81 protein-coding genes and 1 tRNA gene are annotated in these 115,343 nt (G+C 65.5%); 48 read left to right on the forward strand and 34 right to left on the reverse strand.

Annotated features, from left to right (window positions below; genetic code table 11):
- From R2834_14035 to R2834_14045, 3 genes are all read right to left on the reverse strand, one after another.
- Positions 1-316 (reverse strand): gluconate 2-dehydrogenase subunit 3 family protein (locus R2834_14035; GenBank protein MEZ4701452.1); only part of this gene is annotated, 316 nt, incomplete at its 3' end.
- A 4-nt stretch (positions 317-320) separates the two neighbouring features.
- Positions 321-2,030, reverse strand: a complete 1,710-nt coding sequence (locus R2834_14040; GenBank protein MEZ4701453.1) for a GMC family oxidoreductase — start codon at positions 2,028-2,030, stop codon at positions 321-323.
- 251 nt (positions 2,031-2,281) lie between these two features.
- On the reverse strand, positions 2,282-4,897 hold the full coding sequence (locus tag R2834_14045; protein MEZ4701454.1) for an ABC transporter permease: 2,616 nt from the start codon (positions 4,895-4,897) through the stop codon (positions 2,282-2,284).
- 148 nt (positions 4,898-5,045) lie between these two features.
- Between R2834_14045 and R2834_14050 the strand changes: the two genes are divergently transcribed.
- A complete protein-coding gene (locus tag R2834_14050; protein ID MEZ4701455.1) occupies positions 5,046-5,177 on the forward strand; it encodes a hypothetical protein in 132 nt (43 codons plus the stop codon).
- An 8-nt stretch (positions 5,178-5,185) separates the two neighbouring features.
- Here R2834_14050 and R2834_14055 read toward each other — a convergent pair whose 3' ends face one another.
- Positions 5,186-7,258, reverse strand: a complete 2,073-nt coding sequence (locus R2834_14055; GenBank protein ID MEZ4701456.1) for a response regulator — start codon at positions 7,256-7,258, stop codon at positions 5,186-5,188.
- Positions 7,259-7,443: 185 nt separating this feature from the next.
- Here R2834_14055 and R2834_14060 point away from each other — a divergent pair, with 185 nt between their 5' ends.
- The 3 genes from R2834_14060 to R2834_14070 are packed head-to-tail and all read left to right on the forward strand — an operon-like array spanning position 7,444 to position 11,400.
- Complete coding sequence (locus R2834_14060; protein ID MEZ4701457.1) at positions 7,444-10,005, forward strand: DUF5916 domain-containing protein; 2,562 nt, start codon at positions 7,444-7,446, stop codon at positions 10,003-10,005.
- Between the two features lie 13 nt (positions 10,006-10,018).
- Positions 10,019-10,855 (forward strand): hypothetical protein, encoded by an 837-nt coding sequence (locus R2834_14065; GenBank protein ID MEZ4701458.1) that lies wholly within the window; start codon positions 10,019-10,021, stop codon positions 10,853-10,855.
- Between the two features lie 20 nt (positions 10,856-10,875).
- Positions 10,876-11,400, forward strand: coding sequence for a DinB family protein (locus tag R2834_14070; GenBank protein ID MEZ4701459.1), 525 nt, complete (start codon positions 10,876-10,878; stop codon positions 11,398-11,400).
- Between the two features lie 9 nt (positions 11,401-11,409).
- On the opposite strand, the gene R2834_14075 is transcribed toward R2834_14070, so the two are convergent.
- From R2834_14075 to R2834_14090, 4 genes are all read right to left on the reverse strand, one after another.
- Positions 11,410-11,820 (reverse strand): hypothetical protein, encoded by a 411-nt coding sequence (locus R2834_14075; protein ID MEZ4701460.1) that lies wholly within the window; start codon positions 11,818-11,820, stop codon positions 11,410-11,412.
- Positions 11,821-11,951: 131 nt separating this feature from the next.
- Positions 11,952-13,742, reverse strand: a complete 1,791-nt coding sequence (locus R2834_14080; protein ID MEZ4701461.1) for a RagB/SusD family nutrient uptake outer membrane protein — start codon at positions 13,740-13,742, stop codon at positions 11,952-11,954.
- A gap of 61 nt (positions 13,743-13,803) precedes the next feature.
- Positions 13,804-16,824 carry a TonB-dependent receptor gene (locus R2834_14085; GenBank protein MEZ4701462.1) on the reverse strand — a complete coding sequence of 1,007 codons (3,021 nt, stop codon included), beginning with the start codon at positions 16,822-16,824 and terminating at the stop codon, positions 13,804-13,806.
- 476 nt (positions 16,825-17,300) lie between these two features.
- On the reverse strand, positions 17,301-20,633 hold the full coding sequence (locus R2834_14090) for a VCBS repeat-containing protein (GenBank protein MEZ4701463.1): 3,333 nt from the start codon (positions 20,631-20,633) through the stop codon (positions 17,301-17,303).
- 272 nt (positions 20,634-20,905) lie between these two features.
- Between R2834_14090 and R2834_14095 the strand changes: the two genes are divergently transcribed.
- Both R2834_14095 and R2834_14100 read left to right on the forward strand, forming a co-directional pair.
- Entirely contained in the window at positions 20,906-22,024 is a 1,119-nt protein-coding gene (locus tag R2834_14095) for a BamA/TamA family outer membrane protein (GenBank protein MEZ4701464.1), read from the forward strand.
- 4 nt (positions 22,025-22,028) lie between these two features.
- Positions 22,029-24,626 carry a hypothetical protein gene (locus tag R2834_14100; GenBank protein MEZ4701465.1) on the forward strand — a complete coding sequence of 866 codons (2,598 nt, stop codon included), beginning with the start codon at positions 22,029-22,031 and terminating at the stop codon, positions 24,624-24,626.
- A 35-nt stretch (positions 24,627-24,661) separates the two neighbouring features.
- Here R2834_14100 and R2834_14105 read toward each other — a convergent pair whose 3' ends face one another.
- The 8 genes from R2834_14105 to R2834_14140 form a co-directional block, all read right to left on the reverse strand.
- Positions 24,662-26,368 (reverse strand): ATP-binding protein, encoded by a 1,707-nt coding sequence (locus R2834_14105; GenBank protein ID MEZ4701466.1) that lies wholly within the window; start codon positions 26,366-26,368, stop codon positions 24,662-24,664.
- Positions 26,369-26,606: 238 nt separating this feature from the next.
- Positions 26,607-27,758, reverse strand: a complete 1,152-nt coding sequence (locus R2834_14110) for an AI-2E family transporter (protein ID MEZ4701467.1) — start codon at positions 27,756-27,758, stop codon at positions 26,607-26,609.
- A gap of 79 nt (positions 27,759-27,837) precedes the next feature.
- Positions 27,838-29,160 (reverse strand): TolC family protein, encoded by a 1,323-nt coding sequence (locus R2834_14115; GenBank protein MEZ4701468.1) that lies wholly within the window; start codon positions 29,158-29,160, stop codon positions 27,838-27,840.
- Positions 29,157-32,300 carry an efflux RND transporter permease subunit gene (locus R2834_14120; GenBank protein ID MEZ4701469.1) on the reverse strand — a complete coding sequence of 1,048 codons (3,144 nt, stop codon included), beginning with the start codon at positions 32,298-32,300 and terminating at the stop codon, positions 29,157-29,159. Before R2834_14120 ends, R2834_14115 begins: the two co-directional genes overlap by 4 nt.
- 60 nt (positions 32,301-32,360) lie before the next feature.
- Positions 32,361-33,434: an efflux RND transporter periplasmic adaptor subunit gene (locus R2834_14125; GenBank protein ID MEZ4701470.1), complete on the reverse strand. Its 1,074-nt coding sequence runs from the start codon at positions 33,432-33,434 to the stop codon at positions 32,361-32,363.
- A gap of 1,168 nt (positions 33,435-34,602) precedes the next feature.
- The gene (locus R2834_14130) at positions 34,603-35,286 is read right to left on the reverse strand and encodes a DUF2461 domain-containing protein (GenBank protein ID MEZ4701471.1); all 684 of its coding nucleotides are present in this window, start codon (positions 35,284-35,286) and stop codon (positions 34,603-34,605) included.
- Positions 35,287-35,335: 49 nt separating this feature from the next.
- Positions 35,336-36,535 carry a M20 family metallopeptidase gene (locus R2834_14135; protein MEZ4701472.1) on the reverse strand — a complete coding sequence of 400 codons (1,200 nt, stop codon included), beginning with the start codon at positions 36,533-36,535 and terminating at the stop codon, positions 35,336-35,338.
- Positions 36,536-36,657: 122 nt separating this feature from the next.
- Positions 36,658-37,590, reverse strand: coding sequence for a DUF58 domain-containing protein (locus R2834_14140; protein ID MEZ4701473.1), 933 nt, complete (start codon positions 37,588-37,590; stop codon positions 36,658-36,660).
- A gap of 244 nt (positions 37,591-37,834) precedes the next feature.
- Here R2834_14140 and pyrR point away from each other — a divergent pair, with 244 nt between their 5' ends.
- From pyrR to R2834_14165, 5 genes are all read left to right on the forward strand, one after another.
- Positions 37,835-38,428, forward strand: a complete 594-nt coding sequence (pyrR, locus tag R2834_14145; GenBank protein ID MEZ4701474.1) for a bifunctional pyr operon transcriptional regulator/uracil phosphoribosyltransferase PyrR — start codon at positions 37,835-37,837, stop codon at positions 38,426-38,428.
- 110 nt (positions 38,429-38,538) lie between these two features.
- Positions 38,539-39,507 (forward strand): aspartate carbamoyltransferase catalytic subunit, encoded by a 969-nt coding sequence (locus R2834_14150; protein ID MEZ4701475.1) that lies wholly within the window; start codon positions 38,539-38,541, stop codon positions 39,505-39,507.
- 87 nt (positions 39,508-39,594) lie between these two features.
- Complete coding sequence (locus tag R2834_14155; GenBank protein ID MEZ4701476.1) at positions 39,595-41,520, forward strand: ATP-binding protein; 1,926 nt, start codon at positions 39,595-39,597, stop codon at positions 41,518-41,520.
- Positions 41,521-41,559: 39 nt separating this feature from the next.
- Complete coding sequence (locus R2834_14160) at positions 41,560-41,964, forward strand: response regulator (protein MEZ4701477.1); 405 nt, start codon at positions 41,560-41,562, stop codon at positions 41,962-41,964.
- A gap of 131 nt (positions 41,965-42,095) precedes the next feature.
- A complete protein-coding gene (locus R2834_14165) occupies positions 42,096-42,566 on the forward strand; it encodes a winged helix DNA-binding protein (protein ID MEZ4701478.1) in 471 nt (156 codons plus the stop codon).
- Positions 42,567-42,662: 96 nt separating this feature from the next.
- Here R2834_14165 and R2834_14170 read toward each other — a convergent pair whose 3' ends face one another.
- Positions 42,663-43,940 (reverse strand): citrate synthase, encoded by a 1,278-nt coding sequence (locus R2834_14170; GenBank protein MEZ4701479.1) that lies wholly within the window; start codon positions 43,938-43,940, stop codon positions 42,663-42,665.
- 386 nt (positions 43,941-44,326) lie between these two features.
- Here R2834_14170 and R2834_14175 point away from each other — a divergent pair, with 386 nt between their 5' ends.
- Positions 44,327-45,748: a trypsin-like peptidase domain-containing protein gene (locus R2834_14175; GenBank protein ID MEZ4701480.1), complete on the forward strand. Its 1,422-nt coding sequence runs from the start codon at positions 44,327-44,329 to the stop codon at positions 45,746-45,748.
- A gap of 84 nt (positions 45,749-45,832) precedes the next feature.
- Here R2834_14175 and R2834_14180 read toward each other — a convergent pair whose 3' ends face one another.
- Entirely contained in the window at positions 45,833-47,164 is a 1,332-nt protein-coding gene (locus R2834_14180) for a malectin domain-containing carbohydrate-binding protein (GenBank protein ID MEZ4701481.1), read from the reverse strand.
- Between the two features lie 178 nt (positions 47,165-47,342).
- On the opposite strand from R2834_14180, the gene R2834_14185 reads away from it, so the two are divergent.
- From R2834_14185 to R2834_14210, 6 genes are all read left to right on the forward strand, one after another.
- Entirely contained in the window at positions 47,343-48,062 is a 720-nt protein-coding gene (locus R2834_14185) for an ABC transporter ATP-binding protein (GenBank protein ID MEZ4701482.1), read from the forward strand.
- Positions 48,059-50,626, forward strand: coding sequence for an FtsX-like permease family protein (locus R2834_14190; protein ID MEZ4701483.1), 2,568 nt, complete (start codon positions 48,059-48,061; stop codon positions 50,624-50,626). Before R2834_14185 ends, R2834_14190 begins: the two co-directional genes overlap by 4 nt.
- A 63-nt stretch (positions 50,627-50,689) precedes the next feature.
- The gene (locus R2834_14195; GenBank protein MEZ4701484.1) at positions 50,690-51,994 is read left to right on the forward strand and encodes a lipocalin-like domain-containing protein; all 1,305 of its coding nucleotides are present in this window, start codon (positions 50,690-50,692) and stop codon (positions 51,992-51,994) included.
- Entirely contained in the window at positions 51,994-52,461 is a 468-nt protein-coding gene (locus tag R2834_14200) for a type I restriction enzyme HsdR N-terminal domain-containing protein (GenBank protein MEZ4701485.1), read from the forward strand. The genes R2834_14195 and R2834_14200 overlap by 1 nt, the downstream gene beginning before the upstream one ends.
- A gap of 135 nt (positions 52,462-52,596) precedes the next feature.
- Positions 52,597-53,580 carry a 3'(2'),5'-bisphosphate nucleotidase gene (locus R2834_14205; GenBank protein MEZ4701486.1) on the forward strand — a complete coding sequence of 328 codons (984 nt, stop codon included), beginning with the start codon at positions 52,597-52,599 and terminating at the stop codon, positions 53,578-53,580.
- Positions 53,581-53,922: 342 nt separating this feature from the next.
- Positions 53,923-54,054: a hypothetical protein gene (locus R2834_14210; protein ID MEZ4701487.1), complete on the forward strand. Its 132-nt coding sequence runs from the start codon at positions 53,923-53,925 to the stop codon at positions 54,052-54,054.
- Here the strand turns inward: R2834_14210 and R2834_14215 are convergent.
- Positions 54,044-55,234 (reverse strand): pyridoxal phosphate-dependent aminotransferase, encoded by a 1,191-nt coding sequence (locus R2834_14215; GenBank protein ID MEZ4701488.1) that lies wholly within the window; start codon positions 55,232-55,234, stop codon positions 54,044-54,046. The genes R2834_14210 and R2834_14215 overlap by 11 nt on opposite strands.
- Positions 55,235-55,339: 105 nt before the next feature.
- Between R2834_14215 and R2834_14220 the strand changes: the two genes are divergently transcribed.
- Complete coding sequence (locus tag R2834_14220; GenBank protein MEZ4701489.1) at positions 55,340-55,828, forward strand: nucleoside deaminase; 489 nt, start codon at positions 55,340-55,342, stop codon at positions 55,826-55,828.
- A 134-nt stretch (positions 55,829-55,962) separates the two neighbouring features.
- Positions 55,963-56,421: a hypothetical protein gene (locus R2834_14225; GenBank protein MEZ4701490.1), complete on the forward strand. Its 459-nt coding sequence runs from the start codon at positions 55,963-55,965 to the stop codon at positions 56,419-56,421.
- Here R2834_14225 and R2834_14230 read toward each other — a convergent pair.
- Positions 56,406-57,206, reverse strand: coding sequence for an alpha/beta hydrolase-fold protein (locus R2834_14230; GenBank protein MEZ4701491.1), 801 nt, complete (start codon positions 57,204-57,206; stop codon positions 56,406-56,408). The genes R2834_14225 and R2834_14230 overlap by 16 nt on opposite strands.
- 113 nt (positions 57,207-57,319) lie before the next feature.
- Between R2834_14230 and R2834_14235 the strand changes: the two genes are divergently transcribed.
- Positions 57,320-57,871 (forward strand): DJ-1/PfpI family protein, encoded by a 552-nt coding sequence (locus R2834_14235; protein MEZ4701492.1) that lies wholly within the window; start codon positions 57,320-57,322, stop codon positions 57,869-57,871.
- Between the two features lie 130 nt (positions 57,872-58,001).
- Here R2834_14235 and R2834_14240 read toward each other — a convergent pair whose 3' ends face one another.
- The 4 genes from R2834_14240 to R2834_14255 all read right to left on the reverse strand — a co-directional run bounded on the left by R2834_14240 (position 58,002) and on the right by R2834_14255 (position 66,944).
- The gene (locus R2834_14240) at positions 58,002-60,536 is read right to left on the reverse strand and encodes a right-handed parallel beta-helix repeat-containing protein (protein ID MEZ4701493.1); all 2,535 of its coding nucleotides are present in this window, start codon (positions 60,534-60,536) and stop codon (positions 58,002-58,004) included.
- Between the two features lie 372 nt (positions 60,537-60,908).
- Positions 60,909-64,325: a HEAT repeat domain-containing protein gene (locus tag R2834_14245; GenBank protein MEZ4701494.1), complete on the reverse strand. Its 3,417-nt coding sequence runs from the start codon at positions 64,323-64,325 to the stop codon at positions 60,909-60,911.
- An 82-nt stretch (positions 64,326-64,407) separates the two neighbouring features.
- Complete coding sequence (locus tag R2834_14250; protein MEZ4701495.1) at positions 64,408-65,247, reverse strand: lysophospholipid acyltransferase family protein; 840 nt, start codon at positions 65,245-65,247, stop codon at positions 64,408-64,410.
- A 518-nt stretch (positions 65,248-65,765) separates the two neighbouring features.
- The gene (locus R2834_14255) at positions 65,766-66,944 is read right to left on the reverse strand and encodes an SGNH/GDSL hydrolase family protein (GenBank protein ID MEZ4701496.1); all 1,179 of its coding nucleotides are present in this window, start codon (positions 66,942-66,944) and stop codon (positions 65,766-65,768) included.
- 359 nt (positions 66,945-67,303) lie between these two features.
- Here R2834_14255 and R2834_14260 point away from each other — a divergent pair, with 359 nt between their 5' ends.
- The 7 genes from R2834_14260 to R2834_14290 all read left to right on the forward strand — a co-directional run bounded on the left by R2834_14260 (position 67,304) and on the right by R2834_14290 (position 75,122).
- On the forward strand, positions 67,304-68,743 hold the full coding sequence (locus tag R2834_14260) for an FAD-binding oxidoreductase (GenBank protein ID MEZ4701497.1): 1,440 nt from the start codon (positions 67,304-67,306) through the stop codon (positions 68,741-68,743).
- Positions 68,744-68,829: 86 nt separating this feature from the next.
- Positions 68,830-69,918 carry a (Fe-S)-binding protein gene (locus tag R2834_14265; protein ID MEZ4701498.1) on the forward strand — a complete coding sequence of 363 codons (1,089 nt, stop codon included), beginning with the start codon at positions 68,830-68,832 and terminating at the stop codon, positions 69,916-69,918.
- Between the two features lie 108 nt (positions 69,919-70,026).
- Complete coding sequence (locus R2834_14270) at positions 70,027-70,914, forward strand: sugar phosphate isomerase/epimerase (GenBank protein ID MEZ4701499.1); 888 nt, start codon at positions 70,027-70,029, stop codon at positions 70,912-70,914.
- 32 nt (positions 70,915-70,946) lie between these two features.
- On the forward strand, positions 70,947-72,188 hold the full coding sequence (locus R2834_14275) for a Tm-1-like ATP-binding domain-containing protein (protein ID MEZ4701500.1): 1,242 nt from the start codon (positions 70,947-70,949) through the stop codon (positions 72,186-72,188).
- 83 nt (positions 72,189-72,271) lie between these two features.
- The gene (locus R2834_14280; GenBank protein MEZ4701501.1) at positions 72,272-73,201 is read left to right on the forward strand and encodes a creatininase family protein; all 930 of its coding nucleotides are present in this window, start codon (positions 72,272-72,274) and stop codon (positions 73,199-73,201) included.
- A gap of 94 nt (positions 73,202-73,295) precedes the next feature.
- Positions 73,296-73,982 (forward strand): GntR family transcriptional regulator, encoded by a 687-nt coding sequence (locus R2834_14285; protein MEZ4701502.1) that lies wholly within the window; start codon positions 73,296-73,298, stop codon positions 73,980-73,982.
- A gap of 417 nt (positions 73,983-74,399) precedes the next feature.
- Positions 74,400-75,122 carry a TylF/MycF/NovP-related O-methyltransferase gene (locus tag R2834_14290; protein MEZ4701503.1) on the forward strand — a complete coding sequence of 241 codons (723 nt, stop codon included), beginning with the start codon at positions 74,400-74,402 and terminating at the stop codon, positions 75,120-75,122.
- Between the two features lie 14 nt (positions 75,123-75,136).
- Here R2834_14290 and R2834_14295 read toward each other — a convergent pair whose 3' ends face one another.
- Positions 75,137-75,787, reverse strand: a complete 651-nt coding sequence (locus tag R2834_14295; protein ID MEZ4701504.1) for a metal-dependent transcriptional regulator — start codon at positions 75,785-75,787, stop codon at positions 75,137-75,139.
- A 196-nt stretch (positions 75,788-75,983) separates the two neighbouring features.
- Here R2834_14295 and R2834_14300 point away from each other — a divergent pair, with 196 nt between their 5' ends.
- Positions 75,984-77,834 (forward strand): permease, encoded by a 1,851-nt coding sequence (locus R2834_14300; GenBank protein MEZ4701505.1) that lies wholly within the window; start codon positions 75,984-75,986, stop codon positions 77,832-77,834.
- Between the two features lie 68 nt (positions 77,835-77,902).
- Positions 77,903-78,205 (forward strand): hypothetical protein, encoded by a 303-nt coding sequence (locus R2834_14305; protein ID MEZ4701506.1) that lies wholly within the window; start codon positions 77,903-77,905, stop codon positions 78,203-78,205.
- Between the two features lie 252 nt (positions 78,206-78,457).
- Here R2834_14305 and R2834_14310 read toward each other — a convergent pair whose 3' ends face one another.
- Complete coding sequence (locus R2834_14310) at positions 78,458-79,393, reverse strand: metallophosphoesterase (GenBank protein MEZ4701507.1); 936 nt, start codon at positions 79,391-79,393, stop codon at positions 78,458-78,460.
- A gap of 102 nt (positions 79,394-79,495) precedes the next feature.
- Positions 79,496-80,251: a 5'-nucleotidase C-terminal domain-containing protein gene (locus tag R2834_14315; GenBank protein MEZ4701508.1), complete on the reverse strand. Its 756-nt coding sequence runs from the start codon at positions 80,249-80,251 to the stop codon at positions 79,496-79,498.
- 350 nt (positions 80,252-80,601) lie between these two features.
- Here R2834_14315 and R2834_14320 point away from each other — a divergent pair, with 350 nt between their 5' ends.
- Together R2834_14320 and R2834_14325 are read left to right on the forward strand one after the other, a co-directional pair.
- Positions 80,602-82,140, forward strand: coding sequence for an AbgT family transporter (locus tag R2834_14320; protein ID MEZ4701509.1), 1,539 nt, complete (start codon positions 80,602-80,604; stop codon positions 82,138-82,140).
- Between the two features lies 1 nt (position 82,141).
- Positions 82,142-82,591, forward strand: a complete 450-nt coding sequence (locus R2834_14325) for a gamma-glutamylcyclotransferase family protein (GenBank protein MEZ4701510.1) — start codon at positions 82,142-82,144, stop codon at positions 82,589-82,591.
- Between the two features lie 81 nt (positions 82,592-82,672).
- Here the strand turns inward: R2834_14325 and R2834_14330 are convergent, their stop codons facing one another.
- The 3 genes from R2834_14330 to R2834_14340 all read right to left on the reverse strand — a co-directional run bounded on the left by R2834_14330 (position 82,673) and on the right by R2834_14340 (position 89,969).
- On the reverse strand, positions 82,673-87,169 hold the full coding sequence (locus R2834_14330) for a T9SS type A sorting domain-containing protein (GenBank protein ID MEZ4701511.1): 4,497 nt from the start codon (positions 87,167-87,169) through the stop codon (positions 82,673-82,675).
- 301 nt (positions 87,170-87,470) lie between these two features.
- Positions 87,471-89,393: a TonB-dependent receptor gene (locus R2834_14335; protein ID MEZ4701512.1), complete on the reverse strand. Its 1,923-nt coding sequence runs from the start codon at positions 89,391-89,393 to the stop codon at positions 87,471-87,473.
- A gap of 6 nt (positions 89,394-89,399) precedes the next feature.
- The gene (locus tag R2834_14340; protein ID MEZ4701513.1) at positions 89,400-89,969 is read right to left on the reverse strand and encodes a carboxypeptidase regulatory-like domain-containing protein; all 570 of its coding nucleotides are present in this window, start codon (positions 89,967-89,969) and stop codon (positions 89,400-89,402) included.
- Positions 89,970-90,219: 250 nt separating this feature from the next.
- On the opposite strand from R2834_14340, the gene R2834_14345 reads away from it, so the two are divergent.
- The 5 genes from R2834_14345 (at position 90,220) to R2834_14365 (ending at position 97,376) form a co-directional block, all read left to right on the forward strand.
- On the forward strand, positions 90,220-91,875 hold the full coding sequence (locus R2834_14345; GenBank protein MEZ4701514.1) for an FAD-dependent oxidoreductase: 1,656 nt from the start codon (positions 90,220-90,222) through the stop codon (positions 91,873-91,875).
- 114 nt (positions 91,876-91,989) lie between these two features.
- Entirely contained in the window at positions 91,990-94,011 is a 2,022-nt protein-coding gene (locus R2834_14350) for a cation:proton antiporter (GenBank protein ID MEZ4701515.1), read from the forward strand.
- A complete protein-coding gene (locus R2834_14355) occupies positions 94,008-95,399 on the forward strand; it encodes an ATP-binding protein (GenBank protein ID MEZ4701516.1) in 1,392 nt (463 codons plus the stop codon). Before R2834_14350 ends, R2834_14355 begins: the two co-directional genes overlap by 4 nt.
- Positions 95,400-95,433: 34 nt before the next feature.
- Complete coding sequence (locus tag R2834_14360) at positions 95,434-96,336, forward strand: GTP-binding protein (GenBank protein ID MEZ4701517.1); 903 nt, start codon at positions 95,434-95,436, stop codon at positions 96,334-96,336.
- Between the two features lie 146 nt (positions 96,337-96,482).
- Positions 96,483-97,376 carry a FeoB small GTPase domain-containing protein gene (locus R2834_14365; protein MEZ4701518.1) on the forward strand — a complete coding sequence of 298 codons (894 nt, stop codon included), beginning with the start codon at positions 96,483-96,485 and terminating at the stop codon, positions 97,374-97,376.
- A 132-nt stretch (positions 97,377-97,508) separates the two neighbouring features.
- Here R2834_14365 and R2834_14370 read toward each other — a convergent pair whose 3' ends face one another.
- The 3 genes from R2834_14370 to R2834_14380 form a co-directional block, all read right to left on the reverse strand.
- Entirely contained in the window at positions 97,509-97,946 is a 438-nt protein-coding gene (locus R2834_14370; GenBank protein ID MEZ4701519.1) for a hypothetical protein, read from the reverse strand.
- A gap of 177 nt (positions 97,947-98,123) precedes the next feature.
- Positions 98,124-98,930 (reverse strand): amino acid racemase, encoded by an 807-nt coding sequence (locus tag R2834_14375; GenBank protein MEZ4701520.1) that lies wholly within the window; start codon positions 98,928-98,930, stop codon positions 98,124-98,126.
- Positions 98,931-99,214: 284 nt separating this feature from the next.
- Positions 99,215-100,618, reverse strand: coding sequence for a Gfo/Idh/MocA family oxidoreductase (locus R2834_14380; protein MEZ4701521.1), 1,404 nt, complete (start codon positions 100,616-100,618; stop codon positions 99,215-99,217).
- A gap of 108 nt (positions 100,619-100,726) precedes the next feature.
- On the opposite strand from R2834_14380, the gene R2834_14385 reads away from it, so the two are divergent.
- From R2834_14385 to R2834_14435, 11 genes are all read left to right on the forward strand, one after another.
- A complete protein-coding gene (locus R2834_14385; GenBank protein ID MEZ4701522.1) occupies positions 100,727-101,884 on the forward strand; it encodes a P1 family peptidase in 1,158 nt (385 codons plus the stop codon).
- Between the two features lie 429 nt (positions 101,885-102,313).
- Positions 102,314-102,384, forward strand: a tRNA-Gln gene (locus R2834_14390).
- A 166-nt stretch (positions 102,385-102,550) separates the two neighbouring features.
- A complete protein-coding gene (locus R2834_14395; GenBank protein MEZ4701523.1) occupies positions 102,551-103,498 on the forward strand; it encodes a ribose-phosphate pyrophosphokinase in 948 nt (315 codons plus the stop codon).
- 68 nt (positions 103,499-103,566) lie between these two features.
- Complete coding sequence (locus tag R2834_14400; GenBank protein MEZ4701524.1) at positions 103,567-104,166, forward strand: 50S ribosomal protein L25; 600 nt, start codon at positions 103,567-103,569, stop codon at positions 104,164-104,166.
- A gap of 68 nt (positions 104,167-104,234) precedes the next feature.
- Entirely contained in the window at positions 104,235-104,828 is a 594-nt protein-coding gene (gene pth / locus R2834_14405) for an aminoacyl-tRNA hydrolase (protein ID MEZ4701525.1), read from the forward strand.
- 135 nt (positions 104,829-104,963) lie between these two features.
- On the forward strand, positions 104,964-107,048 hold the full coding sequence (locus R2834_14410; protein MEZ4701526.1) for a sodium-translocating pyrophosphatase: 2,085 nt from the start codon (positions 104,964-104,966) through the stop codon (positions 107,046-107,048).
- Positions 107,049-107,388: 340 nt separating this feature from the next.
- Positions 107,389-109,068, forward strand: coding sequence for a 2-oxoglutarate dehydrogenase, E2 component, dihydrolipoamide succinyltransferase (gene sucB / locus R2834_14415; GenBank protein MEZ4701527.1), 1,680 nt, complete (start codon positions 107,389-107,391; stop codon positions 109,066-109,068).
- 205 nt (positions 109,069-109,273) lie between these two features.
- On the forward strand, positions 109,274-110,179 hold the full coding sequence (locus R2834_14420) for a tyrosine-type recombinase/integrase (GenBank protein MEZ4701528.1): 906 nt from the start codon (positions 109,274-109,276) through the stop codon (positions 110,177-110,179).
- 120 nt (positions 110,180-110,299) lie between these two features.
- Positions 110,300-111,052, forward strand: coding sequence for a sulfite exporter TauE/SafE family protein (locus tag R2834_14425; GenBank protein ID MEZ4701529.1), 753 nt, complete (start codon positions 110,300-110,302; stop codon positions 111,050-111,052).
- Positions 111,053-111,108: 56 nt separating this feature from the next.
- On the forward strand, positions 111,109-112,413 hold the full coding sequence (locus tag R2834_14430; GenBank protein ID MEZ4701530.1) for a Y-family DNA polymerase: 1,305 nt from the start codon (positions 111,109-111,111) through the stop codon (positions 112,411-112,413).
- 75 nt (positions 112,414-112,488) lie between these two features.
- A complete protein-coding gene (locus R2834_14435) occupies positions 112,489-113,580 on the forward strand; it encodes a Gfo/Idh/MocA family oxidoreductase (GenBank protein MEZ4701531.1) in 1,092 nt (363 codons plus the stop codon).
- 341 nt (positions 113,581-113,921) lie between these two features.
- Here the strand turns inward: R2834_14435 and R2834_14440 are convergent, their stop codons facing one another.
- A complete protein-coding gene (locus tag R2834_14440) occupies positions 113,922-115,250 on the reverse strand; it encodes a Gfo/Idh/MocA family oxidoreductase (GenBank protein ID MEZ4701532.1) in 1,329 nt (442 codons plus the stop codon).
- Between the last annotated feature and the right edge of the window lie 93 nt (positions 115,251-115,343).

The raw sequence follows: 115,343 nt of genomic DNA on the forward strand, positions 1-115,343 counted from the left end.
GGGAGGCGCTGCGCGCGTTGAACGCATCCATGTCGGCCACAGCCTGCTGCTGGCCGGCCGCGTCGTACATCTTCCCCATCACCAGGTCGATGAACATATCCACCTTCACATCCAGCCCGCCCGGCGTGTCGGTGGCCGGCAGGAGGGTATCCACCAGCGAAGAAACCAGCCGGGCGTGATCCTCGCTCAGGAAGGTCGGCTGCCAGCCGAGGCGGGGCTGCTGCTGGCAGGACTGCAGGAGGCCGAGCAGCGAGGTCGACAGCGCGGCGGAGCCGCCCAGCAGGGCCGTTTTTTTGAGTGCTTCTCGTCGTTGCATGGCCTTACAGGTTGGTTTTTTTCATTTCGTCGATGGCGTGGTGCGCCGCGCGCACGGTGAGCGCCATGTACGTGAGCGAGGGGTTCACGCAGGAGTTGGACGTCATGCAGGCGCCGTCGGTCACGAAGACGTTGGGGACGGCGTGGATCTGGTTCGTGGCGTTCAGGACGGAGGTCTTTGGGTCGCGCCCCATCCGCGCCGTGCCCATCTCGTGGATGCCGTAGCCCGGTTCGTGGCGGTTGTTGAACCCGACGATGTCCTGCAGGCCGGCTTTGTCGAGCATCTCCACCGCATCCACTTCGATCTGCCGGTTGAGCGCCAGCTCGTTGTCCCGGTATTCGCAGTCGATCGCGAGCGTCGGCTGGCCCCACTTGTCGAGGCTGTTGGTGTCGAGGGTCACCTGGTTGTCGTGATACGGGAGGCATTCGGCGAACCCGGTGATGAAGAACGTCCACGGCCCGGGGTCGGTGAGCAGCTGGTCCTTGAACGCAGCGCCGAAGCCGTCCACGTTGGCGCCGCCGCCCCAGCCGGCCCGGCTGGCGCCGCCCTGGTAGCCGAAGCCACGGACGAACGTATCCGAGCGGCTCTTTTCATCCACATTCCAGTAGCGCGGGATGTAGATGCCGTTGGGCCGGCGGCCTTTGTAATACATGTCCTCGTACCCCTCGAACCGGCCTATCGCGCCGACGCGGTAGGTGTGGTCCATGAGGTTGTGCCCCAGTTCGCCGCTGTCGTTGCCCATGCCGTTGGGGAAGCGGCTCGAGGTAGAGTTCAGCAGGATGCGCGTCGTGCTGAGGGTGGAGGCGTTGCAGAAGACGATCCGGGAGAAGTATTCCACCATTTCGCCCGTCTCGGCATCGATCACCCGCACGCCGGACGCTTTCCCCTTCGCGTCGTCGTAGATGATCGAGTGGGCGACGGAGAAGGGGCGGACGGTGAGGTTGCCCGTGGCGTTCGCCGCCGGCAGGGTGACGGAGGTGCTGCTGAAAAACGCGCTGAACGGGCATCCCTGGCTGCATTTGTTACGGGACTGGCATTTGCCGCGTCCGTTCATCGGCTCCGTCAGGTGCGCCACGCGCCCGATGGTCATGTGCCGGCCCGGGAAGGCCTTTTCGATGCGGGCCCGGATGTCCTGCTCGACGCAGTTCAGCTCCATCGGCGGGAGGAAGTGGCTGTCCGGCAGGTGCGGCAGGCCGAGCGCCTCGCCGCTGATGCCGGCGTACTTCTCGACGTACGTGTACCACGGCTCGATGTCCCGGTACCGGATGGGCCAGTCGACGCCGTGGCCGTCCTTCGCGTTGGCCTCGAAGTCGAGGTCGCTCCAGCGGTAGGTTTGCCGGCCCCAGAGCTGCGAGCGCCCGCCCATCTGATGGGCGCGGACCCACAGAAAGGGCTTCACTTCCGTATAGGGATCCTCTTCGTCGTCGGCGTAAAACATCTCGTTCGCCGCCCCGATGAACCCCGTTCGGATGCCCTTGTAGTGTTTCTTCTTCTGCTCGGGCGTGAGGCTTCCGCGCAGCTCGAAGTCCCACGGCTCCAGGTTCATCGTGGGGAAATCCTTGATGGGTTCGACGATGCGGCCGCGCTCCAGGACGAGCGTCTTGAGCCCCGCCTCGCACAGTTCCTTGGCCGCCCATCCTCCGCTCATTCCGGAGCCGATGACGATGGCGTCGTAGGTCATGTCCTGCCTGGCGTCGATGTTGTAATTTGGCATGATGGTACCGCGTATCCAGTCCCGCGTGCATAGGGTCGATAGGGAACGTGGATCTAATGTAACACGGAGCGTGCAAATTGTCGCGCAGGAGAGAGGAAGTCTGGGGGCGATCGCATGCTCGTCGCCCGAGCGCAAGACCGGATGTGGTGGTTTGGGAGTATGGGCGTGGGGGCTTACGGCAGTAGCCCCCATACTCCCATACCCCCGCACGTTCCACGCTTCTTTTCGAGCTTGCGGTGGCCCGGGTACGTCTATTCGTACCGCAGGCTCTCCACCGGATCCGCCTGCGCGGCCCGGACCGACTGGATACTGATCGTGGCGAGGGCGACGAACGCCACGCACGCGCCGGCCAGCGCGAACAACCCGGGGCCGACGTCGATTTGGAACGCGAAGTCTTCCAGCCAGCGCCGCACCCCGATATAGGCCAGCGGGATGGCGACGAGGAAGCCGAACGCGACGAGCTTGAGGAAGTGCATCGAGAGCAACACGAGGATGTCGGCCAGCGAGGCACCAAGCACCTTGCGCACGCCGATCTCCTTCGTTCGCCGCGACGCCACGAACGTGGTGAGCCCGAGCAATCCCAGGCACGCGATGAACAGCGCCAGCGCCGTGAAGTAGCCGATGAGGCGGCTCAGCCGGACGTCCGTCTCGTACATCTTGTTGTAGGCGTCGTCCAGGAACTCATACGCGAAGGGATATTCGGGGGAGAACGTTGCGAACGCCTTCTCGAGTGCAGAGAGGGTCTGTGGGAGGCCATCCGGGCGCACCTTGACCAGCACACGCTCGACATCCCTCGGGATGCCCGGGTAAAACGCGAGCGGTTCGATGGCCTGGTGGAGCGAGAGGAAATTGAAATCCTTCATCACCCCGACGATCTGGAATTGTTGATTCCGGAACGTGAACCATTTCCCTGCGGCGGTCTCCCACCCGAGCTGCCGCCGCATCGTTTCGTTGATCACCATGGCGTTCGCGGCCCCTGCTGCACTGTCCGCGCCGAAGAAACGGCCTTCCACGAGTTCCATGCGAAACAGGTCGAAGAACTCCGGCTGCACGGGCATATGATATACCGAGATGTGATCGCCCTCCTGCGATCCCTCCCAGGTACGCGTGCCGGATTGAGATGAGATCTGTGTAGGATTGTACCAGGCACCCGTCACGGCCAGCACGTTCGGTTGGGATTCCAGAGCGGACTTCATCGCGGGGTAGCGCTCCCTGGCGGCCGGATCCTCGATCGGGATGGATAGCACATGCTCGCGATCGACACCGGTTTGTGCCGTCTGGATGTAGCGCATCTGCCGGCTCATGGCCATCGTCGCCACGAGAAGCACCGTCGTCGCGGCGAACTGCGCCACGACGAGGGCGTTGCGAAACGATGCCCCGCTCATCCTGCCGGCGACGATGCCCTTCATCACGCCCAGCGGGGCGTGTCCGGACATCAAAAGCGCCGGGTAGCTGCCGGCGATGAGGCCGACAAGCAGGGCGAGACCCACTCCCGTCAACACGAGTTTGTCCAGGTCTCCCGAAGCGAATGACATTTCACGCGCGGTCAGGGCGTTGAAGGCCGGCAGGCAGAGCGCAACGAGCAGCAGGGCGAGTCCCACCGCGACGACGGCGATCAGCATGGTTTCCGTCAAGAACTGCCCGACGAGTTGGGCCCGCCTGGCCCCCATGACCTTGCGCACGCCCACCTCCCTGGCCCGCATCACGGACCGCGCCGTGGCCAGGTTCATGTAGTTGATGCAGGCGATGAGCAGGATCAGGAATCCGATCCACGAAAACAGGTAGACGTACCGGATGTCGCCATTGGCTCCCAGCTCGAAATTGAGATGCGAACGCAGGTGGATGTCCTTCAACGGTTGCGGGAAGTAAATCGGAATACGACCGGGTTGCTCCTTGTAATACGCGATCTCGCCCAGTCTGTCCTGCGCCAGCGCCACCAGGTTGGTCGCGAACGCCGATACATCGGATCCCGGCTGGAGACTGACATACGTGCGATAATTGTTGCTGTCCCAGTCGCCTCTGGCGAGGTGCTCTACATACCGATCCCACGAGCGCATGGAGAGCAAAAAATCGAACGAGATGTGGCTGTTCGGAGGAGGATCCGAAACGATGCCGGTGACCGTCAGCGAGTGCGAACGGCCCGACTCCAGGCGCGTGACCGTCTGGCCGATCGGATCCGTCGCCCCGAAATAGGCCCGGGCGAGGGAGGTGGTCAGGACGATCGAGCCGGGTTCTGCCAGCGCCGTGCGCGTATCTCCGGCCACCAGCTCGAAGGAAAACACGTCGAAAAAATGCGCGGTTGCATACAGGCCCTTCTCGCTGAATCGCGCGTCTGCTATGCGGAGCAACGCGTCGACCGGGACGAGCTGCGTGGCGTATTCGACCTCCGGAAATTCGTCCATCAACGCCGGCGCGAGCGGCGCCGATGTCACAGTGAATTGGTTGGTCCCGAGGTAATTGGAATCGGGGTCTTCCTTCGCGATCCGGAAGATGCGGTCGGCCTTCTCGTGGAACCGGTCGTAGCTCAGCTCGAACCGGACGAACAGCGCGATCAGGATGAAGCCGGCCAGCCCGACCGTGAGCCCCAGCCCGTTGACGAGCGCGTACCCCTTGTGTTTGCCCAGCGCGCGCAGCGCCATCTTGAGGTGGTTCTTCCACATGGCCATGCTCCAGTATAACGCTCGCATCAAGAGCGGGAAAAAAGACAGGAGGACCTGATGCCAGTACCAGCGTTGCGCGCGCCGGACGCCCACTCGCCTGAACTGATAGCGAAACGTCTCCTCCAGATCGCCGAGCACGTGCGCTCGGTCGACAGGGTGGAGCACGGTGAGGAGCAGCCAGCGGGCGAGGGACGGTGGCGTCGGCATAGGCGGTGTACGTCGGCATCAGGGATGACGTCTCGCCGGCCGAGAGCTTCTGGTCCCGCTGCGCGACGGTCAGGCAGGGGTACGGCCGCGAATCCTATATGTTACTGAAAAGGTAATAAATAAAACACGCCGGGTGCAAACGTATGTCATGGCGAGTGTAGTACGACGCCGTGAGCCGGCTCGTGTCCACGAATTGCGTGGTGACGCCGGCGACGATGGCCGGCTCCTAGGGTTCGGCTTCAAGGGCAAACCGGACACGATGGGGCCGCGTGTCGAATGAGGCGCAGGTCAGGTTGGGGACGCGTCCACGGCCGAGCCGGCGAACTGATCCAGCCGGATTTCGCTAAAATGTACGAGCGCCGCTTCCAGCTGGTCGGCACGGATGGGTTTGGAGAGGTAGGCATCCATGCCGGCGGCCAGGCACTTCTTCCGATCGTCTTCCATCGCGTTGGCCGTCAGCGCGATGATGTACGGTTGATGGGCATGCGGCCGGCTCCGAATCTGCCGCGTCGCTTCCAGCCCGTCCATTTCGGGCATCATCATATCCATCAGAATCACGTCGTAGCGGAGCTGTTCGAGCGCATTGAGCACCTCCAGGCCATTGGCGACCACGTCGACCCGGCAGTCCAGCCGTTCCAGCATGCGCGTGGCGACCTTCTGGTTGATGACGTTGTCCTCCGCGAGCAGGATGCGCAGGGCCGACAGCCGGCCTGGTGCGTCCGACTCCAGCCGAGCCACCGTTTTCGCGCCGGCGCGGGGCGTCTCGCCAAAAATCGACGAGAGCACGCGGAAAAGCTGATCCGGCTTGACCGGTTTGGTCAGCCAGTGCGGGATGAGGTCGTCCGTATCGGCCTGGCGTTCCCCGATCGAACTGAGCATGACGAGGGGGAGTGTGCTGGCCCAGGCGTGATGGGCCAGGGTTTGCGCCAGCGCCAGCCCGCTCATCTCGGGCATATGAAAATCGAGCAGGGCTACGTCGAAGCCCGAGCCGGCGTTGATCTGGGCGAGCGCTTCGACACCGGACGTCACCGCCACCGGATGCATGCCACGCGAACGCGTCAGCTCGACCAGGATCCGCCTGTTGGTCGCGTTGTCGTCGACGATCAGCACCCGTTTGCCCGTGAGGCAGGCCATGTCGTTGCCGGCCGGTTCGCCGGAAGCCGGAGCGACGATGCTCAGCCGGAACGTCGAGCCTCGGCCGGGTTCGCTTTCGACCCGGATGTCGCCGCCGAGCAGGTTCGATAGCTGATAACTGATGGCCAGGCCGAGGCCGGTGCCTCCGTACTTGCGCGTAGTCGACGCGTCCACCTGGCTGAACGCCTCGAACAGGACGCCAACGCGGTCAGCCGGGATGCCGATGCCGGTATCCTTGACCTCAAACTCGAAGCGATACCTGTCGTTTTCGCGCAGGCGCGCGGTCACGCTGACGAGGATCTCGCCGCGCTCCGTAAACTTGACGGCGTTGGAAAGCAGGTTGACCAGGATCTGGCGAAGCCGCGTGATGTCGCTCACCACCACGGGCGGCACGGAGGGATCGATATAGTAGAGGAGTTCGATCCCCTTGGCGGATGCCGCCGCCGAGACGAGGTCGAGGGCCTCCGAGACACAGGTGTTGACGTCGAATTCCTGCTGCTCCAGCACGAGCTTGCCGGCTTCGATCTTCGAAAAGTCGAGGATCTCGTTGATGATCGTCAGCAGCGACTCACCGCTCGTACGGATGATCTCTACATAGTCATGCTGTTCATCCGTGAGCGGCGTATCCATCAGCAACGAGGTCATGCCGATGACGCCGTTCATCGGCGTGCGGATCTCGTGGCTCATGTTGGCCAGGAACTGGCTCTTCGTGAGGTCCGCCTTCAGGAGTCGCGCATTGGTTTCTTCCAGCTCGCTGATCACCTGCTTCAGCTTCGTCCGGAATCGCTGCAGCTCGTCCGCCTGATCCTTGTGCTGGGTGATGTCCTCGAAGGTGCCCAGGATGCCGATGACGTTGCCTGCGGCGTCCGTGAGGGGGATTTTGTTGGTGACGAGCCAGGCCAGGCTCCCATCCGCCCGGCGGAGGGGTTCGATGATTTCGTATTCCGGCTTTCCGCTTTCGATCACTCGCCGGTCGTCCTTGCGGTAAGAGTCGGCCACTTCACCGGCCCAGGGAAGGTCGTGGTCGGTTTTTCCAATAATTTCTTCCGGCGACGATAATCCGGCGATCTCCGCAAACAGCTGGTTGCAGCCCCAGTAGACGGAGTTGCGATCTTTCCAGAAAATGAAGTGCGGGAGGCGGGTGACCACCTGCGCGAGGTGGCTCATGTGGCTGCGCGGATCGTCCAGAGCCGGCGCGTTCGAAGGGTTTTCTATCGGTGTTGCCATCGGGGGCGGCCCCTCACGTAGTGCGCGAGCAGAATAAGTGCTAGTAGGATCGACCGTGCGCCACGGTTCTGAAGCATGCGTTGATGAAATGTCGATGAGACGTCCTGCAAGGTTTATCAAGCATTTAACAACGGAAAGCGCTTTTTTTGGTACGCTCGCTTGCAAACCATTCTGCGTGCGCATTCATGACCTACCCCGCCTCTCTAATCTACGTTTTCGGCCTCGCGCTCTGCTGCGCCGGCCCGGCGCTTGCCGTTTCACCGCAGACCCAGGATCCCGCGCGTTCGCTACGCGCCCACCCCGCCGGCGATGCCGTCATCGAAGTCGACGGCTTCCTCGACGAGCCGGTATGGGCCGAAGCGGAGGTCGTGACCGACTTTCTCCAGTTCGAACCCGTCGACGGCGCGGCGTCGGGGCAGCGGACGGAGGTGCGGGTCGTGTACGGATCGAGCAGCCTGTACGTCGGCGCGACCCTGTTCGACGACAATCCCGCCGCCATCGAGGCGGCGCTCGGCCGGCGCGACGAGTACAACCGGGCCGACTGGTTCCTCGTGGCGATCGACTCGTATTTCGACAAAAAGACGGCCTACACGTTCGGCGTCAACGCCGCCGGCGTGCAGATGGACGCCATCCAGACGAGCAACCGGCGTTCGGGCCTCGGGAACGCCGCCAACCCGGGCGGCGACCTGTCGTGGGACGCCATCTGGCTGGCCACGCCGCGCATCGGTCCGGACGGCTGGACGGTCGAGATGCGCATCCCCTACAGCATGCTCCGTTTCCCGGAGCGTCCGCAGCAGACGTGGGGCATCCAGTTCACCCGCGTCATCCCGCGCCTCGGCGAGCAGTCCGAGTGGCCCTACATCCCCCGCGGCGAGCGCACCAACCTCGTCGCCCGGTTCGGGGAGCTGACCGACCTCAACGGCGTCCATCCCCGGCGCAACATCCAGATCACCCCGTACACCCTGAGCCGGCTCCAGCGCAACGAAGATCCGGCGTCGCCGGGGGATCGCGTCGGCGAGCGCTCGCTCGATGTCGGCGGCGACCTCAAGGTCGGTCTCGGCCCCAACGTGACGTTCGACGCCACGATCAATCCCGACTTCGGGCAGGTCGAGTCCGATCCCTCCGTCCTCAACCTCACCGCCTTCGAGATCGTCTTCCAGGAGCGCCGGCCCTTCTTCCTCGAAGGGATGCAGATTTACGACTTCGACGTGGGCCCCGCGCAGATGCCCTATACCCGGCGCATCGGCGCGCAGGCCCCCATCATCGGGGCGGCGAAGCTCTCCGGGCGGACCGAGAGCGGCCTCTCGTTCGGGCTGCTCGGCGCGACCACCGGCGACGACTTCGACCCGTCGCAGCAATACGGCGTCGCCCGCGTCACCCAGCAGCTGGGCGACTTCTCGCGCATTGGTGCGATCGTGACCGGCTTCGGCGGGCCCGGCAGCGCAGACGACAGCCGGCTCCACAGCTACTTCAGCGGCATCGACTACGACTTCCGCTTCCGCGAAAACATGTACAGCGTGGAAGGCTTTATCGGGACGACGCGTCGCCGGCAGACCGAATTCGATGTGTTCGCCGAAAACGGCTTCGGCGGCAAGATGCTCTGGCGGAAACGCCGCGGCCGGTTCACCGGCTTCGGTGGGGCCGAGGGATTCGACGAACACTTCGTGATCACGGACATCGGGCTGCTCCGGCAAAACAACTACGTGGCCTTTCCGCTGCGTCTGGCCTACGACCTCAACGGAGGCCAGCCGTTCGGCCCGTTCCTCCGCGCGACGCTCGGAGACTTCGGGATGCAGCAGGTCTCGCTCAGCAACGGCCTCGATCTGGGGCAGCGCCATAATTTCTCGCTGCAGGGGTTGCTCAAGGGCTTCCGGCAGTTCAACGTGTCGGCGCTGTTCGAGAACGTGTTCGGCGGCTACGATATCTACGAAACACGCGGCCAGCTGCCGTGGGTCAAACCCTTCGTGCTCGGATTCGAGGCGGAGGTGGCCACCGACCAGCGGCGCGCGTGGCAGGTAGAGCCCTCGGTGATGCTGTCGCGCGTCGACAACGGAGGCCGGCTCTACGGTTTCGGTCTCGGCGGCATGGCCACGCTGGGCTCGCGCGTGTCGCTCTCGGGCACGGTCGACGGGGTCTGGGAGGACGATGTGGTGGCCTGGGCGGCCAACGAGGCGTTTCGCGACACGGACACCGGCTGGCTGATCGGCGGCGAGTCCGGCAATCCGGATCTGGCGTCGACCGACTTCGTCCGTTTCGACGACCGGGGCCAGCTCGATGCCGCCTTCGCCGGCCGGGCGCCCCTGGCGGCCGATCGGTACTACGCCTCCGTCTTCGGCCGGCGGGATACCCGCTCGATGGACCTCACCCTGCGCAGCACCGTCACCTTTACACCGAAGCTGTCCGTTCAGGTTTACAGTCAGCTTTTTCTGGCGCGCGGGCGGTACGACACGTTCGAACTGTTGCGCGACCGCGACACCCTCGTGCCGTTCGATGCCTACCCGAAGCGGAACGAGTTCGCGTTCAGCACGCTGACCTCGAACGTCGTGCTCCGCTGGGAATACCGGCCGGGCTCGACGCTGTTTGTCGTCTGGACCCACGGCCGGCGCACCGACGACGTCCTCAACCCGCTCGCGCCGTGGTTCGATTCGCCGTACGACCGCTCGATAGGCGGGCAAATCGATGATACATTCGGTATTATTCCAACGAACGTGTTTTTGGTTAAATTGAGCTACGCGTTCCTGAATTGACGCCCCATACCCCATGAAAGCCAACCACATCCTCCTTCGTATCGTGATCGCCCTGGCGGTCCTTTTCGCCGCCGCTTCGCCGGCCGCGGCCCAGAAAGTCCAGCTCGGCGAGGTGCTCGTCGTGAACACGCCCTTCGTCAAGCCCGGCATCGACGCCGAGGCGTTCGAGCAGGACGTGCTCACGCGGGTCATGCCGGCGTGGAAAGGCCTCGGCAAAAATACCGAAGCCCACTTCTTCCGGGCGGACCGGGGCAAGGGGGCGGGGCGGTACTGGCAGGTCTGGAGCTTCCGGACGGCGAAGGCGCGCCAGGCCTCGATGCCGGCCATCGCCGGGATGGGTTTCTCCGACAGCATCCGCCAGAAGCTCGGGCCGGCGACGACCCTTTCCCCGGAGTACATCGCTGCCAGCGGCGGGTATACGGATTTTGAACTGATTGGCGCCGACAAGATCAAGAAGCTCCCGCAGGTCGAGCTGCTCGGCGTGCACTACATCCACATCATCCCCGAGAAACGCGAGGATTTCGAGCGCTTCGTGCGCGACAAGCTGCATCCCGCCGTCGTCAACAAGATTCCCGGCATGGATCTGCTCTACTACAAGGGCGTCCGTGGCGAACTCGCCGGCCGCTACCTGCTCATCTTCGCCATCAAGACGGACGCCGACCGCGCCCGCTACTGGCCGACCGGCTCCTCGGAGACCCAGACGCTGAAAGACGAATTCGCGCCGCTGAAAGATCTGGCGCAGGAACTCAAGACCTACGAGGTCGAGGGCACCTACCTGCCCGAGTCATCGGGCGCGGCCGCCCAGATTTTCGAAAGCCTCGAATGGACCGATTTCGCCATCCTGAAGTAGCCCCCGATTCCCGATCCCGCATGTACACCCTCGACCTGATCCGCGACTTCCACACCCACATGCAATGGGCCGACGCCGAAGTATGGAACGCCGTGTCGGCCTGCGACGCCGCGGCGGATGACGCGGCGATCCGTGGGCTGCTCTTTCATATTCACTTCACCCAGGACGCGTTTTGCAGCGTGTGGGAGAAGCGCGAGGTCGTATTTCGGGAGGCGAGCGCGTTTGCTTCGTTGCCCCCGCTATACGCCTGGTGCCGCCCGATCCATCAGCGGATCGTGGCGGTGGTCGACGAACTGGATGAAGACGACCTGCTGACGCCGAATCCCCTGCCGTGGGTCAAGTATTTCGCCCGCAGCCGGGGCAAGGAGGCGGAGATGACGACGCTGGGCGACACGCTGGCGCAGCTTGCGATGCACAGCCTGTATCATCGCGGCCAGGTGAACAAGCGGCTCCGGGAGCTGGGCGGCGAGCCGCCGCTGGTGGACTACATCGCGTGGATCTGGATGGGCCGGCCGGCGCCGGCGTGGGGAGCCACATCGACCTGAGCGCACCGCTCAGCCGATCCCCTGCCGCCAGAGCCATCCGAGCAGTTCGTCCTGCAGGCGAAATTGCTCGCTCCAGAACAGGTTCACCTGCGGACCCGAAAGACGGACGATGCCCCCGGCTCCGCCGGCCAGGTACTGGATGCGCTCGAACCGGATGGGGCTGTAGCAGTCGTCGTCGTAGAGCTGGAGCCGGTCGGGCGGAGGCGTTTTCCAGTACACCTTGTTGATGGGGCGGACGCGGACCACCATCCGTTTGCATTTTCCCTGCGCGTCTTCGTAGACCTGTGCCTGGAATTCGTAGTTGAGCGTCTGGTCGTATCCGTTTGCCGGCACGTCGCGTATCGTGAGGCCGGCGGCGCCGGAGCAGGCGGACAGGCAGCCGGCGAGCAGGATCAGGACGAGGCGTTGGAGCGTGGCCATGGGGATACCGCAAAAATGCGTATGGGAGTGTGGGTGCATGCGAGGCATCTTTTCAGACCCTCATCACGGCACCCACACTCCCATACGAGCGCCCGTCGGAAACCCGACGGGCGCCACGGGGGAAGCCGTTATCAGTTATAACCCGGATTCTGGATGAGAGCCGGATTTCGATCGATCTCGGCGCGGTCGATCGGCACGAAGTAGTTGCGGTCGTCCCAGCTTTTGTTCTGGAGCGGCACGACCTGGTATTCATACCGGTATTTCTCCGTTACGAGCACCTCCCCGTTAGGGTCCAGCCGGCCGGTGATACGGATGCCGTTGTTGGTCCCGGTGTACACTTCGGGCGCGGTCATCCAGCGGCGGACGTCGAAATAGCGGTGGCCTTCGAACGCCAGCTCGATCTGACGTTCCTGCCGGATCCGGTCCAGGACAGTGCGTCCGTCGCCGCTCCCGCCGGCAGGCACATCCGGCATGCCGACGCGCGAACGGACCTCGTTCAGCGCCGTCAAGGCGTCGCCGCTCTGGCCGAGTTCTTCCGACGCTTCCGCGAAGTTCAGCAGGATCTCCGCATAGCGGATATGAATCCACGGATTGAAGTGCTGCTGCGCGTCCGGAACGAGGTTCCGGTCGAGGAACTTGGCCATGTTGTATCCGGAGCGTGTGCCGTTCCAGTTCTGGATGGGACCTTCGCGGGTGTCGAGACCCGGACGCAGGTTGGACTGGCCGGATACCTCATACCAGCCGGTCTGGATCACGCCGACCGGGTCGACGCTGGTGGCACCGCCCGTGCGGGGGCGCCACGTCTTCCCGTTGTGCAGGATGTTGGCTTCGAAGCGGGGGTCCCGGTTCGCATAGGGATTGGCCGCCAGCGCCGGGTCGTCCCAGCTGAACTCGGAGCCGTCCGCCATTTCATAGGCGTCGACATGGTTCTGGAGCGGGGTATCGCCGGACCAGGAGTTGTAGCCGTTCGGGCTGACCCACAGGCCGTGGTTGTGGGTGTCGGTCCCCGTGCCGCTGAAGTACCGGGCCCAGATGAGTTCCGAGCCGCCGCCCCGCAAGATGATGTCGTGGTAGGCATCCGGGGTAGGCGCCGATTCCAGGCTATAGATGCCGAGATCCATGACGGCCTGGGCGGCGTCTTTCGCGGCCTGCCAGCGCTGCATCTGGTCGCCGCTGGTGTAGCCGGTCAGTTCGGAGCCTGACGGGTTCTGGTTGTAGAGGTCGCTGGCGGCAAACAGCAGCACGCGGGATTTCAGCGCGAGCGCGGCGCCCTGGGAGGCGGCGCCGGTCCGCCGGCCCGCGAGCGAGAGGCGCGTCGCGGCACGGTCGAGGTCGGCGACGATGAAATCGACGGTCTCGGCAAACGTGTTGCGCGCAACCTGGTACTGCTCCAGATCCCCGCCCAGTTCAAACACCGTTTCGATGATCGGGACGCCGCCGTACATCTTCAGCAGGTTGTGGTAGAAGAACGCGCGGAGGAAATACGCTTCCCCCAGAAACGCGGTTTTCTCGGCGTCGGGTAGGACCGTGCCCGCATCGACGTTTTCGATGAACACGTTGAGATCACGAATCGAGGAATACACGTTTTGCCACGACAGGTGCTCGAACGAGTTGTTCGGGTTGTTGGTCCGGTTCCACTGTCCGCGGTTTTCCGGCGTCAGCGTCGAGGCCAGGTTCGCGTCCGTGTCGCTGCTGTGCGTGTAGATCGTCTCGTCCACGATGCCGGCGCCCGGAAGCGGGTTTCCGTAGCCGTATCCCGTGGCGCTGTAGATCTGGTTGAGGTACGCTTCCGTAAGGGCGGCGTCGCTCCATACGGCGCTGCTGCTCAGTTCGCTTCGCGGGTCGAGGTTCAGGCTGTCGCAGCCCCCGATCAACGCGAGGCTGCCGAGCGCTACGCTGAGGATATAGGTTCTGATTTTCATGGGATATCGTTGGTTTATCCGAGTCGGGACAGGTGCGCCAGAGGCGCTTCCTATCCGATTCCTAGAATCCAAGTTGCAGACCGACCGTGATGGCGCGCTCGTTGGGGTATTCCTGGGCCGCGGCGTTGCGGAGTTCAGGATCCATGATCTTGAGCGGCGAGAACGTAAGCAGGTTGCGTCCGCTCAGGTACACCATGGCCTGGCTCATGCCGCCGAGTCGGGTCAGCACGTTTTCGGGTAGCGAATAGGTCAGGGAGGCAACCTTCAGGCGCAGGTATTTCGCATCCCGGAGGAAGAAGGTATTGGCCTGGTTCGACCAGTACGGTTCGGTACGATTCCATGCGCGCGGGTTGGTGCCGTCCGTGTTTTCCGGCGTCCAGCGGTCTTCGGTAAAGGCCTGGAAGTAGTTACCGAATTCGCCTACCGCGCCCGAGAGCACGTACTGTTTCACCTTCGCGGCGCCCTGGAAGAGGAGGTTTACGTCGAAGCGGCCGAAGGCGGCGCCGATGTTGAAGGCCCCGATGATGTCGGGCGTACCGTTTTCATCGACACGAACCCGGTCGTCGCCGTTGATCACGCCGTCCTCGTTATAGTCCACGAACCGGATGTCGCCGGCGCGCGCACCGCTGAAGTGGGGGCTGGCATCGACTTCAGCCTGATCGTCGTAGATGCCGTCCGCCAGGTAATAGAGGCCGGTGTTCCAGGGGCGGCCGGTGTTCTGCTGGTAGGGCAGGACGCCCAGCGGTTCGTCGAAGAACTCCACCTCGTCGCCAACGAACGTGATGTTTGCCCCGCCGTGCAGGGTGAACTTCTCGGAGAAGCGCTGCGTGAAGGACGCCTCAGCCTCGAAGCCTTTGTTGCGGACCTGGGCGATGTTCTCGCGGGGCAGCGCGAAGCCGGTCGTCTGGGGGACGGCCACGTTCCGGAACCACAGGATGTTGTCGCGGAAGTGGTTGAAGTAGGTGAGTTCGAAGGACAGGCGTTCGTCCAGGATACCGCCCTGGATGCCGATGTCGAACTGGGTGGCCACTTCCCACGTGATGCGCTCGTTGGGCACGCGCGTCGGCGAGATGCGGGGGCCGAGGCCGTCGCCGTACACGAACGGTCCGCTGCCGAATCCGAACGTGGACAGGAACTGGTACGGTTCGATCCGGTCGTTGCCGGTCTGCCCGTACGCGGCGCGCAGCTTGAGGCGGTCGAAGAAGTCGCCCGTCGCTGCGCGGAACCAGTCTTCCTGCTCAAGACGCCAGCCGGCGGAGACGGACGGGAAGAACCCGAACCGGTCATCTTCCGGGAAGATGTACGAGCCGTCGTAGCGGGCGACGAGTTCCAGCAGGTATTTCTGCTGGAAGTTGTAGTTGAGGCGCCCGAAGAAATTCAGACGGGCCGCGGCGGTGCTGGTGCCGGACAGGTTCTGCTCGTTGGTGCCGCCGGCGAACAATTCGGTGACCTGATCGCTCAGGAAGAAGCGGCGGAACAGGAACAGCGACTCGCTCTCGGACGACTGGTACTCCGTGCCGAGCAGCAGGCTGGCGTTGTGGACGTTGGAGAACGTGCGTTCGTAGAGCGTCGTGGCGCGCAGGAGGATGTCCTGCGCCGTCAGGTCGTTCTGCGTCAGCCGCGGCTCGGGGACGCCTTCGCGCGTGGCGACGAGGTCATCCGGCCCGGCGCAGTCCGCCGAGCAGTTGTACAGCGTCCACGGCTGCTGCCACCGCTTGTAGTTTTCGAACGTCTGGTCGTACGCCACGGTGCCGTCGAAACTCCAGCCCGGAACGGTGGGCACGTTGTATTCCAGGGTCATGTTGCTCTGGAAATAGTACGTCTTCCGGTTGTCGAAGCCGGTCTGGTCGGCGACGACGGGGTTGACGCCGTTTTCCTGCGCCGGCCCGGGCAGGCCGTTGGGCCAGAACGCCGGCTCGTTGGGTTTGCCGCGCTGGAGCAGCTCCCAGTCGGCGCGGTCGATGTCGCGCGTCCAGGCCGGCCGGTCGCGGTTCTCGAGCCGGCCGTGCAGGTTGAAGGCGAGCGTCAGGTTGTCGGTGATATTTCCGTCGAGGTTGCTCCGGAAACCCACCTGGCCGTACCCGACCCCGGTGTTCACCAGGATGCCTTCCTGCGTCGATCCTTCGAGCGAGGCGCGGTAGCGGAAGGTCTCGGTGCCGCCCGTGAGGGAGGTGGTGGCGTTGTAGGCATCCGCATGGCTCTTCATCGCCACGTCGTACCAGTCGGTGTTGAACGTGCTCCACGAGCCATCGACATTGCCGCTATGCGCCTGGATCTGGTCCGCCGAGTACCGCTCGGGGTTGCCGCGCGAGATGTCGATCTCGTTCAGCATCTGCATGTACGTCGCCGCGTCGGCCATTTCGGGGATGACGGCCGGCGAGGCCATCGTCCGTTCCACATTGATCGCAAGCTGCGGCTTGCCGACCGTTCCGCGGCGCGTCCGGACCAGGATGACGCCGTTGGCCGCGCGGGAGCCGTAGATGGCGGCCGACGCGTCCTTCAGCACCGTTACGCTTTCGACATCCGCCGGATTGATGCGGGAAAGGCCGCCCTGGCGCCCCGGAATACCGTCGATGACGATCAGCGGGGAGTTGTCGCCCAGCGTCGAGACGCCGCGGATCAACAGGTTCGCGTCGTCCCGGCCCGGTGAGCCGCTCGGGGTCACGCCGATCAGACCCGTCACGGTGCCCTGGAGGGCCTGCGTGAGGTTCGGCATGGGCATCGCCTCGAGCGCCTGGCCGGAGATCTGGCTGATCGAACCCGTGGTCGTCGCGACGGTCTGCGTGCCGTACGGCACGCTCACGATTACCTCATCCAGCGAGGTGATGCTGCGCTCCAGCGTGATGTTGATCTGGGCGCGGCCTTCGATCGCGACTTCCAGGAACTCGTAACCGACGAACGAAAGCAGCAGTGTGTCATTGGGCGAAGGGGCCGTGAGGTTAAAATCGCCGCTTGAACGGGTCGCCGTACCGATGTTGGTGCCTTTCACGATAATGTTTACACCGGGCAGGCTCGTGCCGTCTTCAGCGTCGGTGACGCGTCCCGAGACCTGATGCTGCGCAAAAACCGGTGACGTTCCCACTCCGAATACGAATAAAAGCGCTACCAGCGCAGCGCAGATTTTGCCGACATCGGGTATCAGCGTTCGCTGGTGGTGCCGCCGGGATGGGAGGTGGAGGCATGGCGTAGGTGTAGCTTTTCGCATGGCAAGCCTGTGTGTTGAACGGGTTTGTCCTTAAGTAAGCGATACAAAACCAACTCATCGGAAGCGCACTCCGGAAGCACAATCCCGGCATGATTGGTGGATGCCGGGCATCTACTGCGCGATCAGCGGAACAAGCCTGATCCCGGAATGGATGGGCCTAATGAGACGGCACGTGGAGGGCCTTTGCGGAACGTGCTTGCAAAGGGAATGGGTTGAGATACGGTAGGGTCGTTTCGTCGTATCTGTGCAAACGTTAAGAACTGAATTAAATAAATGCCAGCTTCCGAGCGAGAAAAACTCGCTGGCGGATGCGCCGCCAGACGCTCCGGGAAAGACCGCCGGCCGCCGGCGTCTCACCGCGCCGGCCGATAGGCAAGCAGGGTCCCCCGATTGCGGCCGAACAGGAGCATTTCACCCACCCGGACGATGCTGCGGACCTCACCCCGGAGCCCCAATCCGGATTCGGGTTGGGGCACGTAATAATACCCGCCCGCGCCGTCGCCCCGGAGGAGGACGCCGTAGCTGGCGTCGTTTTTTCCGAGCCGGATGGGCGCTTCGTTCAGGTTGCCGGCCAGGAGGAGGTCGAGCGCGCCGTCGCCGTCCGCATCCAGCGTCTCGATCGCGAAAACGGGTGCAAACTGGGCCTGGATAGGCAATGCTCGCTGCACGAACCGCCCGGATGCGGTGCCCAGAAAGAGCGACGTCTCCAGGGTGTTGGCTTCGAGCGGCGTCGAGGCAGCCTGCTGTTCGGGCGACAGGATGTCGGCGAGGGTTGCGCCCGCGTACGTCCCGTGATCGGGAAAGCGGGAAGCTAGGGAGGGCGCCTGCGTCCGCAGCTCCTCCAGCGTCGGAAACGGGTACGGGACGCCCTGTACGGGGAAGGTGAGGAGGGGGTCGACGGTGCGGTTGTTGTCGTAATCGCTGAAATACAGCTCCACCGGCGCCTGGAGCTGCGTATTGGTCCCATAGTTTCCCGCGAGGAGGTCGGGGCGCCCGTCGCCGTCCAGATCGGCGATCCGGAGTGCGGTCCACAATCCGGAGCGGGGCGCGTCGAAATAGCGCGCCGTGGCATCGACCAGCCCCCGGTCGGCTCGCTCGAAAACCCGGATGGGCATCCAGGACCCCACCACGACGAGTTCGTCCGTGCCGTCGCCGTCCAGATCGTGCCAGGCGGCGTCGGTGACCATACCGGGCCGCTCCAGCCCGGGGGCGGCGTCCGCGGTGCGGTCGGCGAAGCGGCCGTTGCCGTCATTGACTAGCAGATAGCTGCGCGGGGGCTCCGGGTAGCGGCCGGGCACGACGCGGCCGCCCACGAACAGGTCGAGCGCGCCGTCGCCATTGACGTCGCCGGCCGCCACGGCGCCCGTGCTCGTCCGCATCGCCGGCAGGGCGTCGGGGCGGCGGGTGAGCCGGCCGCGTCCGTCGTTGAGGTAGAGCCGGTCCTGGAGCGTCTCGTCGTCGGGTGCGAGCAGGCCGTAGCCGCCGCTGCCCACGTACAGGTCGAGGTCGCCGTCGCCGTCGGCGTCGAAAAAGAGGGCCGCGGTGTCCTCGGCGTAGCGATCGGCTTCGAAGTCGGGCGTCGGCAGCCGTTCGAAGCGTCCGCCGGCGCGCTGCCGGTGCACCTGCCCGGCCTGCCCGCCGCCGCCGCCCACGAAGAGGTCGGGCAGGCCGTCGCCGTCGACGTCGCCGGCGGCGAGGGGCGGACCGTCGAACGAGGCGGGCTCGACCATCAGGGGCTGCCGGCGGAAGTCGTCGACCGCGCCGGCCATCCGGTGGGTGAAGTCGATGGGCGCGCGCGTCGCCTCGAACAGCGGCGCCGGCGCCTCCGCCGCCTCGGCCGCCTCGGCCTCTTCCTGACGCAGTTCGATCCGCCGGTTACCGGCGACGTTCCGGAGGGTTTGCGACCGGCCGTCGGGCCAGCGGACGCGCAGGGAATCGACCGCCTCCCGGTTGCCCAGCCCGAAGTGGAGGACCTGCGAGACGCTGGAGAGGTACCCGCGCATGGGCATCTGCTCGGCGACCTGCAGGCTGACGCCGGCGTAGAGCGTCACCCGCGCGCCGATGCCGGCGGTGTTGGCGCCGGCTCCATGCAGAACGACCTGGAGATACGCGCCGGGCGCCAGCCGCTCGGCGCGGTTCTCGAAGATGGACGCGTACTCGTTTACGTTGTTGGTGACGAGGTCGAGGTCGCCGTCGTTGTCCAGATCGGCGTACGCCGCCCCGGTGCTCCGCAGCGGCGCGCCGAGCCCCCACGCGGCGGAGGCGTCGTCGAACCGCAGGTCGCCGGTGTTACGGAAGGCATAATTGGCCAGATCGGTAGCCGGGAGGACATCCATCAGATACTGGATATCGGCCGGCTCGAGCTTCGGTTTTCGCTGCACGTACCGGTGTTTGAAGGCGAGAAAGTCGCGATCGATCGTGTCGTGCAGGATCCCGTTCGTGATGAAGAGGTCCTTCCACCCGTCGTTGTCGAAATCCGCGATCAGCGGCGCCCAGCTCCAGTCGGTGGCGTGCACGCCGGCGAGCTGTCCGATTTCGCTGAAGCGGCCGTCGCCGGTGTTCAGCTGGAGCATGTTGCGGGTGTACTGGGCGTGGAAGCCCGACGCGAGGAAGCGGTCGAACCCGTCCCGGTCGTTGGGCGCGAACTGGGTCTTCTGCCGGGCGTTCGTCGCGCCGAGCATGTCCAGCACGACGATGTCGGACCAGCCGTCGTTGTTGAGGTCGGCCACGTCGACCCCCATCGAGGCGTTCGCGATATGCCCGATCCGATCCGCCAGCACGTCGGTGAACGTCCCGTCCCCGTTATTGCGATAGAGGTAGTCCGGCGGCGAATAGTCGTTGCCGACGTAGAGGTCCATCCAGCCGTCGTTGTCGAGGTCGGCCACGCCGGCCCCCAGGCTATAGGTGAGCGGGGAGCTGCGGATGCCGGCGCGCCGCGTCACATCCGTAAACCGGCCGGCGTCGTTGCGGTAGAGGCGGTTTCCGTGCACCGGGTCGTCCTTCTCGAGCTCTTCCCGCGTGCCCATCGGGTCCTGGTAGGGGGTGCGAGGGGTATTGTTGCCGATCAGGAAAAGATCGAGGTCGCCGTCGCGGTCGTAGTCGAAGAAGTGCGCCTGGTTGGTGGAATGCGGGTTGGCGAGGCCGAATGCGGCGGCCTGTTCCTCGAAGCGCGGCGTGCCGTCGGCCTCGTTGCCCTTGTTGATGTACAGTTCGTCGACGCGGCGATCGAGCGGCAGCTCGCCGGAATAGCTCACATAGAGGTCGAGCCGCCCGTCCCCGTCGACGTCCGCCATTGCCGCGCCGGTCTTCCAGGTATCCTTGCGGCCCGCGACGCCGGCAACCTCCGTCACGTCCTCGAACGTGAGCCCGCCCCGGTTCAGGTAGAGCCGGCCGTAGGTCATGTTGCCGGTGAAGTACAGATCTTCCAGCCCGTCTCCGTTGACGTCGCCCACCGCCACGCCGGCGCCGTTGGAGAAATACTCGTTGAGCAGATCGGTCCGCAACGGCGACGGGTGCTCCAGCAGCGTATTCTGGAAATCGATGCCCGTGCGCGCGGGGACCAGTTGCGCAAAGAGCGGTTCCTGGACCGGCGGCGTCGAGCGGGGGGCGTCGGCGCCGTCGGGCGCGCAGCCCGCCGCGAGAAGCAGGGTGCAGCCGAAAAGAAAAGCGGTCCGTGAATCGGGCATGATGCGGGCAGTGTGGGGGGATGTCACGCGGCGGATCGACCCCTAAGGTAACGTCTGCGGCGGTGCCGGTCCAAGGCCGCCTGCGTAAGGCGTCGTCGCACACCCGTTCGCGCCCTGGCACCGCGAGCCGGCGCGTCTCGGCCTGTCATCTCCCATCCGGCGCCGGCGTAGCTTGGCATGGGAGGGTTCTCCTCCTACCCCTATCAAACTGCTGCGCGATGTGTCGTTCCACGGGCGATGCGCGAACGATGCGTGGCGCGGAGGGTGCAGGCATGTCACGGATCGTTGCAGCTCTTCTCCGGATCCTTATCGCGCTCAGCCTCGCCGCCGCCGCCTTTCCGGGGCCGGCGTTCGGGGACGACCGCTCCTCGTCGCCTCCAGCACGCGCCGACTCCTTGCGACGGGGCGGGCGCTGGGCGCTGTTGCCCATCGTCTTTAATTCGCCGGACACCCGGCTCGCCTTCGGGGTGCTCCCGCAATACATCTTCTACACGGCGCCCGGCACGCGTCCCTCCGCGGCGCGGCTCGACGCCTACTACACCCAGAACCGGCAATTCCACGTCATCGTTCGGCCGCAGATCTGGCTGCCCGGGAACGCCTGGCGCCTTGCCGGCAAGTGGTCGTTCAAAAAATGGCCGACCTCGTTTTACGGCATCGGAACCGAAAGTCTCGCCGAGGCCGAGGAGCGGTTCACCGAACGGCTGGCCGACCTCACCTTCGAGGCGCAGCGTCAGCTCTATCCGGGCCTGTTTGCGGGGCTCAAATACAGCTTTCGCTACGGCAAGATCGTGGACATCGAGGCCGGCGGGTTGCTGGAGGATGGCGCGGTCGTCGGCAGCGCCGCCGGCCATGCCTCCGGGATCGGCGCGCTGGTGAGCTGGGATACGCGCGACAACGTCAACTTCCCGGCAAAGGGCAGCCTGTTTCAGGCGTCAGCGACCTTCTACGGCGGGGTGCTCGGGAGTGATTACCGGTTGGACAGATATTCGCTGGATCTCCGCCAGTACCTGACGCTGACCGGCCGGCACGTCCTTGCGCTTCAGGCCATCGCCACGCTTTCGACGGGCGAGCTGCCGTTCCGGATGCTGCCGGGCGTCGGCGAGAACCTGCGTGGATACGGCAGCATGCGCTATATCGACAACGACTGCCTGGTGCTCCAGGCCGAATACCGGATCGTCCCCATCTGGTGGCGCCTCGGCTTGACGGTGTTCGGCGGCGTGGGCGAGGTGGCCGGCCGGATGGCCGATTTTTCCTTCGACCGGCCCAAATGGGCGGTCGGCATCGGGCTCCGCTTCCTGCTCTTCACGGAAGAGCGCGTCACGATCCGCCAGGACTTCGCCTTCGGCCGCGACGCCTCGGGCGACTACCTGGATCTGAATGAAGCCTATTAATGCCATGCGTGCCCTATCCTGGTTTCGGCTCAGCGTGCTGGCGCTGCTCGGGGCGCTCGCCGGCGTCTGGGCAGGCCGGCTGGTCAACGACTACCTCGCCATCGAGATCGCCGACAAGACGCTCCCCGAGATGGCGCCCGTCCGCGTCGAGGCCGCCTACCCGTCGCTCCCCTTCCGGATGATCGACCTCGGCGGCGTCGGCATCGTGCCGGACAGCGCCCACTGGGGCTCCGACTATTCGCACAACAAAAAGCGATTCGACGGCGTCATCTTCGCCGAGCCGCCTTTTGTGGATTGGGATGCTTTCGAGCCGGTATATGCCCAGTTTACGGCCTACGTGGATCGGATGGCGTCGCTCGGCTTCAACGCCATCGAGATGCCGGGCTTTTTGCAGTATGTGGATTTCGATCGGGTGGAGGACGGCTACGCGGTGTATGCGGATTCGAGCCTGTACCGCCGCCGGCACGCCGCGGTGCGCGCCGCGTATGGGCGGATGTTCGCCTACGCGCGGGAAAAAGGGCTCCAGGTCATCCTCTCGACCGACATGGTCGCGCTGACGACGCCGCTCGAGGCCTACTTCGACCGCCGCTTCGGCGGTGCGGATGTCGAAAACGACGCCTTCTGGGAGGTGTACCGACAGGGGCTCGCCGAGCTGTTCGAGCGGATGCCGGAGGTGGCCGGCATGATGATCCGCATCGGCGAGGCCGGCAGCGTCTACAACCGCGAGGGATGGGATTACCGGAGCGAGCTGTGGGTCCGCAGCATCTCCTCTGTCCAGAAGATGCTCCAGGCCTTCACCGATGTGGCCGAGGCCTACGACCGGACCCTCATCTTCCGGACCTGGTCGGTCGGCGTCGGGCAGGTCGGCCGGATGCATACGAGCCCCGAGGCCTACGCCGCCGTGCTGGACGCCATCGACTCGGATCATCTCATCGTCTCGACCAAGTTCACGCAGGGCGATTTCTGGAACCACCTCCCCCTCAACCCGACCCTTTTTACAGGCCGGCACCGCCGCATCGTCGAGATGCAGGCCCGGCGGGAGTTCGAGGCGTTCACGGTCTTCCCGAACTATGTCGCGCCCCTGCACCAGGCGGCGCTGACCCGTTTTCTGACCGAAAATCCGCGCGTCGAGGGCGTCTGGGTGTGGGCGCAGGGCGGGGGGCCGCTGCGGCACGGGCCGTTGTTGATCTACCCGTTCCACGGCCTCTGGCTGTGGACCGACGCGAACGTGGTGGCCACGGCGCGGCTGCTGGACGATCCCGGCCGGCCGATCGAGGACATCACCCGCGCCTGGGTGACGGATGTCTTCGGCGACGATCCGCGCGTCGTCGATGCCCTCACCGAACTGCTGCTCTCCTCCCACGCCACCGCGGCGCGCGGCCTCACCATCCCGGCCTTCGCCCGCAAGGCGGTCACCGGCATGGGGCTGGAGGTGCCGCCGGTGATCTACAGCTACTGGGACATCGTGGGGGCGTCGACGTCCATCTTCAGCCATGTCTACGCCGTCACCCGCGGCGACATCGATGCGTCGATCGACGAGGCGTTCGCCACGGTGGATGAAGTCCGCCACATGCGCTCGCTGCTGGCCGACGTGTCCGGGGACATTCGGCAGGGCCGGGAGTGGGTGCCGGGGATGGCGGCTTCGCTGGTCTATGAGGAAAACCTGCTCGAGACCATGGCCTACCACAAGCAGTTCGCGCTGACCTTCTGGGAATGGATCGACCGCGGGGGCGCCGGCCCCTACACCACATGGCACGCGGCCATCGGCGCGTTCAAGGAGGCGCAGCGCCGGCATCGCGCCGGCTATCAGGGCAACCTGGATTTTCCCGCCTACAACTTCGAACTCGTGGATCGCAGCATGCGGCAGGCCGAGCGGACCGAAGGGGTCGTCTGGGCCGCGCGGTTCCTCGCGCTCCTCACGGCGATCCTGTTGATCTCAGCCCTGCGGAGCCGGCGCCGGGGCGCGTTGCCCGGGTGGATGGCGCTGCATCTCGGGGTCCTCGCCGGCACCGTCATGGCGTTCTCGTTTTTTGACGCGCCGGCGTTCACGCTCACCACCGGCGCGCCGATGCTGCTGTACGCCCTCGGGCTGCGGTACGGCCTGTTCAGGGACGACCCGAGCGCCTATCGCCTTGCCGTCGCGCCGCTCCTCGCGATGGGGCTCCTGCTCCTGCTCACGCTTTCGGTGCGCGGCCCGTTTTATTTCTGGCTGCGTTTCTGGCTGGGCGATGGTTTTCGGCTGGCGCTGTTCGGGGGCATCGGACTGCTGGGCATGGCGCATCTGGCCCTGCTCCTGCAGCGGGCGCCGGGTGGGCGCCTCCAGGGCTGGGGGTGGTGGCTGACCCTCACGGGCGCCGGCGTGGGGCTCTATGGCCTCTTTCATCTCGCCTACGGCTTCGAGGCCCTGCTCTCGCGGCTGAACGACGAATTGCTCCTGCTGCCCGGCATGGTTTCGCGGATCATGGGGATCACGACGCACCTGAATATCCCCCTCGAAATTCCGGGCTACCTCGCCGCGATCGGGGCGGGGCTGCTGGCTACCGGCCTGCTGCTGCTCGCCACGCGCCGACGATTGTATAGCCGCTTACCGCAGACGACGTAGCGCGTGCCGACACATTCAACCTCCTGAGGGCCTGATCAGGACGCGGCATCGGCGGCTTCGGCCGGCGCATCGGCGCAGGGCACGCCGGCCAGCGCCTCGGCCAGCTTTTCGAGGCGGATGGGTTTGCTCAGGTGACGGTCCATGCCGGCGGCCAGGCAGGCCTCGACGTCCTCACCCATCGCATTGGCGGTGAGGGCCACGATGTACGGCTGGGTCAGGTCGGTGAGGGCGCGGAGCCGTTTTGTGGCCGTGATGCCATCCATTTCGGGCATCTGGACGTCCATCAGGACGACGTCGTAGCCGCGCTGACGGAACAGATCGAGCACTTCGAGCCCGTTGGCGGCGATGTCGGCCCGGTAGCCGAGTCGTTCGAGCATGCGCAGTGCCACCTTCTGGTTCACCGTGTTGTCCTCCGCGAGCAGGATGCGGAGCGCACGCGCGGACGTTGCCGCGCCAACCGCCGGCGTTTCGACGACCTCGGGAGGAGCGGTGGCGGACGGCAGGACGGCCGTCAGCGTAAAGGTGGTCCCCACGCCCTGCTCGCTGGCGATCGACAGCTCCCCGCCCATCAGTTCGACGAGGTGTTTGCTGATGGACAGGCCGAGCCCGGTGCCGCCGTATTTGCGGGTGGTGGACGAATCGGCCTGCGAAAAGGGCTGGAAAAGTTGCGAGAGCCGGTCCGGCGGGATGCCGATCCCGGTGTCGGCGACGGTGATGCAAACCCGCCGGCCGTCGCCGGCCGGCTGGACGCCCAGGGTCACGCCGCCCTCGTGGGTAAACTTCACGGCGTTGCCGGTGAGGTTGACGAGCACCTGGCGCAGACGGGTGATGTCGCCCTCCACCCAGTCGGGCGCCCCGGGCTCGAACGCCTGCTTGAGGTAGAGCCCCTTCTGCTGCGCCGCGTGCGCGATGATGTCGAGCGCCTCGCTCACGCACTGCCGCAGCGAGAAGGGCTGGACCTCGAGTTCGACCTTGCCGGCCTCGATCTTCGAGAAATCGAGGATATCGTTGATGATCGCCAGCAGCGCGTTGCCCGAGCTGTGGATGATCTCGACGCTTTCGCGCTGCTCCTCGGTCAGCTCGGTTTCTTCGAGCAGGCTCGCCATGCCGATCACGCCGTTCATGGGCGTGCGGATCTCGTGGCTCATCGTGGCGAGGAACGTGCTTTTGGCCCGGGTGGCCGCTTCCGCGCGCTCGAGCTGCTGCGCCATCTGCGCGTTCAGCACCTGGAGGCGGTGGAGCATCGTGCGGTAAAATAGCGGCAGCACCACGAGGCCGGCGGCGAGGCCGAGCAACAGCGCCTTGTTTTCCTGCCAGAACGGGCTGATCGCGAGCAGCGAGAGGATCAGGACGACCCCGACGGCCGCCGCGGCCAGCAAATAATTCACGCCGTAGCGCATCCCGTTCCCGAGGATGATCCACAGGTACACGGCGTAGAAGGCGGTCCCGATGGTTTCTCCAAAATACAGCACCATCGTGACCATCGACAGGTCGCCCACGATGACGGCCGCGCGGCGGAACACATAGGTGCCGGGCCGGCGCTTCACCCATACCGCCCAGACGCTGGCAAAAACAAGGTAGACGCCGCACAGGCCGGCCGCCACCCGCATCGATGCGTGGTCCAGCGCAATCCACAGGTACAGGGCGATGGACGCGAACACGACGTTCATGACGATGCGCGCGATCGCCTGGGAATATTCCTCGTCAATGGGGGGCTTCTGCTCGACGGGCGTCTGACTCATGATGTCGATGCCGTGGAAGGCGGATGAACCGCGCGAAAATGATCGGTTACAGACGACGCGACGGGGTGAGTCGCGAGAGAAGCGTCGTGCGGCGCCATGGGTCGAGGGCGGCCGAAGGCAGGACGTGCGGAAAGCGCTGGCCGGCGCCTCCTGTCAGGACATGTATCGACCGAATAGGCCCGATGATAAGCGGCGCGGAGGATGGGTCATGGCAGCCGGGCCGAACCCGTTCACGGCCTCAGGCGTCTTCGCCGGCCGGGTGCGGCGCCGGCTGGGATTCGGCCGCCTCCGTCTCCGCCGCGCCGTCGGACGGCGGTTCGCCCGGCGCCGCAACAGGCTCCAGCATGCCCGAGAACGCGGTGCCGTAGAAGTCCCACACCGTCACAAAAAGCGCCGCGACGATGGGGCCGATAAAAAATCCGATCCCTCCGAACAGCGACAGGCCCCCGACGATGCCGAGGAAGACGAGGAGGTCGGACATCTGGGTGTCCTTGCCCACCAGGCGCGGGCGGAGCACGTTATCCGCGAGCCCCACCACGACGGCGCACCAGATCGCGACGGCGATGCCGGCGCCGGTGTGCCCCGTCGCGATCAGATAGATCACGCCGGGCACCCACACGATCGCGGCCCCGAGCAGGGGGATGGTCGACAGCACGGCCATCACCGTCCCCCAGAACACGGCGCCGCCGATGCCGGCGAACGCGAAGGACGCGCCGGCCAGCCCGCCCTGCACCACGCCGATGATCAATGCGCCCCGAAGGCTCGCGCTCGTGACCGAGACGAATTTGTGCACCAGCAGCTGCTTGTCCTCACTCCGCATGGGGATTAAGTAGAGGATGCGGTCCAGCAGTGCCCGGCCATCCACCAGGAAGAAGAAGATGGCGTAGAGCATGATCCCGATGTGCAGGAAGAACAGCGCGGTGCCCGTGGTGACCGAGGCGACATTGGTGATCACGAAGTCGCCGACGCGCTGGACGACGTCGCCGAGGCGCGTGAGGATTTCAGACTGGTAGGGCTCGATGTAGCTGGCGAAGGGCATGCGATCCAGCCACTCGCGCACCACGTTCGGCTGCTGCATCAGCTCCTCGACCTTCGGGCGTACGGTCTTGATGATATCGGCGGCTTCCGCGGCGACGATGCCGAGAAAACCGCTGAGCGGGCCCCCGACGAGCAGGAGCAGGAGGAGGATCGTCAACGTCGATGCCAGACCCGGCCGGTTGCCGACACGCCGCAAGAGGCGGACGTACAGCGGGTGCGCCATCCCCGTCACGATGGCGGCCATGAGGAGCGTCAGGATGTACTGCTGGATCATCGCCATGAACAGCATCGAAATGGCGAGGACGAGAAGCAGCAGAAAGGTGCGTCGAAAAAGCAGCGGCGTCGGTTCCATGCCGTTTCCTGCGGAACCGCCGTGCAGCGGGCCCGCGAAGCACTGAGTGAGGGATGAGGGTTGGGGAACCGCCCGGAGCTTATTCCCGGGGCAGGAACGCTTTCACCAGCCGGCCACTGAGCCGCTGCAGCTCTGTCTCGGCCCGCTTGGCCTCGAACTGCGCGACGAGCAACAGGCTTTGCGCGCGGGTCAGGGTCTCCTGCACCTCGCGCAACTCGATCGAGGTGATGGTGCCCAGTTCGAAGCGTTCGAGCGCAATATCGACGTTTTGACGCGCAAGCGCCAGATTCTCCCGCTCGATATCGATCAGGGCCAGGCTGTTGCGGTAGTCCTGGTCCGCCCGGCTGATGTCGGACTGGAGCCGGGTCGTGATGTCGTCGATGACGAGATCGGCGTTGCGCAGCCTGATTTCGGCGTTTTGCGCCCGCCGGCGGCGGTTCATCCCGTCGAACAGGTTCATGTTCAGGCTGATGCCGTAGGTGATGTCTTTCGACTCGTTCGACAGCAGGAAGCCGGCTTCGGCGTTCAGGTTGGAATAGTTGAGGCCGGCGTTGACATCCACCGAGGGCAGCCATTCGGAGAGGACCTCGCGCGACTGGATCAGCGCGACCTGCCGGGCCATCCGGGCCACCATGAGCGTCTTGTTGCGGCCCAGCGATTCGGCTTCGAGCGTATCGCGGGCGACGGGGGGATCGAGCGCTATGCTGTCCACGACCGTGTAGTCCAGCGAGAGCGGCCGCACGAGCAGCTGGTTGAAATCCGCGCGGGCATTGACGAGGGCGGTCCGCTGGCGCAGCACGCTGGCGCGGTCGGCGTTGAGGTCCAGCCGGGCCTGGCGCACTTCGAGCTCCGAGGCCGACCCGAGGTCGCGCCGCAGTTCCACGATGCGCATGCGCTCCTCCGAGATGGCGACGGCCTCCTCGAGGACCCGGAGCTGCTGCTGCTGGCGCGCGAGGTCGTAGTAGGAGACCACGACGTCGGTGAGGATCAGCTCGGTCGTGTTGTCCGCCCGGTATTCCTCCTCGCTGAGCACGGTCTTGAGCCGGTCGTAGGCCCGGTAGCGCCCGAACCCGTCGAAGACGGTCCAGCTGAATCCCACGCCGGCGGCCTGACGCTGGGTGAGTGCCCCGTTGCGCTCGGTGGTCTGGCCGCTGAGGAAGCTCTGCTTGGTGTTGGCGACGGTGCGTCCGGCGCTGAGGTTGAGGTCTGAAACGGGCAGGAAGCCGGCATTCCCCAGCGTCGCGTCGTTCGAGGCGATCTCGATCTCGTTGCGCGCGATCTGGATGTCGTAGTTTTTCTGCATGGCCAGGTCGATGGCCTCGCGCAGCGTGAGCACATCCTGTGCACCCGCCGGCGCGGCGAGCATCAGCCCGACCAGCAACGTCAGATAAATCCGCATCATGGGGTAACGGAGGGCGCGTTTTCCGCGTGTGACTCGGCGCGGGTCGTCCGCGACTGGGTTCTCAGGGCGTCGACCATCGCTTTCATGTCCTCGTGCCGCGTCACCGTCTTGCTGGCCAGGAACGAGTACATCGCCGGGATGACGAACAGGGTCAGGAAGGTGCCGATCACGAGGCCGCCGATGACGGCGATGCCCATCGGGACGCGGCTCTCCGCGCCGGCGCCGAGCGCCAGGGCGATCGGGAGGATGCCGAGGATGGTCGAGATACTGGTCATCAACACCGGGCGGAACCGGGCCGCCGCGGCGTCCTTCGCCGCTTCGAGGATACTCCGGCCCTGCTCGCGACGCTGGTTGGCGAATTCGACGATGAGGATGCCGTTTTTGGTCACCAGGCCGATCAGCATGATGATGCCGATCTCGCTGAAGATGTTGAGCGTCTGGTTGAAATACCAGAGCCAGAACAGCGCGCCGGCGAGGGACAGCGGCACCGTCAGCATGATCGTGAACGGATCCCGGAAGCTCTCGAACTGCGCGGCGAGCACGAGGTAGATCAGCGCGAGCGCCAGCATGAACACGAAGAGCAGGCTCGACGAGCTCTCGACGAAGTCGCGCGAGGGGCCCGACAGATCGGTCGAAAACGTGGGATCCAGCACGCGGTCGCCGATCGCGCGCATGGCCTCGATGCCGTCGCCCATGGTGTTGCCGGGCGCCAGGCTGGCGGATACCGTCGCGGAGACGAAGCGGTTGAACCGGTACAGCGCCGGCGGGCTGCTCTCCTCGCGCACGTCGACGACGTTATCCAGCTGGACGGGCTCGCCGGCCGCGTTGCGCACGAAGAGCGACCGCAGGTCCAGCGTCTCGTTGCGGTCCTGCCGTTCCACCTGCCCGATCACCTGGTACTGCTTGCCGTCCATGATGAAATAGCCCAGCCGCTGCTCGCTGAACGCCAGCTGCAACGTCTGTGCGATGTCCAGCGCCGACACGCCCAGGGCACGGGCGCGCTCCCGGTTGATGTCGATGCGCAGTTCAGGCTTGTTGAACTTCAGGTCGACATCCGTAAAGGTGAACGTCGGGTCCACCCGCGCTTCCTCCATGAACTTCGGGAGCACCTCGGTCAGCTTTTCAAAGCTGGGGGCCTGGATGACGAACTGGACCGGCAACCCGAGACTGCGCGCGCCGATGGTCTCGGGCTGCGAGATGAAGGTCCGCGCCCCGGTGAGGCTGCTGACCCGGGGCGTGAGCCAGTTGGCGATCTCCTGCTGGGAGCGCGTCCGCTCGTCGGCGTCGACGAGGGTGATCGTGGCAAACGCCGAGTTGACCGACGACGAGGCGCCGAACCCCGGCGAGGTCACCGAGATGATGTTGTCGGTCTCCGGTACGTTCTCCTGCAACAGGGCGGTCAGCTGGTCGACGTAGTCATCCATGTACTCGAAGGTGGCGCCTTCCGGGGCGGACGCGATGAGGCGAAGCGCGTTGCGGTCTTCGAGCGGGGCGAGTTCAGAGGGGAGCAGGTTGTAGAAATACGGGATCAGCGCGAAGCTGACGGCCAGGATCGGCAGGGCCAGCCAGCGATGGGCCATGAACGTTTCGAGGCCGCCGCGGTAGCCCCGCGTCATCCACTCGAAAAACGGCTCGGTCTTGTTGTAGAACCAGGAGTGTTTCGCGCGTGCCTTCAGGAGCCGGGAGCTCAGCATGGGCGTGAGCGTCAGGGCGACGAAGGAGGAGATGAGGACCGACCCGCCGATGACCATCCCGAATTCCCGGAAGAGCCGGCCCGTCAGGCCGCCCAGGAACAGGATGGGCAGAAACACTGCCACCAGCGCGAGGGTGGTCGCGATGACGGCGACGAAGATTTCGCGCGTGCCTTCGATGCCGGCCTCCAGCGGCGGCATGCCGCCTTCGATCTTGGTGTAGATATTCTCCAGCACCACGATGGCGTCATCCACCACCATCCCGATCGCGAGGACGATGCCGAGCATCGTCAACACGTTGATCGAGAAGTCGAGCAGGTACATGATGAAAAAGGCGCCGATCAGCGAAATCGGGATCACGACGGCCGGAATGATCGTCGTGCGCCAGTCGCGCAGGAACATGAAGATGATGAGGACGACGAGCGCGAGGGCGATGAAAATAGTCTGCTGGACCTCCGAGACGGATTCGCGGATGTAGGTGGTGTTGTCGAACCCGACCGCCAGCTGGATGTCGGCCGGCAACTCCTTTTCGATCTGCGCGACGCGGCGGTAGAATTCGTCGATGATGGCGATGTTGTTGGCGCCGGGCAGCGGCCGCAGCACCACGCCCACCATCGGGACGCCGTCGCGTTTCAGGACGGTGCGTTCGTTGAGCGGCCCGAGCTCGGCCCGCCCGATGTCCATCAGCCGCACGACCTGCCCGTCCGTCTCCTTGATGATGAGGTTGTTGAACGCCTCGGGTGTCTCGAGCCGGCCCATCGTCCGCACGGTCAACTCCACGTTCTGTCCCTCGATGCGCCCCGACGGCAACTCGACGTTTTCCCGCGCGATGGCGTTGCGGACGTCCAGCGGGGAGAGCCGGTAGGCCGCGAGCTTCTGCGGATCGAGCCAGAGCCGCATCGCATACTCCTTCGAGCCCCAGATGTCGATCGAACTGACGCCCTCGATCGTCTGGAGCCGCTCCTTGAAGATGTCGTCCGCGATCTTGGTCATCTCGAGGAGGTTGCGCTCCGCGCTCTTCACGTTGAGGAAGATGATCGGGAAGGCGTCGGCGTCGGCCTTGGTGACGATGGGCGGGTCGGCGTCGGGCGGCAGGTTGCCGATGGCGCGCGAGACGCGGTCGCGCACGTCGTTCGCCGCGCGCTCGAGATCGACGTCGATGTCGAACTCGACCGTGACCGTGCTGCGGCCCTCGCGGCTGACGGAGGTGAGGGTGCGGATGCCGGCGATGCCGTTCACCGACTCCTCGATGGGTTCGGTGATCTGCGACTCGATCACGTCGGCGTTGGCGCCGCGGTAGTTGGTGGCGACCGTGATGACGGGCGGGTCGACCGCCGGGTACTCACGGACGCCGAGGTCGAAGAAGCCCAGCAAGCCGAAAAGCACGATGGCGATCGACATGACGAGCGCCAGGACGGGCCGGCGTATGCTGATGGAGTAGAGGCTCATAGGGAACCGAAAAAGGCAAGATGAAAAAGGCAAAGCGAGGCCATAATCCGCTTCCTTCCCTCAATGTGCTCCGATTTCAACGCTCACCGGCAGGCCGGGGCGCAGCAGCTGGACGCCGGAGACCAGCACGGTGTCGCCGGCCGCCACGCCGCTCAGGAGCTGGACCCGGTCTTCAGTCCGGATGCCGGTTTCGACGACGCGCGACATGGCGACGCCTTTCTGCACCACAAAGACTTTTTTACCTCCCAGCTCGGGGATGACGGCGATCGCCGGCACCGTCAACGCGTCGGGGATCTCCTCGAAAATGAGATCGATGTCGGCGAAGGCGCCCGGCAGGAGCCGGCGCCCCGGGTTCGGGCTGCTCGCGCGGAGCAGCAGGGTGCGGGTGCTGGCTTCAATCCGGGGCTCCAGCGCATAGACGGTTCCGCGCAGCTGCTCTTCGATGCCCTCGACGTGGAAGAACATCTCCGCGCCCACCGCGACGCGCTGCGCGTACCGCTCGGGGATCGAAAAGTCGATCTTTACCGGATCGACATCCTGCAGCGTGGTGATGGCCGTGGTCGGGGCGATGTAGCTCCCTTCGCTGACGCGCCGCAACCCGACGATGCCGTCAAACGGCGCGCGGATTTCGGTTTTCGCGATCTGGGCCGTGATCAGGTCCACGTCGGCCCGCAGGACGTTCAGTTCGTTCAGCGTGGCCTCATACTCTTCGAGGCTGATGCCGCCCTTTTCGTACAGCTGTTTCTGGCGCACCTCCCGCTCGGTGGCGAGGGTCGCCCGGTATTCGGCCTTGCGGAGCTGCGCCTGCAGTTCGCTGTCGTTGATCTTGACGAGCATATCGCCCCGGCGGACGGCGCGTCCTTCCTGGAAGTGGATGCTCGTGATCTTGCCGGACACCTCGCTGTGCAGTTCGATCTCCTCATTCGCCCGGATGGTGCCGGTCGTAACGATGCGGTCCTGGAGGTTGTTCGGGGCCAGAACCTGTCCCTCCACGACGAGGGCGCGGCTGCCGGCCGCCGGCGTGGGCGCGCCTCCGGTGGTGGCCGGCGCCGGACGCAGCTTGGGCCAGGCGAGCGCGAGAATGACGATCAGAAAGACCAGACCGAGAAGTAGGCGCCTGACGGTTTTGTTCATGCGGTTGATCCGGCTACGCGGCACCCGCCGTGCTCGGCGATGCCCCATCCGGATTGGTGACTGATAGAGGGAACCGGGTCTCAGACGGGCGGGAGGCCGTCGAAGGCATTGAGCCGCCGCTGTCCTCCCGAACCTGTCGAATGCCGCATCGCAGGATCGCGTGTCCCGTGACCTGGTGTGCGGCGACACTCAGGCGGGTATCACGTACCACCGGGTGCTTTGTTGCCATCGGGATAATCTGGCACCCTACTTGCAATAAGTTTTAACACGCATCTAACAACAAGACGTTACGCCGTTCAGCGGATCGGGGTGGATGGGGGGATTCGGGATGCAGGATGCAGGATACTCCGAGCCGAAGGTGCGTCAACGTCGGTCCGTTCGATATGCTGGATACGGTATGGCGGTTCGCTCCCGTTTTTATCGCATATCCCTCCGAATACTACTCCAGTACCATAAAAATAGGACCCGCGTAGCTGACTGAAGCGTCGCCCTCGCGTGTATTACACACAACGATGCACACCGGGCCGCCCCTGTAGTCAACCCGTGCTCGATGTGCCCACGATATCAAACCCTGAAACATAGCGCTGTAAAGCCATGGAAACGACCCAACTCGCCATGATAGCCATGCTGACGTTCATCGTCGCAACGGCCCTGATGGCGTTCATGAACCCCAAACGCGGCGCCTGAGTTCGTCCGGATGGCCGGCAGGCTGCCCCGCGTCTTTGATATAGATCTGGCTCGTGCCACCCCGAAAGGGGAAACGCCGGCTGCCCCCGTAAGGGCTCCGGCGTTTTTTTATGCCCAAACTACTCCCTCAGGAGTAGCCGAATCACCTACGAGTAGCCCATCCAAAGGCGCATGCCTCCGTATCTTTTTATCAGTTACGATGAGATGTACCTGATTCAACTACGAAGACCTCCCGGTGATAGAAAATGATGGCGACTGAAATGGCCGTTCTGGCAATGATTCTCTTCTTCGGCGCAATGGCAGCCATGGCTATGCTGCAACCCAAGCGCTCGTCCAAACGCTTTATCCTGGGAGATCGCTAGGTAGCTGCTGCTGACCCCAGCTTTCTCATCGTACCGTGTTGTACTGTTCTCCTCCCGGAGACAAGCCGGCTGCCGCTGTAACGGCTCCGGCTTTTTTTATGCCCTCGCGCGACCCGTCCTCAGCCTTCCCATCCGTACGCGAGCAGGGGGTAGCAGTCCTTGATCATCTGCACGGCGGTGCGGGTGAAATCCGGCGATTGCAGTTCCTTTTCCTTGAACGGGCGCGACACGGTGTAGGACTTGAACCGCAGGTACGGCGCGATCTCGTCATCGGCGTACGCCTCGTAACCGGCCGGCATGCGTTTGAGCTGCTCGTCGGATTCCAGTTCGAGGTCGCCGGCCTTTAATTGATCGATCATCGCGAGGAAGGTATCGGGCGCCTGGGCCATCCGGTCGCGCCAGGCGCGGACGACGGTGTTTTCCGGATGCCAGAACCCGGCGGCCATCATGGGGCGGTCGGGCTCGATGTGGATGTAGACGCCGCCCGAGCTTTTTACCGTGCCGTCGCGGGTGAGCACGGCGCCGGCGTGGGTCTTGTACGGATCCTTGTTCGTGGAGAACCGGGTATCGCGATAGATCCTGAAGATGGACTTTTTAGGGTCGGCCGTCAGGCGAAACCCCTGCGACGCAGCCTCCCGGCCGGCCTCCGCCACCAAACACTGCAGCGGCCAGACCACCTCGTCTTCGTAGACGGTCTTGCGCGCCTTGAACCAGTCGCGTTCGTTGTTGCGGGCCAGTTCCCGGAAGAAATCGAAGGCTTCCTTGCGGAATCCGGGGAACGGCGGGAGGCTGGTATCGAACATGGCAGTGCGGGGTGTAACGTGCATTCTGGGGGATGGAGGTCTGGCCGGCTTACCCGTTCGCGCCGGCTTTCCAGGCCAGATAGGCCATAAAGGCCGGCCCGAGGCGGAGCGACTCCTCGTCGATGTCGAAACGGGGCGTGTGCAGCGCGTGCGCGGCGTCCATGTGCGGACCGTGGATGCCGATCCGGTAAAAGGCGCCGGGGATCTCGCGCAGGTACCAGGCAAAGTCTTCACTCGCGAACCAGAGGTCGAGCTCGACGGTGTTTTCGGGGCCGACGAACTCGTGCGCGGCCTCGCGGACGAGGTTGGCCGGCATGTCGTGATTGAAGAGCGCCGGATAGCCGACCCAGATGTCGACGTCGACCTCCGCGCCGAACGCCTGCGCGGTATGCGTCGCCACGCGCCGGATGAGGTCGTGGGCCTTGAACCGCCAGGCTTCATCCATCGCCCGGAAGGTGCCTTCGAGTCGCGCCGTCACCGGGATGACGTTGGTTGCGCCGTCGGCGATGACACGGCCGATCGAGAGCACGCTCGGGCTGTCCGGCGGGCAGTTGCGGCTGATGACGCTCTGCAGCGCCACGATGATGTGGGACGCGACGAGCACGGCGTCGCTCTGCTGCAGATGCGGTGCGGCCGCGTGGCCCCCGGTGCCCCTGACGGTCAGGTACAGCTCGTCCGACGACGCCATGTACATGCCGTTCCGGATCCCGATCTTGCCGACAGGCATGCCGGGCTGGACGTGCTGCCCGTAGATGGCCGCCGGCGCGGGGCTGTTCGGCGCCCCGCCCAGCGCGCCTTCTTCGATCATCACCTTCGCGCCACCCGGCAGCTTTTCCTCGCTGGGCTGGAAAAGGAAACGCACCGTCCCGTGGAGTTCCTCCCGCATGCGGGATAACACCATCGCCGTCCCGAGCAGCGACGAGGTGTGCGCGTCGTGTCCGCACGCGTGCATCTTGCCCGGGTGCTCCGACTTGAACGGCAGTTCGTTTTCCTCGTGGATCGGCAGCGCGTCCATGTCGCCCCGCAGCGCGATCGTAGGCCCCGGCTTGCCGCCCGTCAGCGTCGCCACGACGCCGGTTTTCGCCACCCCCGTCTGGATATCGAGCCCGAGCGGCTTCAGCGTCTCGACGACCAGGCGCGACGTCTCCACCTCTTCGAACGCCAGCTCAGGCCGGCGGTGGATGGCGCGGCGCAGCCGCACGATCTCAGGGAATATCTCGTCGGAAAGGGATTTGAAGCGGTGGACCATGAAGGGGATAAGGGTTGGCAGGTTGCAGGTTGCAGGTTGGCAGGTTGCGGATTGAAAAGGCCCCCGGGATCACCCGGCTCCACACCGCACGGCGAGCCCGAAAGCCCCCAATTTGCGATGCTCTACAGCAGCTTCTTCCGCTTGTTGATGTAGGCCATCAGGGCGGTATCGTATGATTCGGCCGTATCCAACTCGATAAAGTCGATGTTGTATCCCAGGCACTGCTTGCGGAAGGTTTCGCTGAAGAGGCGGACGGCTTCTTCGTAGTTCTGGCGGAGCTGCGCCGGCTGGAGGGTGATCTCTTCGCCGGTCTCCATGTCCTTGAAGACCATCGGGACGTCGGGAAACCGGAATTTGCGTTCGGTCTCGCTTTCGAGCACGTGGAAGACGAGGACTTCGTGGCCCCGGTAGCGCAGGTGGCGGAGCGCCTTGAGCAGGTCGTCGTGCGCGGCGACGTTCTCGAACAGGTCGGTGATCAGCATCACCAGCGACCGGCGCGAGATGCGTTCGGCGACTTCGTTGAGGACGGTGGCGGCGCTCGTGCGTTTTTCGGTCACGCTGGCGTCGTTCATGTGCTCGAGCCGGGCCAGGAGCTGGCGCAGATAGGCTTGCGTGGCTTTCGGGCGGAGGAGCGTGTGCACGTGTTCGTCGAACGCGATCAGCCCCGTCGCATCCCGCTGCTTGACCATCAGGTAGTGCAGGCCGGCGGCCAGATAGGAGCCGTATTCGAGCTTGCTGAGCTTGCCGGCGTGTTTGTACCGCATCGAGGAGGACGTGTCCAGCACGATATAATGCCGGAGGTTCGTCTCTTCCTCGTACTGCTTGAGGTAGTGCCGGTCGGTTTTGGCGAACACCTTCCAGTCGACATGCCGCAGCTCGTCGCCCGGGTTGTAGGGGCGGTGTTCGGCGAACTCGACCGAAAAACCGTGGTAGGGGCTTTTGTGGAGCCCCGTCATGAACCCTTCGACGATCATCCGCGCGCGCAGCTCCATGTTCTTGAGTCGCGAGATGGTAATGGGGTCGAGGTAGCGACGCGCTGTGTCCTGGGTTGCCAAGGTGGGCCGTGTTCTGATGTGAATACCGCTACGAGGAACGCGGGTGCGGGGGGCGGATGTTCCGGCTGTTGGTGGTATGTGTACGGGAGTGCGGGAGGATGGGAGCATGAGGGTACGCGTCGCGCGGTTCTTCCGGGTCTGAATCTCCACCCACGCCCACCCACCCATACTCCCAAACCCTCCAGCACTTTTTTCACTTTAGATGTCGGCGGACGTCCGAACAAATTTTCTTACCTTCCATGCCATGGAGCCGCAAGATCGTATTAAAGCGCAATTGATGGACGAACAGGATCTGGACCGGACCCTGGAACGCATGGCCCGGCAGATTCTGGAGCAATTCGACGCCTCGGCCGACCGGGATGCCGGCGTGGCCCTGATCGGTTTGCACAAGCGGGGCGTCTACCTCGCCCGCCGCATCCGCGAGAAGATCCGGAGCATCGAGGGCGTCGATGTGCCCGTAGGTGTGCTGGACGCTACGATGTACCGGGACGATTTCCGTCTGCGCTTCAAACAGCCCAAGGTGCGGGAGACCGATATTCCGTTCGATATCTCCCGCCGGCACATCGTCCTCGTCGACGACGTACTGTACACGGGCCGGACGGCTCGCGCGGCGCTGGATGCCCTGATGGACATGGGGCGGCCGGCGTCGGTGCAGTTTCTCGTGATCGTCGATCGCGGCTTGCGCGAACTGCCGATCTGCGCGGACATCGTCGGGCGGCAGGTGCCGACCATCCCCGGCGAAGAGGTTCGCGTGAGGCTCCATGAAATCGACGGGCGCGAAGGCGTCTGGCTCGTAGAGAACCCCCTAGCGCGTCAGGAAGATCGCATCGCCGGTTGAGCATGCCGCACGCCCGCCCGATATTCCCTCCGAAGCCCCAGAGAAGCGCAAGGTTCTTCGCCAGAGAAGGCGATGAACCTTTTCTTTTACCCGCTTAATTCATGAGATCGATGACCGCCGCCACTGGTCTGGAGACTTCCCCCTCGCTCACTGCCCTACGTCATCGTCATTTGCTCGGTCTCTCCACCTATGGCGCCGACGAAATCCAGCTGATCCTGGAAACCGCGCGCCATTTCCGCGACGTGCTGGATCGCCCGATCAAGCGCGTGCCGTCGCTGCGCGGCATCACCGTGGTCAACCTCTTCTTCGAATCGTCCACCCGCACGCGGATCTCGTTCGAACTGGCCGAGAAACGCCTCTCCGCGGACACCATCAACTTTTCGGCCTCCGGGTCGTCGGTCTCCAAGGGCGAGTCGCTGAAGGACACGGCGCAGAACATCGAGGCCATGAAGGTGGATATGGCGGTGATCCGCCACCGCTCGCCCGGCGCGGCGCACTTTCTGAGCCGCTGCGTCGACTCGGTCGTGATCAACGCCGGCGACGGCGCGCACGAGCACCCCACCCAGGCCCTGCTCGATTGCCTCACCATCTCGGACCACTTTCCCTCCTTCGACGGCCTGAACGTCGCCATCATCGGCGATATCACGCACAGCCGCGTCGCGCGCTCCAACATCTTCGCCCTCAAGAAGCTGGGAGCCGCCGTGACGCTCTGCGGCCCGAGCACGCTCATCCCCGTGGGCATCGAACAGCTCGGCGTCCGGGTGACGCACCGCCTCGACGAGGCCCTGGAAGGCTGCGACATCGCGATGGCGCTCCGCATCCAGCTCGAGCGGCAGGGCGCCAGCCTCTTCCCGAGCCTCCGCGAGTACCACACCCAGTTCGGGATCAAGATGGAGCACATGACGGCCTACCCGGACCTCATCGTGATGCATCCGGGCCCGGTAAATCGGGGCGTGGAGCTGGCGAGCGAGGTGGTGGATCACGAACGTGCCGTCATCCTGAGCCAGGTCACGAACGGCGTCGCCGTGCGCATGGCCGTCCTCTACCTGCTCAGCGGGGCGCCGACGGCGGAAGATTGAGGCGGCGGCGCGCCGGTTAAGCCGGCGCCCTTCGGCGACGATACCAGAGGGGCCTGCCTGCTACCAACCCCCCTGGTCCCTACCGATATGCTGGTCGAGATGGAGCTTTCCACCGAGACGCGCCTCGCGTTGTCGCCCCGCCACGAATCGTTTCATCGTATCGCCCGTCTTGCCGCCCGCATCGCCGGCGTGCCGGCGGCGCTCGTCATTTTCGGCGAAGGCGAAAGCCAGCACATCGTGGCCACGTCCGGTCTGGAGCCCAATACCACGCTCCGGGCGCTGGATCTCCCCGGCGCCGGCGGCATCAGCCAGACCATCGTCCTCTACGACCTCATCCAGGAGGGCATCCCGGTCTTCGGCGAATCGCTGGGTTATCGTTTTTTTGCCGCGTTTCCCATCCCCGGGGCGGGCGCCCCGGACGCGAGCCGGCTCTGCCTGCTGGATATCGTGCCGCGCGCCCTCACGACCGACCAGTGCAAGGTGCTGGAGGACCTCGCGCTCCTCGCTTCGTCCGAACGCGCGAAGGCCACGGCCGACACCCTGCTCGATGTGACGCAGGACGCCATCTACATCCTGGGCCGCGAGGGCGAGATCCTGTTCTGGAACCAGCGCGCCCGCGAAGTCTACGGATGGACCCGCGACATGGCCATCGGCCAGCACGCCGGCGGCCTGCTCCACGACGCGGAAGACACCCGGTTCGACCGGGCGTGCGTGGAGGTGTTTGCCAACGGGTTCTGGCGGGGCGAAATGCGGCAGGTCAACCAGCGGGGCGAGGTGGTGGTGGTCCAGAGCCGGTGGACGTCGGTGCGCGAATCGCCCGAGCTGCCGGGTGAAATCCTCGTCGTGAACACCGACATCACGGAGCAGCGTTCGCTCGAAACGCAGCTGCTCCGTTCGCAGCGGATGGAAAGCCTCGGCACCCTCGCCGGCGGCATCGCGCACGACATGAACAATATGCTGGGGCCGATCATGATGTCGGTCCAGCTCCTGCGCGGCCGCACCCAGGACGAAAAGAGCATCCAGCTGCTCAATACGCTGGAGGCCTCCGCACAACGCGGCGCCGATCTCCTGCGCCAGGTGCTCTCGTTCGCGCGGGGCGTGGAGGGCGAACGGGTGCCGGTGGATGTCCGCCGGCTTATCCATGAAGTGCAGAGCCTGCTCGGCGAGGCACTGCCTCCGACGATCGAGCAGCGGGTGTATCTGGAAGACCACCTCTGGGCGGTCGAAGGAGACCCCACCCAGCTGCACCAGGTCCTGATGAACCTCAGCGTCAACGCCCGCGACGCCATGCCCGATGGCGGCATGCTGCGGGTGCGCGCGGTGAACATCGTGCTCGACGAAGCCGCCGCGAGCCACCTGCCCGACGCGCGGTCCGGCCGCTTCGTCATGATCGCCGTGACCGACACCGGCACCGGCATGTCGCAGGACGTGCTCGATAAAATCTTCGATCCGTTTTTTACGACCAAAAGCCGCGGCACCGGGCTCGGACTTTCGACCACGCTCGGCATCGTCAAGAGCCACGGCGGCTACGTCGCGATCGACAGCGAGCCGGGGCATGGCTCGCAGTTCCGCGTCTACCTCCCGGCGTGCGACGTCGAAAACGAAACGCCGGCGTACGCCGAGGAAGGCGCCTCGCCCGATGGCGCGGGCGAAACCATTCTCGTGATCGACGACGAGCCGGCGATGCGCATGCTCACCCAGTCGGTCCTCGAAGAACACGGCTATCGCGTGCTTCTGGCCTCGGACGGCAAGGAAGGGCTCGAACGCTACGCGCGCCACCGGGCCGACATCGCGGCCGTGGTCACCGATATCATGATGCCGAGCCTGGACGGGTCCCGCCTGATGCAGGCCCTGTACGACATGAACCCCGAGGTGAAGATCGTCGCCGTGAGCGGCGGCATCACCCGGGAGCAGCTGCTCGACCGCGTCGGCGTCATCCCCCACGACTTTCTGGCGAAGCCCTACGGCGCCGCCGACCTCCTGCGTCTCATGCGCGCCGTACTGGCCAGCTGACGCCCTTTCCATCGTTCACCAGCACGCCCGGGTATCCCCATGCAAGCCAAGATCCTTGTCATCGACGACGACGAACTGTTGCGGCGCACCATCCGCTTTGTGCTCGAAGACCGCGGCTTTCAGGTGTTCGAGGCGCCGGATGGGAGCGAGGGGTTCGATATCGCCAGCGAAGCCTCGCCCGATGTCATCCTGCTCGACATCCGCATGGCGGAGATGAACGGCTTTTCGACGCTGCAGGCCATCAAGGGTGATCCGCTCCTCCAGCATATCCCCATCATCATGATGACCGGGATGCCCTCCGAGCTGAGCAAGAAACGCTGCAAGCAGGCCGGCGCCGAGTATTTCCTCACCAAGCCGTTCTCGGCCAGCCACCTCATCGATCTGATCACGATGATCCCCGTCCGGACCAAAGGGCTGCGGCTTTCATCAGATATCCAGTTATGATCGGCGCAACCGCTTGGCATGCGGTGCCGGTGTGCCTATCTTACTGGCGTCCGTGATAACACATCGGTGTCGGGAAACCGATCGCCGGCGTATTGGGTGTTACCACAAGTACCGATTAGCTGGCGAGCACGATGCCTGAAGGATTAAAGACGTGGATCAAGCAGGGCGCTCCGTTTGAAAGCGAGGCGCAGGAAGCCGTTCTCAACCTGCTCGTTGCGGCATCGTACATGAGCGAGCGGCTGGAGCGTATCGCGCAGAAATACGACATCACGCGCAGCCAGTACAACATCCTTCGGATCTTGCGCGGCGCGCCCGAGGACGGCTACCCGCGCTGCGAGGTGCAGGGGCGGATGATCGATCGGAGCCCGGACGTCACCCGGCTGATGGATCGGCTGGTGGAACGCGGGCTGGTGGAACGCAAACGGTCCGACATCGACCGCCGGGTCGCGCTCCATCGGATCACGGACAAGGGCCGCGCGCTGCTCGAGGAGATGCACCCGGACATCAGCAGCGTCACCACGTTTTTCGCCGAGCGCGTCAGCGCGGTGGACCGCAAGCACCTTTCCCGCATCTGCGAGGGCATCTACCTCGAGCGGGAGTGACGTACGGTCGCTCGTTCAGGGCGGAGGTCAGGAAGTTTCACGCCATCGGACACGGCGATCATCCCCCGACCCATCCGCCATCCCCTATACCCCGGTCTACTTCCGGCTGCTCATCGCCGGATACGGACGTTCGGTCGGGCCGACGTAGATCTGGCGGGGGCGGAAGATGCGGGTGTCGGGATCTTCGCGGAGTTCTTTCCACTGGGCGATCCAGCCGGGGAGCCGGCCGATGGCGAACATCACCGTGTACATGTTCGTCGGGAGCCCCATGGCGCGGTAGAGGATGCCGCTGTAGAAGTCGACGTTCGGGTACAGCTTGCGGTCGACGAAGTAGCTGTCCTCCAGCGCGATGCGTTCGAGGTTTTTGGCCACATCGAGCAGCGGATCTTTGACCCCGAGTTCGTCGAGGACCTTGTCCGCCGCTTTTTTGATGATCTTGGCGCGGGGGTCGAAGTTTTTGTAGACGCGGTGGCCGAAGCCCATGAGGCGGAAGGAGTCGTCCTTGTCCTTGGCCTTCTGCATGTACTTCTTGTAGTCGCCGCCGTCCGCCACGATCATGTCGAGCATGTTGATGACGGCCTGGTTGGCGCCGCCGTGGAGCGGGCCGGAGAGGGCGCAGATGCCGGCGGAAATGGAGGCGAAGAGGTTGGCGCCGCTGCTGCCCACCATACGGACGGTCGAGGTGCTGCAGTTCTGCTCGTGTTCGGCGTGCAGGATCAGCAGCAGGTCCAGCGCTTCGGCGAGGGTCTTGCTGACCTTGTAGTCCTCGGTCGGGACGGCGAACATCATGTTCAGGAAGTTGCTCGGATAGTCGAGGTCGTTCCGGGGATAGACGTACGGTTGCCCGATGGATTTTTTATAGGAGAACGCCGCGACGGTGCTCAGCTTGGCCAGGAGGCGGATGATGTTGAGTTCGACATCCGCCGGCGCGTTCGATTCCGGGTAAAACGTGGAGAGGGTGGATACCATGCTCGAGAGCACGCTCATCGGATGGGCGCTGCTCGGATACCCCTCGAAGAATTTCTTGAAGTCCTCGTGCAGCAGGCTGTGGTGCTTCAGCTGGCTCTCGAAGTGTTCGAGCTGGGCGGCGTTCGGCAGCTCGCCCTTGACGAGGAGGTAGCAGATTTCGGTGAAGGTGGAGTTTTCAGCGAGTTGCTCGATCGGATAGCCACGGTAGCGGAGGATGCCCTTTTCGCCATCGATGTAGGTGATGGCGCTCTGGCACGATCCGGTATTGCCGAAGCCGACATCGAGCGTGATGGCGCCCGTCTGGCTGCGCAGCTTCGAGATGCCCATGCCCACTTCGTTTTCACTCCCGACCACAATCGGAAGGTCGATTTCTTTCTGGTCGATGCTGAGCTTCGCTGTGTCCATGTTCCGATAGTTCTTAAATGTAACGGCGTCTATGGTATCGCTTCCGTCCTACCCATCCAGCAGAAAAAAGGGTCCTCAAAATGAGCGGACGGGCGGAAAAATATGCGCCCCGAAAATGAGCGTTTTGCCTCATTTCACCGGGAAGATCCGATATCCGGGGGGGTAAGGCAAGAAGCAAACCAGCTTATGCCGGCGCAACGCCCGAAGGGCTTCCGCCAAGGTAGCAACGTAAGGGGCGACTTATGACAGGCGAACCCCCACTTATGTTACCCTCCGGGCTGCCGATTAGATGGATAGAAGGTCTGAATTCCCCCCATTCGACCACCGGCTCGCATGTCGTTTACCCACCGTGCGCCCGGCGTAATTCATCTAGTGAAGGATTTACCATGAAGCTCAAAGGGAAGGTGCTACTGGCCTGCTTCTGCGCGCTCGCGTTTCTCCTGGGCGGCGCCGCCGTGACCGTGACCGACGGAATGTTCGAGTTGGGTCGCGAGGCCGATGCGGCCAGCCGGCCCCTGGCGGCGCTCGATCCGTCCGCCTTCGAGGCGGCCCTCGCCGGCGCGCTGCCGGCCGTCGTGCAGATCGAAGCCCTCACGCTCGATCGCCAGCCCTTCGGGCCCGATCAACTCGAACAGTTTTTTATCCCCGGACAGCGCCAGGCCGACGAGGACACCGACCGGGGTCTCGGCTCCGGTATCGTCGTCCGTGAGGACGGGTTTATCGTCACGTCCCGTCATGTCCTGCGCAACGCGGATCGGATCAAGGTGACGCTGGCGGACGGGACGCGGCATACCGCGGAGCTGATCGGGACGGATACCGGCTCCGACCTCGCCGTCCTCCGGGTCGATGCCCGCGGCCTGACGCCGGCCCGCTTCGCCGACGACACGCGGCTGGCGGCCGGGCAGCTGATCGTGGCGGTCGGCTCGCCGCTGGCGCGCCACCTCCGGCAGTCGGCCACGGCGGGCATCATCAGCACCGTGGCGACGCGTGATGGCGAGGTGCGCTATCTCCAGACCGACGCCGCCCTCGCGAACGGCAGCGCGGGAAGCCCGCTCTTCAACCTGGATGGCCGGGTCGCCGGCCTCGCGCAGTATCGTATGGACCGGCCCACGACGGGCGTGCATGGCGCCGTGCCGGCCGGCACCGTCGTCCGCGTGGCCGATGCGCTCATCGCACGCGGGAAACGCGGTGCGGGGCGGCTCGGCCTCTCCTATGCCCCGGCGGGCGATCCGGCGGCGCCCGGGCACGTGCGGGTCTTCGATGTCGAACGCGGCGGCGCGGCCGACCGGGCCGGCATCCGGGTCGGCGATCTCATCGTGGCCGTCGAACGCGAACCGCTGCGCGACCCGATCGATCTGGCGGACCGGGTGGCCGCGGGCGCGCCGGGCGACACCCTCCTGCTGGATGTTCAGCGCCGGACGGACGTGATGTCGGTGGATGTCGTGCTGGACGCGGCGGCGCGCCCCGCGCCGCGCACGACCGGCGGAGCCAGGGAGCCGTTCGAACTCGAAATGGGCTTCACGGTCGACGACCTCACCTACGAAGTCGCCCGCGACATGGAGATACCGGCATCCAGCGGCGTGGTCGTCCTGCACGTCGACCCGTCGAGCGATGCGTACCGCGAGAGCGACCTCCGCGGCGGCATGGTCATCGTCGAGATGGCCGGCGAGCCCGTCCGCAACCGCGACGACTTCATGCGCATCTACCGGAAGATGCCCGACGAGGCATATTTCCTGGTGATCTGCTACGCGCCGCTCCAGTCGGCGCCGATCATGACGGCGCTGATGAAGCCCTGCGTGAGCTGCTGACGCCGAAAAAAACGAAACGGGATGCAGGACGGCCCATGACTGCCATCCTGCATCCCGTTTTTTGCACCCCGACGCCGCGTGCGATTACTTCAGCAGCACCACCCGCTGGGCTTCGCTGAAGGATTCGCCGGCGGCCTGGATCAGGTAGATCCCGCTCGGGAGCGCATGGGGCGCAAACTGCATGGACTGGATCTGGTTGGCCGGCATCACGCCGTCGAACAGGCGATCCACTTCGCGTCCCAGCATGTCGAACACGCGCACGGTCACGTGCTGGCTGCGCGCCACCGTGAGCGTGAACTGCGTCTCCGGATTAAAGGGATTCGGGTACGCCGCGGTGAGCCGGTGCGTGCCCGGCACCTCGGTCGACGTTTCGTCTTCCACGGCGACGAGGCTCGCGCTGGTCAGCGCGATGCCCGCGACCTTGGCGGTGGCCGTTCCGGAATTGCTGCGCACGAAGGTGATGTTGAGAATGCCGTCGATGATGGAGACCCCTTCGAGCTCCTGGATGACCGCGGTATTCAGCGCGCCGGCGGTGCCCACGATGTCGAAATCCGTGATCAGCGTATCGCCTTCAACCACGATATCCATCAGGCGCTGGCCGGCCGTGTCGAAAAAGCTCTCCGAAAAATGGAGTTCCAGCGAGTAGACCCCCTGCGGCACGCCCGGCAGAACGAACCGCAGGGTGTTCGCAAAGCGTTCCGACTGGTACAGCAGATCGGCCGTCGTGTTGGCGATGGGCAGATTATCCGTCGAGATCTGGCCTTCCAGGAAATAGTAGCCCGGATCCTCCACGAACGGGACGTCGCTCACCGTCAGCGCCGGCCCGGCCACGTTGATGCCGAACGGGATGGAGATCGGGTCGAAGTCGCCAAACACCTCGATCGCGTTGATCTTGGCGCGCTCGACCACGGCCGAGAAGACGACGTTCAGCGTGTCGTCGTTGACCGCGATATTGAGGATGGTTTCCGTGATCGCCGTGTTGGCGCCGCCCGCGCTGGCGAAGATGTCGTAGTCGTCCAGCACCGTGGTGCCCTCTACCGCGACATCGAAGATGCGGCGGCCGGCGACGGTGAACGCCGTCTCGGCGAAGTGGAGGCGGACCGAGTAGATGCCGTTCTGCGGCACCGGGATGCTGTAGCCGAAGGGCAAGCCGTCGTCGTTCGTGATCCGTTCGGTGCGGAACAGGTCGTCTTCCTCGGTGCCGGCGATTTCGCGGCTGTCGAACGAGGCCGTCTTGCTGTCGGTGAAATAAGCGTCGCTCGTGTAGTTGGTGCCGTCCAGCGTGAAGGACGGACCGCCGGAGTTGAGCCGGATGAGCGGCGCGCTCTGGCCGAGCGCGGCGCCCGGGACGAGAGCCAGGAGGACGGCCGCGACCAGGAGGTGGCGGCGGAACGAGAACGTGCGTGGGGTATCCATATTTGAATAGGGGATAAGGCGCATCGATAGCGTGCTGCCCTGACGGGCGCACGGAGAGGGTATGCAGTAGTTCGTGACGAGAAACCTGTTTTACTGAAAGGGGCGGCGGCGGGTCGGAACGCCGTCGTTTTCGCGCGTTCAAAACCGCGCCTTCCGTTCACATTTCGTACCCGTGTCGATGCCGCATCCCCCAACCGATACCTCGCCGCTCGTGATCGACATGCGTCAGATCACCCGGATCTACACGGAGGGGGATCGCGAACGAACCGTGCTCGACGGCCTCGATTTGCGCCTGGAACGGGGCGCCTTCGCCGTCCTCCTCGGGCGGAGCGGCACCGGCAAAAGTACGTTGCTCAATATCATCAGCGGCATCGATCTGCCCACGCGAGGCACGGTCCGGCTGGACGGCATCGACGTCACGCAGCTCAGCGAGCGCGAGCGGACGCTGTTCCGGCGCGAACGCATCGGCTTCGTTTTTCAGGCCTTTAACCTGATCCCCACCCTGACGGTGGAGGAAAATGTACTCCTCCCGTTGGAGCTGAACGGCCGCATGACGCCGGCCGCCACAGCCCAGGCGCTCGACATCCTCGACCAGGTGGGCCTCGCCGACCGGCGGGACAGCTACCCGGATCGCCTCTCGGGCGGCGAGCAGCAGCGCGTCGCCATCGCCCGCGCCCTCGCGCACGACCCGCCTCTCATCCTCGCCGACGAGCCGACGGGCAACCTCGACGACGACACGGCCGGCCGCATCCTCGAGCTGTTCGACACGCTCGTCCGCGGCCTCGGCAAGACCACCCTCATCGTGACGCACGACCGCTCGATGCGGTCGATGGCGGACCGGGTCCTGACGCTCCACGGCGGGACGCTTTCCGAATATACGCCGGAGGCCATCGATTGACTACGACGGACCGCTCATCGACCCGGCTGCTGCGGCGCTCCAGCGTCCGCTATCTCCTGCGCCATCCGCTGCTGATGGGGCTCTCGATCGTGGGCATCGCGCTGGGCGTCGCGCTGGTGGTGTCGATCGACCTCGCCAACGACAGCGCGCGCAGGGCGTTCGCCCTCTCGGCCGAGCGCGTGACCGGCGCGGCGACGCACCAGGTCGTGAGCACCACCGGCCGGCTGCCGGCGTCGGTCTACCGCGCCCTGCGCATCGACGAGGGCCTCCGCGACATCGCCCCCGTGGTGGAGGGCTTCGCGGCGGCGCCCGGGTACACAGGACGCACGTTTCAGGTGCTGGGCATCGACCCGTTCGCCGAGGCGCCGTTTCGCTCCTACGTCGGCACGCCGGGATCCTTCGATCTGGCCGGCTTCCTCGGGGGCGATGGCGCCGCCCTGATGGCGGCGGCGACCGCCGAGGCGATGGGGAAGTCGGCGGGCGACACCCTCACGCTGCGCCTCGGCAGCCGCCGGCAGACGCTCCGCATCGCCGGTCTGCTCGCCGCCGAGGACGAGCGGGACGCGTCCGCGCTGGCGGACCTCATCCTCGTCGACGTGTCCACGGCGCAGGTCTGGTTCGGGATGGAGGATGCGCTGAGCCATGTCGATCTCATCGTGCCGGACACGCCGGCCGGCGCCCGCCGGCTGGACGCCCTGTCGCAGCGCCTCCCGCCGGGCGTCGAGGTCGTGCGCTCGGCGGCGCGGACCAGCACCATCGAACAGATGACCCGCGCCTTCGAGCTGAACCTGACCGCGCTGAGCCTGCTCGCGCTCGTCGTGGGGATGTTTCTCGTCTATAACACGATGACGTTCTCCGTCGTCCAGCGGCGCAACCTGCTTGGCCGGCTCCGGACCATCGGCGTCACGCGCCGGCAGGTCTTCGGGCTCGTGCTGGGCGAGGCCGCCCTCGTCGGCGTGGCCGGCACGGCGCTCGGCCTCGGGCTGGGCGTGTTGCTCGGGCAAAATCTCGTGAAACTCGTCACCCGCACGATCAACGACCTGTATTACGTCCTTTCCGTCCAGGATGTCGCGCTCAACGCCCTGACCCTCGGGAAAGGGCTGGCGCTGGGGTTGCTGGCCACCGTGGCCGCCTCGATCGGGCCCGCGCGGGAGGCCGCCACCGCGCCGGCGGGCACCGTGCTCCGGCGTTCCGACGAGGAGCAGCGTCACCGCGCCCGCCTGCCCGTGCTGGTCGGCGCCGGCGTGGCGTCCGCCCTGGCCGGCGTCGGGCTGCTGTACGTGCCCGGCAACAGCATCGCCGTCAGCTACACCGCGATCTTCATGCTCCTGATCGCGTTCGCCCTCGTCGCTCCCGCCGTCGTGGCCGGGCTGGCCCGGCTCGTCCGGCCCGCGATGGGGGCGGCGATGGGATTTACCGGGCGGATGGCGGCGCGGGGGATCGTCTCGTCGCTCAGCCGGACCGGCGTCGCCATCGCGGCCCTGATGGTGGCGGTCGCCTCCACCATCGGGGTCGGCGTGATGATCGGCAGCTTCCGGCAGACCGTGGTCGTGTGGCTGGAGCGCTCGCTCCAGGCGGATGTCTACCTCTCGCCCCCGAGCCTCGTCATGCGCCGCGCCGACGGCGTCCTCCCCGACGCGTTCGTCGAGGCGGTGCGGGAGTTCGGGGATGCGCGCGCCGTGAGCACCGGCCGGCCCCTGCAGGTGCGCAGCGCGCTCGGGCCGCTGGACCTGGTGGCGTTCGACCTGGCCGGCGAAAGCCAGATGTCATTCGTCTTCAAGGAGGGCAGCGCGGAATCCGTGTGGCCGGCGTTCGAGACGAACGAAGCGGTGCTGGTCTCGGAACCGTTTACGTTTCGTCATGGTGTGCAGGCCGGCGATTCGCTCCGGCTGCTCACCGACGCCGGTTGGCATGCCTTCCGCATCGCCGGCGTGTTCTACGACTATGGGTCGGACCTCGGCGTCGTTTTTATGAGCCGGACGACCTTCGATCGCTATTACGAGGATCGGAGGGTGACCACCATGGCGCTCTATTTGCGATCCGGGGTGTCGCCGGACGAGGCGATCGGCAGGCTGCGCGCGTTCGTGCCGGCCGGCGAAGAGGTGCTCATGCGTTCGAACCGGACGCTGCGTACGCTCTCGATGGACGTCTTCGACCGCACCTTCGCGATCACGTCCGTCCTGCAAATTCTGGCCGTCGGGGTCGCCTTTATCGGCATCCTTAGCGCGCTGATGGCGTTGCAACTGGAACGCAGCCGCGAACTCGCCGTGCTGCGCGCCACGGGCTTCACGCCCGGTCAAGTGTTCAAATATGTTACGTTGCAGACCGGGCTGATGGGGCTTTTCGCCGGTTTGATGGCGCTTCCGCTGGGCGCTGTACTGGCGTCCATGCTCGTATTTGTGATAAATAAACGTTCTTTCGGCTGGACGATGCAGTTCGAACTGTCGCCCGTCATTCTCCTTCAGGCCGTCATTCTTGCCGTCGTCGCGGCATGGCTTGCCGGTCTTTATCCTTCCTGGCGTATGTCTCGCGCGAATCCTTCGCTGGCGTTGCGGGAGGACTGATCATCTATGGGAAACCGTCATAAACATCGGAGTACGCACAGCACCTCCCTGCTTCGGCCCACGGTGCTCGTACCCGCGCTCGTGATCTTGCTGGCGGCCGCCGCAGGCGTGGTCTGGTACATGCGGCCGGCTCCTCCCGTCAGGCCGTCCGTCGATGTCGGCACCGCGATCGGACAGGACACCGTCGGCTACGCCCGCGCCTATGGCCCCCGGTCCTTTCGTTTCCCCGAGGATCACGGCGCGCATCCGGATTTTAAGCTCGAGTGGTGGTACTACACGGGCAACGTGACATCGGCCGACGGGCGCCGGTTCGGCTACCAGTTTACGATCTTCCGCAACGCGCTGTCCCCGCCGGACACCTCGAAGCGGGCGACGGACTGGGCCACGAACCAGCTCTACATGGGGCATCTGGCGCTGACGGATCTCAAGAGCGGTAAATTTTACGCCTTCGAGCGGTTCAGCCGCGGCGCGGCGGGCCTCGCCGGCGCGCAGCCGCAGCCCTTCAGGGTCTGGCTCGACGATTGGGAGATCACCCAGCCCGAGGCGTCCATGCCGCCCATGCGCATCCGGGCGAGCGAGCAGGGCGTCCGGCTCGACCTCAAGCTGGAGGCCGTGAAGCCGATGGTGCTCCAGGGCGACCGCGGATACAGCGTGAAAGGCCCCGGCGCCGGCAACGCGTCGTATTATTATTCCTACACGCGCCTCCGTACGACCGGGCGCATCGAGACGCCGGAAGGTTCGTACGACGTCCGCGGCGCCAGCTGGATGGATCGGGAGTGGAGCACCAGCCTGCTCAACAAGCAGCAGGCCGGCTGGGACTGGTTCTCGTTCCAGCTCTCGGACGGCCGCGAACTCATGTATTTCGTGGTGCGCGAACGCGACGCGGGCAGCCAGCCGTATACCGACGGCGTGCTGGTCCAGATGAACGGGACGCCCGTACCGCTGGACGCATCGGACGTCATCCTGGAGACGACGAATACGTGGAAGAGCCCGCTCGATGGGGCCACCTATCCCGCCGGCTGGCGGCTGCAGGTCCCGTCCGAACGCATCGACCTGAACGTCACCCCGATCATCGCCAATCAAGAACTCGACCTTTCCATCCGATACTGGGAGGGTGCGGTGGACATCCGCGGCACCGCCGCCGGCCGGCCGGTGGACGGGCAGGGGTATGTCGAACTGACCGGCTACAGCACGAGCACCCGCTCGTTCGACCGCGAACTGACCGAGGAGGAGCTGCGCGAGATGCCGCCGGACTGGAAGCCGGGCGGCAAGGCTCCTTCTGCCGCACCGCCTCCCGCTGAAGGCGGCGGCGCCAAGGGTGGCAGCAGCGGCGGCTCCAAGGAGGCCGGCACCAAACGAAAAAATTGATGGGCCCGCCGCTCAACCTGCCGGCGTACGAGGCGGTCGTTCGCGAGACGGACGGACGATCGACGATCTTCGATCCTATTCGTCGCAAGCACGTCGCGCTGACGCCCGAAGAGTGGGTTCGGCAGCATTTTGTGCAGTTTCTGATTCGGGATCGCGGCTTTCCGGCGGGACTGCTCGCGATCGAAAAGGGATTTACCTACCAGGGCATGCCCTGCCGCGCCGACATCGTCGCGCACGACCGCGCCGGCGCGCCGGCGATGATCGTCGAATGCAAGGCGCCCGACGTGGCGATCCAGCAACATACGTTCGACCAGATCGCGCGATACAACACCGTGCTTCAGGCATCGCACCTGGTTGTAACGAATGGGATGGTACATTACTGCTGCATCGTGGACTGGGGCCGGCACACCTATACGTTTATTGACGACGTGCCGGGGTTTGATGCGCTTGGGAGGGATGCCGGATGAGGGATGCGAAACATGGGATGCGAGATCCTGGATCCTGGATGCGAGATCTCATATCCCGTATCTCAACCCGCAAACCTCGTATCCAGTATCCCTGACCCCCGTCCATGATCGAACACTGAACCTTATCAACGACCTATGTATACACGCGAACGAGAAATCGCCATTGCCGCCGTCCGTGAGGCGGCCATTTTGTGCCGCGCCGTCCAGGCGCAGATTTCGAAGAGTGTGCTGGAAAAGAAGGACAAGAGCCCGGTCACCGTGGCCGACTTTGGGAGCCAGGCGCTCGTTTGCCGCTCGATCCACGAAGCCTTCGCCGGCGACCCGATCATCGCCGAGGAGAACAGCGCGGCGCTCCGTGAAGAGGGGCAGAAAGACCTCCTCGCCCGCGTCGTCTCGCATGTGGGCGCGCTCCGCGCCGGCGTCGATGCCGATACGGTATGCCAGTGGATCGACTTCGGCGGCGCGAACGCCTACAGCGACCGCTTCTGGACGCTCGACCCGATCGACGGCACGAAAGGCTTTCTGCGGAGCGAGCAGTACGCGATCGCGCTCGCGCTGATCGTCGAGGGCGAAATCGTCGTTTCCGCGCTCGGATGTCCGAATCTGCCGGTGTCGGCCGATCGGCCGGATGAGGTGGGCGTGATCTTCGCCGCCGTCAAGGGCGAGGGCGCCGTCGCCCTGGCGCTCGATTCGGATGCGGCACCCGTTCCGGTGCAGGTCAGCACCCTGAGCGACAGCCGCCAGGCCCGGTTCTGCGAGTCGGTCGAGTCCGGCCACAGCTCGCACGACGACTCCGCGAACGTGGGGCAGCAGCTGGGCATCACGGCCGAGGCCGTACGGATGGACAGCCAGGCCAAATACGCGACCGTCGCCCGCGGCGACGCCGACATCTACCTCCGCCTCCCGACGCGCCCCGGCTATGTCGAGCGCATCTGGGACCACGCCGCCGGCGTCCTCGTGATCACCGAGGCCGGCGGGAAGGTGACCGACATCCACGGCCATCCGCTGGAGTTTACGCACGGGGCCGGCCTCGAGAAGAACAAGGGCGTCATCGTGACCAACGGGCTCCTGCACGACGCGGTGCTCGATGCGCTGAATGCCGTAGGCGTCACGGCGTGAAAGGGTTCAAGGTTCTGGGTTTAAGGTTCAACGACGATTCCGTCCCTCGAACCTCGAATTTCAAACCTTGAGAAACTGTTGAGGAATAAAAAAGGGTTGTCTTCCTGAGCCCCCGGCGCTAGCGACGGGGTTGTCGAAAGCCCGCTCCCGCGAACGCGGGGGGACCTCCCGAATCACTCGCGCATGGCTCCCATGAGCGTCTCACGGTGGTTCGAGAGGTCTCCCCACGTTCGCTGGAACGGGCTTTCATCACGCCCACCGCAAACGGAGGGCGGTTCAGGATGACGTCCCGAGAAGGATTTTTGAAAATCCCAACCGTTTCTGAGCCTCGAACATCAAACCTTGAGCCTCGAACTTCAAACCTTGAGCCTCGAACTTCAAACCTTGAGCCTCGAACTTCACACCTTGAACCTCGAACTTCAAACCTTGAACCGCGAACTTCAAACCTTGAACCGCGACGCGTTCACGCCGTGAACGCGTCGACCAGCTGCCGGCACGCCTGTTCGAGGATGGGGAATTCCTTGGCGTAGCAGAAGCGGAGCAGGTATCTGCCGCGTTCCGGGTCGCTGTAGAACGAGTCGCCCGGCACGGTGGCGACGCCGGCCTCCTGGATCAGCGTCTCGCACGCCTCGCGGCCGAACGCATAGCCTGGCCGCGTGCGGGAGAGGGCTTCGAAGCTGGCCAGCACATAATACGCGCCCTGGGGGCGGCTGAAGGTAAAACCGGCCGTTTCCAGGGCGTCGCACATCATGCGGCGTTTGGCTGCGTAGTCGGCGAGCATGCCGGCGTAATACGTGTCCTCCAGATCGAACGACCGCGCGACGCCATGCTGCAGCGGCGCCGGCGCGCAGATGCTGAACAGGTCGTTCAACAGCCCCATCTTTTCGATGAGCGGCGGCGGCGCGACGGCGTAGCCGAGCCGCCAGCCCGTCATGTTATAGGTCTTCGAAAACCCGGAAATGGTGACGGTGCGTTCGTACGCCCCGGGCAGCGAGGCCAGCGACACATGTTCGCACCCGTCGTACGTCATGTATTCGTAGATCTCGTCGGTGATGGCGTAGAGGTTGTACCGCTGCATGAGGGCGAGGAGGTTTTGCAGCTCCTCGCGCGTCCACACCTTGCCGCAGGGGTTGCCCGGGGTGTTGATGACGACGGCCTTTGTCGCCGGCGTGATGGCGCGCTCGACCTCGTCGAAGTCGATCTGCCAGTCGGCGCCGCGCATGGTGACAAAGCGCATGGATGCCCCCGGGAGCCGCAGCAGGTTGCGGTGATAGCCATAAAACGGCTCGAAGAGGATGACTTCGTCTCCGGGATCGAGCAGGGCGAAGATGGCGCTCACGAAGGCGCCGGTCGAGCCGATACTGACCATGACCTCATCCTCGTCCCCCGCGGGGATCCGATTGAACGTTCGCGCTTTTTGAAAGATGGCCTGGCGTAATTCGGGGATGCCGGCGTAACTCGTGTAGATCGACCGGTCCTCGTCGATCGCCGCATGCGCGCCGGCCTTGATGGCTTCCGGCGTGGGGAGGTCGCAGATCCCCTGGCCCAGATTGATGCCGCCGACCCGGTTGATGAGGTGCGTCACGGCGCGGATGTCGCTCTGAACGAGGTTTTCCGTGCGTGCGGCGAGCGGTTTCGGGGTGTCGGATGCCATAGGGGATGCCAGTTGAACGGGTTGAGGGCGGCCTTGTCGATGTCGGGCTCCGAACCCTGAATACGCGCCCCGTCCCGGGCCACTCAGAATCCGCACCCCGAAGTCATGCAAGAACCGAACGAAAATACGGACCGCCGCTTTGTGCTGGAAGTGATCGCGCTGGCCGGCGAACAGGTCAGGCAGGGACGCGGCGGTCCTTTTGCGGCAATCGTCGTCCGGCAGGGCGAGGTGGTGGCCCGGGGGGCGAACCAGGTGACATCGTGGAATGATCCGACCGCGCACGCGGAGGTCGTCGCGATACGCGAGGCGTGCCGCCGGCTCGGCGATTTTCAGCTCGCGGGATGCACGGTGTATGCCTCGTGCGAACCCTGCCCGATGTGTCTCGGCGCCATCTACTGGGCACGGCCGGACCGGGTGGTGTTCGCCGCCACGCGCGACGATGCCGCCGCCGCCGGCTTCGACGACGCCCTCATCTACCGCGAAATCGCGCTTCCGCCGGCGGATCGCGCCATCCGGTTCGATCATGTCGCCCTCCCCGAGTCCGCCGCGCCGTTCGACGCATGGCGCGCGTCGAAAGGCCGCATCGCGTATTGATGGATCCCGCCTCCCTTGCGGAATAGTTACATCTCCCGCCGGCTCAGGCCTTCATTTCCCGTGGGGTGGACGATAGATAACGTAGCGGCGCGCGGCGCCGTCTCGTCCTCTTTTCGTCAGACTACCGCACATCGATGAAACAAACCCGCTGGTTTCTCACTGGCCTCCTCGCGCTGCATGCCGCGCTTTCCGGATGCGCCGGAACGGGATACGCCGGCCAGGATCGTGTCCACATCATCCGCGAAGAACTCGCCCGCTCGAACGACCGGGAGGTGCTCGTCCGCGTCGTCACCCAGACCTTGCTGATCGACGGCTACGAGATGGAGCAGGCCACCGAACACTTCGTGCAGACGCGCTGGCAGGAACGCCGCGGCGCGGACCATCCGCCGATGCGCGAACGCATGCTCATCCGGTTTTCGAATCGCGGCGAGACGCAGTACATCGCCCGGATCGAACTCGGGTGCGAACGGCTCCTGCCCGACGGCATGTGGGAGCCCGCGCCGCCGCCGGCGCAGGTGGTTTCGAACTATGAGGCGTTTCGCAAGGATGTGCGGCGCACGCTGATGCCTTACGGCCATCAGCTGCTCGACTGATCGCGAAAACACGCGTCGAAGAACCGGAGCGTCGTCTCGATGTGGCGTTCCCAGTACGACCACTCGTGCCCGCCCGGGAATTCCTCGTAGGTGTGGGGCACGCCGGCGCGCTCCAGCGCGGCGTGCAGGGCCCGGTTGTCGGCCAGGAGCGGGTCCGAGAGGCCGCAGTCGAAGCGTAGCGCGGGCAGGGTGTCGGCATGCCGCAGGATGGTCTCCAGGACCGACCGATCCGCGTCTTGGGCCCGGTAGGTCTCGAGTGGCTCCTCGACAAACTGCGCGAGCTGGTCGAAGTGGGTGATGGAGGAGTGCCCGGAGACGCCCCGGAACCGCCGGCCGTGTTTCGCGCCGATGCGCAGCGCCCCGAATCCGCCCATCGATAGCCCGCCGATGGCCAGCGGACCGTCCGCCAGGACCCGCTCGTTTTCCAGCGCGACGGCCGCCGGCACCTCCTCGACGATCCATCGCTCGAAATCGCGATCCGGATGCGGCAGGTAGCCGCTCCCGTCGCCCCAGAGCCCGTCCGACGGCATGGCGACCGCGAGGGGCGCTATCGCGCCGCTGTCGATGAGCCGCTGCGCCGTGAGGTGGACGCCGCCCTTCATCGACCACGACCAGTGGCTCCCGTACACACCGTGCAGCAGGATCACGAGGGGCAGGGGGGCGGTGCCGGCGGGGATAAAACAGGACAGATCGGCCCGGCCACGCAGCGCCGGGCTTTTTACCGTGATGCAGCGGAGCGCGTCGCGTTCGTATCGGGGGTCGGAGGCGCGTATCGTTCTGAACATGAGGAAGCGGGCCTGGGAATAAAAGGGGAGCGTCGGGGGGTGGCAAAAGTAGGTTTTGCGCAGTAGGTTTTCCACCCTGTACCGTTCCCACGTTCCCCAACGCGACCGCGATCATGTCCAAAAAAATTCTGCTCATCACCGGCGACGCCGGCGAAAGCTACGAAGCCCTCTATGCCCGGCACCGCTTCATGGAGGCGGGCTACAAACCTGTCCTGGCCGCGCCGGCGAAAAAGCGGCTCAACCTCGTCATCCACGACTTCGAGCCCGGGTGGGACACGTACATCGAAAAACCCGGCTACATCCAGGAGTCGGACATCACGTTCGACGAGGTGAAGGTGAAGGATTACATCGCGGTGCTCGTCCTCGGCGGACGCGCCCCGGAATACCTTCGGCACGACAAGCGGGTGCTGGCCATCGTGCGCGAGTTCGACAAGAAGGAGAAGTGGGTCTGGGCCATCTGCCACGGCATCCAGGTGCTGATCACGGCCGGCATCGCCGGCGGGCGAACCCTAACCTGCTACGAACACGTACGCTCGGAAGTCGAAGCCTGCGGCGGGACCTGGTCCAAGCAACAGGCGATACGCGACGGCCGGTTTGTCACCGGCCAGACCTGGCAATCGCATCCCGACTTCTACCGCGAGGTTTTTGCCTGCCTCGGTGCCTGAACGTCGGGGATATCCGGACACGGACATGACCCTTTCCAAACGGTTTCTACGCCTGATTCGGTCCTGGTTCAGGCTTCCCCGGCGGCGCTAGCGTGTGCCCGACCCGCCGCCCGTGCGGCGGGTCGACGGCTCAGTGCACGACGGTGAGCTTGCGCGTCTGCGCGTACCCGCCGGCTTCGAGCCGGTAGAGATACACGCCGGCCGGCAGGGCGGAGGTGTCGAACGTCACTTCGTGTTGTCCGGCGCCTTCGAGGCTCCGCACGAGGGTAGCCTGTTCCCGGCCAAGCAGGTCGTAGACGCGGAGGGTCACATCCGTCGGTTCCGGCAGCGCGTAGCCGATGCGGGTCACGCCGGCGGCCGGGTTCGGGAAGTTCTGGTCCAGCGTATAAAGGAGCGGCTGGTCGTTCGTGAGCACGATCACCGGCGACAGGCTGGAGCTGTTGTCGTGATACACGCTCTTGAGGCGATAATACAGCTTCTCGCTGGCGACCGGCGCGCTGCGATCCGTCCAGATGTATTCCTTCACCGCCGCTTTCGAGGCGCTCTTGTCGACGACCCCGATGGATTTGAATACGGTGCCCTCCACGGAACGCTCGATCTGGTAGGAAACCAGGTCGTCTTCGCCGCGCACTTCCCAGAAGAGGCCGACGAGTTCTTCCTCGCGGATGATGTCCAGGCTCAGCAGCTGGATGTTGGCTACCCCGCCGCCGCCGGTCCCCCCGCCATCGCCGCCTGAACCGCCACCGCCCGTGCCGCCGTCGCTTCCTCCGCCGCCGGTTCCACCACCGCCCGTGCCGCCGCCGCCTGAACCGCCACCGCCCGTGCCGCCGCCACCGGTTCCGCCGCCACCGGTGCCACCGCCGCCCAGCGAACCCGGCTGGTCTGCACCGGGCGATGCGCCCGTCGCCGGCCGGACGTCTCCGTCGAAATCCTTGAGCACGAGCCCGAGATTGTCGGGCAGGGGCACGGCCTTGCCGATGACCTGCGAATTGGCGGCGAGGCGCCAGCCATTGAAGATGTCCGTGGTGTCGTCGACGTGCGGGCGGGCCATGTCGATCACCATCGAATTGTTATCGGTTTTCGCCGCGGCCTGCCAGGCCGGCAGCCTGGACGACTTGGTCACCGCGCCCGACTTCGGCCGGAACTGGAAGGTGTTGTAGTCCTCGGTCGCGTAGCTGCGGTACCAGAAGACGTTGCCGTCGCCCTTGTTGGTCTGGGCATCGGCGGCGTTGTTGTGCTCTTCAAAGGAGAGCTCGCTCGATTTGTGGTCGCCCTTGAGGATCCTGGTGTTCGCGATGAACAGGTTGTTGTAATAGCGGTTGCCGGTGGCCTTGGCGCGGCTGTCGGCGCGGATGCGCATGCCGCCGCCCTCGTTGGCCATGAAGGTGTTGAACAGGACCGCGTTGTCGTTCGCCGCATGGATGAGCAGGCCGTACCCGAAAAACGAGGGGCGGGCATACCGCGCGCGCGTCATCACGTTGTTGCGGATGACGGTCCGGTTGCTCAATAGCTCGATGAAGAGGTTGACGCCGTAGTTGTTGTCGAACCGACTGAGTTCGATGACATTGTCCGCATTCTGGGTGTCGAGCCACAGCCCGGGGCCCTCGTTATCCGAGAAGTCGAGGTGCCGGAAGGTCGAGTTGGTCGTGAACAGCCACTTGCCGCCGCCCGATTCCCAGAAGGGGTTGTACCCTTTCCAGTTGTTGTATTTGCTCTCGGAATACTCGAGCGTGCAGCGGTCGCACACGTCGCCGCGGATGCCGCTCATCCCGTTGTAGTAGGCACGGACGCCGCGGACGACATGGTTCTTGCCGCTGATGAGAAAGCCGGCTCCGTTCGTCCACTCGGCGGTGATGTTTTCGAGGAGCGAGCCCTCGCTGCCGGCGCAGACGGCGCCCATGAACGCCTCGTTGGCGGTGTGGCGGAACGTGAAGCCGATGACGTGGAAATACCCCTTAACGTCGCCGAACGAACAGTTCGTTTCGTTGCCGGACGGATTAAAGAGATGGTTGGAGAGGCTCGTCTCCATCCGGGCGTTGTTGGGGTTTTTGCCGTTGGGCAGCCAGGCGTACATCGTCGACGGGTTTTCCGGCGATCCCTGCAGGAAGAAGGTCCCTTCGCGCACGGCGTTGCGCGTATACACGGCCTGGAGCATGACGCCGTCGGCGATGAGGACGTCGCGCCGGCGGGCATCGTCGTCGTGGTCGACGCCGTCGTGGACGCGCCGCACCCACATCTTGGGATGCGGCCAGTTCATCTTCCAGACGCTGCCGCCGTCGGATGTCCACGTCTCGGTAAGCCGGATCGCGCCGGAAACGACGACTTCCTCGCCGGGATAGGCGACGTACGCGATGCGTTTGCCGGCCGTGCCGCCCCGGGCGGGGATGATCTCGCCGTAATACGTGCCGGCGCGCACGACGATGGCGTCACCCGGCTTGATGCTCGATTGCTGCGCGGCGAATTTGATCGTGGCCCAGGGCGCGTTCTCCGTGCCCGGGTTGCTGTTGCTGCCTTTCGAGGCATCGACATAGTGGATGACACCGCCGTTCGCGGTGAGCACATCCTTGTAGGGCTGGCAGGAGCCGTTGGCGCCGCAGAGCGAACCCGCGCCGCAATCCTGTTGCAAGGTGCACGACTGCGCCCCGGCGTCGGGCGTCGGCCACATTGCGAAAACGAGAAGCGAAAAAACGAAACGATAAATAAGGCTATTGCCGGTGCAGACCCTGCGCACGAACGTACACATAGAACATTGGGGGAGTTCTTTTAAACAACGCTGGGGAGCGAACCGGCACTCCGCAAATCGCAGGCCAAAGCGCTCCGGGTGGGTATTCTGCCCGGCCGGCGTTTTTTGACGCGACGTCGCGAAAGGGGACGTGGGTCTGAGGGGTCATCGACCCGGGATGTGCGAAATCGGCGTAATTTGGCGCTTTCCTGACGCTGATCGCGCCGTGAACAAGCAAAAAGGCCGACCCCGGAGGGGCCGGCCTTGATACGTTTGTCTCATTGCGGTACGCACGAGGAGGCGGGCGGCGACCGATCAGTCCGGGGCGTTCACCAGCTGGATGCGTCCCGCGCTCCGATCGGTGTTTAACTGGATATGCAGGGAAGCCTGCGAGAATGCCGCCCGGTCCACGACGACCGTCGCCACGTGCTCGCCGGCCGAGACCGTGCGCTCCGCGCGACCGTCCTGGATGGCCACGGTTTCGCCGTCGATCAGCAGCGACAGGCCGGCCGCCGGCTGGATGTCGAACGCCGCGAGTCCGTCGCTCTGCGCCACGAACCGGAAGCGCGCGATACCGATCGACGCGCCGCCCGAGGCATTCAGGACCGGCAGTTCGTCCAGGGGCAGCGCGCCGGAAACCAGGCTGTAGACGGGTGACCACGCGACGGAGCCGGCCTGCGCGACCGGGGCGGGCTCGCCGGCGGGGGAGGGGGTAGCCACATCCCAGGTGCGGACGGCCGGCGTCGTCGCCAGCCGGTAGTCGCCGGGTTCGCCGAGGCGCGACAGGAACGCGACGAGGTCCACGAACTCCTCGCGTTCGAGCGGGGCGGTGAGGCCGGGCGGCATGAGCGACCCCGGAAGGATCTGCTGCTGTTCGACCTGCGCGGAGGGAATGCGCTGAACCTGTCCGCCGGTGTCGCGCAGGAGGATGGCGTCGCCGGTTTCGCGCACCAGCAGTCCGCTGACGCTGCTGCCGTCCTTGCGCTGCACCACGACGAGCGCATAGCCGTCCTTCACGGCCGCGTCGGGCTTGAGCAACGCCTCGATCAGGTAGTCGGTCGGCGCGCTCGCGCCGATGCTGCTCAGGTCGGGCCCGACGAGTCCGCCGGCGCCGCCGATGGCGTGGCACCGCTGGCAGGCGAGCGACGCGCGGCGGTAGATCTGTTCGCCATGCGCCGGGTCGCCGCTGGCCTTGACGTCCATCTCGATCCGCTGCAGCTCGAGGGGGTCGGGGTCCTGGGGCATCCGTTCGACGGGCGGTACGCCGCCCGAGGCTTCGAGGGCGGCGAGCAGCTTTGCATCCCGCTGCCGGTTGCCGCGGTAGGCGGCGAGGCCGGCCGTCGCGAACGCCGCGGGGATGGCCTCCTCGGCGAGCGACGATGCGAGGACGCCGCGGCCGCCATCCGACCGGTACAACGACCTGAAGAGCGGGGTGACGTCGGCGCTGGCCGGCAGCTCGTTGAGCAGGGCGGCGGCCTGCGGACCGTACGCCGCCGCATCGATCTCGGTGAGCGCGGCCGCTACGGCGATGCGCAGGGCCGGGGGATTGCCGGCGGCGATCAGGGCGGCCAGCTCGGACCGGCTCTCGGCGTCCTTCAATCGCGCGAACCCGCTGATGGCGGCGCGCATCAGGGCGGGCGAGGTCTGGGTATCCTTGATGATGCGCAGGAGCGCCGGCCGGCCGGCGGCGATCTGCCACGCGCCCACCAGCCGCGCCGCCGAAGCGCGCACGTCTTCGTCGTCATCCGACAGCAGGCCGGCGATGCGCCCGGGGGCATCGGAGGGGACTGGCTCGGCCTCCTCCAGGGCGGCGAGGTAGTCGACGCGGCCGTTCTCGCCGTACGCGGCGCCGCCGAGCGCTTCCTCGAGGACGACGTTGAGGTCGCCGGCATCGCCGTAGCGCGCCAGGAGTTCGAGCGTTTTTTCGGCGTAGTCGGCGGGCAGTTCGCGGCTGGCATACAGACCGGCGAGCTGCTCCATGGCGTCCGGGGTATGGACAGCCATCAACGCGAACGCGCGCTGCTGCGCGGAGGGGAAGAAGGCGGAGGACGCCATCGCCGGCTCGTACCAGGCGTCTTTCAGGAGGCGGAGGGTATGCCAGAGGGCATAGTCGAGCTCTTCGTCCATCGGCTGGTCGAGGATCGACAGGGCGCTGAGGGCGGCATCCGCCGACCCGCGCCGGCCCAGGGCCGATACGGCTTCCCGACGGACGCGTCGGTGGGGGTCGGCGGCAGCCTGCTTCAGGAGGGCATCGACGTCCTCGATGCGCCCGTTCCAGTGGTACAGCACCCGCGTCGCGGCGGCGCGGACGTGGGCATCCGGCGAGGCCATCGCCTCACGAAGCAGGGCGGGATCGACGACGTCGAGCGCCTGATGGAGCCAGAGGCCTTCGAGGAGCAGCCGCTGGCCGTCGGGCATGGAGCGGTCGAGCGAGGCGACCCACGGATCGAGTACGGGCATGACCTCGGCGGCGCCGCGTTCCTTCAGCAGCCGGCGCGCCTGGGCGCGCGTCCACTCCTCGGGCAGTTGCAGGGCGTCGAGCAATTCCGCGACGGAGGCGTCCTTGAGACGGGGCGGGGTGACGAGGGGCCGGCCTTTCGCCGTGATCCGCCAGATGCGGCCGTGGATATGGTCGCGGCGGGCGTCCCGGAAGTCGACCTCGCCATGCTGGATGATCGGGTTGTACCAGTCGGCCAGATAGATGGCGCCGTCGGGGCCGATGGTGACGTCGACGGGCCGGAAGGCGACGTGGTCGGTCGTGATCAGGTCCGGTCGCTGGGTGGAGCGGTACGTCCCGTCGGGCTGGTCCTCGACCGCGAACCGGTTAACCCGGTTGGCGCGGAAGTCGTTGGTGATCATGTTGCCCTGGAGCGAGTCCGGCATGTGCCGGCCGCTGACGATGGCCAGGCCGGCGTGTTTGGGCTGGCCCGGGTTGAGGCCGGGCAGGATCCGCTCCGCCTGGTAGGCCGTCACGAAGGCCGCCCCCGGGAAAACGTGGTTGATGCCTTCGTGGAACGCGCCGTCGGTGGCGAACGACTGGCCCCATGCGTCGAACTCGTGTCCCCACGGATTGACGAAGCCGGTGGCGAAAACGTCGAGCCGGAGCGACTCCGGGCGGAAGTGCCAGATGCCGCCCTGGCGCAGCCGGCGCACGCCCCAGGGCGTCTCGATGTGGCTGAAGATGTAGATCGACTGGTTGATGTACAGCATGCCGTCCGGTCCCCAGCGGAAAGCATGGATGATGTGGTGCGTGTCGTCCGCCCCGAAGCCGCGCAGCACCACGCGCCGATCCTCGCCGTACCCGTCGCCGTCGAGGTCCCGGATGTGGAGGATCTCGGTCGAATTGGCCACATACACGCCTCCGTCGCCGACGGCGATGCCCGATGGGGTCAGGAGGTTGTCGGCGAAGACGGTGGTCTGATCCGCCTGCCCGTCGCCGTCGGTATCTTCCAGGACATAGATCTTGTCGTTGGGCGGCTGGCCGGGGAGGAGATGCGGGTAGATGTTGCTGCCGACGACCCAGAGCCGGCCTTCCTCATCCCACGCCATGGCCATGGGCTTCTCGATCATCGGATCGGAGGCGAACAGATTGATCTCGAATCCATCCAGGATCTGCAGCGTCTCGAGTTCGCGTTGCGGATCGGGGATCGGGATATTGTCCAGGTTGTCCTGGGCGCGCGCCGGGAGGGCGAGGGCCAGAAGCAGGAGGGCGGAGAAAAGCGATCGAGGCATGAGGCGGCGCAAGGGGTTGATGGGTGTAGCTGAATATCGGGTGCGAAAACGGGAAAGTCGATGGAGGCGCGGCGATCGGGGGTCATCCGCTTTCGAGCGCCTCGACCCGTTGCCGGAGCACGTCGAGCAGCGCCTGGCGGTCCTGGAGGTGCGCGAGGTCGTGAAACGGGATGGGTTCGCCGATGGCGATGCGCAGCGGCCGGCCCCGGTGGCGCCGCACCTCATGCAGGATGAGGGCGAGCCGGAGGGTGAGGCTGAACTGGCTGACGAGCTGGAAAAGCCGGCTGTTCTGGCCGTAAAAAAAGATCGGAACGACGGTGGCGCCGCTGGCCTGGATGAGGCGCGCCGCGAAACGTTTCCACGGGAGGTCGACGACCGGGCCCCGCCACCCCGTAGCGGTGGCGATGCCGCCGGCGGGAAAGATGAGCAGGGCGCCGCCGGCCGACAGGGTTTCGAGCGCCGCCTGTTTGGTCGCGATGTTCGTCCGGGTCGCTTCCCGCGTCTCGGCGAAGTCGACCGGCAGCAGGTACGGATCGAGCATGGGGTCGGTGCAGAGGGCCCGGTTGGTCAGGATCTGGAAGCGCGGCCGGAGCCGGTTGCCGAGGGCGCACAGGGCCAGGCCGTCGACCACGCCGAGCGGGTGGTTGGCGACGACGACGAGGGGTCCGTCGGCCGGCACGGCGGCGAGCCGGCGCTCGTCGTAGCGCAGGGCGACGCCGAGCGCATCGAGCGCGGCCTGCCAGAAGTCGGATGGCCGCTCCAGTCGGGCGCGCAGCGCCCGGTAGCGCCGCTCGATCGCCGGCCGGCCCGAGAGCCGCTCGATGGCCCGGATGGCGAACCGCTTCGGCCAGGGATCCTCGGGCGCGGCGTACGAGATGCGGCCGTAGCGATCGGGCGACGTATCCAGGGTGTCTGGTATCATGCGCGGATGGAAATCAAAACAGGTCGGGTACCCGATGCCGGGATTTGGTGAGCGCCCTGCGGTCCGGCGAAACGGTCTCCGGGTCCGTTACGTCATCGGCCGGTGCGTGACGTCCGCCTCGCTTCGCGCAACGCCGGCGTTGCGTTTCCTCTGGTCCCCGTTTGGTGACGTGCGCCGTCACCGCGTTCCGTTTCCAAACAAGCCGGCGAGGTCCCGGGTCGCGGCGCATCCGCCGTCGCCGGGCCGCGCGCGTTACGTGGGCGGACGGTAACGGGCGACGCGACGCGCGGTGGTTACGGCAGGCCGGCCTCGTTACCGGATCAGCTAGGTGAAAACAGTCTCGCCAGGCGTCATCGGGGGCTTTGTTGCCGTAACGGGGTCCGTTACGGCCGATGCGACGCCGGCATGGGACCGGCATGGGGCCGACAACGAGCCGGAACGGCAACGTTTCAAAACGGGGTTTCGGCGGCGGCGTAACGGCGCCGAGACGGAACGCCTGTCTGGAAACGCGCCGCGTGTTACTTCTCTGCGACGAGGCGATAGGTGTAGCGGCGGGGCCGGCGTAACCGTCCGATCTCGTTATCGTGCTCGCCGAGTAACGGCGTGATGAGGTCGAGTTCGCGCGCGTTCTGTCCCTGCTCGTACTGGCGGAAGCCGACGAGGTAGGTTTCGTTCTGGGGTCGGTATTGCTGGAAGTAGAGCTCGTTCACGGTCAGGATGGTCCGGTGCAGCTGTTCGACCTGCCGGGCTTCCGCGTCGTTTTGAAACGCCACGCCGGCGCGCCACGCATCGGCGGAGGCCGTGGCCACTTTCTGGTTGTCGATGTACAGCGCGTAGCGCCCGCGGCGGAGGCCGCGGACGGCCAGCGTGGTCGATGCCTCGCCCGTGGGCAGCGCCGGTTGCTGGAATTCAAAGCGTACGGCCTCGGGGGACAGGTCGACGAGCGTGGCGTCGCCGAAGCCGGTATCGAGCTGTTGTTCGGAAATGTCGACCGTTATGGCGGAGACCGGGCCCGGGAGATCGAGCGACACGGCGATCTGGTCCGCCGCGAGGCGGTAGCCGGTCTCGTCGAGGTGGATGCCGTTCGACGTGATGGCGAGGTCGGGGCGGGCGGCGGCCTCGTACAGGCCGGCGAAGAGGTCGACGAACGGCAGGCTCCGGCGCTCCGCCACGGCGGCGATGCGGGCGGCGGCGCGGCGGAGGTTGTCGTTGAAGCCGGACACATCCGGCACGGGCGACACGTCGGGCTCGTGCGGGGGCGGGCTGAGGAGGACGACGCGGGCCGGCAGCGCCGCGAGGGTGTCGAGGAGCGCGTTCAGTCCGGTCTCGAACGTTTCAAAACCGGCGTCGTCGGCAAAGGCGAGACCGGATCCATACCCGACGAACGCCACGGTGGGCGCCGCCGTTTTGATTTGCTCGATCAGGTGCTGGTAGGCGGTGGGCGGGTTGGTGAAGTGATCCCGCGACTCGCCGTAGACCGTGTCGCCGCTCCATCCGATGTTGCGGAAGGTGACGTGGCGCTCGGGCCAGCGGGTGGCGAGCATCAGCTCGATCTGGCCATAGTCCAGCGCCGTCTCGAAGAGTCCGTCGCCCACAAAAACGACGCGGTCTCCCTGGCGGAGTTCGAACGGCGCGGTCTGGGCGCCGACGCGGGAGGCGGTGAGGAAGAAGAGTGCGATCAGCAGGAGCGTGCGCATGGAAGCGGCCGGGCGGGTTGTGAGGATACGGGAGATTAGCGATCAGGCGATTAGCGATCAATCTGCCCCCCATTCTCCCACCCTTCCTCCCGCCGGAACTATTTTTACCCCCGGTTTGACACGTTCGGATTTAAAGTGTATTCTCCCTGTATACAGGCAATATACCTCGCGTTCAGCCCTGTTGTAGTTTCGTCCTCCTTGGAAACGCGCTGCGAGGTATTTCGGCGTCTGGCCGGCTCCTACCTCTACCCTGGCCGGCGAAAAGACGTCGTCTTCGTTTACCCACCGAATTACGTATGCCGCTCCCCGAAGGAACGATCCTTCGGGGATCCGGCGGCATCTTGAAACAGGCGTCAGGTATGCTCCCCAGTGCATTTCAGCAGGAGATGATCCGCAGCGAGTTGGAGGAAGTGGTCGGCGAAGACCACATCACCATAGGCGAAGCGGAAAAGCTCATTTATTCCGTCGACTGGTCGTGGATGCCGCAGATGTGGATGGACCGCGGCGAGATGCTTCGGCCCCCCGACTACATCGTGCATCCGGGCTCGGTGAAAGAAATCACCGAGATCATGATCATCGCCAATAAATACAAGTTGCCGGTGATACCCTGGGGCGGCGGCTCCGGCACGCAGGGTGGCGCCGTGCCGATCTACGGCGGCATCATCGTGGATCTGAAGCGGCTCAACAAGATCATCGAGATCGACGAGAAGACGCTTTCGGTGACGGCCCAGGCCGGCATCAACGGCACCCAGCTCGAGTGGGCGCTGAACGAAAAGGGGCTCACCCTGCCGCACTATCCGGCGTCGGCCAACTGCGCCACGCTGGGCGGTTACCTGGCCCCGCGCGGCAGCGGCACCATCAGCACCAAATACGGCAAGGCGGAGGACCTGGTGATGAGCATGCAGGTCGTGCTCCCCAGCGGCCACGTCATGCGGACGCCGCCGGTGCCGAATCACGCCGCCGGGCCCGATTTTGCGCGGCTCTTCCTGGGGACGGAGGGCGTGTTCGGGATCATCACCGAAGCCACGATGCAGGTCGATTACCAGCCCGAGAGCCGGCTCCTGCGCGCGGTGCTGTTCGACGATTTCTCGAAGGCCATCGAGGCCGGCCGGCTGATGATGGCCAAGCGCCTCCAGCCGTTCGTCATCCGCCTCTACGACCAGAACTCCACCCGGATGCTCATCAAGTCCATCCTGGGTTATGAGTTCGAGGGCGCCTACATGGTGATCGGGTTCGACGGGGATCCGGAGATCGCGGCGCTGCAGGAAGAGAAGGCGATGGACATCTGCACGAAGCTCGGCGCCCGGGATCTGGGCCGCGAGCCGGGCGAGAAGTGGTGGAACCATCGGTACGACTTCTACTACCCGCCCCGCAGCCTCAAGATGCCCTGGATGTACGGCACGACCGAGACCGTGGCGACCTACGACAAGATGGAGACGATCTACTGGGCCCAGAAGAAGGCGGTCGAGGAGACTTATGCCGACTGGGGGATCACCTACATCGGCCACTTCTCCCACTGGTGGCACTGGGGCACGATGGTGTACTCCCGCTTCATCATCGAAAACCCGCCGGCCGATGCCCGCGAGGCGCTCCGTCTGCACAACCGGGTCTGGAACACCGCCGTCACCGCTGCGCTCGACAACGGCGGCATGCTCAACGAGCACCACGGCGTGGGCCTGAAGCTGGCGCGGTTTGTCCGCCGGCAGTACGGCGACGCCTGGCCTTTCCTCGAGTCGCTCAAAAAAATGATCGACCCGAACGGCATCATGAACCCCGGCAAGGTCGGGTTCGGCATCTGAAACGGTTTACGGTTCGAGGTTTAAGGTTCAAGGAAGACGACCCTCCTTTGAACATGGAGCCTTGAACGTGGAACACCCCGAAATCCATGAGCATCATCGACACCACCGAAAACTGCCGGCATTGCCTCATGTGCCGGCACGTGTGCCCGGTCGGGCACGTCACGTTCCTCGAGACCTACACGCCGCACGGCTGGGGGCAGATCGTTGCGTCCGAGAAGCGCGGGCTGACGAGCTGGAACGAGACGACGGCGACGGCCATGTATGCCTGCGCCGATTGCGGGCTCTGTGCCTCGCACTGCGTCTACGACCAGCCGCTGCCGGATGCCCTGGCGGCGGCGCGCGCGCTGCTCGTCGAACGCGAACTCGCTCCCGCCGCGCTGAAACCGCTGGTCGACCGGCTCGCGCAGTTCGGCAACGCGTATGCGGACAAGGCCCCCGAGAAGGTTGCCGGCGCGGGCGCGGTGGCCCTCTTCGTCGGCGACGAGGCGGCGCATCTTCGCCCGGAAACGCTGGACGCGGCGCTGACGCTGCTCCGCAAGGCCGGCGTCGACCCCGTGCTCATCGGCCGCGGCCGCAGCGACGGCATGACGCCGGCGTCGCTGGGCTACACGGGCATCGCCCGTCAGCTGGCTGAGGCGACGCTGGACGAGCTGTCCGCCACGGGCGCGACGCGCCTTTTCGTGCTGAGCCCCGGGGCCGCCTACGCCATCGGGACGATGTACGCCAAGCGCCTCGGCCTGCAGGTGCCGGCCGGCGTGGAGATCGTCGACACCGCCACCTTCCTGGCGCAGCGTCTGAACGAAGGCGCGATTTCGTTCAAGCAGGCCGCCGCAGGCGTGCCGATCGCCTACGTGGATCCCACCCACACGGTGCGCGCCCTCGACCGCATCGACGCGCCCCGCGCGCTGCTCCGGGCCGTCCTGCCCGATGCGCCGATCGAGCTGTTCTGGGCGAAGGACCGCGCGTTTCCCTCGGGCAACGTGCCGCTCGCCTTCACGGACAACGGCATCGCCGAAAAGCTCACGCGGAACCGCCTCGAAGACGCCCGCGACCGCGGCGCCCAGGGCGTCGTGAGCGAATGCCCCGGCACGCTCGCCGCACTGAGCCAGCACGCCGGCGCGTACGGCCTGAACGTAAAAGGATTGTTTGAACTGCTGGCCGAAAGGCTGAACTAGGAATGGTGCAAGGTTCATGGTTTAAGGTTCAAAGAGGCGAATTCGCCGATTCGAACGCACCTTAACCAGTGAACCTCGAACCTTGAACCCAACGACTGGAGGTACCCCGTGCATCTATCCATGCATAACTGGATGCGGGCTGAACCCCTTGAGGTGACGGTCCGCCGGCTTGCCAAATACGGCTACGAAAGCCTTGAAATCAGTGGCGAGCCTGAAAAGTACAACACGAAGGAGGTCCGCAAACTCCTCAAGGACAACCACATCCGCTGCTGGGGCACGGTGACGCTGATGCTGGGCGACCGGAACCTGGTGGGGAAGGACGAGGCCAAGCGCGCCATGTCGGTCCAGTACGTCAAGGACTGCATCACGATGGTGAAGGAGCTGGACGGCTACGAGATCAGCATCGTCCCCGGGACGGTCGGCAAGATCACGGCGGACTCCACGCCGGAGAACGAGTGGAAGTGGGCGGTCGAGTGCATGAAGGAGATCTATGATTTCGCGCTGAAGTCGGGCGTTCGCCCCGCCATCGAGCCGATCAACCGCTTCGAGACCTATTTCGTCACCCGCGGCGCCCAGGCGCTCGCCCTCGCCGAGGCCACCGGCCCCGAGTGCGGCGTCTGCCTCGACACGTTCCACATGAATATCGAGGAAGCGGATATGTTCGAGACGATCCGGACCGTCGGGAAGCGGATCGTGGACTTCCACGTGTGCGACTCCAACCGCATGGCCTGCGGCCAGGGGCACCTCGACTGGCTCAAGATCGTCGGCACCCTGATGACTGCCGGCTACGACGGCGCGCTCACGGTCGAGTTCGTCTCGCCGCTCGACCGCACGCCGGCGAACCCGTACCCGAACGCCGTCGAGCGGAATCCGGTGGATATCTCTCCCGAGCAGCTGAAGTTCATCGAGGATCACGGCAGCAGCCTGATCAGCGAGGAATTCTACAACTGGGAAGTGCAGTTGTGCGCGGAGAAGCTTCTGCCGCTGATCCGGTAGCGTTGAACGTCGAACCCGGAGCGTTGAACGTGATGAAAAAGAACATCGTCCTGGTAGGGACGCTCGACACGAAGGGCCCCGAGTTCGCCTATGTGCGCGACCGGATGCAGGCGCTCGGCCTCGCGACGACGGTGATCGACGCCGGCATCCTCGGTGAGCCGCTCGGCATCGTGCCCGACATCGACCACGCCGAGGCGGCTAGGGCGGGCGGGACGACCATCGAGGCGCTGCAGAAGGCCGGCAGCCGCGGCAAGGCCGTCGCCGGCATGCGCGACGCGCTCCGCGCGCTCCTCCTCACGATGTACCGCGAGGGCAAACTCGACGGCATCTTCGGGATGGGCGGCGCCGAAGGCGCGGTGATGGGCGCGGCGTGCATGATGGCGCTGCCGCTCGGCGTTCCCAAGATCCTGCTGTCACCCATCGCCTCGGGCAAGCACTTTTTCGATCCGCTGGTGGGCACGAGCGACATCATGGTCGTGCACTCGGTGGTCGATATCCTCGGCCTGAACAACATCGCCACCACGATCTTCGACAACGCCGCCGCGGCGATGAAGGGGCTCGCGGAGCACGGCCACGCGTTGCCTCCGCCCCGGAAGGATCAGCGGTATGTCGCGGTCACCATGCTCGGCAACACGACGCGCGCCGTGATGGCGCTCAAGGATCGGCTGGCGGAAGACGGCTACGAGGCCGTCATCTTCCACTCGAACGGCGTCGGCGGCCCGGCGATGGAGGAGCTGGCCGAGGCGGGCCAGTTCGTCGGCGTGATCGATTACACCACGAATGAGGTGTACGACCCGCTCGTCGGCGGCATCCACGACGGGGGCCCGCACCGGCTCGAAGTGGTCGGCCGGCTCGGGCTGCCCCAGGTGATCGTGCCGGGCTGCATCGACTTCAGCGTGTTCCACGCCGGCCACATCCCGGAGCCGCTCCAGGGCCGGCCGGTGTACGACCACAACCCCGAATACACCCTCGTGCGGACCTCGCACGACGAGATGATCCAACTCGGCCGGATCTTCGCCGACAAACTCGCGCCGGCGAAGGGCCCGCTCCGGATCATGATGCCCACGCTCGGGCTGTCGATCCCCAGCGTGAAGCCGAACGGCGTCTTCTGGAATCCCGACGCCGACGCCGCCTTTCTGGCGACGTTGCGGGAAAACCTGGGTGCGCGCCGGCCGGATGTCCCGATCGACACCTATGCATACCACGTAAACGATCCCGCCTTCGGCGTCCTCGTCGCCGAGGCCTTCCTCGGCCTGATCTCGGGCGCCTCGTAAGTACCGGCGGACGGCTGTCCGCCTCACCGCCAACCCGTACGGGCGGACGGCCGTCCGCCCTACCGCCAACCATCGTACATACCATGCATCACGACCTAGACGCACGCAATCCCAAACCCGTCGCCCCGATCACCACGGGCGACGAGGCCTTCCGCAAGAAGTTTATCTCCTGGCAGCTGGCCGACCTGTCGTATGTCGACATCAACGAGTACCTGAAGGAAAAGGACATCGTCCTTGTCCCGATGGCCAGCACCGAACAGCACGGACCGCACCTCCCGCTCTGGACCGATACCATCACCGCGATGGAAATCTCCCGGCGCGTGTCGGAGATGATCGGCGTGCTTCGTACGCCCCCGATCTGGATGGGCTATTCGCCCCAGCACATGAGCGGCCCGGGCGAAGGCCGCGGCACCATCACGGTCCGCAGCTCGACCCTCCTCGCCGTCATGTACGACGTCGCGCGGAGCCTCATCCACCACGGGTTCAACAAGATCATCTTCATCAACGGCCACGGCTCGAACATCAAGGTGGTCGACCCGATCCTGCGCAAGCTGCGTTACGAGACCGGCGCGCTGATCAGCTTCGTGAAGCCGTACATGGAGAACTACGTCGGCCTGATGAAGGGCCTGCTGGAAAACCCGCCCGAAGAAACGCCGGGCTGGCACGCCAGCGAGCTCGAAACGTCGCAGGACATGGCGTGGGACCCGACCATCGTCCGCATGGAGCGCGCTTCGAACACGAAGGCGCACATCCCGGGCTGGCTGCCGAAGTCGTTCGAGAAGAAGGACGGCATGCCGGACGTGGAATTCGACGGCTTCAAGTACTTCACCTTCCCGATGGACCATCACGAGTTCATCGAAAGCGGGACGATCGGTAATCCGATGCGCGCCACGCCGGAGAAAGGGGAGGAGGCGTTCCGCCGCTATTCCGAACACGTCGCGCGCGGCGTGCTCGAACTGATCAAGGTGAAGGTCGAGGTCAAGAACCGCGAGTTCGTCGATCGCGTGCTCTGATCGCCTTCTCTTTTTTTGCTCGTTAAACGTCCTCGCGTTGCGTGCTGGGTCCAGCGGGTCCAGCACGCAACGCAGTACGCTTTGGTTGACGCTTATGCCTTCACGTCCCGCCATCCGCCCCCGATCGCCTCGCTCGGACGAGCCGCGCCGGCTCAGCGAAGTCGCCTACGAGCGCCTCCGCGACGCCATCACGCGCGGCGACCTCCCGCCGGGCACGCCGCTGGCCGAGAACACGCTGTCGGCTGAAATGAACATCAGCCGGACGCCCGTCCGCGAGGCGCTGCAGCAGCTGGCGCAGGAGGGGCTCGTGCAGGTGATCCCGGGGCGCGCGGTCACGGTCGCGGCTCCGTCGATGGAGGAGGTGATGAACGTGGTGCATATGCGCGCGTTGCTGGAGCCCGAGGTGTCGCGTCTCGCCGCGCTGTCGGCCTCAGCGCAGGACATCGCGGCGATGCAGGATGCCGTCGTGGCGATGGCGGAGGCCGCCGACGCCGGCGACCGCGCCCGCTGGTCGCAGGCCGACACCCGGTATCACGAGACGCTGTGCGGGGCGTGCAAGAATACGCTGCTGGGCCGGCTGGCCATGCAGATGCGGAATCGGATCCATTATATGATCAACGACCCGCAGACCGCGCCTACCCGCGTCCGCACCTGCACCGACGAGCACCAGCTCATCATCGACGCCATCGCCCGCCGCGACGCCGACGCGGCCGAAGCCGCCACCCGCGAGCACATCGGGAAGCTGCGAAAGAGCCTGTTTGAGCGGTTTGCGCATCTTTGAGCAGCCGATGGCGGCCTTCGGCCGCGGTCATTGGCGGCCTTTGGCCGCAGTCATTAGGTGCTTCGCACGAGGTCATTGGTCATTGGCGGCTTTTGGCCGCGGTCATTAGGTGCTTTGCACGGGGTCATTGGTCATTGGTGGCTTTTGGCCGCGGTTAGTACGTGCTTTGCGCGGGGTCATTGGTCATTGGTGGCTTCTGGCCGCGGTTAGTACGTGCTTTGCGCGGGGTCATTGGTCATTGGTGGCTTCTGGCCGCGGTTAGTACGTGCTTCGCACGGGGCATTGGTCATTGGCGGCTTTTGGCCGCGGTTAGTACGTGCTTTGCACGGGGTCATTGGTCATTGGAGCGAAGCAGCGTGGGCTGCGGGTGCCGGCTGGCGATTTTCATTTTACGATTTACGATTTACGATTTCCTCCATGCTTCGTCCGCTTCGAAAAGCTGTTGACTATGCCCGGACCTTCGGCTTCCCGGCCGAGGTGCGGCAGACGATGCAGGCGGTGCGTAGCCGGCGGCTGACGTACCTCTCTCAGCGAAAGCTGAACGCGCTGGCGGAGCAGATCCTGCGGATCGAGAAAAGCCGGATTCCGGGGGCTATCCTCGAGGCCGGCTGTGCGATGGGGGGCTCGGCGATTCTTTTCGCCTCGGCCAAATCGCCGACGCGCCCGCTGCGGGTGTACGATGTGTTCGGGATGATCCCGCCGCCCTCGGAGGCCGACGGCCAGGACGTGCACGAGCGGTATGAGGTGATCAAGGAAGGCAAGGCGAAAGGCCTGGGTGGCGACGTCTACTACGGGTATCGCGACGACCTGTACGACGCGGTCCACGCCTCATTCGGGGCGCTGGGGTATCCGCCGGCGCCGAACCGCATCGAATTAATCAAGGGGCTGGTGCAGGATACGCTGGTCGTCGACGGCCCCGTCGCGCTCGCCCATATCGACGTCGACTGGTACGACCCGGTCATGACCTGCCTCGAGCGCATCACGCCGCACCTCGCCCTGGGCGGGGCGCTGATTCTGGACGACTACCAGGATTGGTCGGGCTGCCGGAAGGCGACGGACGACTACTTCGCCGGCCAGGACCGGTCGCGGTTCGTGTTTGACACCTCGCCGGGGTCGCTGGTGGTGACGCGGGTGGGGTGAAGGGGGTGGCGTCGCTACGCCATCACCACAAACACATTCGACGCCACGGCATAGCCCACCGTGTGGGTCTTCTCGCCGATGCGGACGTCCAGCGGGCCGTTAAACGGGGCTTTTTCCACGATCTCGATCTCGGCGCGGGGCATCAGACCGAGGTCCTCCAGGTAGTGCAGCAGCTCGGGGTCGGCGTCGGAGACGCGGCGGATGACGACGGGTTGGCCTACGGGCATCAGGGTGAGGGGGGCGTCTTCGATGGCCTCGACGTGGCCGTCGCGTGTCGGGATCGGGTCGCCGTGCGGGTCGTGGGTCGGGAACCCCAGCATTTCCTCGATCTTGCTCTCGAACTCCTCGGAGATGTGGTGTTCGAGGTGCTCGGCCTCGTCGTGGAGCTGTTCCCAGCCGTAGCCCATTACCTCTTTCAGGTAGAGTTCGAGCAGGCGGTGGTGCCGGATGATCTCCAGCGCGATCTTGCTGCCGGCCGGCGTGAGCGTCACGCCCTTGTAGGACTGGTGCTCCACGAGCCCCATCTGCGCCAGCCGCTTGACCATGTTGGTCACGGAAGCCGCCGCCACGTCCAGCGTGCGCGCGATGTCCGTGGTGGACGCGGCGCCGTTTTGCTGGAGCTTGTAGATGGTTTTCAGGTAATCCTCGACGGCCTGACTGAGCATGGCAAGGATCGGGAATGTCGCACGGGATTGAGCCGGTCAGCCTACACGCCGGCGGCACGTTTTGATCCGGACCGGAAGAAGGATAATACGAGATCGGCAAAGCCGGCTGCGCGGCGGGGATGGGGGGCGTGAGAACGCAACCTGCGCTGGCGAGTGTAAGAAACCACCGCCGATTTTTCCCTGTTCGCCGCCCTGCATGTTCCTCGCTTCCAGCCTCATCGCGCTGTTCCTCGGCCCGCTCCTCTACCGCATTTTTGAGCCCCGACGGCATTTTTACGAAGTGCTGGACGGCTTTGTGGTGGTGGTCATCACCGGCATCGTGCTGCTCGAACTGCTTCCCGACGTGGTCGGCGGCGGGGTGTTTCTGAGCATCGTGTTCGTTCTGCTCGGCCTGGTCGGCCCTACGCTGCTCGAGAAGGCGTTCCATAACGCGGAGCGGCAGGTGCACCGCGCGGCGCTGTTGCTGGGCATCGCCGGCCTGTTGCTCCATGCCTTCGTCGATGGCTTCGCGCTTCGGGAAGTGCCGGACGCGACGGGCCCGTGGGCCACGCTGTTGCCGCTGGGCGTCGCCATCCACCGGGTGCCGGTGGCGATGACGCTCTGGTGGCTCCTCTATCCGCGCTTCGGGACACTCGTCTCCGCGCTCGTGCTGGCCCTGATGGGGGCGGGCACCGTGGCGGGTTATGCGGCGGGGCCGGATCTCGAACCGCTTCTCGCCGGCCAGGGCATCACCCTGTTCCGCGCCCTGGTGGCCGGCTCCATCCTGCACGTCATCTTTCACCGCCCGCACGTGGCGCACGAGCACCACGATCATGCCCACGGGCATCACCACCCCCACCATAACCACGCCTTCCAGTGGTTCGAGGGCGCGGGCAACCTGCTCGGTCTGGCCGTGCTCGGCGTCCTGGTCGTGCTGCATGTCGACGCGCACGGCAGCGAAAACGGCATCCACGCGCTGTATATGTCGGTCGCCCGCACCTTCTGGAGCCTCGCGCTCGAAAGCGCGCCGGCGCTGCTGCTCGCCTACCTCAGCGGCGGCTTGATCTCGGCGTTTTTGCCGAAGGCGTCGGTGCGATGGATGCGGAGCGGCCGGCCGCTGGGACAGGCGCTCAAGGGCATGGCCGTCGGGCTCCCGCTGCCGATATGCACCTGCGGGGTGCTGCCGCTGTACCGGACGCTCATACGCCAGGGCGCGCCGGCGTCAGCGGCCATGGCGTTCCTGATCGCGACGCCCGAACTGGGGATCGACGCGCTCCTCATCTCCATCCCGCTGCTCGGAGGAGAGATGACCATGGTGCGCCTCGGCGCGGCCGCCCTCATCGCGCTGGCGGTGGGATGGGGCGTCGGGACGTTCGCCCGGCACACCACCAATCCGTATGCGGAGAGCGCGGATGCCGAGCGGCCGCCGGCGCCGTGGCGCGAGCGTCTCCGCGCCGGCATCAAGGAAGGCTTCGTCGGGCTGGTTGACGACACCGGGCCGTGGATCCTTACCGGCCTCCTCATCGCCGCCATCGCGCAGCCCATCCTCGAACAGGGCTGGCTCGGTTCGATTTCCGGGGTGGCCCAGGTGGCCCTCTTCGCGCTGATCGGGTTGCCGGTCTATGTGTGCGCCTCAGGCGCCACGCCCATCGTGGCCATGCTGCTGGTGAGCGGCGTGTCGCCGGGGGCGGCGCTGGCGTTTCTGCTCACCGGGCCGGCGACGAACATCAGCACATTCGGCATCCTCAGCGGACTCCACGGCCGGCGCGTCGCCATCGTCTTCGGCGCGGCCACGAGCCTCGTCGCCATCCTGCTCGGCGTGGCGGTCAATACCTGGTTCGGCGGCATCCATCTGCTCACGCGGGCGGAACTCGACCTCGACCAGGCCGGCTGGCTGCAACGCATCAGCCTCGTGCTGCTACTGGGGCTGTTCCTCGCGTCGCTCGTCCGCCGCGGCGCCCGGGCGTTTATGGGCGAGGTGTTCGAGAGCTTTCGGTACACCTCCGTCGAGGCGCACCAGGCCCATCAGCCGGCGTGCGCCGACGGCGCCTGCGCCTGCAGAACATGAGAACCGGAAACGTTCCGGTGGCACCGGCGTCTCTACCCACACGCACCAATCGACGATTCACCCCTGCCATGAGCGAAACCGCTGCCGCATCGAACGATGCACCCGAAGCGACCGAAACCAGTGAAAAGCGCCCGATCGTCACGCCGCGCCGGATCGCGGCCGTGGCGTTTATCGCCGTGCTCGTCCTCCTCATGCTTCGGACCGTGCTCGATCCCTATGGCGACAAAGGCTATGTCGAGATCTCACACGGCAACCACGTCCACTACGTGCCGGAAGACCGCAATCCCAACGTGTCCATCTCCAACTTCCCCTCGCGCCCCCCGGCCCCGGACGAACGCATCCTCCCCAACGGCCAGATCGTGAAGAAGTAAGCGTCGGATTGGTGTGGTCTTGCCCCCCCGGTCGTTACTCCTCCCCGTTCGTCATTCCCCGGTCGTTACCTCTCCCCGTTCGTCATCCCCGTTCGTTACCTCTCCCCGTTCGTCATCCCCCGTTCGTTACCTCTCCCCGTTCGTCATCCCCGTTCGTTACCTCTCCCCGTTCGTCATCCCCCGTTCGTTACCTCTCCCCGTTCGTTACCTCTCCCCGTTCGTCTTTCCCCGGTCGTCACCCCTCCCAGTTCGTCATCCCCAACTCGATTGGGGATCCAGCCGCTCATCGATCTCATAGGCACTGCCGTACCACCGGCTGCTCTGCAGGTCGCGGTTGAAGACCACGTCGATGCGCCCGAGGCGTATGCCGGCCCATCCCACCTGATTCACGATCGTAAAGCGGCCGTCCGGGTGCGAGGTCGTGACCGGCTGGTCGAGGAACGTATGCGTGTGGCCGCCGAGGATGAGGTCGATGCCCGGCACCTCCGCCGCGAGCGTCATGTCGCTCGGACGATCTTCCCGATAGCGGTACCCGAGGTGAGAGAGGCATACGATCAGATGGCATCCCTGCTGCCGCAGCACGTCCACCTGCTGCCTCGCCGCGACGATCGGATCCGTGTAGGTTACGCCCTCGTGCAGCGCGCCGATGACGAGGTGGTCGAAATCGATGCCGAGGCCGAAAAGCCCCACCTTGATCCGCCCCACCTGTTTGATGAGATGCGGCTTTGTGTGGCCGGCGAGGGGCGAGCCGGCGTCCACGATGTAGTTGGCCGAGACAAACGGGAACGTGGCGTGCGGCAGCATCTTCACGAGGCCGGGCACGCCGTTGTCGAAGTCGTGATTCCCCAGGGTGGAGGCGTCGTAACCCATGGCGGACATCGCCTTGAACTCCAGCTCGCCGCCGAAGAAATTGAAATACGGCGTACCCTGGAAGATATCGCCGCTGTCGAGCAGGAGCAGGTTGGGCTCGGCGGCGCGGATGCGTTGCACGAGCGCGGAGCGCCGGGCGATGCCGCCCATGCCGGCGTTGCGCCCGCCGTCCATCGGAAACGGGTCGATCCGCGAGTGCGTGTCGTTGGTATGGAGGATGACGAGCCGCAGCTCATCGGCCGCGAGGGCCTGCAGGGGGGCCAGGTAGCTCCCGACGCCGCCGGCGGCGAGGGTCTGGAAAAAACGACGTCGGTTCATCGTGAGTCTTGAATCGTCAAAGGGAAATCGGGGTGTTCGTACCTGTTCTCTGCCGGGCAACGTCCTAACGCAGATCGCTGAGAATCACACCATGTGCGATGTTCAATTTGCAATTTGCGATACCCGCCCATCTTTAGATGGCCGGATCGTTCCTTTATCTTTTATGTACCGGATGTAGCTGTCGCGCAGCAGGACGCCGAGGTCCTCGCGGCCGGCCGGGGACCAGAGCGCCGGCATGTCGCCGCCGCCGTTGGCGAGATAGTCGGACGTCACCAGCCGATAGGTGCGCGCCGGATCGAGCGGAGCGCCGGCGACGCGGATGTCGGTCGCCGCCCGGTCGCGGATGGCAAACGTGAAGCCGGCGATGGGCTCGCCGCCCATCCGGGCGAGCTGCTGGGCGAGGGAATCCACCATCACGCCGGTCAGGTCGACGACGCTCAGCATGTTGTCGAACGGCATCAGTTCGTAGATCACACCCACCGTGATGGGCCCCGGGTTGATCGGCACGCGCAGCCCGCCGTTGTTCGTGAGGGCCAGGTCTACCGGCCGGCTCGTCCATTGCTGCACGTCGGCCAGCATGGCGTCGGCGGCGAGGTTGCCGAGCGGACCCTCGGGCTGGGCTTTCTCAAACAGTGCGGTGGCTTCGCCGATGACCTCGTTCACCTTGCTCTGGAGCTGCGCCCGGTACGGGGCGACGAGCGCCTCCATAGCCGGGTCGTCGGCCAGCGAGTCGCCGATCGGGGTGAAGGTGACGACCGGTTCCGCAATCGCGAGCGCCTCGGGCGCGGCCGGCCCGGGCTGCGTAGCGCGGCAGCCGGCAAGCACGAGCAGGGCGATCAGGGTGAGCAGACGGGACATGGATGCGGGATGTTGGATTCGGGATGCGGGGGGTTGGATGCAGGATGTTGGATGCAGGATGTTGGATGCAGGATGTTGGATGCAGGATGTTGGATGCAGGATGTTGGATGCAGGATGTTGGATGCAGGATGTTGGATGCAGGATTATAAAGATAAGGTATATGCCCTTTGAGAGCGCTTCAGATGCACCATCCTGCATCTTGTATCCTGCATCTCGCATCCAACATCCCGCCCCCCTCATCCCCCCATCATACGAACCACGGCGCAGACCTGGAACGGCGCCGGGGTTACGTTTCTTGCACGGCATTCCGTATTCTTGGGGTTTCTTCGCGAATCCTCGTTGTAACCCGAATGGAACCGACCTCCGCCGCGGCCAGGCCGTCGCGTTTTGCGCGCTTTCTAACCGTTGTCGAGCGCATCGGCAATGCCCTGCCGCATCCGGCAACGCTGTTCGCGATCTTCGCGATGATCGTGATCGTGCTGTCGTGGGTGTTCAGCCAGTTCGATCTTTCCGTCGTCAACCCTGGATCGGGCGAGGTGGTCCGGCCGGTGAACCTGCTTTCGCGGGAGGGGCTGCATCGGATCCTGACCGAGATGCTGACGAATTTTACGGGTTTTGCGCCGCTCGGGACGGTGCTCGTGGCGATGCTCGGAATCGGGGTGGCGGAAGGCAGCGGCCTGATCGGCGCCGGCCTGCGGCTGCTCGTCATCTCCGCGCCGACGCGGCTGCTGACGTTCGTGATCGTCATGGCCGGCGTGCTCTCGAACGCGGCGAGCGAGGTCGGCTACGTCCTGCTCGTTCCGCTCAGCGCCCTGATCTTTCTGGCCGTCGGCCGGCATCCCATCGCCGGCCTCGCGGCGGCCTTCGCCGGCGTCTCCGGCGGCTACAGCGCCAACCTGTTTCTCGGGACGGTGGATCCGCTGCTCGCCGGTCTCTCCCAGGAGGCGGCGCAGATCATCGACCCCGCGTACACGGTCAACCCCGCCGCCAACTACTACTTCATGGCGGCGTCGACATTCGTGATCGCGGCGGCCGGCACGTGGGTCACCGAGCGCATCGTGGTGCCGCGCCTCGGGGCGTATACGGGCGACGTGCAGGCCGAGGAGGTCAAGCCGCTCAGCTCGGCCGAAAAACGGGGCCTTTGGTACGCCGGCGCCGGCATCGCCGTGCTGTCCGGCCTCGTGCTCTGGGGGCTTATCCCGGAGGACGGATTTCTGCGCGAGATCGGGACCGGGAGCATCCTCCGGTCGCCCTTCATGGAAGGCATCGTCGCGTTCATCTTTATCGCCGCGAGCCTCGCCGGCATCCTCTACGGGATCGGCGCCGGGACGCTCCACAGCGATGCGGACGTGATGAAGGGCATGGGCAAGTCGATGTCGGCCCTCGGCCTCTACATGGTGCTGGTCTTTTTCGCCGCACAGTTCGTCGCCTACTTCCGGTGGACGAATCTCGGCCTCATCTTCGCCATCGAAGGCGCGGATCTGCTGAAGGCGTCCGGCCTCGGTCCCATCCCGCTGATGGTGGCCTTCATCCTGCTCTCGGCGCTGATCAATCTCTCGATCGGGAGCGCGTCCGCGAAGTGGGCCATCATGGCGCCGGTGTTTATCCCGATGTTCATGCTGCTGGGCTATACGCCCGAGCTCGTCCAGGCCGCCTACCGCATCGGCGACAGCGCGACGAACATCATCTCCCCCATGATGTCGTATTTCGCGCTGATCGTGGCGTTCGTGGAGACGTACGACAAAAAAGCCGGCATCGGCACCGTCGTCGCCACCATGCTGCCGTACACGCTGGCTTTCCTCGCCGTGTGGATGACGCTGCTCGTGCTCTGGCTGGTGCTCGGCTGGCCGCTCGGACCGGGCGCGGCCCTCTTCCTGCCGACGCCCTGAGATGGTTGCACCCGATGCCGATCTGCTGGCGTCGCTGCGCCGGCTCAACGCGCTGCGCGCCTCTCGTTCCCGAACGCGCGAACGCGAGCGGTTGGAGGCGGAGATGGAAACGCGTTTTGGGGTTTCCTGCCGGCTCGTCGTCTACGGTACCCTCGCTCCCGGCGAATCGAACGCGGATCAGCTGGCGCCGCTGGAAGGGATCTGGCGGTCCGCGACGGTCCGCGGAGCCCGCCATCCACGCGGATGGGGGGCGGTGACCTTCTATCCGGCATTTCGATGGGATGAGGCCGGCGCGGCCATCCCGGTCCAGCTCTTCGAATCCGGTGCACTTCCCGGTCACTGGCGCCGGCTCGATCGGTTCGAGGGACCCACGTACGGTCGGGTGCTCGTCCCGGTCTACCTGGATGCGGGTTGGACGGTTGCGAACGTCTACGAAGCGCGGGAAACATGAGGATGGAAGTGTGGGAGTTTGGGAGCAATGGCGGTCGATTCGCCACGCCCATCCCCCCACACTCCCATCCCCCAACGCAGCTTATTTCACCAGCATCATCTTGCCGGTGCGCACGAACGAGCCGGCCTCGATGCGGTACAGGTAGGCCCCGCTCGGTAAGGCGCCGGCGTCGAAACGAGCCTGGTGGAAACCGGGCTCCATCGCGCGGTCGACGAGGGTCTCGACCTTACGGCCGAGCAGGTCGTACACGACCAGCGAGACGTGGCTCGCTTCGGGCAGGCTGAACGGAATCACCGTCACCGGATTGAACGGGTTCGGGTAGTTCGCACCGAGGCCGTACGCTTCCGGCAGCTCGGCCGCCGTTTGCAGCAGCAACGCCGGCGCATCCTGCCCTGCTCTCGCGGCGACGACCGGAGCGAGCGTTTCCACCGCCCAGTGGTTGTCCAGTTGTACCGTGGTATTGCGGCCCACTTCGATGTCCCTGGCGAGGAAGGCGCCGGTTGCGGTGCTGTTGCCGAAAAACTCGATGGTGCCGTTCGGTGCGTAAATACTGGCGGAGATCGTGCTGAAATGGCCAAAGTCGACCGCCGTCGACGTCGTCCCGTTCGCGCCGGCCGCGAAGATGACGAAGTCGGACGCATCCACCGTCGCGCCGCTCGCCGGCGTCACGTTCACCGTCTGGCTTGCCGTGAAGACGCCATCGACCCGCAACTCCGCCGCGCTGCTGTAGCGCAGGTTGGCGTTGCTCGCCAGGGTAACGGAGGAGACCTGATACAGGCCGCCGGCCAGCACGAGGGTGCCGTTCGATCGGACGGTGATGTCGCCGTACGATCCGGGCGCCAGCGTCACCGTCTGGTTCGAGCCGACGATCAGGTCGTCGCCGCCGGCGTCGATCGCCGGGAACGGCGGGAAGGCGAATGCCGGCAGAGCGAGCGGACTGGTCTGCGTGCCTGTGATGGTGCCTGCGTTCGTTAGCGTGTTGAACGTAACGTCGCTCTTGACCACCGAATTGGGCAGGATCACGATCTCGTTGGCTTTCATTTGATAACCGGCTGCCGTGATGACTTTGCGGTCGAGCACGAGTTCGGCGCCGGCGAGCGTTGCGTCCGTCGCGTCGTCCCGAACGAGCACATCACCGCTGGCGACATGGACGCCGGAATCCAGGTACATGCTGTTCCGTGCGGCCAGCACCGCGGTTGCCTGGAACGGCTCCTGCGCCTGGATGAAGACGACGAGGCCGTCGTGGTCGGACGACCGCAGGGCGTTCGACGGGTCGTCGATCAGCACCAGCGGCGCGCCGGCGTTGCCGCGGCCGTAGCTGAAGCCGGTGACGAACGGGTCGAGGCCGGCCGATGTGAGCGCGTGGTCGAGCACCTGCGGACTGCCCTGGTTGACGAACGAATACCGGTTTTCCGCCGGCACCGTCAGCACCTGGTTCGTGAGGTCGGGCTCGACGAGGTCGGCTCCGCTCAGCAGGCTCTCGGACGGGTCGAACGAGCCCCGGATGATGCCCACGGCATCCACGTAGCCGTCGGTGAACTCGAACGCGTTGAAGTCGCCCAGCACCACGAGACGCACATCCGGGTTGGCGGTCTGGCGGTCCTGGATCATCGTCGCGATCGAAAGTGCCTGCTCGAGGCGTTTCTGGCGGACGCGGTCGCCGCCGGAGCCGGGATCCTCGATCCCGTTGAGCGAGCGGTTGTGGACGACCATCGCCTCGATCGGGAAGGCCGGCAGGCCGTAGGCCAGGAAGTCGGCCTCCAGCAGGAGCGGCGGCCGGTCGTGCAGCAGCGAGCCGTCGACCGACAGGGTCTCGGTCGCGCCGAGCTGGGTGACGGCGTTGACCTGCACGCGCGCCGGCTTCACGAGGAAGCCCACGTCGATCCCGCCGACGTCGTTGCCTTCCACGAGGTAGGCGTCGTACGCGAGCGTCGGGTCGTCCGCCTGGATCCGGGCGGCCAGCGCCTGGAGTACGCCGAGCTTCTCGACTTCCTCGACGGCGAGGATATCCGGCGCGCCGAGCACGTCGCGGATGTAGATCGAGAATTTGGCCAGTCGTGTCTGGTATTCGTCCAGCGGCACCGTGTCTTCCGTGCCGTCCTTGATGTCGTCGAAGAGCCGGAACAGGTTGAGCGAGCCGACGGTCGCCTCGCCGGCCTCCGCGGCGCGCACCGGGATGGGCAGCGGCGCCGGCGTGACGGTCAGCTCCGTCGGCCACAGCTCGTAATCCCCGAACTCAAACCCGATGACGCCCGTGGCCTGGAAGGTCGAACCGACCGTCAGGATCTGGTTGTCGAGCCCGAGCTTGTCGGGGTCGAGTTCGAACACTTCGGGGTTGCCGTCCCACACCGGCAGGCCGGAGAGACCCGGGTAGACGATGCCTTTTTCGCGGAACGGCAGCTGGCCGCTCGCCACGACAAACGCTTCCGCCTCGGGGTCCGTGCCGAAGCTCTGGCTCGGGCCGGAGACGAGGCCGTTGGCCACCGTCACCCGCATCCCTTCGTACCGCTCGTACGCGTTGGCGTCCTGCGGCTGATCCGGCGACGGCGTCGCGCCATCGAACACGACCGGATCGGGCACCGGAGCGCCGCTGCCGAGCACCGTGACGACAGGGTCGTCGGTGAATTCGGTGAACTCGAAGAACTCGACGAGCGAGCCGGTGACCGAGACCAGGTCGCCGACGCTCACCGTCGGCGCGCTGCCGGTGAAGACGAAGAGGCCATCCGAGGTGGCCGGGTCGTTGTCCGACCGGTCGGCCGGCGTCTGGATGAAAAAGCCGTTGGTCGACAGTGCGGTGACGACGTTGTTCTCCGTCGCCACGCGGAAGCCGGCGTACGGCGACGTCAGCCCCGCGCCCTGGAGGGCGTAGATCTCGAAGGTGCCGGCGAAGGGCACCACGCCGTTTTCGGCGCCCGGCGTCGGGTCGAAGAGGCTGTAGGTCGACGTATTGCGCCCGCCGCCCGACCCGTTCGGGATGCGCTGGATGGACTGGGTGTCCTTGGAGCCGGACGCGTTTTCGTTCACCTGGGCCTCGCCGGCGTTCAGGAGCACGAGCAGGCCGGCGTCGTCGGCGTCGTCGGTGTCGTAGACGACGGCGTCGACCAGGTTGACGGTCGTCACGGGCGTCCCGTTCGGGAAGGCCGAGGCGTCGCCGACGAACAGCGCGATCGCGTCGGCGCCGTTCTGGATCAGGTCCGTGTCCGGCGTAACGTCGAGGTCGCAGTTCGCCACCGTCGCGGCGTTGGCGCAGAGGACGAAGTAGCCGTCGGCGTCGGTGGCGAAGCCGTCGAGGTCGAAGGCCTGGTAGGACTGGTCGTTGCTGCCGTTGTAGAACACCAGCACGAGGCCCGACAGGTCGGTGGCCGGATCGGCGAAGAGTTCGACGAATTCGGCGGTGTCGCCGCTTGTCTGATCGGAGTCGACTTCATTGATGACGACGCTGACGTCGGGCGCCGGCGCCTCGTTGATCGCGCCGGGCGTCGGGGGGAGCGTCGTAAAGGCCGCCGTGTTCCGCGCGCCGCCCGAGCCGTTCGGGATGCGCTGCATCGATTCGGTGTCCTTCGCGCCGTTGCCGTTTTCGTTGACCTGGGGCTCGCCGGCGTTCAGCAGTGCGAGCAGCTCCAGGTCGTCGGCGTCGTCGGTGTCGTAGACCAGCGCGTCGATCAGGTTCTCGACGGTCACCGGCGTGCCGTTCGGGAAGGCCGACGCATCCGCCTGATACAGGGCGACGGCATCTGCCCCGTTCTGGATCAGGTCGGTGTTCGGCGACACGTCCAGGTCGCAGTTCGGCACGTTGACGGCATCGCCGCAGACGACGAAGTAGCCGTCGGCGTCGGTGGCGAAGCCGTCGAGGTCGAAGGCCTGGTAGGCCTGGTCGTTGCTGCCGTTGAACAGCACGAGCGCGAGCCCCGAAAGGTCGGTGTTCGGCGCGGCGAAGAGTTCGACGAACTCCGCGTTGTCGGTGCTGGTCTGGTCTGCGTCGACCTCATTGATGACGACGTTGGGCGGGGTAGGCGGGCCGCCGTCGCCGTTGAAGATCTGGTTGGCGTTGAACGCGCCGAAGGTGTTGGCCTGGGAGGCTTCCCAGACGAAATCTTCCGCCGTCGAACCCGTACCGCCGAGCTGCAGCGATTCGCCGAGCGGCCCCGACGATTCGCTGACGCCGATGTCCGTGCTGGTCAACCCGTCGGCGACGCCGCCGACGGCCGTAAAGCTCCCCTCGTAGCTCAAGAACTGGACGACGCTGGCGCCGTCGTAGAGGACGATCCCGTCGGGCGAGCCGTTCTGGAGGCCGTTCGAGGGATACGTGACGGTTACGACGCCGAAGCCGCCGCCGAGGTCGGGGATGACGCCGGACAGGTTCTGGGTGTCGTAGGCGGCGCCGCCGCTCCCGTTGTAGAGCACGAGGCTCCAGCCGGACAAGTCGGTCCCGGACGGACCTGCGATTTCGATCGCCTCGTCGATGTCCGCGCCGGTGTTGTCGTAATGAATCTCATTGATGAAGACGCTGGTCTGCGCGAAGCCGGGAAGGGGGCCTGCAGCGCATACCCATAGCAATAGAAGCAGGTATCGTTTCATGGCGTTACGTTTCGTGAGGATCGGCCTGGAGGGAAGCAAAACGGCGCCGCGCCGGAAACGGGAGGGAGGAAATGCACACGCAGAAAGCGTATTCCCCGTCGTGCCGGCGCATCGATGACGCGCGGTCGCTTATGCCCGCATAAAAAAAGAGGCGAAGCAAGATAATCGCTTGCTTCGCCTCGTGCATTATCCGATGGTCAATATTCGGCGCCGGGATAGCGCCGAAGGTTTAACGTTCGAGGTTCGAGGATCAAGGCTTGTGAGGGCACTCCTTGACCGTCGAACCTCGATCCTCAACCCCTCAATTGATCCCCACGTCGCCGCCCATGTCGCCGCCGCCGGCGTTATCGTTGCGGTCGCGGTTGCGGCGCTGGGGCTGCCGGCCGAAGTTGTAGGTGAACGCCAGGTACGCGTTGCGCGACTGCCATTTGCGTTCGCCGAGCTGGTAGAAGGTGTTGTCGTCGACGATGAACTTGAAGCCCATCTGGTCGAACGGGTCGCTGACGCGGAGCGTGAGGCTCGCCTTGTCGTTCATGAACTTCTGCCGGATGGAGATGTCCGCGCGCGAGAAGGCCGAGATGCGGCCCTGCGCCATGTCGGTCGGGGCGCGGTAGAAGTAGGAGGCCTGGAGGTCGAGGCCCGGGCGCACCTGCCAGGTGGCGTTGAAGCGCGACGACCAGGAAATCGCCGAGTTGCTCAGGTCGGTGTCGACGTTGCTGCCGTTGGTGACCACCTTGTAGAGGTTGAAGCTGGCGAACCCGTTCAGCTTCTGGCCGAGGCGCAGGGAGCCGATGATTTCGCTGCCCCAGGATTCGCTGGAGTCGAAGTTCTCGAAGGTCGTCGTCGAGATGCCCGTCGCCGGATCGATCGTTTTGAACCGCTCCATCTGGTTGATGGTCTTCCGGTAGTACGGAGCCAGGCTGAGCGAGCCCTTGTTCGAGAACTGCTGGAGCGACAGCTCGTAGGCGTGCACGTATTCCGGCTTCAGGTACGGATTCCCGACAAAGAGATTGAGGGGGTCGTTGTAGTTCGTGAAGGGATTCAGCATCCGGGTGCGGGGGCGCTGGATGCGCTTGCTGTAGCTGAGCCGGATGGCGCGTGTGTCCGAGAACTTGTAGGAAGCGAAGGCGCTCGGGAAGACGCTGAAGTAGTTGTTGTCGAAGCTCTCGCTGGTCGTGGTCAGGTCGAACGTGGTGAGGGCCTGTTCGAGGCGGACGCCGCCCTGGAGGTCGAGCTTGCCGACGGAGCCGCTCAGGATGCCGTAGGCGGCATGCACCTGCTCGTTGTAGATGAACTCGTTGTTCAAGTTGAGGTCGGGCAGGTAGGCGCCCATCCCGTAGTCGAACTGTTCGGAGTAGAACCCGTTGTCGAGCTGCTGCAAGGTCCCTTTGTAGCCCGTTTCGAGCCGGCCGGCGCCGAGCGGGCGCACATAGTCCACCTGCGCCGTGTATTCGTTCTCCAGGTTGTCCTGGTTGTTGCGCTGGAGGTCCGGCGTGGCGTTGGCCGAGGTGCCGTCCAGGTTGCGCAGCTGCTGGGTGAAGAGGTCGTCGTTGGACCCGTTCGAGCGGTTGTAGCGCAGGTCGGCGCTGAACTCGTGCTTCGAGGTTTCGATCGTGCGCTTGAAGGACAGCTTGTAGTCCATGTTGAAGCCGTCGTTCGCGCTGCCGGAGAGGCGGTCGTAGAGCCCGGTCAGTTCGCTGTTCGTGCCCAGCTGCGCGTAGGTGTTGACGCCGTCGCCGTCGCCGTTGCGCAGGCTCATCTGGGCGGAGGCGGAGAGCACGTCCTTCTTGTTGAAGGCATAGTCGGCATTCACGTTGACCATGTTCGACAGGTTCTTCCGGCTGCCGTCTTCATTCTGCTCGAGGTACGTGAGCGGGTCGAGGTAGCGGTTCTCGCGGAAGTTGTAGCCGGTGTTCAACCGGTCGTCATACCGGAAGCCGTAGTTCGTGAAGAGGCTCAGCTTGCCTTTCTGGAAGTTCAGGTTACCCGACGCGTTGTACGAATCGCTCGTCCCGATGCCCAGCGTGAGGCCGCCGCTCGTCCCGAGGTCGCTGTCCTGCTTCATCACGAGGTTGATGATGCCGGCCATCCCGTCCGGGTCGAACTTCGCGGAGGGGTTGGGGATGACTTCGACCTTCTCGACCATGCCGGAGGGGATCTGCTGCAGGTAGGAGGCGAGGAAGTCGCCCCGGACCGGCGAGGGCTTGCCGTTGATGTACACCACCACGTTCTAGTTGCCGCGCAGGCTGATGTTGCCGTCGATATCGACTTCCACCGAGGGGATGTTCTGGAGGACGTCGGACGCGGAGCCGCCCGTGCTCGTGATCTGATCCTTGGTGTTGTAGACCGTCCGGTCGATCTCGAACGTCACGGCTTCCCGCTCGGCGACGACTTCGACGCCCTCGAGCTGCTGGGTGTCCGGCGTGAGCCGGATGGCGCCGAGCGACACGCGCGGACTCGCCGGCGTGATGTTGATGTCGTTCGCCACGGCGTTTTCGTAGCCGATGAAGCTGACCTTGACATAGTAGCTCCCTGGCCGGATCTGCTCGATCATGAACGTCCCGTCGACGTTGCTCACGGCGCCCGTCACCAGGCTGCTGTCCCGGGAGCTCCAGACCGCGATCGTGGCCGTGGAGATGGCCTCGCCGGTGTCGCTGTCCTGCACCGATCCGCTGAGAACCCCTTGCGGAGCGGGGGGACGCTGGCCCTGGGCCTGGGCCGGAAGGGCGATGCCTGCCGCCAGCAGGGCGGCGAAAAGGAGGAATAGCGGGGTTGAGAGGCGGTATCTATTGGCGTACATGGACTTGTCGTGATGCGTCGTCTTGAATCTCGCCCGGGCTGGCGCCCGCTCTGGCGAAGTGAATACGACTCTACCTACGAGCAGCCGCATGTAAGGGTTGTTTGCTCGTCGTTAATCTTGTTAAGCTGAGGATAAATGTGCGCAACATCTGCCGGGCTCGCTCGTCCCAGCACCCTCTCGGGCACCGGCCCTTGTCCGGCCCCGTGTCCCGCCTCGTATCCCGCCGCATCTGTGATCGGATAGCCATCCCATGACTAAACCCATCATTCTCGCCATCGACGACGATCCGCAGGTCCTCGGATCGATCGCGCGCGATCTGCGCGCGCGTTATGGCAAGGATTATCGCATTCTTCGCGCCGATAGCGGCGCCGCAGCCGTCGAAACCTTGGACGCCGTCAAGGCGCGCGACGAACCCATCGCCCTGTTGATTTCGGATCAGCGCATGCCCGAACTCGACGGCGTGGCGTTTCTCCAGGCCGCGAAGCTGCTGTTTCCGGACAGCAAGCGCGTCCTCCTGACGGCCTATGCGGATACGGATGCGGCCATCGGCGCCATCAACCGCTCGCAGGTCGACTATTACCTCCTGAAACCCTGGGATCCGCCCGAGGAAAAGCTCTATCCGGTGCTCGATGAACTGCTCGACGACTGGCAGGCCGACTATCGCCCGGGCTACGGAGGCATCCGCGTCGTCGGTGACCGGTGGTCGGCGCGGGTCCATGCCATGAAGGATTTCCTGGCCCGCAACCAGCTGCCTTATCGGTTTCACGACGTCGAGGCGTCCGAAGAGGCACGCGCCGTGATCGCGCGCTTCGCGGGCTCGCCGTCGCTGCCGCTGATCGTCCTTCCGGAGGGCGACATCCTCGAAAACCCGGAGCCGGCCGCCGTGGCCGAGCGGGTCGGGCTGCGCACCCGCGCCGAGCAGCCGTTTTACGATCTGGCGATCGTCGGCGGCGGGCCTTCGGGGCTGGCGACGGCGGTGTATGGGGGATCGGAGGGCCTGCGGACGGTCCTGATCGAGCGCGAAGCGCCCGGCGGGCAGGCCGGCACGAGCAGCCGGATCGAGAACTACCTCGGCTTCCCGTCCGGCCTCTCCGGGGCCGACCTGGCGCGGCGCGCCGTGGCACAGGCCCGCAAGTTCGGCGTCGAGATCCTGGCGCCCCAGTCCGTGCGCGCCCTGCGCATCGACGGCCCCTACCGCCGGCTCGAACTGGCCGACGGCGGCGAAATCGCCTGCCATGCGGTGATGCTCGCGATGGGGGTCTCCTGGCGCAAGCTGCCCGCCGTCGGCGCCGACCGTCTCGAAGGGCTGGGGGTGTTTTACGGCGCCGCGATGACGGAGGCGATGAACTGCGCCGGCGAGACGGTTTTTATCATCGGCGCCGGCAACTCCGCCGGCCAGGCCGCGCTGTTCTTCGCCGCCTACGCCCGCCGCATCGTGATGCTCGTCCGCGGCGGTTCGCTGGAAGCGAAGATGTCGCAGTACCTCGTCGACCGCATCGTCCAGACGCCCAACATCGAGGTGCGGCTCGGCGTCGAGGTGCGAGCGTGCGAGGGGGAGCAGCGCCTGGAAGCCGTCGAGGTGGCGGAGATCGCCACCGGAGCGACCGAAACCATCCCGGGCCATTTCCTCTTCGTCTTCATCGGCGCGGCCCCGCATACCGGGTGGCTCGGCGATCAGGTCGCGCGCGACGCCCAGGGCTTCATCCTCACCGGCCCCGATCTGGACCCGAAAACCCATCTCGCCGGCTGGCCGCTCGAACGGGATCCGTTCCTGCTGGAAACCAATATCCCGGGCGTGTTCGCCTCGGGCGACGTCCGCCACGCATCGGTCAAGCGCGTCGCCTCCGCCGTGGGCGAAGGCTCGGTATCCGTCCATTTTGTGCACCGCCATCTGGCAACGCTGTGAAGTGCACCATGCACAATGGAAAGGGTCTGAAAGGGCGTATCGCGAGCCTGACCGTTTTTTTCACCTGAAGAGATCTACGATTTCCGATCTACGATTTCAGATTTCAGATTTCCCATGCCCTACCTCCTCGCCGCCACGCCGGCTTTTTTTGCTGAAATCGCCGCGCTGGTGGTGGCCAGCGCGCTGATCGCCTACCTCTGCCATCGGTTCGGCGTGATGCCCATCGTCGGGTTTCTGGTGGCCGGCGTCGTGATCGGGCCGATGGGGGTCGGGCTGGTGCGCGATCTCGAACTGGTCAACGAGGCGGCGGAAGTCGGCGTCGTGCTGCTGCTTTTTACCATCGGGATCGAATTCAGCCTCGAAAAGCTGGCGCGGATCCAGCGGCTGATCTTCGGCGGCGGCGGTCTGCAGGTCGGGCTCGCGTCGCTGGCGACGATGGGGATCCTGGCCGCTTTCGGCGTACCCTGGCAGGTGGGGCTCTTCACCGGCTTCCTCGTGGCGCTGTCGTCGACGGCCATCGTGCTCAAGATGCTGGGGGACCGCGGCGAGATGGACCAGCCGTATGCGCAGGCCGGCCTCGGACTGCTCATCTTCCAGGACCTCGCCATCATCGTCATGGTGCTGCTCGTGCCGATGCTGGCCGGCGCCGGCGGCTCCGCGCTCGACATCGGGTGGGCGCTCGGCAAGGCGGCGCTCATCATCGTGCTGGTGCTCGTGCTGGCGCGCCGGCTGATGCCGAAATTCCTCGAGGCGGTCGCCCGCACCTGTTCGCCCGAACTCTTCCTCCTCAGCGTCATCGGCATCTGTTTCGGGACGGCGTACCTGACGAGCCTGGCCGGCGTGAGCCTCTCGCTCGGGGCGTTCCTCGCCGGCCTCATCGTGAGCGAAAGCCGGTTCAGCGAGCACGCCATGGGCGAAATCATGCCCCTCCAGATCCTCTTCAGCGCCACGTTTTTTGTGTCCGTCGGCATGCTGCTCGATCTCGGGTTTTTCATCCAGCATATCCCGCTCGTCCTTGGGGCCGTCGTGGCGGTCGTGCTGCTGAAGGTGGCCACGACGGCCTTCAGCGTCCGCGTGCTGGGTTATCCGCTGCCCGTCGCGCTGGCGACCGGGCTCATCCTCGCGCAGATCGGGGAGTTTTCCTTCGTGCTGGCCCGCGCCGGCGGCGAGATCGGGCTGTTCCCGGCCGGGATGGAAGGCCTCGGCGAGCAGACGTTTATCGCGTCGACGGTGCTCGTGATGATCCTCACGCCCGTGCTGGGGGCCCTGGGCAACCGCATGGCGAAAAAACAGCACGCCGGCCCCGCCGCGGTCGACGAGGCCCCGGCGCTCGACCCGCACCTGACGGAGAGCCTGTCGGACCATGTCATCATCGCCGGCTACGGCCCGGCCGCGCGCCGGCTCGTGCGGGTGCTCCTGCGGGTCGACCTGCCGTTTATCGTGACCACCCTCTCGCCCGAAGGGGCCAACGAGGCCGAAGCGGCCGGCGCCCTCGTGCTCCGGGGCGACTACGCCCGCCAGCACCTCCTCGAACACGCCGGCATCGCCCGCGCCCGCACCCTTGTCATCGCCGACGACCACACCGCCATGGCGCACCGGGTCATCCAGGTGGCGAAGACGCTGAACCCGGCGCTCCACATCGTCGTGCGGACGCGCTACCGGGTGGAGATCGACCATCTGCACGCCGCCGGCGCCTCGTGCGTCATCGCCGAGGAGGTCGAGAGCATCGTCCAGCTCTTCGCCCAGATCCTGCAGGACGCCCGCGTGCCGGCGGGGGAGATCGAACAGATCGTCAACGAGGTGCGCGGCGGCGACTACGCCCTGCTCGACGCGCCGATGGCGGACTCGGATGCGATCACCATCGAGCCGGCCGGCGACACGGCCTGCCGGCATCTGGATCGCGTGCGGCCCGTCGTCCCGGGCTCCGCCGGCTGCGAGGCGTGCCTGCGCGATGGGGACACCTGGGTCCATCTCCGCATCTGCATGACCTGCGGCCATGTGGGCTGCTGCAACGATTCCAAAAACAAACACGCCACCCGCCACTTCCACGAAACGGATCACCCCATCGCGCGCTCCTTTGAACCCGGCGAAAGCTGGGCGTGGTGCTACGTCGACGAGGTGATGGTAGCGCCATGATCACACCGTCCGACCTGCTCATCGTCCCCATCTTCGCCGGCCTGACGGAGGCGGATCGCCAGTGGCTCGCGGAGCATATGTCCGAGCGCTGGCTGGATGTCGGCGAAGCGCCGTTCGAGTCCGGCGCGGCCGCCGAGTTTATGTTTGTCATCCTGGAGGGCGCGTTGCAGATCCTCACGTTCCAGGGGGGCGCGTGGCGGGTGTTCGACACCTTTCGCGCCGGCCGGATCACCGGCGTGCTGCCCTACTCGCGCATGACGCATTTCGCCGGCCGGGCCAACCCCATCGAACGGACGCGCGTCGGGCAGCTTCCCCGGAGCGACTTCCGGGAGATGCTCTACCGGATCCCGGACCTCGGGCAGCACCTCATCGCCCTCATGTCCGACCGCGTCCGCAGCAGCTCCTGGAACGACCAGCAGCAGGAAAAAATGCTGGCCCTGGGCAAGCTGGCCGCCGGCCTCGCCCACGAAATCAACAACCCCGCCGCGGCCGTCAACCGGGCCGCCGCCACCCTCCAGGAACGCCTTCAGCAACTGCCCCCGCTCGTCGCCCGCCTCGCGCGCCACGGGCTGTCCGAATCGCTCATCCACGCCGCCGACGGGCTCCGCCAGCGGTGCACCGTGGAGGCCGCGCCGCCGCTCTCCGCGCTCGACCGCGGCGCGCGGGAAGATGCCATCGCCGACTGGCTGGACGACCGCCGTGTCCCGGAGAGCTGGCTACTCGCCGCCACCTTCGTGGAAGCCGGCATCGCGCCGGCGGACCTCGATGCGGTCACCCGCGAGGTGCCGGACGAGGCCGTCCCCGATCTGGTGCTGTGGCTCGAAGGCACCGTCGCGGCGGATCGCCTGCTCGACGACATCCGGCAGGCCTCGCGGCGCGTGTCGGAGATCGTGGGATCGGTCAAGGTCTACACGCACATGGACCGGGCGCCGGAGCGCGAGCCGGTCGATCTCCGGCAGGGGATCGAAAGCACGCTCACCATGCTGGGGCACGAGCTTCGGGAGAAGCAGATACAGGTCGAGCGCGACTACGACGCCGGCCTCGGGCCGGTCTCGGCCTACGCCGGCGAGCTGAACCAGGTCTGGACCAATCTGATCGACAACGCGATCGATGCGATGGCGCCCGGCGGCACGTTGCGGATCGTGACGCGCCGGCAGGGGCCGTTCGCCCAGGTCCTGGTGATCGACGACGGCAAGGGCATCCCGGAAGAGCTCCAATCCCGCATCTTCGAGCCCTTCTTCACGACGAAAGGCGTCGGCGAGGGGACCGGCCTCGGCCTCGATATCGTGCACCGCATCGTCACCGTCCAGCACGACGGCGCGATCCGCGTGGAATCGAAGCCGGGTCGCACGGCCTTTGTCGTGGAATTGCCGCTCGGGGCGGGCTGAGGGGGTGGATGCAGACCGCGTCATACCCATCACGGTGCTGTCTGGCTTTCTCGGCGCCGGCAAGACGACCCTGCTCAACCGGCTGCTGGCCGAGGCGGACGGCTTGCGCATCGCCGTGCTCGTGAACGATTTCGGGTCGATCAACATCGACGCGCGGCTGGTGGAGGCGGAGCGGGAGGATCTGGTCGAGCTGTCGAACGGCTGCATCTGCTGTTCCATCCAGGAAGACCTCCTCGGGGCGGTGTGGAACCTACTCGACCGGCCGGAGCCGCCCGACCGCATCGTCGTCGAGGCCAGCGGCGTGGCGGACCCGGCGGCCATCGCATTCACGTTTGCGTCCGCCAGCCGGCATGGGGCCATCCGGCTGGATGCCGTCGTCACGCTGCTCGACGCGTCGTCGGTTTTCGAAGAGCGTCCCGCCGAGGTGGCGGCGCTGATCGACCGCCAGCTGGCGTCCGCCGGCATCGTGGTGGTGACCAAAGTAGACCTGGCGACGCCGACAGAACGGTCGGCCGCCCGCCGGATGGCGGAAGCGGCCGCGCCGGCGGCGGCGGTTGTCGAAAGTGCCGCCGGCGTCGCGCCGTGGCCGCTGCTCCTCGGCGCCGGCTTCGGGCCGGGGGAGGCGCATCCGGCGCACGACCTGCCGGGGTTCGCGGCGTGGAGCGGGTCGAGCGCGCGGCCGGTATCGTCGCTCCGCGCGCTGACGCTGGCGCTGCAGGCCTTGCCGGCCGGCGTGCTGCGCGTCAAAGGACTCGTTTTTCTGGACGATATGCCAGAGAGGGCCATCGTCGTCCACCGCGTCGGCACGCGGACGGAGGTGCAGCCGGGCGCGCCCTGGGGCGGCGACGCGCCGATGACACAACTCGTCGCGATCGGACTGGCCGGCGCCGTGGAGCCGGCGACGATGGACGCCTGGTTCGCCGCGCATTTCGGCTGATCGCACCCGCCGCGGATCTCCAGCGGACGCGCAACGTTTGCGCCTCGGGGCCACGTGGGAGCCCGGCTGACCGTCGTGCGTCCGCCGCTTTCCGGGCCGTGCTCCCCATCCGCGCCGACCTCAACAGCTCAGAAATGGACAGATCCATGCAAGCGGACATTCCTTCGGTCGTCATCGTCGGTCATGCCGGCAGCGGCAAGACGACGCTCTGCCGCGCCCTCGTCGCCCGTTCGGGGCGGGCGGCTTTGCATTTCAGCGAGTTGCCGGCGGCCTCGATGCTCACACCCAACACCGAAGACGAACGGGTCGTGTACGACACGCTCCTGGGGCGGGGCGTCGCCACGCCGGACGCCATCGTGGTCGTTGTCGATGCGCTCCAGTTCCAGCAGCAGCTCTACCTCGTCTCCCAGGTCATCGACCTGCGGCTGCCCGTGGTGGTGGCGCTCACCATGCGGGACCGCGCCGCGCGCCTGGGCTCCGCCATCGAGCATACCCAGCTGGGCGGCCTGCTGGGCGTGGACGTGATCCCGGTCCACCCCGAGCAGGGTGAGGGGGTGGACGATCTGAAACGCGCCGTCGAGCAGGCGCTCGGCGCCGACCCGGCGGGCCGGCAGCTCCACTGGCGCCCCTCGATGGGGCTGGCGGATGCCTACAATCACCTCGACCAGTCCTGGGTCCATAAACATCTCCACCTGCACACCGGCGCACGGCTCATCGAGGGGCTGCGGCTGATCTCTTCGCCCCGCGCCGTCGAGGACTATCTGGCCCACCCGGCGCATGGCGCGCTCGTGCGCACCCTCGAGGAGGTGCGGAGCCGGCTGGAGGCCCGCAAGGAGAACTGGACGCTGACCGAAGTGCTGCAGCGGCACAACTGGGCCGCGCAGGTCGCCGGCCAGGTGGTGACGAAGGTGGTGCCGGACCGGCTGTCGGATCGGCTGATGCTGCGCTTCCGCCGCGCGCCGGCGTGGATGGGATGGGCCTCGATCGGCCTGGCCGCCGTGCTGATGGCCTTCGTCGCGCTGTATTTTCTGCAACGCTAGCCCCGTCCTTGAAGCCCGACAAAAACCACCCAATAGCCGGAAATTCGTCCTGGGCGTGATCGCGTGTAATCGGCCCGTCCGTTCTGGCGGTCCGGGCATCCGAACCAGGATGCCCGGACACTGAAAACCGGGTTATTCGCGTACGCGCCGATACACCTCTTCGAGGCGGAAGGTGCCGATCTGGCCTGAATGGTGCCACAGGTCGTCTTCCACCCGCCAGGTAAACGGAATCCGCGTGCCGACGAGCGGCGCGCTCGTGTGGTACTCGATGATCTCGGTGTACCGGGTGCCGTCGATTTCGTAGCGGCCGCCGCCGGCGGTGATTTCTTCGCCATCCTCGCTCTGCCGGCCGAAGGCAAAATGCGACGCCGTCAGGATCTTGATCTGCCGGCGGTTTCCGGGGAGCGACTCGCCCATCTTGAGGGGGTATTCGACGCGATCCGGGTGGATGATGGTCTGGGAGACCATCTCCCAGGTGCCTTCGAGCGGATGGCGGACGGGCTCAGACGATTGGGCGCCGGCGACGCCGGCGATGCAGCCGAGCAGAAGGGCTAGGGCAATGCGTTTCATATGGATCCTCTTCGAGGTGAACCTGTCGAGGTGCATGCGCAGCGCGGATGGCTTTCCCGTATGAGTACCCTGAACTGAATGCCTGGAAGCGCTTCCGGGGAGCGGCGTGTTTCCAGGCGTACGGTGCATGGCGCCTGCCGGCAGGGCGGAGATTGCATGGTAATCCTTTCGGGCGCGCTAGTCAACAGCGACGCCATCTCCGGCCTCGCGCAGCCGTTCGGGATAGGTCTCGCGGATCAGCGCCCGCGCGAGGATCCGGGTAGGGTCGATGAGCGGCAAGCCGGCGGCGTGCGTGCCGGGGAGTGCCAGCGGCAGCTCGGTGCAGCCGAGGACGACCGCCTCCGCGCCGCGTTCCGCCAGCGCGGCGATGACGCCCTCCAGGTCGGCGCGGGCACGGGTACTCACCGGATTGCTGCAGGCCTTGATCCCGTACTCGGGGGCATAGATCGCGGCATGCACCACGTTTTCCTGGATGGCTGCGGAAGGCAATACGGCCTCGATGCCGGCGCGATCCAGCGCGTCCCGATACAGGCCCAGCCGAAAAACCGAGGTGGTGGAGAGGACGCCGACGCGTTTCGGAGGGATCGGCCTGGAGGCGAGATGCCGCGCGGTCTCCTCGATCAGGTGCACGAGCCGGAGCCGGCTGCCGGCCTGCCGCAAGACGTCGAGCACGACATCGAATATGGGCGGAGAATGTGCCGAATTGCACGGGATGGCCGCCACGGTGACGCCGGCGCGCTCCAGCATCCCCGCGATGCGCGCGATCGCGTACGCCGGGTTCTCCGCGATGGCCCCGATGACGTATTCGGTGCGATCGACGATGTCACCGGGGATCGAGAGCAGGGCCAGGGGGAGATGATCCTGATCCACCGCCGTTCGGGTTTCGTCGAACACCTTCCGCACCAGGTCGAGCCCCGCATACGGGCCCATCCCCCCGATGACGCCGATCATCGGGGGCGTTGCGGCGCGTTCCGATCCGTTCATTCCGGGTATGCTGTTTCGGCTGAATGGTTGAGGTTCAAGACTGCGTGTTCAAGGCTCAAGGCAGGGCGACATCGCCCATTGAACTCGAAGCCTCCATACCCTGTGGAGGAGTAACCAGAAAGATGGTCTGCACGAGCCCACGGCGCTTGCGACGGGGGAGTCGAAATGCCTGTCCGCGCGAACGCGGGGAGACCTCCCGCATCACGCCCATGGCCCCAACAGGCGTCTCACGGTGGTCCGGGAGGTCCCTCGCCTGTGCGAGAGACCTCCGCGTGTTCGGCGGGTCAGCCCGTGATCTTCATGGCTTTGGGGTCCCACACGTACGGTTTGTGATTGACGTAGCTCATGTTGGCCAGCAGGGTTGGCGCGGCGGCGCGGAAGCCGAAGGTGGCGTCTTCGAACACGGGCCGGCCGTTGCGGATCGAATCGAAGAAGTACGTGAAATGATCGAACCGGTCGTCGTAGCCGCGCGGCGCGTTGAACGTCATCTCGGAGTTCAGGGGCGGACCGACGGGCTCGACGTAGTTTTTGCGCAGCTCGGCTTCCAGCAGTTTTTGCTGGGCGTTTGAGAAGGTCCGCGCCGAGTTGTAGCCGGTCATGAGGTTGCTGATCGACTCCTTCGCTCGCGCGTTGCGCTCCACCGTGACGCTCGAACCGCCGACGGTGATAACGCCCTCGTCGCCGATGAACTTGAAATGGAAACCGCCGCCCTGGCCGTCGACGAAGTTCGTCTGCAGGGACATGTTGAAGGCGGGATGCATCTCGGTTTCGGGGTAGGCGAACAGGCTGAGGAGCACGTCCGGCACGTCGCGCCCGTCCTTCCAGAACCGCAGGCCGCCCTGGGCGACGATGTCCGTCGGCCCGATGGCGTCGAGGGTGCGGTGGATGCCCGTGAAGAGGTGGACGTACAGGTCGCCGGCGGTCGCCGTGCCGTAGTCCCAGTAGTTGCGCCAGCGGAAGAAGCGCTTGGCGTCGAACGGCCGCTTCGGCGCGCTACCGAGGAACCGGTCCCAATCGACCGTCTCCTCGCTGGCGTCGGTCGGGATCGAATACTGCCACGCGCCGGTCGCCGAGTTGCGATTCGTGATGGCCTCGATCATGTTGAGCGTGCCGATCGCGCCCTCCTTGTAGAGTTCGTGCGCCTTGGCGTAGAGGATGGAGCTGGCATACTGGCTGCCGACCTGGAAGACCTTGCCGGTTTCTTTCTGCACCTGGATGAGGCCGAGTCCCTCTTCCACTTGGTGGACCATCGGTTTTTCGCAGTAGACGGCCTTGCCGGCGCGCAGCGCATCCTTGGCGATCGGGACGTGCCAGTGGTCGGGCGTGCAGATCAGCACCGCGTCGACGTCGGTGCGGGCCAGGATCTCGCGGTAGTCGACGTACGTGTCGATGTGGTTGCCGTAGACTTCCTTCACGTGGATGCGCCGGCCCTCGTAGAGGTCCGCCGCGGCCACGAGTTCGACGCCGGGCACCTGGAGCGCGGTGTCGGTGTCGATAAAGCCGATGATGCCCATCCCGATGGTGGCGATGCGGACGGTATCGTTTGGCGAAATGCGGGAGTGATCGGGCATGCGGAGCGTTTCCGCTACGGCGCCCTGGAGCATGGGCGCCAGGCTGCCGGAAAGCGCCGAGGTGGCGGCGACTTTCTTGAGAAATGCCCGGCGTGAGTCGCGTGGGTGAGTAGGCATAGTGGCTGGCTGGATGAGAACGTAAAGGATGTCGAGGTCGGTACGACGTGCCACCGACGCTCGAAAATACGTATTTTTGTTGGTGCCACCCAACCGCTATCGAATACGATGCCCATCAACCTGTTTCTGGCCGCCCAACTGGCGGCGCTCTTCGCACTCGGCGTCACCGGACATGCCGCCGGCCAGGACCGGGGCGAGCATCCCGGCTCATCCCCGAGACCGCGGGCGCGCGAGGCCGGCGTCGCGCCCGGCATTCTGCAGCCCGGGCCGTTGAACGCCATCACCGATGTGGCCGGCGTGCGGGTGGGGCATCTGACGCTGACGGGCGAGGGGGTGCAGACCGGGGCGACCGCCGTCCTGCCGCACGCGGGCAATCTGTATCAGGACAAGGTGCCGGCCGGGGTCGTGATCGGAAATGGCTACGGGAAACTGATGGGCATCAGCCAGATCCAGGAACTCGGCGAGATCGAGACGCCCATCGTGCTGACCAACACCCTGTCCGTGCCGCAGGGGGCGGAGGCCGTGCTGGACTGGACGCTCGAGCAGCCGGGGAACGAGGAGGTGCGGTCGGTCAATGCCGTCGTCGGCGAGACGAACGACGGCTTTCTGAACGACATCCGCCGGCGCGCCCTGCGGGCCGGGGCCATCCGCGAGGCGATCGACGGCGCGGCGACGGGGGCCGTGCCGGAGGGCAACGTGGGCGCCGGCGCCGGGACCGTAGCTTTCGGGTGGAAGGGAGGTATCGGCACGAGTTCGCGCCGGCTGCCGGACGGGCTCGGCGGCTACACGGTCGGCGTGCTCGTCCAGTCGAATTACGGTGGGATCCTCCAGATCATGGGGGTGCCCGTGGGTGAGCGTCTGGGGCAATATTTCCTCAAGGAGGCGCTCGATCGGGGCGACGCCGACGGGTCGATCATGATCGTGGTAGCCACCGATGCGCCGCTGTCGGATCGCAACCTGACGCGGCTGGCGCGGCGGGCGCTGTTCGGCGTGGCCCGAACCGGGTCGCCGATGACGAATGGGTCCGGCGATTACGTGATCGCGTTCTCGACGGCGGAATCGGTCCGCCGCACGCCGGCCCGGCGGTCCGCGCCGGCGCTGTATGAAGAGCTGGGCAACGACCAGATATCGCCGCTCTTCGAAGCGGTGGTCGAGGCGACGGAGGAGGCCATCTACAATTCGCTGTTCAAGGCCGAGACCGTGACCGGCCACCGCGGGACGGTCGAGGCGCTGCCGCTGGATCGGGTGCTGGAGATGCTGCGGTGAAGCGTGAGCGCGCTTCGCGGGCGGGCAATGCATCCTTCGGATGGGGCATGAGCGCGCTTCGCGCGCGGTCAGTGCATCCTGCGGATGGGGCATGAGCGCGCTTCGCGGGCGGTCAGTGCATCCTTCGGATGGGGCATATGCGCGCTTCGCGCGCGGTCACTGGTCATTGGGAACCTGTCTGGGGGAGCGCGTTCGACCGATGACCGATGACCGATGACCGATGACCGATGACCGATGACCGATGACCGATGACCGATGACCGAGCTTGAACTTTGCGCTAAACTCGCCGGCTCGGCCCTGCGGCGAAACCCGTTCGAGGGGCGCCGCGTTGATTTGCACTTCCAGGTTCAGTAGCTTGGCGCGCCTGCCGAACGCACCGGCCGAACGCATCGGTGGCATTCGGGTCTTGCGGCATGCTGATGGATCCCTTGCCCGGTCGTCTAATGGCAGGACAGCGGCCTTTGGAGCCGTATGTGGAGGTTCGAATCCTCCCCGGGCAACACCGCGCCGACGATAGCAGCACCGACTTCGCGGTTATCACTCCGATGTCTGCTCGCCCCGAGGAGACACGCGTGCGCCATCACGCACACGCCCATCGTACGCAGGCCTTGCCGAGCACCCGGCATCAGGGCCTGCGGTTTCTTTATTAAGCGTCAATCAGGGCACATGCTAACGTCGTTCAGGGGCCATCCGATCACGCTGTTTGCGGGGCGGTCCAATCCTATGCTGGCCGAGCGTATCGCGGAAGCGTACGGTCAGAACCTGGGTAATCTGATTATCAAGAAGTTTTCCGACGGAGAGATCTATTGCCGCTACGACGAGTCGATTCGCGGCACGGATCTGTTCATCATCCAGAGCACATGTCCGCCCGGCGACAACTGGATCGAGCTGCTCCTGCTGATCGATGCCGCCAAGCGGGCCTCGGCGGCGCGGATCACGGCGGTTATCCCGTACTTCGGCTATGCGCGGCAGGAGCGCAAGGATCAGCCTCGCGTCTCGATCGCGGCCAAGATGATGGCCAACATGCTGACCGTCGCCGGCGTCGACCGCATTCTGACCATGGATTTGCATGCACCGCAAATTCAGGGATTTTTCGACTTGCCGGTGGATCATTTATATGGGTCTGCTGTTTTTACGGACTATTTTCAGGCCCTCAACCTGACCAATCTGGTCGTGGTCGCGCCCGATATCGGTGCCCTCAAGATGGCCCGCGCCTATGCCAAGCGGCTCGGGGCGGATCTTGCGGTGATCGACAAGCGGCGGCCCCGCCAGAACGAAGCCGAGGCGATGAACATCATCGGCGAGGTCGAGGGGAAAAACGTGCTGATCATGGACGACATCGTCGACACGGCCGGCACGTTGACCAGCGCCGCCCAGGCGCTCCGCAATGCGGGTGCGCTGGAGATCATGGCCGCCTGTACGCATCCGTTGCTGTCCGGGCCGGCCTACGATCGGATCGAGTCGTCCGCGCTGACGCGGCTGGTGGTGACGGATTCGATTCCGTTGCCGCGGCCATCCCCGCGTATCGAGGTGGTCAGCGTGGCCGGCATTTTCGCCGATGCGATCCGTCGCATTTACACGGACGAGTCGGTATCTACGCTTTTTTTGCCCTAAACACGTAACCGAGGCCGCGACGCGAGCGGTACCGGCGGCTGCGCCGGCGCTTGTGCGGTATCCAAGCCATGGAATTTAGAACGATCGAAGCCTCGCCGCGCGGGGTTGGTAAAAAGGCCGTACGGCAGATCCGGCGCGAAGGCAACGTACCCTGCGTGCTGTACGGCCACAACGTCGAACCTCAGACGTTCAGCATGCCGGCGTTCGGCCTGTTCCAGCTCGTCCGCTCCGAAGAAACGCACCTCGTCAAGATCGACCTGGGCGGCAAGAGCTGGGAGTGCATCCTGAAGGAGATCATCTATCACCCGGTGTCTGACGAGCCGATCCACGCGGATTTCCAGGTGCTCCAGCGCGGCGAAAAGATCACCGTCCAGGTGCCGATCCGGTTCATCGGCACGCCGAAGGGCCAGATGGACGGCGGCGTCACGCAGCACGTGCTCAACGAGCTCGAAATCAGCTGCCTGCCCAAGGACATCCCGGGCCACATCGACATCGATGTCGCCGGGCTGACGATGGGGCAGTCGATCCATATCCGCGATCTGAACGTGGAAAACATCGAGTTCGTCGGGGTGCCGAGCCAGACCATCATCGCGATCCTGGCGCCGCGCGTGGCGACCGATGCCGGCGAAGGCGAAGCCGCTCCTGCGGCGGAAGCCGACGCTGAGTGATCGATTGATCCCTCATCGTCGAGCCATCGCACGCCGTCCTCGGCGCGCCGGCTCGATCGGGGAACGGCATGGCTCGCTCGAAACGCCTCATCATCGGCCTCGGTAACCCGGGTGCCGAATACGCCGATACCCGGCACAACGTGGGTTTCATGGTCGTCGATGCCCTCGCAGCCTCGACCAAGACAACGCTCTCGATGGAGGCTGGTCCTGTCCTGATGGGATGGACCAGCCTCCGCGGCTTTTCTGTAGGCTTCGCCAAACCACTCACGTACATGAACCGGAGCGGCGGCGCGGTGAAGGGGCTCCTCAAGCGCCACCAGCTCGCGCCGGCCGATATGCTGGTCATTGTGGACGACATCCATCTCGATATGGGCGCGGTAAGAATCCGCCAGAAAGGGTCGTCGGGAGGACACAATGGAGTGCAGGATATTATAGATAGCCTCCAGACCACCGATTTCCCTAGGATCCGCATTGGTATTGGCAATGATTTTCCCCCGGGCAGGCAGGCCGATTATGTGTTATCGCCCTTCGCCGGAAGCGAACGGCCCGCGATCGAAGAAGCCGTACGCATCGCACACGATGCGGCGCGGGTTTTTGTCACCGACGGCATTGTGACCGTGATGAACAGATTTAATAGTCGATCCAGCGCGGAACGCGGGTGAAGTTGCGAAAACAATATGCCATAAGCGTTGTAAAAGCGCTTTTTTGTGCCTGAAAGCCCTATCGGGAATGTCCGACCATATGGTCTCGTATGGCGGCTCGCTGACGCATAGTTAAGGTTGATTCTGGTTTTTTTTATGGATACATCGATTACACCCTATCTCATACCGGTAGCCGGTATCCTGGCGTTGTTCTACGCCTTTCTGAAGACCCAGTGGGTAAACAGGCAGGATCCGGGCACCGAACACATGCAGGAAATCGCGGCCTCCATCGCCGAAGGGGCGCGCGCGTTTCTTCGCCGCGAGTACCGGGTGCTGGCCGTATTCGTGCTCGTGGTGGCCGTGCTGCTGGCGGTCGCGAACATGGCGAACCCCAACTCCTCGTGGTTCGTGGCGGTATCGTTCGTGATCGGCGCGCTCTGTTCGGCAGGCGCCGGCTTTATCGGCATGAACGTCGCCACCAAAGCCAACGTCCGCACCACCAATGCGGCGCGGACGGGGCTGGCGCAGGCGCTGAACGTCGCGTTCTCCGGCGGTCTGGTAATGGGCCTGTCCGTCGTCGGGCTCGGGCTCTTCGGGCTCGGCACGCTGTTTCTCGCCTACGACAACCTGACGGACTGGGACACCATCAAGATCATCAACGTGGTGACCGGCTTTTCGCTGGGCGCGTCCTCGATTGCGCTCTTCGCGCGCGTCGGCGGCGGGATCTACACGAAGGCGGCCGATGTCGGCGCCGACCTCGCCGGCAAGGTCTACGAAGGCATTCCGGAGGATGACCCGCGCAACCCGGCCACCATCGCCGACAACGTGGGCGACAACGTGGGCGACGTGGCCGGCATGGGCGCCGACCTCTTCGAGAGCTATGTCGGTTCGATCATCGGCACCATGGTGCTCGGCGCCGGCGCGACGTTTGTGTCGGGCCTCCAGGCGGAAGGGGCTTCGGCCCTCGGCGCCGTGATGCTGCCGCTCGCGCTCGCCGCGGTGGGCATTATCGTATCGATTCTTGGCTCTTTCTTCGTCAAGGTGAAGGAAGGCGGCAACCCGCAGCGGGGCCTCAATACGGGCGAATTCGGCGCGGCCGGCGTCATGGCTGTCGCCTCCTACTTCATCATCCGCCTGTTTCTTCCCGAGTCCTGGGTCATGGACGGCGTCACCTTCAGCTCCACGGGCGTATTCGTGGCGGTGCTGATCGGCCTCGCCGCCGGCGTCCTGATCGGACTCGTCACCGAATATTACACCGCGACCGATACGCGGCCCGTTCACGGCATCGCGCGGCAGAGCCTCACCGGCGCCGCGACCAACATCATCGCCGGCCTCGGGGTGGGGATGTTCTCCACGGGGATTCCGGCGCTCCTGCTGGCATTCGGCATCATCGGCGCGAATCACTTCGCCGGGCTCTACGGGATCGCCATCGCAGCGCTGGGGATGCTTTCCGTGACCGGCATTCAGCTCGCGGTGGACGCGTACGGCCCGATTTCGGACAACGCCGGCGGCATCGCCGAGATGGCCGAACTGCCGCATGAAGTCCGCGAACGCACCGACAAGCTCGACGCCGTTGGCAACACGACGGCCGCCATCGGCAAGGGCTTTGCCATCGGTTCGGCGGCGCTCACCGCGCTCGCCTTGTTCGCCGCGTTCATGCAACAGGCGGACGTTCGGACGATCGACGTCTCCCAGCCCGTCATTCTGGCCGGTATGCTCATCGGGGCCATGCTGCCCTATGTCTTCAGCGCCATGGCGATGGGCGCCGTCGGCCGCGCGGCCGGCGACATGATCAACGAAGTCGGCCGGCAATTCCGCGAAATCCCCGGCCTTCGCGAGGGCAAGGCCAAGGCCGACTACGCGCGCTGCGTGGATATCTCGACCAAGGCCGCCATCCGCGAAATGATCGCTCCGGGTCTCCTCGCGGTCATCGTGCCGGTCGTCGTCGGGTTCGTCGACAAGAACATGCTCGGCGGTCTGCTCGCCGGCGTGACCGCGTCCGGCGTGCTGCTCGCCATCTTCCAGTCCAACGCCGGCGGCGCCTGGGACAACGCGAAGAAGCTGATCGAGAGCAAGGTCACGTTCGACGGCGTCACGTACGGTAAGGGCAGCGACGCGCACAAGGCGGCCGTCACGGGCGATACCGTGGGCGATCCGCTCAAGGACACGAGCGGCCCGAGCCTCAACATCCTGATCAAGCTGATCGCGGTCGTCTCGCTGGTGATCGCGCCACTGCTCTGACCCTTCCGGGTCTGGACAGGCTATGAGGTCCGATGCATGTTCATTCATGGGTCGGACCTCTTTTTTTGGTATGGTCTGGTGTTTGCCACCCCGCCTCCTGGGTAGGGTTCGTGGAGCCATGACCGCCCAACTTTTCGCGCGATGGGTCGTTTCAGCGGTCTCCATGAAACACTCGCCGGCTTTGGGTGTGGGTACTACCTGCCGGCGGGCGAACGACGTGCCGCGCGGCATGCGAATGCGATGAGCGCCGTTCCCTGGTTCGGCGTCAGTGATAGAAGACGATCGGTGCTTCGTAGCGATCGGTCAAATGCGGGAAACAGCCCGAAGGAGCGTATCTATTATGGCGAAGGTTGACGTGAAAATGCCCAAGATGGGCGAAAGCATCACCGAAGGCACGGTAATCGTCTGGCACAAGAAGCCCGGCGAGCGCATCGAGCTGGACGAGCCGCTGCTCGAAATCGGCACGGACAAGGTCGACACCGAGGTGCCGGCCTCTGCCGCCGGGGTGCTGCACCAGATCCTGGTCGAAGAAGGAGCCACCGTGGAGGTGGGCACCGTCATCGCCGTTATCGAAACGGAAGCGGAGGCCGCCGTCGAGGCTGCCCCGGCTCCGGCGCCCGCGGCTCCGAAGGCCGAGCCCGTGGCCCCGAAGGCCGAGCCCGCGGCTCCGAAGGCCGAACCTGCCCCGCAGCCCGCGCCGGCCGCCGGCGGAGGCAAGGTTGTCGTGGTCATGCCCAAGATGGGTGAGAGCATCACGGAAGGGACGATCATCGCGTGGCACAAACAGCCCGGCGACGCCGTGGAGCTCGATGAGCCGCTGCTGGAGATCGGCACGGACAAGGTGGATACCGAGGTGCCGGCCGTCGCCGCGGGTACGCTCGAACGCATCCTGGTGGCCGAGGGCGAGACGGTCGCGGTAGGCACCCAGCTCGCCATCATCGCCACCGGCGCTGGCGCCGCGGTGGAAGCCCCGGCGCCGGCTCCCGCGCCCCGCGCCGAGGCCTCGGGCGACGGCGCGCCGCCGGCCGCTCCCGCACCGACGCCCCGCGCGGTGGCTGCCCCGGTCGAGGCCGAAGAAGCAGCCGACGGCCGCTTCCTGTCCCCGCTGGTGCGCTCCATCGCGGAGAAAGAAGGCCTGACATCGGCCGAACTCGCCCGGATCGCCGGCAGCGGACGCGACGGACGGATCACCAAAAAAGACATTCTCGCACACCTCGAGAACCGGCAGCAAGCGCCCGCCGCCGCACCCGCGCGCCCCGCGCCGGCGCCGGTGGTTGCTCCGTCGCGGACGGACGTGGTGGCCGGCGAGCGGGTGGAGATCGTCGAAATGGACCGCATGCGGCAGATCATCGCCGAGCACATGGTCCGCTCCAAAGCCACCTCCCCGCACGTCACGTCGTTTGCGGAGGTGGATGTGACCAACCTGGTGCAGCTGCGCGAGGCCAACAAACAGGCGTTCCAGGCGCGCGAGGGCATCAAGCTGACCTTTACGCCGTTCATGGTGCAGGCGGCCGTCGAGGCGCTGCGTGAACATCCGATCCTCAATGCGTCGGTCGACGACAAGCGGATCATCATGAAGAAGGATTTTCACATCGGCATCGCGGTGGCGATCGACGCGTCGCGGCTGGTCGTCCCGGTAATTCGCGACGCCGGCCAGAAAAACCTCGCCGGCCTGGCCCATGCGGCCAACGACCTCGCGACGCGCGCGCGCTCCAAGCGGCTCCAGCCCAACGACCTGCAGGGCGGGACGTTTACCGTGACGAACATCGGTTCCGTCGGCAGCCTGATGGGCACGCCGATCATCAACCAGCCCCAGGTGGCCATCCTGGCGACCGGCGCGATCAAGAAGCGCCCGGTGGTGCTGGAGGACCCGAAGCTCGGCGACGTTATTGCGATCCGTCACATGATGTACATCTCGCTCTCGTACGATCACCGGATCATCGACGGCGCGATGGCGGCCTCGTTCCTGCGCCACTATGTCGGGATTATGGAGGGCCACGACCCCCGCGCCACGGTTTAACGCACTTTTTGTTCGGATTTCTGAATTCCGTTATTGAAAAAGTAAAATAAACGCCGTTCCTTTGGGCCGGCGTTTTTTTTTGCGCCTTCACGTCGGCAGGTCCCCGGGACCTCCGCCTCGTTCCAATGACGAACGCCGCGCCAGCAGCCCGCGGCAAGACTACATGGCCAAAACCACACCGGCAGAGACGTCCCTTAAGCTATCCGTGTCCGAACTCAATCGGCGCATCGAGGATTTTGTCAAGGAGTACCTGAAGGAGAAGAGCCCGGAAACGACGGGCACGTACCGTCGCTCCCTCAACGAGTTCGAGCGCTGGTTCGCGCGGGAGTCGGTCGACTTCCGTTTCGGCGTCGACGATGTCGAGGCCTACAAGGCGTATCTGATGGGGGAGCGCGGGCTGCACCAGGTATCGGTATCGACCTATCTCACGGCGCTCCGCCGGCTCTGCCAGTACCTGGTGGATATCGGCTTGCTGGGGGAAAACCCGGCCCGCTCGGTCAAGGGGAACCGGCGTCCCAACACCCATTCGCGCGCCGTGCTCACCCAGGGCGAGATCGATCAGCTGATCGAGAAGATGGAGAACGTGTCGCAGATCGGCAAACGGGATGTGGCGCTGATCAACATGATGCTGTTCGCCGGCCTCAGCGAGATCGAACTCATCCGGGCGAACGTGCAGGATCTGGAGCAGACGCTGCTCGGCTGGTTCCTGCGGGTTCAGGGCAAGGGGCGCACGGTCAAGGACCAGCAGGTGCCCATCGATCCGCATGTGATGGAGCGGTTGCAGGACTACATGGCCACCCGTCAGCGCGTCCATCCGGACAATCCGCTGTTCGTGTCGCACGGTCACCGCTCGGAAGGCCAGCGCCTCAACACGCGCTCGGTCCGCAGCCGGATCAACCTGCATCTGAAGGACGCCGGCATCAAGCGTCGGGGCGTTACGCCGCACAGCCTCACGCACACGGCCGCGCTGCTCTGGCTCAACAACGGCATGACGCTCGAGGAGGTCCGCCAGCGTATGCGGCACGGTACGCTGGAGACGACGATGATCTATTTCAAGAAGCAGGGGCTGCTCAATCTGGATCCCGAGGAGCTGAAAAAGCTCAACCTGTAGGCCGCATGAGGCGGCGCCGGCGGACGGTAACGGATCGTTTCGAGGTCCCGGATGGGTGCCGCAACCCCTTCATCGATCCCTGCGGGATGAACTCGTGGGCCGGTCGGATACGTAGCTTTTGTGATTGACGACCCCATTTTTTACCTGATCGCCATCGTTGCCATCCTGATATCGGGCATCGCCAAAAGCGGGTTCGGCGGAGGGCTCGGCATCCTGGCGGTTCCGTTGATGGCGCTCCGCGTCGAGCCCGGGCGGGCGGCGGCCATCCTGCTCCCCATTCTTTGCGTGATGGATGCCGTGAACATCTGGCATTACCGCAAGAGCTGGGATCCCGCGAACATCAAGATCATGCTGCCGGCGGGGCTGCTCGGCGTGTTGATCGGGGCCTTCACGTTCCGTTACCTGTCGGACGCGCACATCCGCATCCTGATCGGCCTCATCGCCATCGTGTTCTCGATCAACTTTCTCCGGAAGCGGGATGCCGACGCGCCGGCGCGCGGCCCGAGCGTCGCGCGGGGCACCTTCTGGGGGTTGATCGCGGGCTTCGTGAGCTTCGGGGTGCATGCCGGCGGCCCGCCGGCGAACGTCTACCTTCTGCCGCAGCGCCTCCCCAAATCGCTCTTCGTCGGCACGCTCGTGGTCATGTTCACGATCATCAACTTCGTGAAACTGGTGCCCTACGCCATGCTCGGCCAGCTGAGCGCGAGTAACATGTCCACCTCCCTGATCCTGTCGCCGCTGGCGCCGCTCGGCGTCTGGCTGGGGCTTCGGCTGCATGCCGTGGTCGACGAGCGGTGGTTTTATCCGCTCGTGTACGCCTTCCTGTTCATGACCGGCGTCAAGTTGCTCTACGACGGCCTTTCCGGGCTCTGAAATCGGGAACGCAGAAGATGTGTGCGAGGTATGTGTGATGGATGCCGGACGATCGCGTGAGACTCGGCATTGGAGGAGGATTTGAGGAAGACAGCAACATCTCTTTTTCAACCGGGGATACGGTGCGGTACGCGCTCGTCGATTGCAACAATTTCTACGTCTCCTGTGAGCGGGTTTTTCGGCCGGAGCTGAACGGCCGGCCGGTTGTCGTATTGTCCAACAACGACGGGTGCGTCATCTCGCGTTCGTCCGAGGCCAAGGCGCTGGGGATCGCGATGGGTGCGCCGTATTTCCAGATCCGGAAAGAGCTGGAAAAGGCCGGCGTGGCGGTTTTTTCGTCGAACTACGCGCTCTACGGCGATATGTCGGCCCGGGTGATGAGCGTGCTGGGCGCGTACACGCCCGAGATCGATGTGTATTCGATCGACGAAGCCTTTCTCGAGCTTCCCGACGGGGCGGACGCCGCGGAAGTGCGCGAGGCGGTGTGGCAGCATACCGGAATCCCCGTCTCGATCGGCGTGGGGCCCACGCGGACGCTGGCGAAAATCGCAAACCGACGCGCGAAGGGCGGGCCGGCGGGGGGATCCTACGAGCTTCCGACGGGATCCCAGCTCGATGCGATCCTCGCGGAGACGCCCATCGAGGGCGTGTGGGGCATCGGCCGGCGGTGGACGCGTCTGCTCCGGAAGGAACGCATCGCGAACGCGCTGGCGCTGCGCGACCAGCCGGATGCCTGGGTGCGCAAGCACCTCTCGGTGGTGGGGTTGCGGACCGCGCACGAACTGCGTGGCCGGCCCTGCATCCGGATGGAAGATCAACCCGCCCGCCAGCGCAGCAAGATGTGCACGCGGTCGTTCAAGCGGCCGGTGAGCGAGATCGGGGAGCTTCAGGAAGCCGTCGCCCTCTTCGCCTCCCGCGCGGCCGAGAAGCTGCGGCGCGAGCGGCTCGCGGCGTCGATGATGCAGGTGTATATCACGACGAAGCGGCACGGCGCCGGCCCATCCTACACCAACAGCACCACCGTGACCCTGCCGGCGCCCACGGATTATACGCCCACGTTCGTGCAGCAGGCCCACGCCGCGCTCGCCCGCATCTACAAACCGGGCTATCCCTACCGGAAGGCGGGCATCTGTCTGTTCGGCCTGACGGCCGGCGGCGCCCTCCAGCAGGATCTCTTTGCGCCGCGCTGCACGCGGAACGACACCGCGCTCATGCAGGCCATGGATGCGCTGAACCAGCGGTATGGCCGGGGGACGCTCTTCCTCGCCGCCGAGGGCATCGAAAAGCCGTGGGACATGCGGCAGGACTTCCTTTCGCCGCACTATACCACGCGGTGGGATGATTTGATGGCGGTGCGGTAGGGCGCGGAACCGAATCGGTCAGAAGTGATCATACGACTATTCCGATTCACCCCCCAGCATCCCTGTTATCCGACCATGCCTCACTATTCCCGCCGTGATTTTCTCAAGACGGCCGCCGCCGGCGCGGCCGTGGCCGGCCTTCCGGCTTTGCGCCCCATCGAACGCACCCGCTCGGCCGACTCGCTCGGCATCGCGCTGGTCGGGCTCGGCTACTATAGCACCGATTTGCTGGCGCCCGCGCTGCAGGAGACGACGAACGTCCATCTCGCCGGCATCGTGACGGGGACGCCGGCCAAGGCGAAAGCCTGGCAGGAGAAATACGCGATCCCGCAGCGGAATATCTACTCGTACGAGACCTTCGACAAGATCGCGGACAATCCCGACATCGACATCATCTATGTGGTGCTGCCGAATGTCATGCACAGGGAGTATGTCGTGCGGGCGGCTCGCGCCGGCAAACATGTCATCTGCGAAAAACCGATGGCCATCACGGAAGCCGAATGCGCCACGATGATCGAGGCGTGCGACCGGGCCGGCGTGACGCTTTCGATCGGGTACCGGATGCAGTACGAACCCACGACCCAGCACGTGATGCGCAATGCCCGGGAGAAAACGCACGGCGCCGTGCAGTTCGTGACCGCCGGCTCGGGCTATCGCGAGGGGCGGCCGGACAACTGGAAGGTGAAGAAGGCGATGGGGGGCGGCGCCATGATGGACATGGGCGTGTATTCGCTGCAGGCGTGCCGCTACGCCGCCGGCGAGGAGCCCGTCTCGGTATCCGCCCAGACGTTCACCACGCGTCCGCAGATCTTCAAGGACGTGGACGAAATCACCGCGTTCCAGCTGCAATTCCCGAGCGGCGCCGTCGCCAACGCCCATACCAGCTTCGCAAACAGCATGAATCACCTCGAAGTGCGCTACGAGCGGGGATGGCTCAAGCTGGATCCGTTCCAGGCCTATGGAGGCATCAAGGGCTCGACGCACGAGGGGCCGCTCAACTACCCGCAGCGCAACCAGCAGGCAACGCAGATGGACGAGGTGGCGGACTGTATCGTCAACAAGAAGCCCATGCGCGTCCCCGGCGAAGAAGGGATGCGGGACATGCGCATCGTCGAGGCCATCTACCGATCGATTGCCGCCGGCGGGACGAGGATTAAGCTGGGATGAGCGCCCGTTGGGCGCGGTTGTGGCGCCCTTTGGGCGCGGTCATTGGTCATGGCGCCCTTTGGGCGCGGTCATTGGTCATGGCGCCCTTTGGGCGCGGTCATTGGTCATGGCGCCCGTTGGGCGCGGTCATTGGGCATGAACGACCGGAGGTCGTGTCATGAGCGCCCGTTGGGCGCGGTCATTGGACATTGGTCATCGGGCACTGTGCATGGGGAACCTGCCTGGAGCGACGCGTTCGACCAGTGACCAGTGACCAGTGACCAGTGACCAGTGACCAGTGACCAGTGACCAGTGACCAGTGACCAGTGACCAGTGACCAGTGACCAGTGACCAGTGACCGCTCACACGGTCGGTTCCCAGCCTGGTTCGTACTCGCGGCCCCACATCTGCTTCATGATCGTGTCGTTTTTGACGTGGCCGTTGGTCGGGTCGCATTCCAGGGTCATGCCTGTGTACTGGGCGACATTGCCCAGGTGGCAGAGCAGGACGCTCTTGTGGCCGGTTTCGATGGGGGTGTTGAGCATCTTGCCGTCGGTGACCCCGTCCACGAAGTTCCTGATGTGGATGTCGGTGAGGCCGTCGGCGCCTACGGTATTGAGGGCGTTGGTGGTTTCCTTGCGCATGCGGCGCTTGATCTCCTTGCCGGCCAGGTCGTAGACGATGTAGCCTTCACGGTCCAGCAGGACGGTGCCTTCCGTGCCGTGGATCGTCGATCCGCGGCCGCGGTCGTAGAACGGCATCCCGTTGCAGCTGCGGCCTTCCCAGGTGATGGATTTGCCGCCGGCGAAGTCGAAGGACATCACCTGCGTGTCGTAGAACTCCCAGTCGTCGTTGAAGTGGTAGCGGCCGCCGGAGGAGGTGACGCGGGTCGGGTAATCGACGCCAAGCGCCCAGCGGCAGACATCGACTTCATGCGTCCCGTTGTTCAGCGCTTCACCCGTTCCCCAGTGCCAGAACCAGTGCCAGTTGTAGTGGATGAGATTGTCCTGGTAAGGCCGGCGCGGTGCCGGACCCTGCCATAGCTCGTAGTCGAGCCAGGAGGGCACTTCGGCGATCTTGCCCTTGCCGATGGAGCCGCGGGTGTTGGCGTACCAGCATTTGGCGTAGCGAGCCTCGCCGATCAGCCCCTCGCGGATCGCCTGGATCACTTCGATCGACTCCGGCGCCGACCGCTGCTGGGTGCCCATCTGGACGACCTTGCCGTATTTCTTCTGGGCGGCGATCAGGAGTTCGCCTTCGCGCGGGTTCTGGCCGCACGGTTTTTCGACGTAGACGTTTTTTCCGGCCTGCAGGGCCATCAGCGCCGCCGGCGTGTGCCAGTGGTCCGGCGCCGCGATGACGAGGGCGTCGATGTCGTTGCCGTCCAGCAGGGTCCGGAAATCCTTTACGCCCTTCGGCTCGCGGTCCTGGCGCTCACGCACATCCTTGACCGCCTTCGCGATCGCGCGCTCGTCGACATCGCAGATAAAACCGACTTCAGCCCCCGGCGTCAGCGCGAACGAATTGGCCAGCGCGCCGCCCCGGCCGTTCACGCCCATGACGGCGACGACGAGTTTGGCGTTCGGCGATGCGGGGCGTCGCAGGCCCTGCAGGGGACCGGTCAGGCCCAGCCCGAGGCCGGCGGCTGCGGCGGTCTTGACAAATGTGCGGCGATCGACGGGTTGCGACATGGGTGACCTCTTTCGGTTCTGATACATGGACAATGGAGCGTGGTGCGCCTCTCCCGGGTTCGGCGTGAGGCCGCGCTGGATCTCCGTAATTTC

Source organism: Rhodothermales bacterium (assembly GCA_041391505.1).
Taxonomy (GTDB): Bacteria; Bacteroidota; Rhodothermia; order Rhodothermales; family JAHQVL01; genus JAWKNW01.

What these genes read in the sequence shown, in the direction of transcription:
- R2834_14040 (MEZ4701453.1), bottom strand. Translation starts at nt 2,030, where the DNA reads ATGCCAAATTACAACATCGACGCCAGGCAGGACATGACCTACGACGCC.
- R2834_14045 (MEZ4701454.1), bottom strand. Translation starts at nt 4,897, where the DNA reads ATGCCGACGCCACCGTCCCTCGCCCGCTGGCTGCTCCTCACCGTGCTC.
- R2834_14050 (MEZ4701455.1), top strand. Translation starts at nt 5,046, where the DNA reads ATGGCGAGTGTAGTACGACGCCGTGAGCCGGCTCGTGTCCACGAATTG.
- R2834_14055 (MEZ4701456.1), bottom strand. Translation starts at nt 7,258, where the DNA reads ATGGCAACACCGATAGAAAACCCTTCGAACGCGCCGGCTCTGGACGAT.
- R2834_14060 (MEZ4701457.1), top strand. Translation starts at nt 7,444, where the DNA reads ATGACCTACCCCGCCTCTCTAATCTACGTTTTCGGCCTCGCGCTCTGC.
- R2834_14065 (MEZ4701458.1), top strand. Translation starts at nt 10,019, where the DNA reads ATGAAAGCCAACCACATCCTCCTTCGTATCGTGATCGCCCTGGCGGTC.
- R2834_14070 (MEZ4701459.1), top strand. Translation starts at nt 10,876, where the DNA reads ATGTACACCCTCGACCTGATCCGCGACTTCCACACCCACATGCAATGG.
- R2834_14075 (MEZ4701460.1), bottom strand. Translation starts at nt 11,820, where the DNA reads ATGGCCACGCTCCAACGCCTCGTCCTGATCCTGCTCGCCGGCTGCCTG.
- R2834_14080 (MEZ4701461.1), bottom strand. Translation starts at nt 13,742, where the DNA reads ATGAAAATCAGAACCTATATCCTCAGCGTAGCGCTCGGCAGCCTCGCG.
- R2834_14090 (MEZ4701463.1), bottom strand. Translation starts at nt 20,633, where the DNA reads ATGCCCGATTCACGGACCGCTTTTCTTTTCGGCTGCACCCTGCTTCTC.
- R2834_14095 (MEZ4701464.1), top strand. Translation starts at nt 20,906, where the DNA reads ATGTCACGGATCGTTGCAGCTCTTCTCCGGATCCTTATCGCGCTCAGC.
- R2834_14100 (MEZ4701465.1), top strand. Translation starts at nt 22,029, where the DNA reads ATGCGTGCCCTATCCTGGTTTCGGCTCAGCGTGCTGGCGCTGCTCGGG.
- R2834_14105 (MEZ4701466.1), bottom strand. Translation starts at nt 26,368, where the DNA reads ATGAGTCAGACGCCCGTCGAGCAGAAGCCCCCCATTGACGAGGAATAT.
- R2834_14110 (MEZ4701467.1), bottom strand. Translation starts at nt 27,758, where the DNA reads ATGGAACCGACGCCGCTGCTTTTTCGACGCACCTTTCTGCTGCTTCTC.
- R2834_14115 (MEZ4701468.1), bottom strand. Translation starts at nt 29,160, where the DNA reads ATGATGCGGATTTATCTGACGTTGCTGGTCGGGCTGATGCTCGCCGCG.
- R2834_14120 (MEZ4701469.1), bottom strand. Translation starts at nt 32,300, where the DNA reads ATGAGCCTCTACTCCATCAGCATACGCCGGCCCGTCCTGGCGCTCGTC.
- R2834_14125 (MEZ4701470.1), bottom strand. Translation starts at nt 33,434, where the DNA reads ATGAACAAAACCGTCAGGCGCCTACTTCTCGGTCTGGTCTTTCTGATC.
- R2834_14130 (MEZ4701471.1), bottom strand. Translation starts at nt 35,286, where the DNA reads ATGTTCGATACCAGCCTCCCGCCGTTCCCCGGATTCCGCAAGGAAGCC.
- R2834_14135 (MEZ4701472.1), bottom strand. Translation starts at nt 36,535, where the DNA reads ATGGTCCACCGCTTCAAATCCCTTTCCGACGAGATATTCCCTGAGATC.
- pyrR (MEZ4701474.1), top strand. Translation starts at nt 37,835, where the DNA reads ATGGAGCCGCAAGATCGTATTAAAGCGCAATTGATGGACGAACAGGAT.
- R2834_14150 (MEZ4701475.1), top strand. Translation starts at nt 38,539, where the DNA reads ATGACCGCCGCCACTGGTCTGGAGACTTCCCCCTCGCTCACTGCCCTA.
- R2834_14155 (MEZ4701476.1), top strand. Translation starts at nt 39,595, where the DNA reads ATGCTGGTCGAGATGGAGCTTTCCACCGAGACGCGCCTCGCGTTGTCG.
- R2834_14160 (MEZ4701477.1), top strand. Translation starts at nt 41,560, where the DNA reads ATGCAAGCCAAGATCCTTGTCATCGACGACGACGAACTGTTGCGGCGC.
- R2834_14165 (MEZ4701478.1), top strand. Translation starts at nt 42,096, where the DNA reads ATGCCTGAAGGATTAAAGACGTGGATCAAGCAGGGCGCTCCGTTTGAA.
- R2834_14170 (MEZ4701479.1), bottom strand. Translation starts at nt 43,940, where the DNA reads ATGGACACAGCGAAGCTCAGCATCGACCAGAAAGAAATCGACCTTCCG.
- R2834_14175 (MEZ4701480.1), top strand. Translation starts at nt 44,327, where the DNA reads ATGAAGCTCAAAGGGAAGGTGCTACTGGCCTGCTTCTGCGCGCTCGCG.
- R2834_14180 (MEZ4701481.1), bottom strand. Translation starts at nt 47,164, where the DNA reads ATGGATACCCCACGCACGTTCTCGTTCCGCCGCCACCTCCTGGTCGCG.
- R2834_14185 (MEZ4701482.1), top strand. Translation starts at nt 47,343, where the DNA reads ATGCCGCATCCCCCAACCGATACCTCGCCGCTCGTGATCGACATGCGT.
- R2834_14200 (MEZ4701485.1), top strand. Translation starts at nt 51,994, where the DNA reads ATGGGCCCGCCGCTCAACCTGCCGGCGTACGAGGCGGTCGTTCGCGAG.
- R2834_14205 (MEZ4701486.1), top strand. Translation starts at nt 52,597, where the DNA reads ATGTATACACGCGAACGAGAAATCGCCATTGCCGCCGTCCGTGAGGCG.
- R2834_14215 (MEZ4701488.1), bottom strand. Translation starts at nt 55,234, where the DNA reads ATGGCATCCGACACCCCGAAACCGCTCGCCGCACGCACGGAAAACCTC.
- R2834_14220 (MEZ4701489.1), top strand. Translation starts at nt 55,340, where the DNA reads ATGCAAGAACCGAACGAAAATACGGACCGCCGCTTTGTGCTGGAAGTG.
- R2834_14225 (MEZ4701490.1), top strand. Translation starts at nt 55,963, where the DNA reads ATGAAACAAACCCGCTGGTTTCTCACTGGCCTCCTCGCGCTGCATGCC.
- R2834_14230 (MEZ4701491.1), bottom strand. Translation starts at nt 57,206, where the DNA reads ATGTTCAGAACGATACGCGCCTCCGACCCCCGATACGAACGCGACGCG.
- R2834_14235 (MEZ4701492.1), top strand. Translation starts at nt 57,320, where the DNA reads ATGTCCAAAAAAATTCTGCTCATCACCGGCGACGCCGGCGAAAGCTAC.
- R2834_14240 (MEZ4701493.1), bottom strand. Translation starts at nt 60,536, where the DNA reads ATGTGGCCGACGCCCGACGCCGGGGCGCAGTCGTGCACCTTGCAACAG.
- R2834_14245 (MEZ4701494.1), bottom strand. Translation starts at nt 64,325, where the DNA reads ATGCCTCGATCGCTTTTCTCCGCCCTCCTGCTTCTGGCCCTCGCCCTC.
- R2834_14250 (MEZ4701495.1), bottom strand. Translation starts at nt 65,247, where the DNA reads ATGATACCAGACACCCTGGATACGTCGCCCGATCGCTACGGCCGCATC.
- R2834_14255 (MEZ4701496.1), bottom strand. Translation starts at nt 66,944, where the DNA reads ATGCGCACGCTCCTGCTGATCGCACTCTTCTTCCTCACCGCCTCCCGC.
- R2834_14260 (MEZ4701497.1), top strand. Translation starts at nt 67,304, where the DNA reads ATGCTCCCCAGTGCATTTCAGCAGGAGATGATCCGCAGCGAGTTGGAG.
- R2834_14265 (MEZ4701498.1), top strand. Translation starts at nt 68,830, where the DNA reads ATGAGCATCATCGACACCACCGAAAACTGCCGGCATTGCCTCATGTGC.
- R2834_14275 (MEZ4701500.1), top strand. Translation starts at nt 70,947, where the DNA reads ATGAAAAAGAACATCGTCCTGGTAGGGACGCTCGACACGAAGGGCCCC.
- R2834_14280 (MEZ4701501.1), top strand. Translation starts at nt 72,272, where the DNA reads ATGCATCACGACCTAGACGCACGCAATCCCAAACCCGTCGCCCCGATC.
- R2834_14285 (MEZ4701502.1), top strand. Translation starts at nt 73,296, where the DNA reads ATGCCTTCACGTCCCGCCATCCGCCCCCGATCGCCTCGCTCGGACGAG.
- R2834_14290 (MEZ4701503.1), top strand. Translation starts at nt 74,400, where the DNA reads ATGCTTCGTCCGCTTCGAAAAGCTGTTGACTATGCCCGGACCTTCGGC.
- R2834_14295 (MEZ4701504.1), bottom strand. Translation starts at nt 75,787, where the DNA reads ATGCTCAGTCAGGCCGTCGAGGATTACCTGAAAACCATCTACAAGCTC.
- R2834_14300 (MEZ4701505.1), top strand. Translation starts at nt 75,984, where the DNA reads ATGTTCCTCGCTTCCAGCCTCATCGCGCTGTTCCTCGGCCCGCTCCTC.
- R2834_14305 (MEZ4701506.1), top strand. Translation starts at nt 77,903, where the DNA reads ATGAGCGAAACCGCTGCCGCATCGAACGATGCACCCGAAGCGACCGAA.
- R2834_14310 (MEZ4701507.1), bottom strand. Translation starts at nt 79,393, where the DNA reads ATGAACCGACGTCGTTTTTTCCAGACCCTCGCCGCCGGCGGCGTCGGG.
- R2834_14315 (MEZ4701508.1), bottom strand. Translation starts at nt 80,251, where the DNA reads ATGTCCCGTCTGCTCACCCTGATCGCCCTGCTCGTGCTTGCCGGCTGC.
- R2834_14320 (MEZ4701509.1), top strand. Translation starts at nt 80,602, where the DNA reads ATGGAACCGACCTCCGCCGCGGCCAGGCCGTCGCGTTTTGCGCGCTTT.
- R2834_14325 (MEZ4701510.1), top strand. Translation starts at nt 82,142, where the DNA reads ATGGTTGCACCCGATGCCGATCTGCTGGCGTCGCTGCGCCGGCTCAAC.
- R2834_14330 (MEZ4701511.1), bottom strand. Translation starts at nt 87,169, where the DNA reads ATGAAACGATACCTGCTTCTATTGCTATGGGTATGCGCTGCAGGCCCC.
- R2834_14340 (MEZ4701513.1), bottom strand. Translation starts at nt 89,969, where the DNA reads ATGTACGCCAATAGATACCGCCTCTCAACCCCGCTATTCCTCCTTTTC.
- R2834_14345 (MEZ4701514.1), top strand. Translation starts at nt 90,220, where the DNA reads ATGACTAAACCCATCATTCTCGCCATCGACGACGATCCGCAGGTCCTC.
- R2834_14350 (MEZ4701515.1), top strand. Translation starts at nt 91,990, where the DNA reads ATGCCCTACCTCCTCGCCGCCACGCCGGCTTTTTTTGCTGAAATCGCC.
- R2834_14355 (MEZ4701516.1), top strand. Translation starts at nt 94,008, where the DNA reads ATGATCACACCGTCCGACCTGCTCATCGTCCCCATCTTCGCCGGCCTG.
- R2834_14365 (MEZ4701518.1), top strand. Translation starts at nt 96,483, where the DNA reads ATGCAAGCGGACATTCCTTCGGTCGTCATCGTCGGTCATGCCGGCAGC.
- R2834_14370 (MEZ4701519.1), bottom strand. Translation starts at nt 97,946, where the DNA reads ATGAAACGCATTGCCCTAGCCCTTCTGCTCGGCTGCATCGCCGGCGTC.
- R2834_14375 (MEZ4701520.1), bottom strand. Translation starts at nt 98,930, where the DNA reads ATGAACGGATCGGAACGCGCCGCAACGCCCCCGATGATCGGCGTCATC.
- R2834_14380 (MEZ4701521.1), bottom strand. Translation starts at nt 100,618, where the DNA reads ATGCCTACTCACCCACGCGACTCACGCCGGGCATTTCTCAAGAAAGTC.
- R2834_14385 (MEZ4701522.1), top strand. Translation starts at nt 100,727, where the DNA reads ATGCCCATCAACCTGTTTCTGGCCGCCCAACTGGCGGCGCTCTTCGCA.
- R2834_14395 (MEZ4701523.1), top strand. Translation starts at nt 102,551, where the DNA reads ATGCTAACGTCGTTCAGGGGCCATCCGATCACGCTGTTTGCGGGGCGG.
- R2834_14400 (MEZ4701524.1), top strand. Translation starts at nt 103,567, where the DNA reads ATGGAATTTAGAACGATCGAAGCCTCGCCGCGCGGGGTTGGTAAAAAG.
- pth (MEZ4701525.1), top strand. Translation starts at nt 104,235, where the DNA reads ATGGCTCGCTCGAAACGCCTCATCATCGGCCTCGGTAACCCGGGTGCC.
- R2834_14410 (MEZ4701526.1), top strand. Translation starts at nt 104,964, where the DNA reads ATGGATACATCGATTACACCCTATCTCATACCGGTAGCCGGTATCCTG.
- sucB (MEZ4701527.1), top strand. Translation starts at nt 107,389, where the DNA reads ATGGCGAAGGTTGACGTGAAAATGCCCAAGATGGGCGAAAGCATCACC.
- R2834_14435 (MEZ4701531.1), top strand. Translation starts at nt 112,489, where the DNA reads ATGCCTCACTATTCCCGCCGTGATTTTCTCAAGACGGCCGCCGCCGGC.
- R2834_14440 (MEZ4701532.1), bottom strand. Translation starts at nt 115,250, where the DNA reads ATGTCGCAACCCGTCGATCGCCGCACATTTGTCAAGACCGCCGCAGCC.